A 115,343-nucleotide genomic window follows, 5' to 3' on the forward strand; every position below is an offset into this window, starting at 1 on the left:
CATGAACCAATTAAGGGCTCAATTAAATTAGAGGGGGATGTCCAAGTCATACCTAAGATCAAAATAGTTAGGAGAGTACTTGGGATAGTTAAGCCGAGGCAAGGATTACCTAGATACCCACCGTCAAGACTTGGGCCGTATTCCACGGAGTTTAAGTCCGTAAGGAACTATGTTTCTGGCGATCCCTATAAATTCATTAATTGGAAGGCCACAGCAAGGAACCCAGGTCATAAACTCATGGTTAATGAGTACGAGAGAGAAGGACTCAGAACAACTATAATATTACTGGATGTGGGTTGGTGGATGAGGCATGGTACCGTGGAGGAAAACCCCCTTGAATATGGAATATCGCTAGTTCTTTCCTTAAGCAGGGTTTTACTTAGGTATGGTTACAATGTTGGCTTATGGACAATACCAATAGGACCAAGAGTAATACCAAGCTCTGGAATGGCCCAATACTATAGATTACTAAGGGAGTTAATGACAATAAGAGCATTACCCATTAAGGGTTATGCCATGGATTTAGCATTATATAGATTAATTCAGGAAACAGATCCTGCACTGATTATAGTAACTAACGTGAATAAGGAAAGCATTAGTAGGCTTAACGACATCATTAATCAATTACCAACAAGGGCCTTAGCAATTGACATAGTACCTGAAACAATATTAATGAGAAATCTAATAAAAGGAACGCCTTGTGCCCAATGGGTTATTAGAAATAGGACGAAGATTTACCTAGCATTACCAAAGAATGTTAAGGTAATTACCTGGGACCCTGCTTGCGAAGGTATTGGCTCATTAATCGCTAAAATATCAACATACCTAGGCAGGTGGTTATAGGGTGAGGCAAGTCCTAATTACATTATCATTAATACTCCCTATAATACCCTTCATAGCGATAATACCTAGCAGTCCACTACTTAGTTTAATAATAATTGGCATAGTTTTCTCGACAGGGTTAATTGGTCTTCTCATAAATAATTTAACCATTGAATCCTGGTTCTCATTAATACTGGCATTAATAATCTCATTAATATCCCAGGGATATATACCATTCATATTTCACGTAGTACTTATTCCACTGCAGAACCCTGAATTATTTAATGGCTTAGTAATAATGATTGAGTACTCATTGGTATCATCACAATTATACAAGAGTTACATGAAATACATAAAGGAATTCGGTAGTAGGGGTTTTGATAAGAATGAGGTTAATTACGCTTTAAATAACCTGGTTAAGTGGATCATGAGCTTCTTAACTATAGCCCTAGCTATATCACTCACTATTTACTACATAATGGTAATAATAACAATACCACTGGTAGACCCATTCACGGCTTTGGTAATCTTTGCAATCACATACATAACAATATCTAGGTACTTATTAACGAAAATGAGAAGCTCATGATATTTCAAAAACAGCACTAAAGCACTCAAGGGTATTACCATCAACTACAGGACGCCAAACAATCCTATACCTACCCCTACCAACGGGCTTACCATCACTATCAAACTGAAACCAAACAATAACAAATGAGGAACTTGGACCAATAATGATCTGAGGAGGCTCAATGGAATAAACCACCCTACCATTTAAGTCAACAACATACCAAGAACCAATATTAACAGGCGTATTGCCCAGGTTAATGAGAGTAATGTAAATAGGCTCACCACTCGAAAAAGAACTCCTATCCAAATAAACACTACAGGACATAAACACCCAACAAATTACCCGTATAGAAATTTATAAAAATTAATTATTAATGAATATACGATCCATCAAGTAAGGAGGATTTAAAATATACAAGTCTACGTTTGAAAGTTAGAATATTTAGGGGCCAGGGAAGCTCGGAATACCTAACATACGTAACCACATAGCCGGGGCCCGAGAACCTGAGGACGGTACGGCCAACGTGGGTATAAATAAGTAGTGAAACGTAAACGCCAATAATGATTAGTACTATTATTAGTACCCGTTTATGGTTACCCAAGCCCATACCCACCACCCATATCTTATACAGCGGGCTTTTTTTACTTCGGGTGTTCATAAAAAGTGAGTCGAGTGAAGTTGAAAATCCTCCTGCATACCTGGGCAATTAATCATCAGCTTACTAATTTACATTGACATAGTGCATCACTCAATGATTAATACCTCAGCTCCAAACCGCAAATCAAGTCCGCAACAACACATAGAAAACCAAAACCCACAAAACACCACCTCAACAAATGTGGTGCCGGGGCCGGGATTTGAACCCGGGCCCCCTTGCGGGGACGGGATGGCCCGTTATTCTCGAGTCCCGCGCCTTGGACCTAGCTCGGCCACCCCGGCGTTTTTGTTTATTGCGTTTTCGATTTAAAGCTTTTGCTGTTATTTCTTGGCAAGTTTTGTCGTTTATTTTGACGTAACTTCTTGGTATTTTTATGTTCAGTTCATTTAGTTGTGTTATTGTTATTGCCTTTGGGAGTATTGTTGGGTTTGTTATGTCGAGTATTAGTATTCTTTTCTTTGATCTTAGGTACTTCGTAATTACGTAAATCATGTTGTTCCTTGGCATGTCCCTGCATCTATCGCTTAATATGCTCATTAACTCGCTTGGTCTTACTATAATTGAGTCGCCGGCTATGAAGTATCCCCTGACTAACCTGACAGGGCTTGAGTAGTAAACAAGGACTATACTACCCTTACTTATCGTTCCCATGAAAGTCCTTACCTCGCACTTCTTCTGGCCGGTTAGGACTTCATCTGCGAATTGTGGTTTTAAGGACATTAGGATGCAATTCATGATTTTAACCGAAGGCCTTGGCTAGCCTTGCTAGGTAGTCCCAGTACTCGTCGATTTCCTTCTCAATCTCCTTAATATCTTCCTCCGTTAAGTGCGCGAACCTGCCCTGTCTTTTCAAGTACTCAATTATTGGCTTCCTTCTTGATTTGTCGAGGTGCGCATTGCTTGGTGGGTTGAATCTTATTCTGCCGTGATCCCACTCATATAGTGGGAAGTAGCCTGTCTCTGTGGCTAGCCTGGCTATTTCCACGGTCATCTCCTCTGGGTAGCGCCAGCCTGGTGGGCATGGTGCTATTACGTGTATGAAGGCTGGGCCCTCATCAATGTAGTCAAATGCCGTCTTTACCTTATTAGCTAAGTCAATTGGGTAGGCTATGTTGGCTGTGGCAGCGTATGGTATGTGGTGCCCAATGACTATGCTCATTATGTCCTTCTTCCTCTGGACCTTACCCTTAAACTTACTACCCACTGGCGATGTTGTTGTCCAGGCGAAGTGCGGTGTTCCTCCACTTCTTTGTATTCCCGTGTTCATGTATGCCTCATTATCATAGAGTACATAGAGTATGCCATGACCGCGCTCAAGCATACCACTAAGGGCTTGTAAGCCAATATCATAAGTACCACCATCACCGGCAATAACCATAACCTTAGCCTTAGTATCCAGTATACCCTTCCTTCTAAGCGCCTTAAGAGCAGCTTCTACACCCGATGCAGCAGCCGCGGAGTTCTCAAACGCCACATGCAGATATGGTACACTCCACGCAGTGTATGGGTACGATGTTGTAGTCACCTCTATACAACCTGTTGCATTAACAACTATTACATCAGAACCCGCCGCCTTAAGCAACCACCTAACTGCAATTGACGGGCCACATCCAGCGCAGGTTAGTTGTCCAGGTCCAAAATACTCATCCTCAGGTAAATCCTTTATTGTTCTGAAATACACCTTCATCTCCATCACCCCCTCAACCCCAGGAATATTGTCTTCCTCGGATATTCACCAGTCCTCGCATACTCATCAAGCGTTTTATAAAGGTTATAGAAATCATCAGCCAGCATAGTCCTTTGAGAAATGCCATGCACCACGGAGATCACGGGTTTCTCAATACCCTTACTATAAAGTGCTGTAACTACATCATTAAATACAGGGCCTTCATACGTACTTCCTGGAGATAATGCCCTATCAACAACGGCCACCATCTTAGCATCTTTAATAGAACTCACCACTTCATCTACAGGGAACGGCCTGAAAAGCCTTATCCTTAAAACACCCGCCCTTAATCCTCTCTCCCTAGCCCTCCTGACAGCCTCCTTGGCATTACCACTCGATGCTCCTCCATAAGTTATTAATACGTAATCCGCATCATCAAGCATGTATCTCTCGACAATGTCATAGTTTGTTCCAAAGGTCTTATTAAACTCACCATGAATCTCCTTAATGACTCCCCTTGATTCCTTAAGTGCATTGACTACTTGGTACTTTATTTCGTAGTACCAATCAGGGCTTGCAATAACGCCTATAGTTATTGGTTTTCTAGGGTCAAGCTTTAGCCTATTTAGGTTTCTCGGTGTGAACTTCCTCACGTAATCCTCGTGGTAAAGCTCCACGGGCTCTGTCGTGTGGCTCATTAGAAATCCATCATAGGACACCATAACTGGCACTAGGACTCTATTATCCTCTGCTATTCTATAGGCCATTATTATTGAATCATAAACCTCCTGTGCGGTGGAGGCTATTAACATTATCCAGCCTGAATCTCTAGCATTCATTATATCCTGGTAATCACCATGGATACTTATTGGCGCTGATAATGCCCTACCTGGAACAGCCATGACTATTGGAAGCCTAAGGCCAGAAGCTATATGAAGAACCTCATGCATGAATTCAAGACCTTGAGCTGACGTCGCCGTGAATACCCTCGCACCAGCCGCTGCCGCACCTACCACCGCTGAAAGAGCACTATGCTCAGACTCCACTGGTATATATTCAGCGTCTATTTCGCCATTAGCCACCAACTCAGCCAACTTCTCTATTATCGTTGTTTGTGGCGTTATTGGATATGCTGCAATAACATCAACATCAACAGCCTTAACCGCGTAGGCAGCGGCGTAATTGGATGTTAATCCAACACGCTCCTTAACAATCTCCTCCCTAATACTCAAAGTCTTGGCGATCTCCATTACCCAACCACCTCAGAAACCATCTTTATTGCCTTTACTGGGCATTCGTGGGCGCATATTCCACAGCCCTTACAATGGTCATAATCAATCTCATAGGTCAAATCATACTTTTTACCCGACTTCGTAGTGTACGGCTTCTTTAACTCTAGTATTGCTGGTTCAGGACAGTACATCCAGCATATCCTACACCTAATACATGCGTCTTGGTCAATAACCGGCCTCTCAGTCCTCCAAGTACCGGTAAGATTCTTACGCGCATTACCCGGTTCAACAATAACGCCACCAATTGGTAAATCCTTCCATGTGAGTTGTTTCATCATAGTACGATCACCTCAGCCACCTTATAAGCTTCTTCCAGCGCCTCCACATTTGATTTACCAAGCTTCTTGCCGAACGTCTCTAGGACCAAGTTCTTAACGGTCTCTATATCTACCAGGTCAAGCACCTTAAGTAATGCACCAAGCATTGTGGTATTCACTATTGGTTTACCCAGATGCTTAGTGGATATTTCATATGCATTCACATAAACAACCTTACCACTGAACTTACCTATGGACTGCCTAGCATCATCAACACTCAATGCATTAATAATTATATAATTCTTCGTTATCTGCGGTATATTAAAAACATTCAATAACCTCGTATCAAACACCACTGAAATATCTGGTTTATCAATTGGTTCTCTAGCGAGAACAGGTTCTCGAGATAACCTAACATAAGCCCTAACGGGTGCGCCTCTACGCTCAGCACCGTATTCAGGAAACGAACTTGCAAATAAGCCACGCCTAATGGCGGCCTGGGCAATAATCTGCGCAGCAGTCACAGCACCCTGGCCTCCCCTGCCGAAAAACGTTATTTCAATGGTCGAACCACTCATATTCGGTCAAAATATCGATATAGATGCCTTTTATAAACCCTTTATTCTATATTCTCATAAATAAAGCAAATAATTAAGGATTTGCCCCCTGCATGCATCCACACCATTAGTACGGGGCTCAGCGGCCCGGTTTTGGCCGGGTCGTTGGGCCTCGTACTAATGACGTGAATGCAAGACAGGTATAGGCTCTATGTGGTTATTGCCTATTTTATTTAAATAGATTTTCGTAAAGTAATCCATGCGTATTACTTATTTCATGAGGAGACCTTTACGACTTGTTCTGAATGCTTTTAAAGGCTGTGTTGGGGCATGTCATTGGTATTAATGAAAAGAGAACATAATATTGTGTGCACTACGGTTAATGAGGATTTATCGTTTAACTTATTTTCTAGGGCTCGTTATTTAGTCCTGGTGAAAAATGGTGTTGTGGTTCATAAGGAGGTTAATCCAGCTCTGAATTCTACGAATAAAAGACCAACAGTTGCTAGGAGGTGTGTCGAGCTTGGCGCAACAATTGTACTAGCTCCTCATGGTTCACTATGTTATCCTTCATATTTAATACTTAGGAGATCTGGTGTTGACGTTTATGTGGTTAGACCTGGTGATAAAATTAACAGTGATCCTGATAATAATTATTATAAGGTTAGTATTTGGGAAGTTATATATTCAAGTTTTTTAGCTATTAAGGAGAGGATTGAGGAGGCGATTTTCCATGGGTAATAACATTGATTTTTACGTTGCATCTCAATACACGCTTTTCGGAACACCTAGGTGCGGCCGTGGTATACCAATACTTGGTATACCCATGGAGGATACCGTTAGCTTTAGGCCTGGGACACGATTTGCACCCAGCATCATTAGATCCTGGAGTCAGTACTTTGAATTTACACCTACGGAGGACCTGGGTATAGATCCACTTAATAAGATTTGTGATTTGGGTGATTTATCATTACTGCAGGGTATGATTGACAGGAATTTGGAGAGGATTAACCTAGTTGTTAGGGACGCTATTAGTACGTGGGGTAGGGTAATCAATATAGGTGGTGAACATACACTAAGTCTTGGTGTTGCTAAGGCGGTTAGAGAATCCCAGGGTTCATATGGCATTTACATACATGTTGATGCTCACTTGGATTCAAGAGAGGAATGGCCGATAGGGCAATCCTTATCGCATGCAACATTCGTGAGACACTTAATTAATCAGGTTAAGCCTCAATTGATTGTTTTCCTTGGGTTTAGATCATATGACAGGGAGGAGATGAATTTCGTGAGTAGACTTGAAAATTCCATACTATTGTCAACTAGGGATGTGAAGTCCATGAATAACCATGAACTTAGACTGCTCATGAGGGGTGCCATTGATAGTTATCCTGGTTCGATCCACCTGAGCATTGATGTTGATGTTCTTGATCCATCAGTAATGCCTGGCGTCAGTAATCCAGAGGGTTTTGGACTTAGTTATAGCGAGCTTTTGAGGATTACTAAGGCTATTCTTGATTACGGTGATTCCAGGGTTAAGGCCGTTGACATTGTTGAGTACTCACCACCAAATGATCCTGGTTTAATGTCGTTACCCACAACAATCAGATTAATCCTTGATGTACTTAATTACATACGTACTTAAATTCTCGTCCTCTAAAGGCGGTGATATGTAATTCTCGAAGATAAATATGCATTCTTTCCTCTTAATTCCTTTTAGTTCTTCGTTACTTCCTACATATACGTAGACGCAGTTCCTGTCCTTGATTTTTCTTCATTGTTATTGTTCCAATTACCGTCATTACTGAGATATCAATTCGTCAATAAACATTGCAAAGAAGGTGGAATTCAATGTGCCGTTGAGGAGTAGGATGATGAGTTTTCATGTAATGACCAATGACCTAAAACCATTAAACCCACACCAGGGCTAACGCATAAGACCTACACTATACAAACCCCCACTCCTTAAGGGATAGAGAAGGACTATTCTATGAAAATTATTTAAATATGCCTAATAATTATCGTGCTGAATGAATCTCGAAAGATTCATGGAACTAATGAGCGAGGGCGGATTTTTCTACCCAAGCTTTGAGATTTATAGGAGTAAGGCTGAGGTCGGTGGATTCTACGATTATGGACCACTTGGTGTAGAGTTAAAGAGGAATATAATTGAGAAGTGGCGTAAAATCTTTGTTTATCCGTATCAAGACTTTATTGTTGAAATAGAAACTCCAATAGTAATGCCAAAGATAGTCTTTGAGGCTAGCGGTCATGTTGAGCATTTTACCGACGCAATAGTCGAGTGTACTAAGTGTGGTCGTAAGTTCAGGGCTGATCACCTAATAGAGGAGGAGCTTGGTAAGAGGGGTATTTCAATAAAGACTGAGGGGTTAAGCCTCGAGGAGCTTGATAAGTTAATTCGGAATTATGATATTAAGTGCCCTGTATGTGGTGGTGAGTTAAGTAGCGTTAAGCCCTTTAACCTATTGTTCCAGACAACAATAGGGCCATATAGCGATAACATTGGCTACATAAGACCTGAGACGGCCCAGGGAATGTTCGTGTCATTTCCAAAGATATTTAATCTAATGGGTAGAAAACTACCACTTGGTATTGCTCAAATTGGTAAGGTCGGTAGAAATGAAATTTCACCTAGGCAGGGCTTAATTAGACTCAGGGAATTTACCCAGATGGAGATTGAGTTCTTCTTTGACCCTGAAAATGCTAAGTGCCCATACCTTGATGAACTGGATATTAAGTTGAGGATAATACCCGAGAAGGATGTTGTTACTGGTGTTAAGGAACCCAGGGAGTTTAGGCCTAGGGAGGCTGTTGAGGGTGGGATTGTGCCTAATGAGTGGATGGCGTTCTTCATGGGCCTAGCCACAATATACATGAATGAGCTTGGTATATCGCTTGATCATCAGTACTTCCTGGCTAAGTTACCTGAGGAGAGGGCTCATTACTCAGCGGCTAGTTTTGACCAGATGGTCTATAGTGAGAGGTTTGGTTGGGTTGAGGTTAGCGGTCATGCGTACAGGACTGATTATGACCTTGGTAGGCACGCGAGGTATAGTGGTTATGACTTAAGCGTTGACAGAAGACTGACCACGCCGAAGGAAGTTATTGAGGTTAGGGTCTACCCGAATCCGCAGAGGATTAGAGAAGTCTTTGGTAATGAAATGCCTAAGGTCATGCAGGCCATTGGTAAGGCTGACCCAAGGTGGTTAGCCAATGAGCTGGCTAATAAGGGTAGGGTGATCATTGATGGGTATACCATAACAAGCGATGTTGTGTTTATTAGGGAGGAAAGGAGAAAGGTTCATGTTGAGAGGTTTATTCCACATGATGTTGAACCATCCTTCGGTGTTGATAGGATAGTGTACGTAACTCTAGAACATGCCTATACAGAGGTTAATGGAAAACCATTACTAAGGCTACCGCCTGATATTGCTCCAATAAAGGTTGCGGTGTTACCAATAATTAAGAAACAGGAGTATGTAAGTATTGGCAGGAATATATTTAGGGAATTATCGATGGTTGGAGTTAAGGCTGTTTATGATGATGATGGAGCAATAGGCAGTAGGTATGCCAAGTATGACTCGGTAGGTGTACCGTTCGCAATAACAATAGACGATAAGACACCCATCGATAGTACAGTAACTATTAGGGATAGGGATACGAAGGCTCAAATCAGGGTTAGTATGAACGATATAATTAAGGTAATTACTGATGCCATTTTTAGGAGGATATCGATAATCGAGATCGCTAAGTCGATGGGTCTTCAATTAATCATTAGGGAATAGGTAGATAAGCTTAAATAAGCTAAGCTCCATTAGCACTTCAATGGCAAAGAGAGGCGGCGCACGTCAGGTAGGTGTTAGCTGGAGATTTCATAAGACGCCTGGAATATTCATGAATAGCCTAGTTCCTGTTGCGGATAATAGTGGCGCTAAGCTTGTTAGGGTGATTGGTATAATTGGGCATATAGCAAAGCCTATTCACAGGGAAATACCTGGAGCTTCCGTGGGTGATATGGTTGTTGTTAGTGTTGTGGAGGGCAAACCTGAGGTTAGGAAGCAAGTACTCAGAGCAATAGTGATTAGGCAAAGGAGACCATATAGGAGACCTGATGGCACCTGGATAGCCTTTGAGGACAATGCCGTAGTTATTACAGACGAGAATGGCGCACCCAAGGGTAGTGAGATACATGGACCCGTAGCTATGGAAGCAGCATTAAGGTGGCCGGGCATCTCGAACTTAGCAACGATAATAATATAAAATTATTAAACGCTAAAACATTAGGCCTTCTTCTGAAGAACAACCCTAAGTACATTAGCCTTTGCCTCCTCAGAAACAACCTCGTAATCATATTGAGCAACAAAACCTCTAATAAATGATAAGAGGGCCTTGTTACCAATATCGGTCGTGCCACTAGGCCCTATAGCCATTAACTCAATGGTATTTGGGCTCAGTTTCTTAACCTCAATATGCCTAACGGCTAATAACCTGCTAATTCTTGAAATTGCCTCGAGAAGTTCCTCAAGGTTTTCAAACTCCATCCTAACTAGAGCGCCGACTTGATGACCATATTTTTCATAAATGCTCCATAGATCATTCATAGCCTTGCTCGCACCTTCTCTAAGTTCACCCGATATCTTATCACTCTTGGAGAAGTCAATAAGAACGGACATTATATGACTACACACCTCCTCAATGAGCTTCATAGGCATTGGTATTACATCCATCGAGCTTAAGATTTTATATAATCTCCAAAAGTAAATGAGGTCTGATGGTTCAAAACCATCCCTAATAAGCTCAGTTGTTAATTTTAAGCCCTCGCCAGCAATATAGAATAATGTCCTTCCCCTAGTCTTAGCAACCCGTGATAATTCCGAGGCTATGTTTTTAGGAACCATTATCGTAGTCCTTGAATAGACCTCCTCTGTCTCTTTTTCCGGATTGTCCCTAGCCATAATTAGGACTATTTACATGAATACATTAGAATACTTATAAGCCTTATTGCACACAATTTACAATCATTAACGTGGAATACCTCACGTATTAATAATTACGTAATGTCGAGAACCTATGGAATCAAAGCGTTATTGCGCCTTCAAGCCTATACCTTTCCCTAGCTAATCTAAATAACTTCCTCCAGAGAAAGACACTTAATAATACCACGTTTATACCCAGTATTAGGCTCATGGCCTCAAGCCCAACAATATTCCCTATCGCTGTGTAATAATCCATTAAAGCCGTATATCCATGAACCATATAGACCTGGCCATTAAGCCCTTGTATATACTCGGCAACCTCAAGCCCACCCCATGTTGAACCTGCTGTACTTGCTAAGCCCGTTATTGTAGCAGGCATGGCGCCTGGAATCGCCAATCTCCTAAGCTTCTGCCAGGTACTTAATCTCAGGTTCTCGGCTACATCCCAAAGACTCCTGGGTATTGTCTTCATACCCACGTACATATTATAAATCACGTACCAAGCAGTACTTAGGTAGGCCACTACGAACACCAGTATTTCAAGCGAAATATGCGAACCGAGATTCACCGCTAAATACGTTATGAAGGGTATGGCAATCAATGGTAAGTAAGCCGATACAGGTATTGATGCTAAGTCCTCAAGTACTGGTAATAAAATCGACTCAACTCTTCTATGCGTTACCATTAGGTAATTAACAGGGATAGCCGTTAATATTGCTGCAACTGTGACCAAAATAACCCTAAACCAGTCAAGCCCTAGATAATAAAGGTAAAGTAAGCCATATTCGTATAGATTATTTATTATGGGAACCCAAGTCGTTTTCCAAGACTCATATATTGAGTAGGTTATTAAACCAATAACGAAAATAACAATGCCTATGCCTATATACCTCTCAGACTCGGTTATTATGTTTCTAGGTCTAGGCCTTGACAATAGTCTATGTCTGACAGCATAGCTCGAGGCTTTAACGAATATGGGCATTATGGCATCCTCAACAGCCACAACCCTCCTTAAATACCTCATATTTCTAGCTGCCAATGACCTAACGCGACTAGTAACTATGGGTCTCCTGACCCTAGTCCTTGTTACTTCCATGAATGGATCATAACTATACTTAACTGCCCAATCAACAAATGGCCTAAGTATTCCAAATAGTACTGAGGTCACCATGACTACCAATACCCCAAGTCCGGTAAATGCTGCGGTCCACTCACTCCTGCTTGTCCATGATGCTATTAGTGCCCCTATGCCGAAGACTGAGTATTGCGTTGTGCCTAAGGTAACAACCTCACTAACTACTATGTAGAACAACGCATCAGCAAAGCTTACTAAAACATTACCAGCAACCCTGGGCATTGTAACTGGTATGTATAAGTATCTAAACTTGCCCCAGAAGCCCAGGTTAAGCATCTCAGCCGCATCCTCAAGTGACTGGGGCGCCGTCTTAATGGCCTCATACTCACCAACCCATATATTCCAAACAACTGCCGTGAAAACCAAAAAGTCAACAGCCAACTCAGTTCCTATGTAACCACCTATTGACTTAACGAAGAATATTAAGACTATTGGGAAGAAGGTGATGACTGGTACGGCCTCAAGGGTTTGGGTAATTGATAGGAATATCCTCTCAAAAAGTCCATTCTTTGCCGCTGCATAGCCAAAGAACCAACCAAGCACTATGCTCAGTATTATAGTAAGGGCAACTCTACCAAATGTCGCAAGTGTTGCTAGAAACGCTACTAAAACTATGGACCAAATGCCCATAGCCATCACTTAAACCTTAAGACTTATTGACAATAATGAGTATAGCCTATCCAAGTAATCCTGAAACTCTATATCCCTCGTATTCCTAGGTCTCGACAACTTAATCTCGACCTCGGCCATTATGCTTGCAGGTCTTCCCCCAAGTATAATGACCTTATCACTTAACTCCACAACCTCATCAAGGTTGTGGCTAACCATTACTATAGCCTTCACTGTAGACTCTTCATTAAATACCATGTTATATATTTCTGCCCTCAAACCCTCGGCTGTTATTGCATCAAGATTTGCGAAGGGCTCATCCATTAACAAAACCACTGGTTGCGCAGCTAATGCCCTAGCAATTGCAACCCTCTGCTTCATACCGCCACTCAATTCCCTTGGATAGTAATCCTCAAAACCACCAAGACCCACAAGCTCAAGGTACTTCCTAGCTATTTCCCTCCTAACCTCCTTACTGAGATCCTTCCTGTGAAATAACGCCAATTCCACATTCTCAAGTGCTGTTAACCAGGGATAGAGTGCAAAGTCCTGAAATATCATGGCAAGCTTAGGTGTTGGACCCCTAATCTCCTCACCCATGAGAAGGACCTTACCACTATCAGGTCTCCTTAGACCAGCTATTATCTTAAGTAATGTTGTCTTTCCCGTACCTGTGGGTGCAACTATAGAAACAAACTCATGGGAATAAACCTTAAAGTTGATGTCTTTAAGGACAGGCACAGGACCCTTCTCAGTCTTGTAGCTATAGCTAACATCAATAACCTCAAGAATTGGTTCCTTCATCGTTGCAATTATCTCACCATGATGACGAATGAGAGTTCACTTAAAAACTTTATTCCGTAAAATAGGCACTACGACCGTCTAATATATACTACACCAAATTCTCAATATTTATACTTTCAATGTTAAAATCTCTATATGACTCCTGGAAATATACCTTAGGCATTTCACCCAGTTCAGACTTACCAAAAAGCCTAACCTCTATCAATCGTATCAAATGCGCCAGTCTGAACTTGCCGAAGATCAGAGTTTCATTGGCAATATCAATAATACGCCTTAAATCATCCATAGTCACTATTAATTTACCATTAATTATTATAGGGACCTCAAAACGATCCTCGCCTTGAACCTCAACAACAACACCATCATGTGTCACTGAATATATACCACTATGTTTAAAGCCTGCCTCCCTAGCCATCCTAAGTATCGTCAATGCCCCATGAATATCCCTAGCCACGAAATGGATTATTGGCGCCCTAACCAAGAGCCAAACATCGCCAGAATCAATATTACTAAGTACATTCATAACCTCGCCATACGTGACAGGCCTATGCCACTTAACAACGAACTTAAATAACCCAGAACCCTTTGAGTAGCTAAGTCGTGGAGCCTTAGCCAGGGCAATCCTACCGCTGCAACTACTTGTCGTGTAAAAGTCATTTAAGGACTTATTGAATGTGAGTAAAAAGTCGTATATGTCAAAGTCAACTCTATTCTGGGCTCCCTCCTCCATCAATCGCTTAAGAAATATGGACTTACGTGAATCAAAATTAGTCCTTACCATTTAGGCACTAACATAGAAATTTTAGAATTTAAATTACTTAATGAACTATTCACGGCTTAAATAGATGCATCGAGAGACTTAAATAGACGTATTAGTTAAAGGGTCAGTTGATGAGGTTAAGTATCGTCGGCTCAATACTAATATCGTTAATTATAGGGTTAGCCTTGGGATACTCAATACCAACAATAACGCACCCAACACACACTATAAGAACGAGCCAAACCTTAAGTGTAATAACAGCATCACTATATGCATCGCTATTTCGAGATGCAGGTGAGAAGCTGGGTATAAATACCGTAGTAACAGGGATGGGTTCCGTGCAGGCTGCCCGTCAGGTGATCCTAAACCCAAGCGGCTATTCAATATATGCAAGCATAGATCCATACATACTAACCTCCCTATTATACCCAAGCAACATAACTAGTTGGTACATAGCCATAGCAGGTGATCAAATGGTAATAGCATACTCACCCAACCTACCTAAGCCACTATTAGACGTGGTTAATAACCTAACCAATGCTGAGTGGTCAGCGTTAAGGTCCGGGAATTATGCGGAGGCCATGGTAATAACCAGGGAATTCCTAAACCTAATATTCTCAAATGAAACCTTTAACATGGCTCATAAATACGGAGCCTACGCCATAGGGATTTCCAACCCAAACACTGATCCTGAGGGGTATAGGGCGCTCATGGTTCTACAACTCACCGGAATATATTGGGGCCTAGGTAAGGATTACTACGTTAACCTGTTTAATCAGGCAAATTCCACGGGTAATGTATACGAGGTTCTCGCAGGCAGTGAGTTATTCGGCCCTGTTGAGTCGGGCAAGGTTTGGTTTGACATAGCTATTTACAAATCATCTGCCGTGAGCGCTAATATACCGTATTTTCCATTACCACCACAGGTCAATCTCGGTTCGCCACAATACTCAAGCTTTTATAGCAAAGCCAGTGTTACGATTGTGGTTGGAGGTTCTAATATTGTTGTTAAGGGAGCGCCCATTCAATTAGCCGTGACAATACCTAACCAGGCACCTGATAAGGAATTGGCAGCAGAAGTAATACTTTACCTAATATCACCAAGTGGTCATGAGCTCATGGAAAGCCTTGGCATACAACCGTTAACACCAGCATTATTTTATGGCAACTTAAGCAATGCACCGCCATTAATTAGGGCCTTTGTGAATTCTTCGTTATTGGCATATGGTGGCTAATGGTGATTATTATTGGATAGCACAAGGCACATGTTTATGCCTTTCATAATTCTAATATCACTTATGCTGCTATTACCTATTGTAGTCCTTCTCTATGAGGGTTATGGATACCTATTAAAGGCATTAATGAGCGGCCTATTCATCGAGGGTGTTGCAGTAACATTGCTCGGCGCATTTATAGCCGCAGCACTAGATCTGCTCCTGGGGGCGCCTGTTGCCTATGCCATATCCAGGAGGTTAATACCAAGGCCAATAGATAGCGTAGTCAGTGGGGTATTGCTAAGTCCATTAACAATACCGCACACAATAGTTGGTTTATCAATCCTAATACTGGTTTCGCCAATATCCCCAATACCTGTAATACGTAAGTTACCTCTCGTAGATACAATATGGGGCCTCGTAGCCGCATACTTCGTGGTCTCCGCACCAATAGCCGTCGGTGCCATGAAACAGGTATTTGATGAGTTGGACCCAACCTATGAATACGTCGGCTTAACCCTAGGACTTAGTCAATGGGGTGTCTTTGCCCGTGTCGTTGTTCCCATGACGTTCAGGGAGCTCGTATCATCATTCCTGATGGCTTGGGGTAGGGCCATAAGTGAGTTTGGTTCTATTGTCATATTGGCTTATTACATAGTCAACCCACCATTCTTTAACTATGTGTACCCAGTGCCAATATTGATTTGGTACTCCTACGAGGTTTATGGGCTGCCCATGGCATTAGGTTATGCGTCAGCTTCGTTAATGATATCAATACTGATTTTAGTATTAATTGAAATTATTAGCGAGAGAAAATTCACAGGTTTTAAGCCGTGATATCTAATTATACGGTTATTCACCTACAAACTTAGGCTTCCTCTTTTCCAGAAACGCCCTTACACCTTCCTGTGAGTCTTTCGTCGATATTGCCACACCGAATAATGCTGCCTCATTGTTTAGCGAGCTCCATATTGGTGATTCAAAGCCGTAGTTTACGGCATATTTGGCAAGCATGAGCGTCAATGGTGGTTTAGAAGCCAATTCCTTAATCCACCTCCTAACCTCAAACTCGAGCGCGTAGTTAGGCGTAACCTTATTAACTATGCCGTATTCAAGGGCTTTCCTAGCACTTACCTGTTTACCCGTTAGTATTAGTTCCTTACTTATTCCTGGGTTCGTTAAGCGCGTCAGTCTCTGTGTACCGCCGGCACCTGGTATTATGCCTAGGTTAATCTCAGGTTGCCCAACCAGTGCATCCTCGGAGGCTATCCTAATGTCGCAGGCCATAGCTATTTCTAAACCGCCACCAAGGGCATAACCGTTTATGGCCGCAATAACGGGTTTCGTGTAATACTCAATTTCTAGGGTCATTGAGTGATAATGCCTCATGGCCTTAAACATCTGTATTGGCGATGCATTTTGGAACTGATTGATGTCGGCACCGGCGCAGAAGGTTCGGCCGTTACCGGTGATTACCACTACCTTAACCCTTGAATCATCTTCAACGGCTCTTAGGGCATTTACTATTTCATCGGCCATCCTAGGTGTTAATACATTCAGCTTATCGGGTTTATTAAAAACGATCCAGGCGGCTGGCGGATCTATCCTTAGTAGTATCTCATCGTACTTTCTCACCTCAACCTCGGGATAGTTCCTAAACCCAGCACCACTCTTCCTACCTAATTTACCTGACTTAACGTATTCCGTAAGTAACGGGTCTGGCTCATACTCATCCCAATTACTAACGTTCTTGAGGTACTGAAGGGCACTAACCACATTATCAATACCTATTTCATCAGCAAGATCGCTTAAGCCCCATGGATAATTTAACCCAAGCCTCACACTCTTATCAATATCCTCAACACTAGCTACGCCCTCCCTAACCAACCAGGCTAACTCGTTAATTGCTGGCGCCATTAATTTAACGGGGTCCAAATCAAGCCCTTGATCAGGAAGTACTTTAGGCTTGACATACTGTCCAGGACCCGGATACTTATAGAAACCTTCACCGGACTTAACACCAAGTTTACCCTTATTTACTAAGTCCTCAAGTAATGGGCATGGATGAGCCCTAAAGCCCCTCTCAGTCATGGCCTTAACTATGAAGAGACTTGTGTCAAGACCTATGTAATCAAGTAATTCAAAGGGACCCATCGGTAGACCAAGTACATTCCTGGCCATTGCGTCTAAATCAATTATTTTAACCCCTTCCTGCGTTACCTCACGACACGCCTCAAGCATAACCCTAAAGAGGACCCTATTAACTATGAATCCAGGTACGTCCTTATTAACAACAACAGGCTCCTTATTTAAAAACCTGGTTAGTTGCACTGTGATATTTACAGTCTCATCACTTGTGTATTTACCTCTCGTGATTTCCACAAGCTTCATTAATGGTGGTGGGTTCATGAAATGAAGCCCTATGAATTTATCACGCCTAGAGGTTGTCTCTGAAAGTTCGGTTATCGGTATTGTACTTGTGTTTGATGCGAATATTGCGTGAGACGGCGCGTACTTATCGGCTTCTCTAAATATGTTCTTCTTCAGCTCGGCATTCTCAGGAACAGCCTCAACCAGGAAATCAATACCTTCGACGGCAGTTGCTATATTTGTAGTGGTCGTTATCCTCGATAATATCGTATCAACACTTTCCTTCAACTCACCTCTTTTACTTAATCTCTCTAGACTGTCTCTGATTCGATTTAATGCGTTCCTAAGTATCTCGTCAGATATGTCCATAAGCCTAACCTCATAACCAGCGATGGCGAATACCTCAGCGATTCCATTACCCATCGTGCCTGCACCAAGAACTGCAACCTTCCTAATGCTGAGGCTGGAGGACATACATTAATTTATGGAATTAATTCCTTTATGAGTATTACCATGGGGGATAACATTTTAACTGCGTTAGGGAATAATTTGAAATTGAAATTTATTGCTTCAATCTTAATTTGCCAGCGAATTTCTTGGTGACCTCTTCATTCAATTCTTTATCCCAATTCTCGTAATCCCAGTAATGAATAACCTCGTACTGCTCCTGCCTACTAATCATCTTATTGAGCAGGTCCTTCTGGGTACCCTTCTCCTTAAGTTCCATTAAGGCATCCTTAACAGCCTTCATGGCGACTCTAAAGGTCGTAACGGGGAATATAACAATCTTATAACCCATCTCCTCAAATTCCTTAGCGGTTATGTACGGCGTCTTACCAAACTCAGTCATGTTAGCTAATAATGGAGCCTTAACCTCCCTGGCGAACCTTACGAACTCCTCCTTACTCTCAAGGGCTTCAGGGAATATTATATCCGCCCCAGCCTCAACATAGGCCTGGGCCCTCCAAATAGCCTCATCAATACCGTAAACACCGCGTGCATCCGTCCTAGCGATAATTAGGAAGTTCTCATCCCTTCTTGTCTCAACAGCCGCCCTAATCTTCTTGATCATCTCATCAGCAGGCACCACATGTTTACCACTCAGGTGGCCGCACTTCTTGGGTAATTCCTGGTCCTCGATCTGTATTGCTGCCGCCCCGATACTCTCGAACTCCCTAACTGTCCTGACAACGTTTAGAGTTTCGCCGAATCCGGTATCGGTATCTACAATAACGGGTATGTCCACGGCATCCATAATGTACTTAGTAAACCTAACCAACTCATCAAGTGTGAACATACCAAGGTCGGGCAGGCCCAGGGAGCTGCTGAAGGCCGCGCCGGAGACGTAGAGAGCTTCGAAACCAAGTTGTTGGATCATTAGGGCAACGAAAGCATCGAAAGCCCCTGGGGCAATGATAATGCCAGGTTTTGATAATCTTTCCCTAAGCCAAGCCCTAACCTCCTTGGGATCCTTCTTGTTTCTCCTTAATAATACGGCGTCCATCATAGTGCTTAATTAATAATCCCTTAATAAGTAATTCCATGATCAGTTGAAACACAGCTTTATTACTTACCCAAATCCACTATAGTGATACTATAATGCGTAGTATCAGGTCAATATTTAACAGGAGAGGCGCACGTAGGCTGCCTCCAGACCGAGCCAGAGAGAGACTTGAAATGATAATTGACTTGTCATGCGCCATTATGTCAAGGAGGAGCGTGCAAATCGCTAATGATTATTTAATTATTAATGATTGGTCATTATTCACCCGTTACCTCATTAATTGTGTTAATGATAATTGTTCATTAATGAGTATTAGGGTTGATGGTGGGCAGGGAAGTTCATTATTGAACTTTTTGGCGAGGGTTAATAGTAGGCTTGAGTCTGAGGGTGCGGGTAGGATCATCATTGTTGGTGGTTTCGCCGCGGAGCTCTATAGTGGTGGCGTTTATAGGACTGGGGATGTCGACGTAATTATTGATTCTAGGGATTCGGAGAGAGCCATGGGCATACTTTATGAGGAGTTGAATCACATAAACGCGAGGAGGGAGGGTAGGGTGTGGGTTAGTGATTACTTTGGTGTATTAGCCCTGGACATAGTCGGCGTGACTTACGTGGGTAGGGTCAAAGTATTGAGAGTAGATAATGGGCATGTTTATATTGAGTCACCGGAGGACAATGCAGTAACTAGCCTAAACGCTTGTGTTTATTGGTCCTCAGATGCCGATTGCGAGAGAGCTGCGGCGGTTCTGGCCGTCCAGTGGGGCAGTATAGATTGGAATTACCTGGTTGATAGGGCTTGGCGTGAGGGCGTTCTTGATAAACTGAATGAAATAAGAAGAGCAATAGAGGAGAGATACAGAAGGTACCAGGAAAAGTAAGAAAGAGAGTAATGCTTTTACCGCAGGTAGTCAATAAGTCAATAATGGGTAGGCTCAGGGATAGGGTGATATTAGTTACGGGTGCTTCCAGGGGCATTGGCAGGGCTATAGCCAGGGCAATCGCTGAGGAGGGAGCCAGGGTGATAATAAACTACAGGTCTTCAGCCAAGGAGGCCGAGGAATTAATGCTTGAACTAAAGAGGAAGGGCTTCGATGCGGCCATAATTAGGGCTGATGTATCCAGGGAGGATGAGGTCAGAACAATGTTTGAATTAATTAAGAAAGATTACGGAGTACTACACGGGATAGTCAACAATGCTGGCCACGGTTCCGCAACTACCTGGAACAAGAGATTTCATGAAATAACCTGGAGCGATTTCGAAGAGGTCATTAATGTTGATCTGAAGGGCACATTCCTATGTAGTAAATTTGGCATTGAATTAATGGTGAATGGCGGGTCGATAGTCAATATTTCATCAATAACGGCAAGGACTGGTGATGTTACTGGCATACCCTACCTGGTCGCTAAGTCTGGAATAATAGCCCTCACAAAGTCCATGGCGCTATCGCTATCGCCAAGAATTAGGGTGAACGCAGTGGTCCTTGGAAGTATTGAGACCGGGTGGGTTAATTGGTTAGGCAGTGACGAGGCTCGGAGATTAATTAACTACATACCCATGGGTAGGTTAGGTAGTCCTGAAGATGTTGCTAGGGCCGTTATTTTCCTGCTTAGTGATGATTCATCATTCATAACGGGACATACGATTGTTATTGACGGCGGCGAGTGCACGGCATGCGATTAAGCACTCCTTTAATACGTGCTACTTGCATGTAATACTGAATGCGTAGGAATGCTGTCCTATTAATAGCGTCTAGAGCGATTAGGAGCTTGGCTTTTGGATACTTAACATTTATAGTACCACTGTACTTAAAGTCTATTGGATTCTCTGCCGTGATTATAGGGCTTTACTTCCTCGTAGCCACAATATCCTCAGCAATACTGGTACTAATTTCAGGTTTTCTCGGTGATATGATAGGTAGGAGGGATGCATTGATTATTATGTCGAGTTTATTTATAATATCTATGGTAATCTTCAGTATAACGAATAATAAGGTATTACTATTCTTAACATCAGTATTTGGAACAACAACGGGAAGCATGGGGGGTGGTGGGGCTGGCGGTGGTCCCGTTACCCCATTACAAACATCTTTACTTGCTGACAATACCGAGTTAAATGAGAGGACAAGGATATTCAGCCTCACAACGTCAATATCACTACTCTCTTCATTACTGGGTTCCCTAATATCATATGCAATACTAAGCCTTGGATTTAGTGACCTAGTGCTTTTCAGGATATCCCTCGTATTAAGTATTATATCATTAATGTTGCTTGTCTTAATCAGTAGGGATAAGCCCAGGATTAAGTCTCTCAGTATTAACGACATTCTTCCGAGAAGATCGTCAAAGCCGATAACAAGGATAGCAATAGCAGGATCGCTGGGTAGCCTAGGTCTTGGTATGGTTACACCATTACTACCATTATGGTTCAGATTATTCCTGAATGCAAGTGAGATTGAGATTAACGAGGTATATACCGCATCCTATGTTGTCTCGATAATCCTCACACTAATGGCTAGAAGAATTGAGGTCTTCATGGGTCGTGTTAGGGCGATATCCATACTTAGATCCATCTCCGTATTCCTATTTATTGTAATGGCATTAATGCCGGTCTTCATGATTGATGCCGTGCTTTATGTAATTAGAGTCACGCTATACACAATAACAATACCTCTACGTCAATCGCTTTCCATGGACTTAATGGATGAGAATGAGAGGGCCCGGGGTCTATCAATCACAGGACTTGCACGCAGAGTCCCATATGGTTTAGGCAGCACGATTGCCGGGTTACTAATGAATTATGCAGAGTTCTCGTTATCAATGGTCCTGGGAGGCGGCATAGCATTACTCGATCCAATACTTTACTATATATTCTTTAGGCATTATGATGATAGGTCTTCCCAGGTATAATCTTATACAGGATTAAGGGCGACTTAATACATATGTACTGAACCCTCTTTAAGTATCTTCATGAAGGCATAACTAGACAGAGCAACACCAATCACTATGTATATTACTGCCAAGACAGCCAATGGCCATAGGTAATTAAGGAGTTTGGGGATACTGTATCCATAGAGCATAGCACCCCTAAGTCCTGACAATGCCCAGGTTAGAGATAGCGAGTAGCTTATGTACTGGAGCCAGGTCGGTAATACTGAAATTGGGAATACGACTCCGCCGAGCAAATTCGAGGCCACTGAGGTGAATAGGGCTATTGGGTTTCCCTGCTTAACAATCAATACGACGGCACCGGCAATTAGGTTAAGTCCAATTATTGATGCTAGGTAAAGTATTAGGAAAACTATCGAGGACAATAAGTTAGCCCTATACGTAATGCCGAGGCCAAGGCCAATTAGCAGTACTAGAAGAGCACTAATTGAGTTTATTATTAGGCCCCAAACAGTATTGTACATCATGAGTGCCATGGGCCTCAATGGAGATGCTATTAGGTATTCTAGGGTTCCAATTAACTCTTCATTTCTGATACGACCAGCCAATGTGGTAACTGATGCGGAGAAGTAGCCCTGGAATGCCGTGCCGATAACCATGAAAGCCGTATAATTCTTAATAGCGCTTAATTTTCCAAAACCAAGGGTTATGCCGATGAAGAAATAGATAAATACGGGAATAACCCAATTAATCATTGTTAATGCAACCTGCGTCTTATACGAAATCCACATCTTCCAGCCCCTAATCACAACAAAACCATATAATCTATCAATCACACCCATTACGACCACCCACTCCTCCTCATGATCCTCTCCATCCTCCTTGCATTTCCCTCAGCAACAGCCACCTCAACATCAATATCCATAACCCTAACCCTACCATCACTCATTGCTAACCTACCCATCAATTCATTAAACTTATCAATCGTCGTGACAATTACATACTCATCACCACCAACACTCTCAACATTAAAGCCACTAAGTCCATCCACAGAACCCTTAACGAGAACTTTAACGACCTTAAGGGCTGGAGCCTCATTGAGGATCCTCCTATTTATGTAAATAACCATGTCGGCCAACTCAATCTCCTGAGGATCATGAGAAGCCAGGATAACTGTTTTCCTACCCCTAAGACCCTTAATGAAACTAAGTATGCTATGCTTAGCATCGATGTCGATGCCGCTCGTTGGCTCATCAAGCAACAGCACGTCTGGGTCATGCATTAATGTTCTGGCTATCTCGAGCCTCCTCATCATACCCGTACTATATGTTGCGACCCAATCATTAATCCTCTCACCCAGTCCCAATTCCTCAAGCAATTTCTTGGCTCTTGCCCTAGCCTCCCTAAGTGATAAGCCATATAATGTGCCGAAGAACACCAGGTTATCCATGGCTGTTATCCTCCAGTAAACACCACGGTCCATGGGAGTCATAAACCCAATCCTCCTCTTAGCCCTACCATCGGTTGACCCATAGCCATAAATAAGGATCCGCCCACTGTCAGGAACCAATATACCAGCAGCAAGCCTAAGAAGTGTAGTCTTACCTGCGCCATTAGGACCAACGAGAACCACTATCTTACCCTCAGGAACCTCGAGGTAAACATCCTCAACAGCCACAATACGCCCAAACCTCTTAGTAACATTATCAAAAAGAACTGCAGACACGAAGCCGTTATCGAAAATTCATTAATAACACTTTCTCCTTTTACAAATACATAATCACGACAAAAACCACAACTATGGCATAAACCACAGAAAAACACTTAAAACCAAAACCGCAAGATATAGATCGGCGGGGGTGCCCGAGCCAGGTCAAAGGGGACGGGTTGAGGTCCCGTTGGCGAAGGCCTGCGTGGGTTCAAATCCCACCCCCCGCACCAAGGGGCTGAATTGTTTATGGTTCGTGTCGTTTTCATTTCAATTGGTAAATATTTATGCGATGATGAATTAATATCGCGAGATTTAATATTGAATAAGTACTCGATTATGTAAAAATTAAATGGTTATTTTTTAGGCTCAATTAGAAATGCACTAAATATTAATGAAATAATGCCTAGTGTTACTATGAATATTATTGGTATGAACCAGGGATCGTAAATAAGGTAATATAGCTTTAGTGCCTTGCCTAGTGTAATTGAGTAGTAATATAAATCGCTCATTACTATAATTATGGCGAATGCCCCGACTTGTGATGCTAGCCATAATAAGCTAGCCGCTATACCTGCTGATTCACCACCTACTGTCTCGAGGGATAATTGAAGACCAACAGGCGCTAGCGATAACAATAGAAAACCAACTCCTATTGAAATAACCAAGTAAATAATATACATGGTTCTCAACGAAAATAGGGCAAATAACAAAACTAATAATGATAGATTAATTAGTATTATCCCCTTCCTCATATGATACTTATCGGAAATTAATGGTATCACCACCATTCCAATTATCCCGCTTATGAGCATTGACATTCCAGCAAGGTCTCCGTAGAGAGTTGCTATACCTCTAGAGTATAGTATTGATTCAATCCATTGAGCCAGGGCACTAAATACGCCAACTCCTATTAAGAATAGTATCATTAGTATTATGATGTTTCGCTGCCTAATAATAGTCCTTATTTGAGTACTGAAGCTCTGCTGCGAGACGATCTCACGAGTTCTTCCCTTAACTGGTGACTCGCGCGCCGTAGTGATAAAGAAAAGTAAGGATATAGTGACTATTAATGAGAATGTAATTATGTTTAGAATTAAGTCGTGAAATGAAGGTTCAGGGATCATTATGGGCGTTATTACTAATGCTAATACCATACCGATTATTTGCCCCATTGTGCCAATACCATTTGCTAATGTTTGTTCATTCTCAGGAAACCAATTATTAGCAAGTTTAGTTATGCCATTGTATATAAAGGGTTGACTTGTACCAGCTAAGCTTTGAAATAGAAGCAGTAGGTAGAAGTTAGTGCTGGCAAATAGCCTCAACCAGGAGAACAACGCGAGTAATGCACCGCCTATCGATACTGCAAGCTTAAACCCATATTTATCAACTATGAAGCCTGCAGGTATTGAAAGAGGAATGAATATTAATGGCCATATAGCAGCCATTAATCCTATCATTGTTAAGTTCGTATGAAATAAAGATACCATTTGTGGCACAGCAATACCCGCAAAGTTTAGCCATATAATCTGAGATGACATAGCAATAAGAGTATAACCAGAGAGTACGACCCATCTCCAGCGGTTTTCATATATCATATTCATATAAAAATAATAATATTTACTTAGTTCTTTTAAATGCTTATTATAAATAAAATATTTATATAACATGGATATCAATAATTTTAAGAATTCTATTTCATTAATTCCTTTACAAACTTAAATGAATACATCTCATAATATAGATTCAATATCGTGATATATTATTAATAAGAGACGGAGGATTATTGCATTCATTTAAAAAGAGGAAGTATTGTAATTACGCGTAATATTACAGGGGAAAAATATCTGTTCTCGAAATTATTGGTTTAAATAAAGTATTATATTTTATATATTTATGATATTTTTAAATAAATTAATAGATTTCAGAGTAATGGCATTATCTGATATATCTAATCTTATGGCTGGGTTAGGAAAATTATTCAAGCCCTATAAGGGGGCTTTTCCTGAATTTAGGTCGTTACCATCCAAAGGAGTTAGTAGGGATGAATTACTTTCTATTTTGAGAAAAATGGCATCTGAGGAAGATAAATCATGGAAAAACGGTAAAGTATCGGGTGCTGTCTATAATGGGAGTGATGATTTAGTGTCTTTATATGAGGAGGTCTTTTCAATATATCCACTTGCCAATCCATTGCATCCTGATGTTTGGCCAAGCTTAGTTAAATTGGAGAGTGAGGTTGTAGCCATGTGCGCTAATATGCTTCATGGAGACAACAATGTGAGAGGTTCAATAACTGTGGGCGGTACTGAAAGCATTTTATTAGCAATGAAGACCTATAGGGATTACTATAGGCATAAGAAGGGTATCATAGAGCCTGAAATAATTATTCCTAAATCTGCGCATGCAGCCTTCCTTAAGGCTGCCGAGTACTTTAACATAAGGGTGAAGATCGTAGATCTTGATGATAAATTTAGGGTTGATGTGGAGAAGGTTAAGAACACCATTACGAAAAACACAATAGCAATCATAGGCTCTGCGCCGAATTTTCCATATGGAACTATAGACCCCATTAAGGAGTTGGCTGAGGTAGCCATGGATCATGGGATCAGTATGCATGTTGATGCTGCATTGGGAGGATTCATATTACCATTCGCACGAAAATTGGGTTATGATATACCACAATTCGACTTTGACGTAGAGGGGGTGACCTCGATTAACTTAGATACTCATAAATATGGATACGCTCCTAAAGGTTCCTCGGTAATACTTTATAGAGACCCAGAGTTATTTAGTTATCAGGTATATGCCATTGGTGACTGGACTGGGGGTATTTACTTCACACCAACAACACTGGGTAGTAAGCCTGGCTTTACCATAGCCGCCACATGGGCTGTAATGCTCCATCTCGGTGAGGAGGGTTATATGAAAATAACAAAGGAGATACTTGAGACCGGTAAATACATAATTAATGAGATTAAGAAAATAAGTGAATTGAAGATACTTGGTGACCCACTGTGGATAATTGCCATATCCTCAGATTCCATAAATCCCTACGTCATAATGGATTACATGGCGCAGAGAGGATGGCACTTAATAGGTTTAATAAATCCACCAGGATTCCATATAGCACTCACGTATAGGCACACTTTACCAGGTGTTAAAGAGAGCTTCATAAATGATTTACGTGAATCAATAAAGGACGCCATAGAGAAGGGCCAACCTACAACTGGCATGGCGCCCATCTATGGAGCAACAGCGTTTCTGCCTAAGGACCAGCTAGACCTTATTTTAAAGTACGTAATTGATTGGCTGTATAATCCGTGGGAATAACTATGGCTTCATTAAGTGAATACTATATTGGTATTGACCTCGGTACATCTTCATGCAAAGTTGCTTTATTTAGTAGGGATGGAACATTAATAGCATCATCCACTAGGTATTATCCATTAATTCTTGGTAAAGATGGAAAGGTAGAGCAAGATCCATTAGCATGGTGGGGCGCTGTTAAGGACTCCCTAAGAGATGTTGTTACTAATACGAAAATTGATGTTAATAAAATAATGGCTATTGGCGTTACTGGACAGTGGTCAGATACAATACCAATTGATAAGGATGGAAATCCATTGTACAAAGCCATCATATGGATGGATACAAGGGGTAAGGACGAAATAAAGAAACTGATTGGGGGCTTTCCATCAATATCTGGATACCGTATAGATAAACTATGGATGTGGATACGCATAACTGGTGGAGCACCGACAAGGTCAGGTAAGGATTCCATAGCTCATATTCTCTACATAAAGAATAACATGCCTGACATATTCAATAAGACGCATAAGTTTCTTGACGCAATTCATTTCATAGTAATGAAATTAACAGGTAAGATTGCAGCTTCTTGGGACACATCAGTCTTATTGTGGGTTACTGATAATAGGAACCCAAATAATGTGGTTTATTATGAACCGTTATTAAGACTTGTTGGTATACCCAGAGATAAATTGCCTGATCTAGTTTCACCAACTACTATTGTTGGTTCAATAGACCCTAAGGTGACTGAGGAAATAGGATTACCGAGTCACATTAGGGTGATTGCTGGTTGTGGTGATCTACCATGCTCACCAATAGGCGTTGGTGCTGTTGATTATTACGAAACGCACCTATACATTGGAACATCATCGTGGATAACAACGCACGTACCATTTAAGAAAACAGATATATTCCATAATATTGCATCGCTACCCTCGGCACTCCCTGGTAAGTACTATGTACCGGTTGAACAGGAAAATGCGGGGAGCTGCCTTGATTACACCATGAAAACACTCTCCATTAAGGATTACGACGAGATCGATAGGCTTTGCTTAGAATCGGTGCAGGGGTCAAATGGATTGCTATTCTTACCCTGGCTACTTGGGGAAAGGGCTCCTGTTGAAGATCCATACCTTAGAGGTGGATTTTTCAATCTAGGTATATATAATTCAAGGGGCGATATTGTGAGGGCTGTGATGGAAGGCGTAGCATTAAATATTAAGTGGGCATTTCAGTCTTATTTAAGGTTCATAAATCATAATGTTGATTACGTAATAATGGGTGGCGGAGGTGCCCAATCAAAAATATGGCCGCAAATAATAGCTGATATATTGAATATTAAGGTGATCACTGTAAAGAATCCAAGGTATATAACAGCAAAAGGAGCAGCTATGTTAGCGGCCTATGGCTTAGGCACAGTTAATCTTAATGATATAAAGAGCACAAGAAAAATTGACCAGGTATATGAGCCAAGTAAAGATCTAAGAAAGTTATATGACGAAAAATACTTAATATTCATGAAATATTATAAAAATAATAAGGAATTAATGAAATCAATCAATAAATTATAATTCAAGGGTTATAATTCAACAATATCATCCCTTGAACCGCAATGTAACCAAGCCTTTTGTAGACCCTAATTGCTGGTGTGTTATATTCATCAACGTGAAGCATCGCCACGGCACTACTATTAATTGCATCCTTAGTTATTACAGAGACTACCGCCTTTGCGAATCCTCTATTCCTGTAATTAGGGATTGTGAATACATCACCCACGACCCAAACCTCCGGTAGCTTCAAGTACGTACCTGCAATTGCCACCAATTCACTGTTCATGAATAATCCATAATAATGCCAATGAGGCGATGATAACCTAATTAACGCCTCAGCCTCACTTATCCGCGTTCCCTGTATACTCTTTACCCTAAGGAATTCATTAATGTCATTAATCGATAATCTGCGAATAACAACAGCATCATCGTTAATAATAAATTCCCTAAAGGAATTACTCCAACAAATCATTGTTAAGTCTCTGGATAGTGATATCGTGCCTTTGCTGGATAGCTTATTGATTAAATGATTCACGTACTTAGGTTCGGTTTCCGCATGAATCACTAGGCGGTTGTTTAGTGGAATCTCATCAAGAGCGTTAAGGGATGCATTACCGATTATGTGAATTGCCGTGTATGGTAATCCCCTGAATATCAATAGGTAACCAACTATGTCATTATTAACCACGTTTAGGTAAGCCTCCGTGAACTCTGGGTAGTAAACAATGTCGTAGTACAGGTAGACATACCTGACAGGGTCCATTAAATAAGCCCTCCTGATCAGGCTAAGGATGTTCCTATTCAACTCCTTAAATACATCAATAATCATTACACCAGGCAGGGAATAATCATTACCTGGATTTATTAATCAATCTCCCAACAATTGGGCAATAAGGATCAGGCGAATCCACAGAGCTAAATGCCGCAAACGCTCTGGCAGGGCAACCAGCATTGCATAGGTCAACCATTGGGCAGGTACTGCATGGTTTTATACCCACATAGTTCCTATTCCTAAACGATCTAAAACCATTCCTCCAGATAACCTTAAGATCATCCCTAAGCGCGTTGCCCTCATAGAACTCCTTATTCATGGTCAATTCACACCCATAGATACTACCGTCCGAGTCTATTACGGATCTGCTTCTGCCCGCGGGGCATGTTGAGTAATTAATAATCCTAAGGGCATTAAGTTTCTCCTTGGACCTCTTATACGCATTGTATAGATCACTGAGGCTAAACCTAAAGCCATTCAGGACAAGCTTAACCCTGGTCTTAGTGCGCATTAGGTCATTAATTACCATCCTTGCCAACTCATTACTAATCGATAGGCCGTTTTCACGAGCCCTACCAAACTCCTGAACACGTATGAAGGCGAGCACTGGGGCACCCAATTTTTCCGTTAACCTAACCATATCCACAACGTAATAAGCATTGTCAGGTATTACCGTATACGACAGCGACACAGCAATACCAACCTCCCTAAACACATTAACAGCCCTAACAGCCTTATCGAAACTGCCAATGCCCCTAATAACATCATTGACTGCTGGATTTGGGCCATCGAGACTCACCTGAACCTGGTCAAGCCCAGCCCTCTTAAGTTGAAGTGCACTCTCTCTATTAACTAACGTACCATTAGTACTCATCGATATGTAAAGACCAAGGTCCTTCGCATGACTTATTATTTTCAATAAACCCCTTCTGATTAATAGCATTGGTTCACCACCCAATAGGTAGACATACTTAGCCCCAAGATCCCTTAATTTATCAAGTATGAGTAACCAATCATCGATACTTAATTCATTACTTAATGGCTTACCCGCTAATAAGTAGCAGTGTCTACATTCTAGGTTGCATGCGTGGGTTAGGTAAATAGTTACGTCATTAATGAAGTCCATGCTTAGGTATGGAAGTTCGTTATTGTCCTCAACACTACCTCGCAGAGCCAGTATGTGGCTAAGTGGGGATGCTGGGCATTCATCCAGGAAGATCTCCATTTCATTAATCACTTAATCGCCTAATTCCTAACTCTATGTACTCCAATTTAAATTGCAGACTTTAGAGGGAAAGAAAATCAGGTGATCCGCTGTTCCTCATCGATCAGCGATTCCTGATTTTCATCAATCAACATCTTGATTATAATTGAAGTAATAAAGCTATTACTACTCCTTCCCCTTGGTATTGTCTTGCTGCTTCTCCTCAACCTTACCCTCTGCTTTCTTTTTCTTCCACATTGATGGATACGTGCCTTTTTTCATAATTACTCTGGTAGTCTTAATTGCAATACCGCGCTGGGCATTCATTATTTCATCGCTTGTCATTTCCGCATAGCCTAGAGCCACTAGTTCATTCTTTAAAGTCATGATTGCCGTTAATGATTTCCTCTTTATATTATTCGTTAACTTAACAATGCCAGGAACAGCCAATGCGGCTCCATGACAAACCGCATCGACTGCGGAGTCCCTGATCCAGACCTTGGGTAAATGCCTAACCATGTACTCAACAGGTTTTACATAAGTTCTCAGGAGATCCTCAATGCCATAATCCCTATAGAGCGTGTATGCATCCTTAAGATCCTGCAGTGTAATTGTCTCCTTCTCAGTGAAGCAACCAACCCTAATTCTTCTGAGCTCCCTCATGTTTGCGCCAACTCCAAGAACCTCACCAATATCATAAGCAAGCTTCCTTGCGTATGTCCCTGATTCCACATTCATCCTTATTAATGCGTACTTACCATCCCTCTCGAGAAGCTCAAGCTCATAAACATGCTTAACCCTCAACTGTCTCTTAACCGCACTCCTCAATGGCGGCCTTTGATAAATGGCGCCGGTGAACTCCCTAAGTACAGCCCTCAACTTCTCATCATCAACATCCCCATGCATCTTCATAACCATTACGTACTCCTTATCCAACGTATTAATTGCAGGCATAGCCTTCGTAGACTCTCCAAGCGCTATAGGTAATACTCCAGAAACCCCTGGATCAAGTGTACCAGAATGACCTGCCCTATCAAGATTAAGCATCTTTTTAATCCAAGCAGCAACCTCATGGCTTGTTGGTCCCCTCGGCTTATCAATAACCACAAAACCATACTTGAGGTAAAGATCCATGGGCCTCTTCTCTGGCGGTACGCCCCACTCTGGGTTTGTTTGCTCATTAGCTATCCTAATGAGAACCTCCGTTTCATTACAATAGCTCGGTAATGACACGCCCAATCATATTACGAATGTTATGAAATTATAAAAGCCTATCTCCGAATTACGATAAATTAACTTTTATTTTACCCCACATTATTATTCACGAGTGCCCAACATAAAAACATTAATTATAGTGATCTTAGTGTTGATACTCGCGATAGTACTTGTGTATTTGGTACATTCGTTATATATGATTAAGAATGGGACTGCTGTAGATAATGTCTACGTTAACACAGTTAAATATAATGAATTACTAAATAATTATACAAACTTACTGGTTAAGTATACTGTATTACTTCAGGAATTAAATGAGTGCATGGCCAATGAGAGCTCGGTACAATACCAGGGTTCATTAAGCCATAGGATCACCATTGCAAGTAACCTGGTCCTAAATACCACATTATCAATAATGAACTGCAATAGCTATTCACTTCAATCAGCAAAGGAACTCTACTTTGAAACAAAGGGACCCGGCTATCTAGAAATAACGTATAGGTTATCAAATCCCCAGGTGATTTCAGGTTCTGTCTCATACTACGTATACATAATGGCCCAGGCAATGCCATCAATTCCAATAACTGCTGTATACACTTATGAGAGCTCGACGTATGCCTATGAGGCTGGTCAATATGGACAATTAATTATTCCAGTCCTGCCAAACTCAACATACACCCTCAACATCGGATTCACGTGCTACACCACCGAGTATTATCCGCCAACGAACGCAGGCACGATAGTTAATGGCGAGATCCCGGAGAGTGCCGTTGTTAATGTGACCTACGTATGGTGAAGGCATTAAGTTATGTAGCCCTATTCAAATGCAGAGGTGGTTATGTAATTACGAGGGGTAGGAAATTTGCAATAGGTAATGGACTTTATGCGTACGTGGGTTCATGTGGTAATGCATGCGCAGCACGCATAGTTAGGCACCTTGGTAAGGTCGTTAATAGGTTTTGGCATGTTGATTACCTGCACGACATATGCAATGAGGTTGCTGTCATGGTGCTACCCTTTAAGGAGGAAGATGTCGCCAAGGCATTGCTTAGTAGGTTCCCTGGGATCCCAGGTTTTGGAAATAGTGATAAGAAAGAGGACAAGACGCACCTGTTCATGCTGGGTTCAGAAAGCGAGGGCGTTATCAATGTCTTAAATGTATTAAGTAGGATGATTCACGAGAACTAGATGATGAGGAGTAGCTTAGTGAGCTCGGTGATGAATTGACCCACCTCATTGAGTCGCATTAATAACCATACCTAGGCCATAGGTAAAGCTCGTGTAGTTAATTATCATACTCACTGGGAAGAAGTACGTAATACCCGTGTCTGGATTATGGATTTTCATGTTAATGAGCGTTGTATAGAAAATTGAATTTGCTTGAGTTATACGTAATAATCACATTAGCGTTCTCGTAGGACGGAACCTGCAGTATTGCGAGCGGAGTTATCGTTTATGTAATTCTTATCGTATTAAATGTGGTGGTATTCCTATTTACGAGATTTAACTCATTATTAGTTATAAGGGCGATTAATTTAAGGCGTTTTATTCAGCGAAGAATTTAACCTTGGCTATCCATGAACTTAAAGTGAACATTATTGAAATAATTATTTATGTCATTATGAATCCTATATTGTTGATGAAAGTTAAGGCGTAAGAGTTTATGAACGCGCGGAGGGCTTGGGCTTATAAACCCCGTACAGTTGCGTTTACTAATGATGTTGCTGGTGCGTCTGAGACTTCATGATGATGGCTCGTGATCCTGATTATCCTTGTTCTCGTCATTCTCAATTGCCGTATTCGTTAATAAGTCCTCAAGACTTTTTATCTTCAATTTCTCCCTTATTAATGTACTAATACTGCTTCTCAATTCATCAAGGTCTGCCTTACTTACGTATGAGAGAGAGTTGGCTACTTCCTCAGCATACATACTGAAGATCGCGTACTTCATGAGTAGCTCCTGTTCCTTCTCCTTCCTCGTTATGTAAAGCCTAAGCTTCCTAGCCACTTCCCTAATGGCATTCCTTACCTCGGACTCTATCTCAGGGACTTCCGCAATTGCCTCCTTACCTGCGCTTGCGTATGGTATCTTCGTCGAGCATATATGAACAACAATAGCGAGAGATGCTGGGAACTTAACCTTATACTGCGTCCAATCTATCTCATCAACTATCTTCCTAACAACGTCATTACCCTCGTCATATATTAACGGGACCTTATTAGCGAACCTATAAATGATTGGTGCGTCGCTCTGTTCAATGGCACCTCCCCATGCAAGGGCAGCCTCGACAATGAATGGATTACCCATGTATGAACTCGGCTTCCTAGTCACGGTAAACACAACCTCAGGCCTAAGCACAAACTTAATACCCTCAGCAAGTATGTCCTCACCTATTGGTGATAACCAATCAGCCCTCGGTCTCCTCCACCCATTAAACTCCCTCATCTTAGTTACGAAATTAATTAATTCATCATTAATGAGCTTACTCACGGGCATGTCTGGTTGCAATCCCACGAAATCTATAAACGTCTTTGCAATGGTCTCACCAACACCATCAAAATTCTCAGTAAGAAACTCAAGCAGCGGCATGTCTGGATTTTTCTGTATTAATTGCTTTATCAATTCCACATCAACACTCTTGGGATGAGGGAGACCCTCCTTAGGTGGGTCGGGCATTTTAGTCGTTACCCTCGGTATTTTTATGGCATCGTCCTCATCAGGCCCCCTAAGAACAAACTCCGCATACGGCGCTACCATGGCGGTTCTCCTCAGATACTCCTCAACCCTCCGCTTTGCCTTAGACCAATCGCCCTCAAGCACTACCCTTATTGCTGTGCCATGCCACCCATACTTATTCTCCATGGTTCTCTGAGACATGATTACAGGCTCATTCTTTGTAATGTCTATCATCAGTTGATACTCATAAATAACATTACTCCTCAAAGGTGCGCTTCTAACTAGGATTGGCGTATTAGTAGTTGATTGGGCATATAGGACCACCATCTTGGCTCCAAGCCCAAATATACCCCTATGCTGCTTAATTCTATACTTACTACTGTAGAATACCCTGCCGAAGACGTTCGGTATTTCATCCCCAGGTATACCAATGCCATTATCCTCAACGTAAATACTAATCCAACTCCTAGATTGATTTGCATAATCAATGTATATCTTTATGCTCGGCAGTATCTTAAATGTCTCAGTGGCATCGAGACTATTCTCAACGAGCTCCCTAATAGTCTGATAAATAGCCCTAGTCGGATTGCTAAATCCCGCTATCTCTCGATTACGCCTAAAGAACTCAGCCGGCGATAAAGCCTCAAACTTAACAATATCGTTAGTACCCATGATCTAGAGCCTAGGAAACGAGAACCAATTTAAACTTTTTGCATTCTATAATATGCGAAGATTATTAATAATCAACAAGGCCCACGATACATAAACCCCCACTATCTCATTAAGCTACATAAAAACGACGCCTAAAATAAAATCTTAAGTAATAAAATACCTAATTACGTGGATAATGCTTACAGCGCCACAGGTCCTAAGCACCGTTATTTAGGCAATCATAGTCACAGTAATTGAGATACCAAAGGCGATGCCCATGACAATGATAATGGGTATAATAATATTCTTTGTGCTAAATGTAATTTACGGAAAAGTAAGCCTTGAGTCAAAAGGAAATGGACCACTAATGCCTTGGATAGATTACGTGAGTATAACATGAAATCTATGCATCCTTTACCGAGATTTTATTATAAATATCACTGCACGTGTTTATATGACTATTGCCTTGAGAATTTGCTTAATATCCTTTAAATTCTCGAGGTTCCTCACGAGGTTTATCACAGTACTCATTTGACTCAGTGTTAATAAACCATCAGTTAACCTCCTGAACTTATCCTCAACCTCCTCATCGGTCATTGGGTTCTTTGGATGACCTCTAGGATGATCAACCTGCGCAGTTAATTCTTTACCGTTTCTGAACTTCACGGTTATCCTATTGGGTATTGCCGATGGGTATAGCTTATCAAGCTCTGGATCCACATTAACCTTCATCTTCCTTATTAATGAAAGAACTCTAGGGTCGCGTATATTCTCGGGCTTGTAGTGATATAGCTCAACGGTACCGTAAAGTAGCGCCACCGCCGTTACCCACATTAGGCTGTGGTCCGCGGTCTCCTTCGTCTTCGGATCCCACTTTTCAGGGTCCTTAACTATTATGTCGTAAGCGGCCTTAAAGGTGTCTATGGTTATTGACTCAACATCATCAGGCCCAACGGTCTTGCCATACTCCTGCCTAATCATTCTGGCCGCATCAACCGCTGACTGTGCATGGTATTCCACGGGGTACGGCTTTATGTACGTGTCGAGGATCCTCTTTGGACTCGGCATTGAGCTTAATTCGAGAATAATCTTATCATTGAAGTCCCCCGCCAACAATTGCTTTACAAAACCCATCTCACCCTTTAACGGCGCGTCAGGTCCTGTAAAACCCTCCTTAGCCAATAACACGGCAAACACGGCGTTCCTTGAGGAGTTAGCTGTTGCCGCTGCCTTCCAATGACTCAACTCACCAACCCTCGACTGTCTCATGGCCGCATGTGGTACAGTAGCAATTGATAGAGCGTTTAATGCCTCATTCTCATTAAGGCCCATGAGTTTCGCAAGACCTGCCGTCACTGCTATGCCTATGTAGTTAACGTGGTCCCAACCATGAAGCCTGAGACTACCCGCATCACAAAGCCTAATGCCTATCTCATACGATGTGGCTATAGCCGTTATCAAATCCTTACCACTCAATCCCCTATGCTCCGCGGCCGCAAATAACGCAGGAATCATATCACTTGGATGAAGCGGCTCCTTACTCAGGTAAGTATCGTTATAATCAAGGTATCTAACCATCAGGGCGTTAGTAAATACCGCCCACTCAATTGATGAAGTATCTAATGTGCCCCATAGCGTGGCCTCGACATTTGATCGATGATTCTTAGCAACACCTCTGGCTATCTTAATGGGCTCGGCCATAAATGCCGCCAGAGCAACTCCAAGGCCATCGAGAATCCTACGCTTAACCTCATTAATAACTTGTTGATCCAGATCCTCAAACTTAACATTGAGGGAGTAACGTATTATGGCCTCACCCAGGGAATCCCTAGCCATATTACTTAATGCAGTATTGCCTTGGTTTTAATGCATTAACCTTAATGAATAACCACAAAACTACTTATTAATCATAATGTTAAGGCATTAATACGTGAAGAAAAGAGCCATTTTATTATTATCCGGTGGTATTGACTCGGCTGTAGCGCTATACCTACTCAAATCGCGGAATTATGATGTAGTTGCCATATCAATAAATTACCCAGGAAGAGGAGAACGCGAAAGAGAGTCAGCGAGGATACTCGCTAAGTTAACAAATACTAGGTTAATAGAGGTTGATATACCGTTCATGAAAGAAATCGTGGAGCTATGGAACAATAAAGAGGAGAGACCTGAACACCTAAGGGATGCACATCCAAGTACAATACCTGCCAGGAATGCGATAATATACGCAGTCGCCGCATATTACGCTGAGATACTGGGAATAAACATCATAGTGGCTGGCCATAATGCCGATGACACGAAGTACTTCCCAGACACATCAAGGATGTTCAGGAAAATAATATCAAGGGCATTGACAATAGGGACCCACATAGGTAAAACCAAGGGACTAAGGGTTATTGCACCATTATCAAAACTAAATAAGACGGAGGTCGTTAAGTTAGGCCTCAAGCTAGGTGTGCCCTTTGAATACACGTGGTCCTGCCACAACAATTATGATAAGCCATGTGGCCAATGCAGTGGGTGTCTAGCAAGGAAGAGAGCATTTGATGAGTTGGGCGTTAAGGACCCACTCGAGGAAGCGATAAATAGCGGAAGGGATTGGTGGTTATTGAAGAAGAAATCATTACTCAAGCCCTAGACTTAATATACGTCTTCAATACCTCGATGAATTTATCGATCTCATCGGTGGTATTATAACCATGTGGAGAAATCCTAATGGTTCCAGGTCTTGGAGAAACAACAATATTATTCCTGCTAAGGAACTCCGCTAGATCGTAGGGGTTCGAATACTCGAAGGTTAGTATTGATGAGTGACTGCCAAGCGGTGTCGTTACCTTAAGCCCTAAATCCCCTAGTGAATCCGCTAAGCGTCCAATTAATTTGTTGGTATGTTCCTCAAATCTATGCGGTACTTCGTACTTGAGTAGTAGTTTCATTGACGCTAGTGTTCCTTCGAAGGCTATTATTGGCCAAGTACCCCATTCAAGCCTTGCAGCGTCTCTGGCTGGTATGTACGTGTTTATGTCTATTGGTCTCTTAAACAATTTCTCATTCCTCAACCTCCTACTTACCTGGTTATCATCAATCCCCATCCACCCTGAGAATGATGGTTTAAGCCTACTTAGTAATTCATCATTTACATAGACGAAGCCAGCGCCATGAGGTCCAAGTAACCATTTGTATGAACCCGTAATTAGAGCATCAACACCATCCCTAGCAACATCAATCGGTAAAACACCGACTGCGTGAAACGCATCACTTATAAACACAGCACCCCTTGCATGGGCAATCTCAGATATTTCCCTAATCCTCTCCTTATACCCCGTTATCCATGATACATAATCAACGAAGACTACCGCAGTATTATCATCAATGAGCCTCTCATAATCCTCCAAAGGTACATAACCATTAACGGACTTTGCAATCCTAACCTCCCTGATTAATCCTCGGGATTTAAGTGCGTGGAATGAGAAGACACCTGTTGGAAAGTTGAGTGGACTAATAACTACGTTACTACCTGGCTTAAATTCCATGGCTGATAATAATGCATTGAGTCCGTAGGTTGCACTGGGTACGGCAGCAATATTCTGCCATGATGACGCATTGATTAATTGCGCAAATACCCTCTTGGCCTCAACAATGTGATCAAGTGCTAATTCCCATGGTTCACCCTCCTCCTGCCACAGATTAAGGAAGTTATTGACCGCTTCAGCAGCATCCTTCGTTAATGGACCAGCCCCCGCATTATCAAGGTATACCTTTCTTCTGGTTATTTCTATTCGATTCCTAAGTTCCTCAAGCCAACCCATTAATTAGGTAAATAATAAGTGGAATTAATTTTTATCGCATCTACTCAATAACTCCATTATTACCTCGATAATGGCCTTCATGACGGAGACCCTGGTCGGTTCATCAACCTTAACACAGGTACCAAACTCTATGCACAACTCATCCAGGTACTGAAGCACGGTACTAAACTCCTCACTTGGGTTAACCAACCAATCAATTAGGTGGTAAATGGCCTTAACAGTCTCCTCCCTATCCATCAATAATAACACTCACTAAATAATTAATAAGGCAATAAATTCAGGCGCCACGAACCTCAGAACGACGATAGACCAAGTACTGAGCTGACGGACAGGCCTTAGAACAAAGCAGGCAGTTTATGCACCTGTTCTCATCAACTATGAATGAGGGACCTGAACCAATCCTCCTTAAGGCCTTTGTTGGGCACCAGTTGATGCATAGGTTGCACTCACCACATATTGATGCCCTAGCCGCAAAGCCTGCAATGTGAACTCTCAATTCCTTATTGACTGAGGAAATCACCACTTTGTTATTACCCTGCTCAACCTTGGCCTCGGCCTCTCCGAACTTGCCCCTCACAATGTATGAACCATTAACGCTCTCCACAGTGCCGAGCATCTTTAAGAACTCCATGAAGGTGTCCAGATTGATGGGTTTGTTAACATCAACTATCAGTGACTCACCATCACCACTAAACCTGACTGGGTACTTAACCCTGAAACTCACCCTAACCCGGCTACGGATATCGCCTGGCCAGCTCCTCCTCCAGCGCCAGAGGCCGTAATCAATGAATTCGCTTGGTAATTCCTGACTGGTCGAGAATTCCCTGAGTACCTTGATAAGCCTCGTGTAAATACCGGGGTATTTCTCACGCACAATCTCAAACTCTCCCAACTCATTCGCCGGGCATATAACACAGCCGAGCCTATCAAAGCCATACTCATAGGCCTTATTATAAGGCAGGTTCCTCAGCAATATGTAACCCCAGACCTCGAGCGCTGTCCAGTCTTGTATTGGAGCAACAACAATATCCCTAGTAACCCACTTACTAACCGAGATCCTGGGTAACCTAGCCCTTTGGAACGACTCAAGGGCCCTCTGGCCAACAACACTTATGAAACCCATTGGAAACCTGCGAAGCATTTCATCGGTTATTGGCCCAAGCTTTATCACCTTACAGCACCAGCGGTAGTCTCTGGCTGGTGGTCCGAATTCCCTAATCGCCTTCCAATACATATCCTCTGCCGAGGCTATGATTAACTCGGCATTGTAGAGCTTCGTAACCTCCCTAACATTGTCAAAGGACTCTAGTGGTTCGAGACCCGTGTCATTAAATAATACGTAGAATTTAACGCCTGTCTTTGACACAAGGTCGAGGGTTACCAGCGAGTCCTTACCGCCTGAGTACGAAACCACAACTGGCTTCTTATACTCGCTGAAGACCTTCCTTAGGAATTCCATGGCTTTCTCGGCCTTATGCTCTATGTAATCCCTATTTAACTCGATGAAATCCTTCAGCGTGCTGGGCTTGGGGCTTGGCAGTGGTCCCTTTGCTAACCAGCTCTTGATTATCCTGAGCCTGCTACCCCTCATTGACTTAGCAATGCCGTGGTATCTACCGTCCTCCGTGGACACCGCAACGTGCACATACCTCTCGCTGGGTAGGTTACCCCTGGTGATTAACTCCTTATGAACATCGTACCTCCCGGGAAGCTTGTTTAATCTAATTATGGCCCAGTAACCAAGGCCCCTATTAATCATCTCAGTAACGCCCTCGTACAACGGCCTGAACCTCCACATTCTCCTCCCTATATCATAAAACCTATGACCGATCACCCTACCTCTCGTGATGACTTCATCAGCTTGGTCTGCATAGCCAGGTATTTTATTGAGGAGGATGACCTCATTATCGGGTATTAATAATTTAGCCAACTCTTCATTTCCAAACTCATTAATCACAGCCCTCCTAGTAATCTCGACATCGGCAGGAAAGGCAGGCCTAACATCGCCAGGCTTGGTAATACTGACGATACTCATTGATGAGCATCGCCTAGCCCCTAAGTCCTTACTAAGTACTGGCACGTTTAAGTCATCACACCAATAAATCACTGAGGGCATCTTACAGCGGGTTTAAGGATAAGGAAGATAAATTTAATTCTTTTGACGAAGCCGGAAGCACTCACTTCATGTTCCTCATTAACTTCTGTCGTGATCCCTCATCAAGCAGTTGTAACACTCTGCCCACAATTGCCTGGTCTCTGTTTTGCAGGTTCTTATCTAGGCTTGAGACTACCCTGCTCCTTAATGCCAGCCCCGCCTTAACAACCTCGTCTGGGTACGAGGCCAGGATCTTCATAGTTGTCTTGCACCAATTAATGTACTCATCATCAGCGGCCCTTTTGGCGAGGGTCTCAATGACTCCTCGAAGTGCCTGGAATGCCTGGTCCTCCTTTAGCGTGAATAGCATTTGTAGTATTGACCTTATTTGTTGCTCACGCTGGTTCTCGGGTAATCGGGCTATCTGTATTGGGTCTACCTGCGAACTCATTGACTACTGTTAATGTATTGCCAAAATAAATGAATCCCGGCACACCAGTAAAAATAACAAAACCCAAATTAATCCCGGTTTTACGGAGGCAGTAGAAGACGCAGTGGGTTACCGACATCCCTTAGGAAGTCGCGGAGTTCACGCCTAACATTCTCATCGCGCAGGATCTCGATTATTAAGGCCTTGAGCGATGACCTGAATTCCCTATCATTTATGACAGACAACATTGATGAAATGACTATCTTCCTGAGGTTTGGGTCATTAACCAGGTCCGCCAGTACCACCTGTATTAATGGTTTGATAGACGTTAGTATCCCGGTCACGAGCATCTCCTGGTTAATAACCTGCCCTGCCTGCACAGATTGCTTGTCATTACTCATTAACATACTCATTAAATCAATGGGTTAAAAACCTATGTATTATCCCAAGCGGGAGTGCGGGGTGGCGTCAATGCTGTGCTTAATTAAATAATCACTAATAGGCTATAGAGGTACATGGTGATTAAGAAGAGCACTATGAGCGCTGAGGGTATGACGTAGGTATAAAGCGGTCTCCAGGTAATTCTCCTCCTTATCAATGCAAGACCGATGCCACTGGCTATATGTAGTATGAAGAAGAGCGATAATGGTGCGATTAATAGTATGTGCAATTGAAGGGCTAACCCCCTAGTCAAGGCGCCGAACGTTAGGGAATACACTATAGACGAAGTCGCGGGCCCAGCACCAAATCCCGTAATTGCCTCGGCAATGGACAACGCAAGTAATATCCATGCAGTCCTCCTCTGAAAACTCGGTGAGTAGATTGAGTTAGCAATGTCGATGCCGAGGGCTGGGTAAACCGCCATCACAATACCAGGCACTGCGATGAACCATGACTTGAGATACATCGCTAAAGCCATCGTTAGGATGCCGGGGTATATCAGAGTGATCTTGTTGATGCGTAAATCACTAATACGCAGGGACTGCATTGTTAATCACCGTTCTTCCTAGCAACGTCTGGGTAACCCCTCGACTCCCAATAGCCCAGGTAATTCTCGTTAGTCACCGTAATCTTAACCAACCACTTAACGTATTTATAGCCCCACCACCTAGGCACGACTAACCTAACGGGGTAACCGTGAGTCGCCAGTAATGGTTGTCCATCAGCCATAAACGCGATTAACGTGTCATTCTCCATCGCCTTCCACAACGGTAAATCACTTGTGTACCCATCAGCACCATAGAGTATTACCTTAGTCGCACCCGATTGAACACCCGCGGCATTTAACACGTACTTCAGGGGTACTCCGATCCACTTAACCATCGCCTTTAGGAAGTATGGGTCTGAGACACATTGTAGTGTGTCTATGATCGTCGTGGTCGGCATACTCGTCAGTTCAGAGTATGTTAGGTTTAATGGATTATTCACGAGCCCATCAACCACCAGCATGTAATTGCCGATATTTACCTGGGGTGTAGGCCCTATTTGCACGATATACCAATCGTCCAGTGGTGTTAAACTTACGTTAGTAACATTACTAGTGCTACCCGTGTTATTTGTGGCATTGCTTACCGCAACCGCATCGACGTTTACCTGCTGCGTCTTGTTTGTGGGGAAGGTCTTAATGGCCGATATATGCGATGCGGTTGGTACGGTTATGTTGACCGTGGACCCATTAGTGATTAATTGATTTGCCCTGGACTCATTAATTACGGAAGAAATTGCGGAATTATTGGCGGTAGTGCTTTCAATGCCCTGACCATTATTGGTTATTGCATTGGGTATCATACTTGCGAGCATTGCGGCAGCACCGGCGGTTAGTAACATGGTTAGGAACCTCCTCCTACTACTAATGCCCATATTCCTTGACCTCCCGCCCTCAGTGTTACTTGGCATCGGTGAGTATGTAATCGGACCGTTAAATAATGCTTATTCATAATCCCTTACAAACTTATTACTAATCTCCGTACCCTAATTTATTCATAATTTTGTAACAACTCCAATGGCTATTACTAATTTATGAATTATAGCCCTAGTTATTTAAGGTTGAGACGCCATGGTTACTCGACCATCATGGTTGAGGTTGGGGAAAGAGCCCCGGACTTTGAGCTCTTAGACACGGAGTTGAAACCAAGGAGGTTGTCCGAATTCCTCGGTAAGAGGTTCGTAGTCATACTAACCTTCCCAGCGGCCTTCTCGCCAGTATGTACAAAGGAGTTGTGCACCTTCAGGGATAGGATGGCATTGCTAAATAAGGCCAATGCCGAGGTCATAGCAATAAGTGTGGACACGCCATTTACACTCAAGGCGTTTAAAGAGGCAAATAGGCTGAACTTCACAATGTTGAGCGACTTTAATAAGGAGGTAATTACGAAGTACGGGGTCGTCCACGAGAGCCTACTCGGACTTAAGGGCGTGGCTAAGAGAGCGGTCTTCATACTCGATCCAAAGGGCTTAATAGTCTATAAGTGGGTCAGTGACAACCCAGGCATTGAGCCACCTTATGAGGAGGTAATACGTATAGTTGATGAACTAAGCAGGAAGTACTCCCCGTAATGTAAGGCACGCGTAGATTAATAACCTGCTCAAAAATAAGAAGTCATTACTGCGTCAGTCCGGCTAAAAGCTTAAATTTCTTAGTTCTCGACTTTCTCCTTGGGCCGGTAGTCTAGCCTGGAAGGATGCCCGCCTCGCACGCGGGAGATCCCGGTCGCGGATTAACCGCGGGGAAAGTTCAAATCCCGGCCGGTCCACCAAAAACAATATGCAATTCCTTGAGTTACAAAGCTTATTTAGGCGCAGTGTTAAGTGCGTTTGATGTTCTCATTATCAGACACCTACAGGGCTAGGCAGGTAATTAGTAAGTACCTTTTAAGAACGCCACTTATTTATTCACGTCAATTGTCCAGATTACTTGGCTTTGATGTTTATCTAAAGCTTGAGAATCTCCAACTAACGAGGGCATTTAAGGTCAGGGGTGGTATGTATTTTGCCATGGTTAAGAAGGATGAGGCCCAGAGGAAGGGGTTAATTGCGGCATCTACGGGTAACCATGCGCAATCCGTTGCCTACGCTGGTAAGTTAATTGGCGCTAGGGTTGTGATTGTAATGCCTGAGGGTGTTTCCAGGATTAAGGTGGAGGCGTTGAGGGATTTGGGCGCTGAAATTATATTCTATGGTAAGGTATTTGATGAGGCCCTGGACTATGCAATGAACCTGGCAAACAAGGAGGGCTTATTATTCGTGCATAGCACTAACGAACCACTGCTCTATCCAGGAGTTGGTACTATGCATTTAGAGGTTATTGAGGACTTGCCCGATGTTGATGTGGTGATCAATCCAATAGGTGGTGGTTCGGGAGCTTCCAGCGCGGTTATTGTTTATAAATCCGTTAATCAATCAATTAAGGTCATCGGTGTCCAAACCGAGGGTGCGCCAAGCGTTTACTTATCACTTAAGGAGGGTAGATTAATCTCTACGGGATATGCAAGGACCATCGCCGAGGGCCTGGCTACGGCTAGAGCTTATGAGCTGCCCTTCAGTATATTGAGGGGTAGGATTGATGATATTGTTCTCGTTAGTGATGATGAGATACTTAGAGCCATTAAGGAATTAGCCATTAATACCGGGCAGGTTGCTGAGCCTGCAGGCGCCGCTGCCCTAGCCGCGGCCATAAAGTTAAGAAGCCAGTTGATGGGTAAGAAGGTCGTTGTAATGGTTACTGGCGGCAATATTGACCCAGAACTGTTTATGAAGGCCCTTGAGAATTACTAGGTGTATGAGGAGGATCATTGTCCTGGGCTTTGTCTCACCACTGCATAAGGATAGACTACCCGCTATTGAGGGTATTGATAGGGTCATATCAAGTACTGATGAATTAAGGGGATTGAGCATTAATGATGCATTCGTCGTTGCCTTAATACTGTCAGGTGGTGTTAGTCGCCTCGTTAGGGAGTTCGCCGAGGATTATGGCCTACGCAGGTTACTGCTTGTTTCTCACCCAGGTCTTAATAGCCTCGCCTCAGCCCTTGACACAAGAGCTCTACTTAGTGAGGTTGGGATTGACTCAGGGGTACTTCACCTCGAAGACTTGGGCCATATTGACCATGCGCTTAGGATTGCCAGGGCCATAGCCTCCATACTCGGTATTAGGGTTGCTCTGCTTGGTGTTGGGGTTAAGGATAGTGTGGCCAGGACCTTTGAGGATAGGTTTGAGGCTAGGGTTGATGCCATACCCATGGAGAGTCTTGAGGAGATAATTAATAATGCCGATGAGAGAGTAGCCACCGAGTTCATGAATTACATCAGGGGTAGGGTTAAGTTTGAGGTTAGTGATGATAGGCTTAGGGATGTTGGTAGGATCTACGCTGCCATGCGTGGTCTTTATGGTAAGTACGATGCCCTCACAATTAATTGCTTCCCATACCTAATTAAGCACAAGGTCACACCATGTTTGGCATTGGCTAGGCTTAATGAGGAGGGGTTGATAGTGGCGTGCGAGGCTGACCTAAGGGCTTTGTTCTCCATGGTTATTGCCAGGGAGTTAACAGGCTATAGCGGTTGGATCGCAAATACGAATCACATTGAAGGCAGTAAGGTCACAATGGCTCATTGTACCATAGCCCTTAGCATGATCAGCGATGCTAGAGTAGTTACGCATTTTGAGTCAGGGTTTAGCTATGGCTTAACAGGTAAGTTACTATTCAATGAGGTGACTGGGGTTTCGGTCTCAAGTGATTTTAGGAGGATGAGTATATTCAATGCAAAGGTCGTTGAGTCAGGGTTATTGAGTAATAGTATGTGTAGAACGCAGGCGATACTTGACCTTGGGGTTAACTCCTCGGTAGTCCTTAGGTTAGCGCCATACAATCATCACGTCATAATACCAGACAATGTAATCAAGGAATTAGAGACAATAGCTGGCGTCCTTGGTATGGAAGTCGTTAAGTACACACAGTAAACTAGCACTCACCCTTCATGCCCTTTGGCGGTGTGACCCCTCTCTGGCCTAGGTACCTGCCCAGGTACTTCGCCTCGCCAATTGCCTTTACGAGGACTACGTGTAGGAACCTCATACCTGGCCTAAGGACCATGTAGTTACCGCTGTTGTTTATGACTTCTATTGTTACGTTGCCCTCGAAGCCTGTGTCAATTATTGTTGGCGGCACACTTAGGCCGTATCTGGCCAGAGTTGAGCGCAGGTTGCAGAAGCCTACTATGTCCTTTGAGAATTTCACGTATTCCATTGTGGTTAATAGCGCGAAGCTTCTTGGTGGTATTACGATTCTACCATCCTTAGCCTCAACAATGCTGAATAAGTGCCTTGCGCTCTCTAGCTCACATGGGTCTATTACCTGCCCGTCGAAGGCATATATTGCGTACTCAGTGCCGACCCTTAGGTCAAGTCCATTCTCCCTAACAACGTCCTCACTGAAGGGCTCGATTGATAGAACTCCGCCCTTAACAAGCTTTAGTATTTCATCCCTCGCTAGTACGGCCATCAATTACTAACGAACTTCGCAATTTATTTTTATTACCATGAAACACCACAGGTATTCCTCACGTATTATTTCATCATTGACCAGGTAAATACACTTGTTGCCATGGATACTTATTCTTATCCTTAGTGTTCCTTATATCGTCTAGTTTTTTCATCATTTCCTTAAACTCTTCATGACTAATCTTCTTGAACAATGGTCTCACATTACTAACTCTAATCCCTGATTTGGGTGGCTCATAGGCATCCTTCCAGTTTAATTTGCTGAAGCCAGCCATAGTCCATAGACTCTCCATGGACTTCGGCATAATGGGCCATAAGTCAATGGATAATATCTTAACTATATGTAGGGCATTGAGTATAACGGCACCAGCCTCATCCTTATTGCCCTTTATTAATTCCCAGGGCTGTCTTTCATTTAAATACCTGTTACCAACCCTGGCTATTTCTATGGCCTCCAATAAGGCGTCCCTGAGTTCAATCTTCTCATAATACCCCTCAGAATTCTTAAAATGATCCAAAGCTTCATCCCTATATTTAATGTCTATATCTCTTAATGATCCACTAGGTATTTCTCCATTAAACCTAGTGCTAATGAATGTTAAGACTCTATGTATGAAGTTGCCGATTATATCATTTAATATTGAGTTTATAACATCAAGGGTCTGATGCCAGGCAAAGCTTGTATCCTTACTCTCGGGTCTTTGGTATATTAATACGAACCTCCAGTAATCAACAGGCATTAGGGCAAGCGCCTCGTCTATCCAAATACCAATCCTCTGACTCTTGGAGAATTTCTTACCCTCAAATAATAGGTACTCGGTTGATGCCGTGGTGTAGGGCATTACATATGGGTCACCGGATGCTATGAGCATTGCGGGTAGTAGTATTACGTGAAATGGTATGTTGTCCTTACCCACAAAGAACACAACCCGCGTGTTTGGGTCGAACCAGTACCTCTTCCATTCATCCTCATTGCCCCTGTTCCTGAAATACTCGATCGTCGCCGATATGTAGCCGAGCACCGCCTCAAACCACACGTATATCGTCTTATTATCGGCACCAGGGAATGGAGCCTCAATACCCCACTTATTATCCCTTGTTATGGCTCTTGGTTTTAATCCCTCCTTCAACATACCAAGACTCATTTGCTTAGCGTTCTCTGGTAATGCAGTATTCTCCTCAACATACTTCTTAACTCTATCCTCAAGTCTCGTTAAGTCTAGATACCAATGTGCCGTCCTAACCCAAATAGGTTTAGAACCACATATGGCGCATCTCGGGTTTATTAGAAGCTTCGGTTCAAGTAATCTACCGCAATTCTCGCACTGATCACCACGTGCCTTATCATAACCACAGTAAGGGCATGTACCTATTATGAACCTGTCGGGAAGGTAGATCTTATCCTTCGGGCAGTAGGGTACTTCATCCTCCTTAGTAAATATGTAATTATTATTATAAAGCTTCATAAAGAACTCCCTAACAAATTCCTTATGCACCGGTGACTCGGTCCTTGTATAATTATCGAAACCAATCTCCCAGAACTCGAATAATTTCTTTATTATTTCATGCATTCTATCCGTTAGTTCTCTAGGCCTTATGCCCAATTGCAGCGCCTCAACCTCTATTGGTGTACCATGCTCATCAGAGCCCGATACAAAAACGACGTCATCACCCTTAAGCCTTAGGTACCTTACAAAAACATCTGCTGATAATACAGAACCAATTAAATTACCTAAATGAGGCACTGCGTATATATACGGCCATGCAGACCCTATAACCCACCTTCTCCTAGCATTTCCAGGTTGGTCACTCTCATCACCAAAGGGCACAACGAAGTTCAGAAATTTAAGTTTTAAGGATTTACTAAGAGAAATTACTCAACCTTAATCTCAAATCCTTTTCGGCCCGTGCTCTTCTTTTTCAACTCCACGGTTAATACACCATTCCTATACGTGGCCTTTGACTGGCTTGGGTCAACCTCAGTCGGTAAGTCAACCTCCTTATAATACTTTCTATCACTATCCCTGGCACTAATGATCAATTTTCTACCATCTTCACTAATCTTAATACTAATCTTATCCTTATCAACACCCGGCATGTCCATTATAACCTTAACAGAGTCCTCCTCCTCAATGACGTCGGTCAATGGTTCGATGTCCTCCTCAATAATTGGTCTCTCGCCCTTGGGTCTCACATTACCAAACTCCTTAATCCTTGGTTTACCATCAGGACCTATTGATATTTCAAAACCGTAATAGTAATACTTAGGTCTTGCCCTACTGCTACGTTTCTCTTCTTCCTCTGGCGTAACTCCTCTCATCATTCTATCCATTTCCTCCTCCATTTCTCGCTCAAGCTCCTCAAAATACTTTTGAATTCTCTTAAACCAATTATCAATATCTTCAAACCATGACATAACCATTGATTAATTTTAATGGGCCTTATAAACCTTTACTGTTCCTCTAATTCGATTTCGGGCTTCTCCTCAGCGCCAGCCTTCATTCTCTTCATTACCCTTGTTATTTCACCAGCCACCTTATTACGAACAGATTTACTCGGTATATCTGCCAACTCAGCAACCACCTTCTTATTGCTTTCAAAATCATCACTAAACCTGCCTGGGTAAACCTCAAGCAATCTCCTAGCAAGGCTCTTTATGTATCTTGGCCTTACTCGTCCCATTGACTAATCGTAATACTACCCCCTTTAAAGTCTGACCTTATGATAAAATACGCAGAGCTAATGCTTTTAATAACTGCTTAGATAGTGCTATTGCCGTGAGCAATGTAAAAATTAATATTATGGAACCGGTGTTAAGGCCTGCGTATTTTTTAACGGGATTCGCTGGCCTTGGTATGGTTGGTTACTTAGTTGTACAGCACCTTTCTAATGCATTGAATTGCCGTAGGATCGGGTTCATAAAGATGCCCAGGGAACCACCGTTAAGCGCCTACATCATTAGTGCAAACATGCTCTCTACACCCGGAGAGATTTATTATTGCCCGGAAACCGAGTTCACGATATCTATTATTCATTGGGATGGTGATTTCATGACGAAGTATGCCCATGACGTCGTTGGGGCTATTGCCCGTTGGGTTTACGTTAATGGATTTAAGGAGGCCATACTCTTTGGAGGACTTGACAATAGATTAAGGGGTGAAGACCTGGATCAATTGAGAATTGCCGTAACCACTGAGTATAGAAATAAGCATTCTTTGGGTAGGGTTAAGCTTATGGAATTGAACTACGCAATAGTTGGACCCTTGGCATTACTAATGAATGAATTCGAAAGGTTAAGTATACCTGCCATTTCTATATTACCATATGCTGAGCCGTTCCGTGCCGACCCCAATGCGGCTATAGTTGCTATTCAGTTTCTAAAGGAATTAACAGGCATTGAGGTTGACGTTAGCAAACTAAGGGAGCTGGCTGAAATGATCGATAAGGAGCTTAAGGAATTGCAGGAAAGCATCAAAAGAAGGGAGGGAGCACCATATATTATATAAAGCAATAATTATTGCTGATTTTCGCGATATCTTTATTCTATATCATCATAAGTTCCCTTGGATCTCGAAGTATTAAAATACGAGAATATCAGGGAGAAGATAACGATAATGTTCTGTGAAAAACTATTGATTACCACATTAAATATTTCCTATTTCTCTAATGACCCAGGGTATTAATGCATATAGTTCCTGCCTTGACTTAGCCTCGAGTATTGTTACTTCCTTGAAACCTATGTTCATTAATTCATTAATTATCTTCTCATAATTCTCTTTCATAATTACCATTATATCAGTAAAGCCCCTCCCACGTAATTTAACTAAGTATTTACGTAATAAATGATACGAGAATGATCGTAAATAACCTGGGATTGGTTCAGGATACTCATGCTGCGATAATGGGTATATCTCGCTTATTTCATATGGTATTGGCCCTAGGACCGGGTTATTTATCACCACATGAACCCTACTAAGTAGGTTGTTGGTTGATAATTGGTCTATTAGCCAGTAAACTATTGAATCCCTTATGTATGGTCTATCAAGGAGCTCACCTGGTAATACTAAGACTATGCATCCCTGGGGTGGCTCATAATTATTGAGAAGTCTCTCAACGTGCCTAACAATTTCAGGCCTGTACAGGGATTCCACGGATGTTATGTGCAGTGCCCTCACACGCCCTGACTCATCCGGGATTACCTTTAGCAAAGCCCTTAATCCCTTCCTTAAGGCCAGTAATGCTGACTTAACCCTGGCATCACCGCCGGCTTTTTCCTCGAGATACTCCCAAAGGGTTCCCTCCTTAATCCTAGCCTTAATCTCCTGAATCTCCTCCCAAAGCACGTATAGGTTGTGAATTGCTAACAACCTCTCACGCTCAGCCTTATTCATACTCATCAACTCCTTAACACTGTACTTCCTACACACGGGGCAGTTGCAGGGTATTCTATCAACCTTAATCTCATTAAGTCTCACAGTCCTGTCCCTAAGGATTATCCTATCATCACGAGCATAGAGAACATAACTGGCAGAATCGAAGAAGTCAACGCCCATGGCTACGGCAAAGGGTAGTATTAATGGATGTCCAGCCCCAAAAAGATGAACGGGCTTACCTGGTGGTAACCTAGCCTTTACTGTGGCTATCATCCTCATTATCATTGAGAAATCATACTCCTCAAGCAACGTTGTTGGACTTCCTATGGCATAGATATCAAAACCTAATTCACCAATTTTCTCTGCCGAATAACTAAGTATACCTAGTTTATCACCCCCCTGTACTGGGCCGACAATTAACATCTTATGATCAGGATCCCACATTCTGGCCTTTACAAGCGCTGCCCTAGCCCTCCTTAGGGTCTCCTCAACCTCGAGTAATACAATATTCCTAGGCCTACCCCATTGAGTTGGTATGTCGAGTATTACGCCTATGTCGGTACCTATTTCAATCTCGTATTTAAGAATCTCTTCAGGCGATACGTCAACCTTACCATACATCAATAATTGATAGGCACCTGAATCAGTCATAATTGGTTTATCCCAATTGAGTAATTTATGTATACTAACTTCCTTAACTAAGTCACCATAGTGCCTCTTAAGTAGGTAAGCATTGGTTATTACCTGGTTAAAACCAATATTGCTTATTTCATTTAATGTCACTACCTGTTTTATGGGATTTATAACAGGAAATAATGCAGGAGTCTCAATAATACCTGACCTAGTCCTTAATTTACCAATCCTTCCAGCTAAATCCTTGTCTAATATCTCAAAGGACATCCTTGACAATTACTACAAAACAATGAGTACTTTAAATATACCTTATCTTTCCGTGGTTTTTACATAATTATATAGAATAAATTTCGCCCTTGTGCTTAGGACTTTCGCTTTGACATAAATTCATCAAACAACTCCTTAACACGCTTCGCCAGAGGTCCAGAACCCTCAACACCTGCGGTGGTCACCTTCACATTGCCTACCTGAACTATGTTGGCCTCTTCAACATACTTAACCATGCCAGGGAAGTACTTATCAATGTACTTAGCGAATTCCCTGAGATCCACGAATTCCTGAACAAGCACTATATCGACAATAGCATGACTCATTACTAAGACTCGGGAGAACCTCTCGTTCTTGTTGTTAACGGCATCCACGAGCATTATGTTTAATGAACTGTCTATACCCACGAGCATTCCTTGATACGTAGTGCCCGTGCTTGTGGTTATCCTGACCTCCTTATTAACCATGTTAAGCAATTCTGCATTAAACCTCCTGGCTGCGTCAGCAAGTAATGACATAATCAATCGGGATTACATAAGATAAGCTTTTTTAGTATTTTTCCTTACCGTACACCAATGCAATTAAGTGGTGATTTCAAGGTTGTCAATGTTAAGGAAACGGATTATAAGGGCGTAGTTAGGCTTGAAATGGAGGGTAGCTCGGGTATATCCCTGGCTCTTGAGTACCCGAAGAATGCTGTTGGTGTTGATATTAAACAGGGAGATAATGTTAGGATTAATATAAGTAATGAAAAGGATCCGAACTATACGTTGAATTGGGACGTCTACATGAATGGTATTGTTTACTATGTTGGTGAAAATATAGTAAAAATATCGATAGGAGGCTTAATAATGGACATTAATAATTTTAAAAACAATGTTAAGGTTGGCGAGAAGGTCTATATTGGTTTAAGGGTGATAAAGTAAATTAAAACTTTCAGTAAACTCACACACTCCACTGGAGTCTAGTAACCCTGAGCTATATACCATATAAACACTGGACTTATTAATAACGAAAAAGAAGCCTTATATACCATGAAATGTCCTTATTGTGGAAGTTCAAGAATAATTGAGAGAGATGGAGAATACATATGCATAGACTGTGGTACTGTTCTTGGTTCTGTATACGTTTACGATACGTATATGCAATCATCACCATTACTAGATGGCGAGGAAATAGACTTAACACCAATATGGAAATCAGTAGAGAAAAACGTTAGAAAGAGAGATGAAACAAGGTTAGGTGTCTATAGAAGATTGAAGGTAATAAATGACATTTTCAGGACAAGGCGTGAGAGTTACTCGATTTATAGAGCTTATGATTGTATATTATTCATAGCGAGGGCTTTTGGTATTAGCAATGAATACGTCGAGGAGGCTAAGCACGTATTTAGAAAGATATTGAATAAAGAGGGCTCGTCATCGACAACCTATTACCAAGCAGCAGTCGCTGCTGTTTTATACGTAGTACTTTCACATAATTTACCAATAAGTACTAAACAGGTTATAAACCTATGTAGATTAAGAGGGCATAAGCTCACCTTTGAATCAATAAGGGATTCCCTGATCAACATTAAGGTTAGGTATAATTTAAGAGATAGGGTCTTATCGCATATTAAATCAGGACTAACTAGATTATTTAATGACTCATGGGTTACCATATACCCTGAAGCCGAGAAGTACCTCGACTCATTAAGAAAGTCCGTAATACAATCAAGAAGTCCCCCAATCCTCGCAGCAGCCATTATATACTGCGTAAGCAAGAGACTTGGTTATAAGTTAAGGGTGGAGGACATAGCTAAGGCCGTTCAAGTAAGTCCGTATACTCTGAGAGATTATGCACGTAAACTATGCCGTAATTAAACCAAGATGAGTATGAAATCCCCTTTTATACCTCGATGAGATAATTTGTCGGTTCAATATGCCCCCATTAAGTTCCCATAACAATAAAGAATCTCCATTAACTAAGTTAATAATTGCTCATCAAATCCTGAACTGCATTAAATGTTCATCACTCAATAGTTGCACCTTCATAAAGGATCTTTCAAATATGGCCATAGAAAATAAAATCGATCCAGACGCTATTGAAACACTAAGTACCTGTGAATCAGTGGATATAAAGCAGCTTCTCGATATTGTACGTAAATCAAATCATCGTGACTTCATTAACAGGCTTCTTAATTTATTGATTAAAAATCGTGATAGGTCTTCCATAAGAATAGAATCATTTAAAGAAGGCTCCATAATAGTCATGGATGGTCTCTCATTGGTAATCGATAATAATCAATCAATGAATGGTATATTCACAATATCATCGTCTGAATTTATAATTAAGGACGGTAATTGCCTATTTGAGCTTCATAAAATTAATAATGAATATTTGAGCTATTTAATTGATTTAACAAGAAGGATTGTTCCTGGTAATGATTATTCATTATCCTCATTATTATCATCCAGAGAAAAATTCCTGTCAATGTTTATTAATGATGAGTTACTTAGGGCAGCATTATTACTTGCTAGCTTTGGTTTAGGCGATTTAGCACCCATAATTCTAAATCGGGATATTGAGGATATTTTCATAACTCAGGATTCCATGTACATTAATCATAGTAAGTATGGTACTTGTAGGGTTATAAATATTGATACGCAGGCTATTGTAAGGCAATTTCTTAAGATGGCCAATATCAGTGGTGTTAAGGTTTCCGTAGATAATCCCAGTGGGAAATTTTCAATTACACTTGGGAATAAAAAGCTCAGGATATCCGTAGATAGATGGCCTCTGGTCGAGGGTATATCCGTACATGTAAGACTTCATAAGAAACCATTTACAATTAATGAATTAATTAATGAAGGTTCAATAAACATTATAGAAGCTGGAAAATTAACTATAGCGCTACGCAATGGCTATAGTGTTTTAATAATGGGTCCTCCATCAAGCGGTAAAACTACGCTATTAAATGCACTGGATATGGTGCTACCCCTGAACGTAAGGAGAATATACATTGATGAGACCGACGAATCCCTGGAATTACCAACACCCAGCGTTAAGGTTAAGTCAATAATCGGTAAGACCGAGGAAGTCCTAAAATCATTGCATAGAGGGTATGGTATATTAATAATTGGCGAGTTAAGGGAGAGGGAGCACTTTGAGGCATTGATTCATGGAATTAATGCAGGACTCCAGGTATTAGCCACAACACATGCAGATAGTATTGAATCTTTAACAAATAGGCTAAGAGTATTTTCGTTAATCGATCTCATAGATTTGAACAAGTTCGTGCTAATAATCATGGAGAAGATAGGTACAATGCGTAGAGTTAAAGCCGTTACTTTCCCTCCATCCTTTGATCCTGATAAGCAAGAAATTAATGCCATTATTAATGGGATTATGAAACTTAATCATGATATTGATAATTACGTTAATTATTCCATTCAATTAAACAATACCCTAAACAACATCGGTGATTATAATGAGTCTCAATGAATACTTACTAGGTAATGTTAAGGCTAAGGCACAGGAAACAATTGACTCGTTAGAAAAGTCACTAACTATAATGGTTGGAATAGTATCAGTAGGCCCAATTGCATTATTCGTATTCTCAACTCTCGTAAATCCCTACCTGTCATTAATCATACCAATCTTCGTAACAACCACAGTAATTATTGTCAGAAGAATTTTCCTTCGATTTAAGAATAGACTTAATAGTGAATTATTAAATACAATGAATGCTCGAGAGGGTTTTATAGATGAGATCCTGAATAGTAATGGGTCATTAATCATGAACGTTCTTGGGATTGATGATTCCCGTAAATGGTTTTACCTATTAAGAGCCTTATATGACGAGCATAATGATATACTTGATTCATTATTATCCGAGGAATTACAGGGCGACTTATCAAAGAATGAAATTAGCCTTGCTAGGTACATACTTGCCATCAGGTACTCAAGTGATAGATTAACAATTAGCGCATTAAGTAGGGGTATAAGGACAATAATGTTCGGTTACTACATACTTTTATTTGCCGTACCTGCAGTGGCGAAATCCCTTCAATTCCTCGGTATTCACTGGAACGCATTGTTTGTCGTTTCGATACAAATAATAATATCAATAACACTACTTATTTTCGCAAGAATAATTAATAAGGAATTTAATGTTGGTGTTGATACACGAGTACTTTTTACGGTGATTATTTTAAGCATTTTAATGAGCCTGGGCTTTTTAATATTATTCAAATGAGGGGCTTGATGAGCCCTCGCCAACTCCTTCCTCCTTCTGCTCCTTCTTTCCTCCCTCCATCTTGCTTGCAGCAATTATTTCATCAATTCTTAGGACCATTGTTGTAGCTTCAACTGCAGCCTTAAGCGCCTGCAACTTAACAGTTAATGGTTCTATAACATCGAGAGCCCACATGTCTACAACCTTTCCTGAAAATGCATTAATACCGAACTTCCATCCATCCTCCTTACTCTCATGTATGTGCCTAAGCTCAGTCAAAACATCAACTGCATCAAGGCCGGCATTCTCGGCAAGTGTCTTTGGTATTACCTCAACGGCATTTGCAAAGGCCTCCACTGCGTACTGCTCCCTACCGCCAACCTTGGCCGCGAACTGCCTAACAACCTTAGCAACCTCCATCTCAGGCGCTCCACCGCCGGGTAATACGTATGGCTCCTCAATAACATCAGAAACCACACTAAGCGCATCTGTGAGGTTCCTCTCAGCCTCATCAACAAGCCTCTCAAATCCACCCCTAATCAGTATACTAACGGCCTTCGGATTCTTGCACTGCTCAACGAACACCATCTTCTCATCTCCAACTCTTCTCTCCTCGATGAGACCTGCAAAGCCTAGGTCTGCCTCGGTCATATCCTCAATATTAGTCACTAATCTACCGCCAGTTGCCCTAACGAGCTTCTCGATATCGCTTCTCTTAACCCTCCTAACTGCTAGAATACCTGCCTTAGCAAGGTAGTACTGGGCCATGTCGTCAATACCCTTCGTTGTGAAGACAGCATTTACTCCAAGGGCCTTAAACTTGTCAACATAGGACTTCAGAATGTTCTCCTCCTCCTCGAGGAACGCCCTTATTTGATTAGGGTCATTGATCCTAATCTCAGCATCGATCTCAGGCTTCTCAACCTCAAGTGGTGCATCTAGTAGGGCGATCTTGGCATTAACAATCCTCTTGGGCATGGCTGCATGAACAACCTCCTTATCAACCACTATACCATACACTAACTGTGTATCTTCAAGAGCGCCTCCATACTTCTTAACAATTTGGACATTATCTAAGTCCGCAATCCACTTTCCATTTCTCTCCTCAGCAACCTGTAGCATAGCCTTAACGGCTAACTCTGCGAAGTAGTCCTTGACGGTCTCGCTTATCTTTCCATGCATTGATGTAGCCGCTACCTTCTTAAGCATTGATATATCATCTCTCTTCACAGGTACTGCAATCTTCCTTAGGTGCTCCGTAGCTACATCAAGTGCCTTCTTAAATCCTGAAACCACAACAGTCGGGTGTATGTTCTTATCCAGCAATTTCTCTGCTTCCTCAAGTAATGCCCCCGCCAGTATTACTGCTGTTGTCGTTCCATCACCAACCTCATCATCCTGGGTCTTAGCAATCTCAACTAGCAACTTACCAATTGGGTGCTGAACATCCATTTCATTAAGTATTGTTGCTCCATCATTCGTAATTGTTATGTCACCAAGACTATCAATGAGCATTTTATCCATACCCTTAGGGCCAAGTGTTGACTTCATTACCTCGGCTACGGCCTTGGCGACCATTATATTTATCCTCATTGCCTCCTTGCCAAAGGCTCTCTGCGTGCCCTCCTTTAATACGAGAACTGGTACTCCACCGATCTGTGCCAGATATGCCTGTGTACCGCTACTCATCGGCGAGTCCGTAAAGCACTTCTATAAAAACCTTTCTTTTTTACGGATGATAAACAATATACGTATCACCACACTAATAAATTATTTAAGTCGAGAACATTCAATTTAAGGATATCGCCAGCATTAACGACAGGTTTTATGAACCTATCTAAATCATCAATACCAATTCTTGGACATGCAGTATTTATTACAGCATCCACAGGTAGGTTATTAATGTAATCAGGTGAAACCTCATTCAAATCAATAATAACATAACCCTTACCTAACTTTTTCAGCCTGTTAATTAATGGTTCAATTAAATCCAATCTATACTGGCCCGGCTTTCTCGATATTACAATACCCACAAACTTTGCATTATTAAATTCGTGAATTGCCTTAACCTTCATGGTTAAGTATTTACGATATATGTAATCAACATCTTCAATAATTCCTCTGAAAATATCGATTGAGTAGACGGTTGTTTGAGGTTTTAATAACTTGAACGTTAATGGATAAAAGTAACCTGAGCCTATGAATAGGATTGTGTTTGGTATTGGAAATTGAACAAAACAGCCAGTTATAGGGCCCGGGGCAATCCGTGCATTAAGTGTCTTCGCAATACTATATGCATATAATTTATATGGTAGTGCATAGGTTATGAGGGCATTAGGATTCGACTTAATAATATTATTTACTGGTTCCCTAAGTTTATCCAATAAATCAGGCTTAGGTTCATAGTAAATCGCTGAGAATAATACAGTGGGTCCATTCTTAATTCTAATAATTACCGCATCATTAAGTTCCTGTCTTTCTAACCTATAGTTATTATTTATAATACGAAAAATATTAGGAGGTAGAGCATGTCCTAAGTGAATTATGTACTGATAATCATTTGAAACCGAGAAATCACAGGTACCCCAAACATTTTGACCGCTTAAATATGCCCTGAAACCTTTGTTACTTAAATATCGTACTACCTCTAATCCAACATTTTTAAATCCAAGAGGTGTTTCAATAAGAATCTTAGCATTTCTATTCTCATTTATCACTTCCTCTATACTTTTAAGTGGCAATAAGTATGTGTCTAATATCTCCGTCAATTCGCCATTATAACTCATTAACTTCATTTTCCCTAGATAATATATAAATAAATTCTGTGCGTTCTAAATGGTCCGTTAATGATCATGGAATTTATGGGTTGCCAACCAGGTACCTCGAAATCGTGAGAAACCACGCGAGCGCCATGCTTAAGTTCTTTGTTCAGTTTTGATTTCAGTTTCTCATTAATATCACTACCGAGGTATAGTGTCACGACATCAGCTATCGAATAATCAAAATCGAAAAGATCACCCCACACAATGTACGCCCTACCCCTCAATCCTAGTTTCTCAAAGGATTCAATGCATGATCTAACGAGCGCTGGATTAATTTCAATACCAATGCCAATAGCATTAAATATAGTAACAGCTAATGTGATGATACCGCACTCACCAGCACCCGGATCTACAACAATCTCTCCAGGCTTTACATTAGCTAGCTTAAGCATTTCAAAGGCAATATCACGTGGTGTAGGTACGTAGGGCACCGACATGCTTCGTATCCTTTCTTTACCTAAAGAAAGATTTTAAAATGCATGCCTTATGTGGGTTTCGGAGTCCGAAGCCATGTCCATAATGTCCCGATTGGAATATGAAAAAATAAGTAAGGTGGTTGGTAAGCACGTATATGGTAATTTATACGATGTTGATCCAAGTCTTTTAAGTGATGAAAATTTTTTACGATCATTAATAATAAAAGCTGCTGAGATAGCCAATGTACATTTGGTCGAAGTTAGGTCCTGGAGATTTGTAAATGGTGATAAGGAAGGAATAAGTGTCTTGGCGCTAATCGTTGAGAGCCACCTAGCAATACACACATGGCCTATTTATAGGTTCGCAACTGTCGATATATATACATGCGGGGATCAGAGCATGCCAGATAAGGCGTTTAATTATATAGTAGGTGTCCTCAAGCCTAGGAGATACGTTGTTAATTATGCTGATCGGTCAAGTGAATAATTTAGATAATTATTTTAAATAGGTGTAATTCTTTAATTATGCATTATTATGATGTCGGTGCAGGTATACATCTAAGAATTCTAATTGCTGTTTTAACATCATCAGCTGTTACCGTCTTTCTACCAGCATGTCTCGCCAATTCTATACTCTTTGTAGCTATATCAAACGCAATATATTCAAGGATATCTCTCAATGCTTGTATTGCATCTTCACCTACTCTTTCAGCACCTGCCTTATGGAAAATTCTATCTATTGGTGCCAGTGGTAATTCAGGCATTAATGTTGCTCTTTAGGAATTAATATTTAAGGATTTTTCCTCTTTCTACACACAAGAAATTACGTGTGTATTAAAGACCAATATCCTCTAATTTATATGTTAATGTTGAGAATTTTGTCTTGTATAAGTAAAAGATTTTACCGCAATTATTACAACGGCATACAATTATGAAGTTTTCGCTTCCTCTTCTACTCAGGAATTGCACCATTGCCCAATTATTCATGCCGCAGTATGGGCATGTAATTACCATTTATCTATCACCAAGAAAATCCATTATATTATGCTTATTATTAACATTATCTGCATCTTTCTTTTTCCTTTTGTCATCATTTTCTTTCTCATTCACCTCCCTAATTGCCTCATCAATTGAAATAACGACATTATTTATTTCATCACCATACTTTGTAGTTAATACCTTCCTAACGAGGCCCGCTATATTTTCATTAATATTATCAACCTTCCTAGTCCATTGCCCTAGATTATTTAAGGCATCAAGAGGTGTTCCAAATGCTCTCAATAAGGCCTCCGCCCTTTTTGGGCCTATACCGGGTAATGATGATAAAAATTGAATTTGGGCATCCCTTATCGTCTCACCCCTTTTAATTGGTATTGACTTAATGCCCTTGTTACCTATTCTTTCTACAAGTGATTTCATGACATAAGCCGTACCCTCCTCATCAGGTGTATATAGCACTCTAATACCCATATCGATTAATGTACCTAGTGCGCCGAGTACGGAGTGCTTATGAACATTCCTCCTATTTAAGGCTCTCCATAAATCACCCTCAACAATTACATACGCCCTATTAAATGCGTGCAATAACTCCTTACTTTGTTCGAATAATCTACCATCAACTATTGATGAGATAAAGTCCATGGCTTTTTTACGTTCAATACCTACATTATTAGGTAACACATAATCACCAATATCTAATTTACGAGGAATGATATTGCAACTAAGTCTCTTAATCCACTTAATAACTTCTTCTGCTGTCTCGTATTCCCGTGAATCAACTATTATAGTGCAATCCACAGGATTCCCCAATTTTAAGAACTAGGAACTGCTTAATTTACCTAATCCATACTTAAGTTTCCTCTCCATGGGACTCCTCAGAAATAACCATATATATTCCCAATAATGTCACTGAAATACCAACAATAGTTAATGCCTGGGGGACCTGGTGAAATATTAGTAATGCGAGTAATGATGCTCCGATGGGTTCGCCTAATGTCGATGTTGTTACGGTTATGGCCCTCGAATACCTAAGGGAGTAATTTAGTAATGTATGGCCAAGTAGCATAGGACCAAGCACGATCATTGATATATAAAACCAGGTATACGGTGGGTACGGCCAAAACCTTGTACGTAATACTAATCCAACAAACAATGTTGTGAGGGCTGAAATACTGTAAACAGGTACTGTGTATGTTGCTAATGATGCCTTGGTCCTAATGAACCTGCCTATTAGGAAGTACACGGCGCCGGACATGGCTCCGACCAACGCGAGTAAATCACCAACTAATGCCTTTAGGCTTATGTAGAATTCGGGTACCGTGATTAATACAATACCTAGGAAGGCAGTTAATGTGCCAATTATTGACCTTATCCCAACCCTCTCCCCTATTAACTTACCCATTATTAACGTGAATATTGGGTATGTGGAGACCAGCGTTGTGCTTGCCGCCACCGTTGTCAAATATAGGCTCTGAATCCACGTCATGAAGTGCGTGGCCAATGCAATGCCACTAATTACCATTAGAATAAAGTCATTTTTTGATGGTATGTAGGCATTGCTTCTTTTCTCGGTGATTAACAATGGTGATAGTACTGCTGCGGCTATGGCAGTTCTCCAGAAGGCTACGGCTATTGGTTGAGCACCAGATAGTAATATTAGTATTGATGCCCAGGATATTGCTACCACTGCAATTGTGAGTATTACATAGTACTTAAGTACCATAAATTACTTCTAGGTTAATATGGTTCAAAAATTCAAATAAAAATAGTACTATCCCTGAATATGAGCATGAAATTTATAAATCAGTCATGAGTATTACCAAAAAACGTGGTTAGAGTACCGATAAGGCTTGTTAGTTGGGACGAAATAGCCGAGTGGGCTAGGGTATTATCAATGAAGATAAAGGACTCAGGATGGCTACCTGACATTGTAGTTGCAATAGCAAGGGGTGGTTATGCACCGGCAAGACTTATTTGCGATTACCTAGGAATTTCTGACCTAATCAGTGTTCAGGTTGTTCATTGGCCATCTACGGCTCAAGCAGCTGAGAAGGCGTATATTAAGTATCCATTGTCTGTTGACTTAAGTGGTAAGAAGGTTCTCGTAATTGATGATATCGTTGATACTGGGGACTCAATACAATTGGCTAAGGAGCACATAGAACGGAATAGCAGGAATGTGGATGTGAGGACGGCAGCTCTACAATGGATATCGACGGTTGCTAAGTTTAAACCTGATTATTGGGCAATTGAGGTTAAGGATTGGGTTTGGTTTGTTTATCCATGGAATATCACTGAGGATATGACAAACTTCATAAAGAGAATACTAATTGAAGAGTCAAAGAATGGTAAGAGAGAGTGGACCTTGAATGAGATAATTAACAGGATGATTGATTGGTACGGTGATGAAATACTTAAGGTTAAGATTACCTACATAGACTTAGCTCTCAGGAGTCTCGAGAAGCAGAATATAATTACCAGGACTTATAAGGATGGTATTGAGCATATACTACTTAGAGCGTAAAATAGTGAGAGAGTAATCATTTTTAAAGTCTACGAATAATGAGTCATTAATGCTAACACAGGAAGAGAGGATAAGAGCTTCCATAATAGGTAGGTTAGGAAGATTTAGAATATACCTTTATTTAATTCTACTGCTACTTTATTTAGCGGCTTATTTTCTCGGTTATGCCGTAAAACCCAGTCAACAATTTGCGGCGCAGGTTAATCAGGAAATTAACCAGGAACAGTCAGAAATGGAGAAATTATCATCAGTATCTCAGGTGGCTGTTTTCTCCTATAAATTAACTGGCATAATGGTGTCATTAGGTCCATCATTAATACCGTTATTTGGTATATGGAATACGGCAGAGCAGTGGGTATATACGGGAATCGCCACAAATGCTGTTTCTAGTAACGTGGCTATGTCAATAATGGCCGAAACAATACTATTATCACTAATAATAGCAATACCCTCAACCGACGGCTTACTCCTAACACTATTGTTAATTAATTATGGAAGAAACAGGGAATTTAGGGAATTAGCGGTTCTCTCCCTGCGCTGGTATATAATGTCAGTTATACTAGGCGTAGTATTCCTTATATTATTCGCGGCAATGCCGTAATCAAACCAATTCTTTAGGTTCAACACGCCTGAATTCGAGGCCGTATTGCCTTAGGTAATGGTAAGCTGCGGATGAGATAGAAGGTGCGACGAGAATGCCCCTAACATTCTTGCCCTCCTTCTGACTCAGGTGCTCGACATAGCGCTTAAGCTGGTTAACGGCCTCTGGACCGGCCTGGCTTCTCTTGCATTCAATAACCACCAGGTTACCCTTGGAGTCTTTACCCAGTAGGTCTATGTCGCCAACGATTGTGTGATATTCCCTGGCAATTATTTGTAGGCTATCCTCAATAATACTCGGATTACTAATAATGGCATTAACAACATCCTCCTCCCTACCAAACACTCTATAATTCAGCGTAACGCCAAGTCTCACGGCACTAACAAATCTGATTACAGGAATGTCCACAACAACTATTTCCCTAGGACTCTGCCTAACGCTTCTCAGAGTTAATATCCCTAGATTAATTGATGCATATAATGTGGACGGTGGTGGGTTCCATAACCGTGGTCTCTCTTTATTGGATTCATGAACCATAAAAGTTCCATCTGGTTTAGAAATGATGAGCCTGGGCATTAAATCCTCAAGCTGAGATTTAGCCCTGCCCTCGTATGATGCTGTCATATCTCCATAAATAAGTATTACATGCGTGCTCTTCCTGAGGTTTATGAGTCGAAGAGCCTCAGCTGGTGTTGGATCCACTAAGTATTCAAGGTCAGGCGTTGTCTCTCTACCGATGAAATTAGTGATACTCATTACGGCATTATATCCTCATTTAAACATAAGAATTTTCCCTTTACTCGTTACTTCGTATATTCAACATCATCCTCACTTATTAACTCCAACTCAAAGTTTAATCTGTAAAGGATCCTAGCAAGGTCAAGTGTACTGAGCCTTAATGGATTAATAACCATATTAAGCACATTATTTTCAATCCACAAATCAAGAGGTCTAATGATCTTTAAAACCTCATTTAGATTACCTGCCTTAATCAGCCTAAACCTATAGTATCTGGCATATGCTGTACAGCCGTTATCCACTGCCTTATTTATTAAGTCAGTATCATCGTCTGTGGTTATGAGCATGCCGTTATCACTATTATTAACTATGCTCGTACGGTTCTCCTTAATAACGTTATTGAGACAATCCTTCCACTTAATCAGATAAACAAAGTTCATGAATGCATCATCTTTTTCCTAATAAATTCCTTAATTCTATGAATATCATTTTCCTCAATCTCTACGAGACTCAATGCATTAGACAATATATTGTTAAGTTCCTCTTCACTTATTGAATTAATCTCATTAAGTTCTGTCATTATATAATTAATTACGGCCCTAGCGGCTAAGCCTTTTAGGTTATTGCGCATACTTTTCAATTCCTCTAACAATTCAACACCGTTCATTGAAACCGAAGATTTAATGAAAATAAGCGTTTTTAATACTTTTTATAACGAGGAAGCATTACTATCTCTTATCAATGGGTATATAAGGTACATCATGAGGTCCTGTATAGCACGCCCTGGGTCTGAATAGCCTGTGTTGATCTAGATACTCTATTGCATGTGCAGACCATCCAACTACCCTTGACATCGCAAATATTGGTGTGTAGTATTCGTAGGGTATTCCGAGTAGGTACATGGCTATGCCGCTCCAGAAGTCAATGTTTGGATATAATTTCTTAGGGGCTAGCTTTTCAAGGACAACCTTCTCCACCTCCTCAGCAATCCTATACCAAGTCATGTCACCCTTAGCCTCACTTAATTGTTTCACGAGCTCCTTGTATATCCTAGCCCTTGGATCGTACGCCTTGTACACCCTATGCCCCACGCCCATTAATCTCTTACCCTCAGCAAGTAATTTCTCCACATATGGTCTAGCGCTCTCGGGCTTCCCAATCTCCAGGTACTGCTTCATGGCGGCTTCATTAGCACCACCGTGAAGTGGTCCCTTCAATGTAGCTATGCCCGCCGCGATTGCAGAATACAGATCTGTCCATGTTGATATCGCCACAAGTGTTGCAAATGTTGAAGCAGGTACCTCATGATCAATATGAAGAACCAAGTATAAATCTATTGCCTTAGTTGATGTTTCATCAGGTTCCTTCCCAAACATCATATAGAGGAAGTTAGCGGCATGACTTAGATCCTTCCTAGGCTTAACTAGGTCCAGACCCCTGCTTGCTCTGTAATGCGCCGCCATCATTATTGGTAGTGCCGACGTTAACTTGATAGCCCTCCTGAGATTAGCCTCCTTACTATAATCACTCGGGTTCTCATCAAATGCACCCAAAGCTGCCACACCAGCCTCAAGGGCAAGCATTGGATGCGCCTTAACCTTACCCAGTGTAGTTACTACGGAATAGACCTCACTGGGTAAGTCCCTGTACGAGGCTAGTAATGCCTTAAAGTCCTCAAGTTCCTTCCTGTTAGGTAATTTACCATACAGTATTAAGTATGCTACCTCCTCAAACGTTGAGTACTTAGCCAATTCATCAATTCTGTAGCCCCTATACCAGAGAATGCCATTCTTGCCATCAATATCACTTATTGTAGTGGTCTTTACCAGTACGTCTTCAAGACCATGAATTATGGGCCCGCAGGGACTTTGAATAACCTTACCACTTGTCTCAATTTTTACTTCTTTAACCTCTTCGCTCATACGCCTCTAATTAATGCACACTTATTTAAATACTATCCTAATATATAGTTTAACTATATTTATGATATTAGTCAACTAACGAATTCTTAATAAATAAATGTAAAAGTAATATTACGATCCTATGCAATTAAAAGCTTAATACCACTAGTTAAATGTGCTTATGGGCTCAATGATTAGGGGTCTCTTCATTGGTAGATTTCAACCACCCCATTGGGGACACGTTTGGGCCATAAGGGATATACTTAATGAAATTAATGAGTTAATAATAGTGATTGGTTCAGCACAATTCAATTACATAATTAAGGATCCGTTTACAATTGGCGAGAGGATTTGGATGTTAAGGGAGGCTTTAAGGGAGGGCGGTGTTGATTTATCGAGAATAATCATTGTGCCAATACCCAACATTGAGAATAACGCGGCATGGTTCGGTTACTTAAGGTCATACGTACCACCATTCCAGGTAGCCTATACGGGAAATCCATTCGTGGCCATGCTACTTAGGGAGGCAAGAATTGAGGTAAGGCAACAACCACTCTACGACAGACAGAAATACAACTCCACAAGAATCAGAGAATTAATGCTGAAAGACGACTCAAGGTGGGAGGAATTAGTACCAAAGTCCGTAGTTGAGATAGTAAGGAGGATAAACGGAATAGAAAGATTAAAGACAATAGCCACAGGCGAAGCAGAACCACATAAGTGGTAAATGACCACTCTAATCATTATAACGGGTAGGTATAAAACATACAACAGGAAAACATTGGTTTGTAACACGGCCACGGGCCAAAACAAAACTTGGCGCCGCCGCCGGGATTTGAACCCGGGACCTACGGGTTAACAGCCCGCCGCTCTACCGGGCTGAGCTACGGCGGCTGGTAAGGAGTGAGGCTTATGGCTTTTTAAGTTTTTGTTCCTGGATTTTAATATTAACTATCTTTCTTGACTTTACCAAGTGATATTTTTATTGGACCATTGCTTGCTTGAAGTTTTGCAGTGCTATATCTATTTTGTTTAGATCTTCCTTTGTTGGTATTCCGTTTACGCTTATTGCATCTATTATAGTGAAGCCCACCTTCTCAAGCCTTGCCTTTACGTGTTTAAGTACGACGTCACCCCAGCCGTAGTCCGTTATTAGCAGTATTGGTTTTCCTCCTTTTAATTTCTTTATTAATAGGTTAATTACGTAGTCCATTAGTGGGAATGGTTCAGTATCATATGTGGATACTCCAAGAATTATACCAAGTGCATTATTGGCGTCTCCAATTAAATCACCAATACTTGCTCTCTCCTTATCTGTAAACCTATAAACACTAACATTGAATCCCCACTCATTAAGTACGTGAGTTATGTGGTTCATTATACTATCGACAAAACCATACATTGAGGAGTATGTAATCACTATTTTCTTATTAACCGGCGTTTTAAGTGCAAACTCCCTATAAAGATCTATGTATCTTTTCACAATATTACCCTTAATCACAGCACCATGTGCAGGTGTAATTATGTCAATATTGCCTCCTGTCATTGTTAATACCTTATCAAGGTTCTTGGTTACATTATCCCTGTAAAACCCGATAATGTTTGCAAAGTACTTTCTCATTGATGATATGTAATCATCATTTAAGTCATCAATAAATATTGACTTAGGTATTGTGTACGCACCAAAGACATCACAAGTCAATAAAGTCCTTATTTGAGGTATGTATGTGAACATGGTCTCGGGCCAGTGGAGCCACGGCACGTGAATAAACGTTAACTGATAATTCTTCGTGCTTAAGGTTTCGCCATCTTTAACGGCCTTAAATTTGGGATTAATCCCATAAAGGTTTCTTATTAATTTATTAGCCATGAGATGTCCAATGAAGGTAATGTCCGAGTTCTTGTCATACAGGGCCTTTATTGAACCACTATGGTCCGATTCCATGTGATGAATAATCACATAGTCTAAGTCACGGATATCGATTACTGAATTTAAGGCGTTGAGGAAGTCATTCTCTAGACCCCTCTTCCACGTGTCAAAAAGTATTACTGTGTCATTGTCAATTAGTAAATATGCATTATACGTAACTCCTTCAGGTATTTCCCACAAAGCCTCGAAGTAATTTGTTTCATTGTCATTATACCTAAGTATCATTAAATCTCCACTTACCTTATCTATAATCACCTTACGATCTTGTTCTCTCATCATCATACTCCTTCTTATTATTAAATATTTAATAATAAGGTTGTCTTGTTTATATAAAATAGTAGGCTTACTTCAATTAATATTTTATTTTCATAAAATATTTTATGAAAATAAAATAAAAGGTAAAGATACTAAAATATTGATTTTATTTTTCAATATTGATTTTCCTTAGATCCAGCCCCTAACCTTCATTGCATTGTAGATCCTGTCCACAGCCTCCACATATGCTGCTTCTCTTATTGTGACCTGGCTTGTACCTAGTTTGTTCCACCTGTTCATCACTCTATTGAATGCATCTAACAATATTCTCTCTAGTTTGTTCCTTGTCTCCTCCTCATCCCAGAAGTACCACTGCAGGTCCTCAACCCATTCTAGGTATGACATCACAACACCGCCAGCGTTAGCTGCTAGGTCAGGCAATATCCAAACACCCCTTGAGTGTAGTATCTTCTCGGCATCTGCTGTAGTCGGGCCGTTTGCGCCCTCAACTATTAGCTTTGCCTTTATGTTGTTAGCATTACCCTTATGTATAACGTTTTCTAATGCCGCAGGTACTAATACATCGACTGGTAGCTCAAGAATTTCTTCATTAGTTACCTTCTTAGTTCCAGATGTGTCGTAGTTCATCACCGTACCTGTTTTATCCTTAACCGCCTTAACCTCGGCTAATTTAAGGCCATTCGGATTGTAAACACCACCCCTGCTATCTGTTACCGCAACGATCTTAGCACCCATCTTCTCCAGCCAATATGCTCCCCAGTAACCTACGTTGCCAAATCCCTGGACAGCCACGGTCTTACCCTCAATACCACCCCATAATTTCTTGGCTGCCTCCCTGGCCCAAACAGCCACACCAAAACCAGTGGAGTACTCCCTAACTGGATTGCCCCATAAAACGACTGGCTTAGCCGTGAATACACCAGGTACGTTGTGTCCAGCTATTTTGCTGTATTCATCAACCATCCAAGCCATTACTTGAGGATCTGTACCAACATCAGGTGCTGGAATATCAACTTCGGGACCTATGAAGGGTGCTAATGCCCTTGCATAGCCCCTGCTTAACTCCTCAAGTTCCCTCTTACTCAATTTCTTATAATCAACCGCAATAGCGCCCTTGCCTCCACCATATGGTAAGCCGTTTAGTGCGTTCTTAAAGGTCATTACTGTTGCCAGTGCTATGTCCTCCTCGAGTGTAACCTCGGGATGGAACCTTATTCCACCCTTGTAGGGTCCTAGGGCATTGTTGTGCTGCACTCTATAACCCGTGAATACTTGCATTTTTCCATTGTCCATCTTAACGGGTATGCTAACGGTTATTATTCTTTGAGGCCTGCTCAGGATTTCATAGGTCTCCTGTGGATATCCACCTAGCTCTATAGCTCTCTTTAGTGTTTGTAACACACTTTCTAGGAATGTAGTTCCCTTTAGCGACATCGAGACTATGTAAGTGATGGGTTATTAAATCTTTCTCTATTAGCTTATGTAATACGAGCATCGCGTATGTATTAAGACTTAGGTTAGCATTATAAAATTGTTAAATAAATGTCTATTTCCGAGAGCACATGAGCCAAAAGGCGCTCAATAGGCTCATGGTTAAGTTGACCAAGGAGAATCTATGGATTTACATAGTTAAACTATTAATGGAGAGGCCAATGTATGGCTATGAGATAGCTAAGGAAATTAAGGAACGCTTTAGCATTAGCATAACAAACGTTGGTGTTTATGTTGTGCTTTATAAAATGGAGAGAGATGGTTTAGTGGAGACATTCATGAGCGATGGGTCTAAGATGTATAGGCTAAGGCCAGAGACCATCGAGCTTTGGTTAAAGGCCAGGGATTTCATATCCTCAATCCTTAAAGAGGTTTTTAATTGCGGTGTTGATTGTGGTTCTGGGAAAACTTAAGGATAAGGTGGAAAGGATAGGCAAGGATATTCTTGAAAAAGGTCTTGCGAAGATTATGCCTCGAAATCCCAATATATTAACCATATTATCCCTAATTATTGCATTACCAACACCCTACTTAATGGGGCTGCATCATTATTGGGCATACATATTAACATTTGTATTATTAATCCTAGCAAGCGCACTTGATATGCTCGATGGCTTAATTGCCAGGTATTGGGGAAGAACCTCCAAACTCGGTGCATTCTTGGATTCAACATTAGACAGGTATGTTGATTTTATAGCACTTATTGATATTTGGATAGCCAGTGATAGGGGCTTATTGAGTATTATTTCATTATTACTTGCAATACTGGGTTCATTAATGACCAGCTATGCTAGGGCTAGGGCGGAGGCACTTGGCGTTAAAATGATGGGTATTGGGCTCCTTGAAAGGGAGGAAAGATTAATTATTATTCTCCTCATTCTTCTCATATTTATAATTACGGGCATAAACGCGGTGATGGTGTATGGCCTAGCTCTCCTCGCTTTATTAACAAATATCACTGCTATAGAAAGGATAGTTATCGTAATTAGGTCCTTAAGTAACTCTACTGGGCGTTGATTCTTTTGGTTATCATTTTAATAGCAGGGAAAAGTTAAGCTTTATTAATAATCCCAGGTATAGTAATTGTTGAGTATGTCTGAGGAGGGCGAGAATATAGCTATTTATATAGAGAATGAGAGTATAGCCAATAAGGAGATTGTTAAGTCCAACCTAACGGATGCAGTAAAGAATTACGTGAAGAAACTATTAGATAAGTGGAACCCCGATGAATCAGACTTCATAGTTCTTAAGGTTCCTCAAACAATAAGTCTAAATCTACCGCTGAGTAAGGAGCTTTATAAGAAGGTCGAGAAGTTCGGTGTTAAGAGGGTTGGTAATAAGGCCGAGGTTGAGATACCAACCTACGAAATAATATATAGCAATAGATGGATGGGTGAGGATATGGAGGCCGACAGATTTGTCGTAATAATGCCCTACATAAATGATGACGTTATAAACCAAGTGGTGAATAACATATTATCATCACTTGCACCTGAGGGTGAGGAGGAAGGTGAAGAATTTCTTGAGGAGTAGTTTCATAAAATATCACGAGTAATTATCTATTATTGACGAACCCATCACACCCTCAAACTCAATCCCGAACGCATCAAGAACCTGCTCCAGCGAGGTCCTTAGGTACTCAATATACTTATTGGGATCAATTTCATCAATCCTAGCCAACTGGATCGGCTTAACTCCATCCTTACCTGTGGTCTTTACGTAGATTATTATATCGCCAGGCCCAATCTTATAACCCAGGTTCTTTAATTGCAACGCAGCCTTTACATGCTGTGGCGTATTCTTTGTATATGATTCAAGAGGCTTAGTAAGTGCGGTCCTTATCGCCAATTTATTAAGTGGTATCTCCTTCCTTTGCAGTTTTCTATAGTAGTCCCTAACTCTACTTCTTACCTCCTCAACAACCTTACTAACATCCTCAAGACCCTGTATATCCGAGAGAAGACCTAGAACTTCATTAAAAGCCTCCTTAGCGAAGTCAGGGGTATTTCGTTTCTTACCAACTAATCCCTTTATATCTAACTCACTGCTTTGTAGTATACCAACGTAATTCTTTTTCCTACCACTCATAGCAACTAATCTATAGACTTTATCGAGCTCAATCTCAATACCAAACTCCTTATCCACCCATCCAATTAATTCCCTAAGTTTATTCTCATCAGGATTCCATATGAAGAGACTATCGGTATCTCCATAGATTGGTACTAACCCAAGCTCAAGCGCCTTTAATACGGTTTTAGATAGTATATACCTAGCGAGGGCCGTTGTTAATTCAGCAGCTGGTGGACAGTATAATTGGAATACCTCAGCTCCTAGTACGCCGTATGATGCATTTATGAAAACCTTCAAAGCGCTTTGTACAACATTATAATAGCTCCTTAATAGCTCGCTTGGTGCTGATTTCGCCAATTTCTTATATACATAAGCCCTTAAATCCCTTAATAGTCCAACGATAAGGGCGGTTAATCCTCTCCTATCATTACATACCCAGTGAGGTAATTCTGGAATTGGCTTATTATTTTGTTCCTTTTCATTTAGGCACTTAACGGTTTCGTATGATATGTTCCACCGCTTTATCACTGAGGGATACATACTTGCGAAATCTAGTACGTAAACGTTTGGGAATATGCCTGGGATTGGTTCAAGAACTATGGCACCTGCATACTTCTTACCCTTGATTATTGCCTTAGTGGCAATGTCCCCTTTAGCCTTGACTATGTCCTCCTTCTCCGGTATTAACCAACCTCTCCTTCTGTGCTCGTAATAAAGCATGTTCCTTATCCAGGCAGATATTTGGCTCCTAACTAGGTCATCTGGTGGTGTTTTGGATATTCTTGACATTAATATTATTAATCTTAATACAAGGTTATCATCGTATGTCGTTAGATAAAGTCCCAGAAAAGCATCCCTAAAGTTATAATTTATTAATTCAACGTAGCTCATTTGCGATACGGTTTTCTCTCTACTTATTTTCGACATACCTATTATTGCATGGGCTATGGTGTCAAGTGTTCTATCCATACCCCTATATTTACCGCCAAATGCGTATACTTCAATTGCCCTAATGTTGAAGAACTTATATAAGTCAATATGTATTCCAAGGGCTGTGGAAGCCTCATTTCTCCTCAGTATTATTGGTATCTCCTCCTTCTTGAAACCAAGCTTTAAGGCTCTATGGTATATGTAGGGTAGGTCAAAGTTATCACCGTTGAATGTAATTAATATTGGGTATTGCAGGATTATTGAGAATAATTCCTTCAGCATATCATACTCACTATCGAAGAACTCCGCCTCAACATCATCATACATGAGATCCTCAAGCTCTTCAGGTCTTAACTCTATATCTGGTCTCCTAAGTACAAGTATCTTTTTCAATCCATCGCTTCCAGCGAGACCTATGGCTATAATCTCGTAATTAGCCTCCCTCGGGTTAGGTACTCTATTCTCTTGCGGTGTGAATACTTCGATATCAAGGGATAATCTCTTAATATTCGGTACAGGTGCTTGAAATAGCGGTATCCACCTCCTTGCTTCCTCGAGGAACTCCCTATCATTTACGTATAATTTATTTATGAATCCCTCAATCTCAGTAGGTATCTCAATAGGTACTGGTACTAACTTTCCATCCTCAATTCTATAAAACATTCCAGGTATAATCTCATTATCATATATGTAACATAGGTGATATCTAATTCTTGATTCCCAAGTCCTTGGTAATAATTCCCTTATTGAGTCAGCCCTACCTCCAATACTCAGTGGGTCCTTAGCATTTATCTTCGTAAGCACCACCTTCCTATCATCTAACGGATCATATTTCTCAACAGCTTCAATATTGCTAAACCCTGGATGAAGAATTACCTTTGTAAACTTTGAAGTTAATTCCTCAGGTTTTACATTAGTTAGTAAGTAAGGTTTATGGCCGGTATTGTCATACCAAAAGTAGATCCTATCATTGACAGGATCGTATAATTTAATGAGGGCTTTTCCCATCTTTCCATCATATGTTACAGTAAGTACTATTGATGGTGGCGTATTTTGTGGCGTCTCGGCCTTTATGGTGATCTCTTCCTCTTCTTCCTCCTCACGTTCTTCAAATTCTTCTTCCTCAATCTCTTCCACTTCCTCATCCTCCTTACTCCTCATTGCCTTAACAAACTCTAGATATAATAACTAACTTATTAAACCGCCGCCTCCCTTGCCTCAAATACTATGAATCACAACTACACTTTCCCGTGTGAGTGAATTATTTAAGTAAAACGTGTTAGACAATTAATGATGAGTAAATACCTGGGCGATATTGTTTGGCCAACAATATTATTAATTGCAATAGTTATTCCAGTATTTATTACGTACGAACCATACATATTAACAAACACCCATTATGCCATATCTTCATCAATTACGCAAACATTAAGTAACGCCATGAAAAATCCAATAAGTCTCCTATCAACATACCTACTTGGGGATCTTGCTCCATATCTGTACATAGTGATTGCGGTCTTATTTATTGTTTATCGACAGAGAACTTATAAATTACGTAATGAACTTGGTCTATCCTGGGTACCATTATTCGGCAAACTTACAATACCAGTGGTGATAATTCTAGCAGTAATATGGTTTTTAATAAGTGGTTTACTGCCTCTCACGGTATTGTTACCTCAAATACCATCAGTAAACATGCCTCTCCTTATTTACACATTATATCCAATTGCAGTTAGTGAGGAATTCGTATTTAGAGGGTTCATACTTAGTAGATTATTGCCAAGGCATGATTCCGTAAGCATTATTACTTCATTACCCGCCATAATAATAAGTGCCATTTACTTCACAGCGGCGCATGTGCCAGTTTACCTTGCCGTTTATGGACTTAATAATCTATTATCGGTTCTTTACACGCTTAGTTATATATTTATTTACGGGGTAATAGCAGGCCTTGTATTTATCTCTACGAGAAATGTTATACCTGACATCGTAATTCATTGGATTAACGATTACTTATCTATAATAACCGTGATTTACCTAATGCATTAATTAAGGCGCTACATAAAATACTTGAAATATTGATTGCTGAGTCCTTATAATCCTCAAGATCTATTAACTCCTCAGGTTTTGATGATATGGCCAATGAATTAACCACCACAAACGGTATGCTTAACCTATTGGCGTATCTCTCGAATTTCCTTAATTCTCTATTTTCATGGGTGCCATCATATGCATTATTAAGAATTGTCAGGATTGGTTTTTTACCATTCCTAATTAACAGGTTAATGTATGATCTTAACCTGAATAATGCACCCTCAATACCATCAAGGTTCGCGGAAACTATCAACACAGTATCAGTGTTTGTTTGCCTTATGAAGTCTAATGTGGATGAAAAGCCACGCTTATATCTTCTAGATGAGCCTGTCAAGAGTCCCATAACACCCTCAATAATCAATATATCTAATCCAATACTCCTGACTGTACTCAGTGTCTCCTTCCAGTTGATCCAACCAAGTGATTTACTTCCCCACCTTAATTTTATGCTCATCCATGGCTTAAATGGTCTATTAAGGATATAGAGACTTGGGTGTAAGTCCCTAATATCACCTGCCAATTTGGCAATACCTACGTAATAACCAGCCCTGCTTAAGCAGAAGGCCAATGCACTTGTTATTAATGTCTTACCTTCGCCAGTCATTGTGGACACGACGGTGATTATTCTAGTGCTCATTCCAGGATTACCACCTTCTCTACTCATCCATTCATTCTCGCGGTAACTTCTGTAGTAATTAGAAATTTCATTTTCATTATAAACCCCAATTTCACTAAGTATATTCCTCGTTATTGGAGATCTAGGTCCTAGTAATCCATGAACCATGGTACCAAATACGTTGTACTTGCGTGATATGATTAATGTAGGTACGTTAATCTCGGCATTCCTATAATTATACCTTGGCACCTGCGATACTCCAACGACCTGCACATTATCCGATAGAATCCTCATTCTACCATATGTATGTGCTTGCCAGCCCTTTAATTCAGTATTTACAATATTCCTGGTTACCCATGATTCATTAACGATACTAACCCTCACAGGTCCTGTAACAATTAATGGTTCAAAAATAGCGTCTAGGATGCCAAGTCCCTTAGAGTACCCAGGTAGCCCTCTAACATTGAGATTTACGGCTCTTGACAATAATTGAGTACCTGAACAAACACCTATGGTAAGCCCACCCCTTTCAGCATATTCCCAAATTTCCTTTTCAATCCAATTATAACGTTGCAATACCTGGGACTCCACCAAGGTTCCAGGTGGTAATATTAACATATCAAGATCCTTAATGATGCTTGGTTCATTAATACGTAGGTTAAATGGCAATTCTTCATAATAAGGCATTGCGCCTCTAATACTTAATACCCCTATCTTAATCATTGTTAATCACTATGATATTACCACAGCGTCAATACCATTACTTACCAAAGTTGATACAGTATCAGCATTATCATCAAAATGAACCAATATTTCATACCTTCTCAATAAGCTCTTAATTGTCCATGACTTATAAATAGGGTCGGGGTCAGTATTATTATCAGGTCTCATAAATAATTCCTCAAATTCATTCACACCAAATCTCCTTAATTGATTTATTGTGCATTCCCTCATTGATTCTCTCCTACCTGTAACGATTATTATGCCGAAGTCCCTATTCCTTAACTGTTTAAGAATATCTATAATCCTTGGTTTAGGTTTATCCATGAACAGCTTTTTGCAATCAAGAAAGCAATCCCAATCAACTTCGTTATTAGGCCTAAGGCAAAGCCTTAACCTGCTCTCCGAATTAACCAGGACTCCATCGATATCAAAGGATACGTACTTAATGAGTATCACCCCTTACTCATCAAATGCAAGGTCTAGGCACTTAATGCCATTGCAGCTTATATAATTAATGCCAATCATCTTAGGTAAGTAATACATTTGCTTAACTGACTCCGTGGCTACGGTATTAACCCCAACGCTTTTGAGGAAAGGTGACACAACAGGACATGTGGTTAATACCAAGTGTATGTTGGAATTCTCAAGTAGATTAAGTTCGTCTTGACTTAGTGAGTTTATTACGAAGGGCGTTGTGGCTATGTAAACGGGCTTTTTAGCCCTTTTGGATCTCTTGCTTCTTACGTAATTAATGACTGACATTACCTCGTCAATACCATAATGGGGACACCCGAGAAATATGGCATCAAAATTTTGTTTTTCTACTCCGGAATCCTTAATTATATCGTTAATGTCTAGATTAATTTCCTCAGGCTTATCCATCATTGCTAAGTACTCTTTATGATTTGGTGTTACTCCATCGATTACCATGAATGCATGGGGTGAGTACGTTGCATAGCTAGCCAGTAATTGCTTAATTACAGCATTGCCACCAAACTTAGCCACCAGATATGGCTTTCCATCACCGACCTCCTCAGCAATTTTCCTACCTAGGAGCCCCGCGATTAATGGATTATTAATTGCCTGCCCTCCCTTAACCCTAACTACATGCGTTGGTGCTCTACCACTCAGTGTGTATAGCCCATACCTTGGAACCCTACCAACTAATGCCGACAAAACAACGAAAGGTCCCGGTAATTTTTCGGTCCAAGCATCGTGAACGGCATTTATATAGGCAATTGCATTTGATTCAGCCCATGCATGGTAAGTCCTTGGTCTAATCCGTAGGTACTCGTACGGGGTACATGTAAGCCATAGACTAGCGCCCATACTTTTTAATGCATTTATTATTCTCCATTGCTTGTCAATGAACTCCTTATCTATTCCCCAATCATTAAGTACATCAATGCCCACAGGATTTACCGTTGTAAATACGTGAAATCTAGCACTGGATTTTGCCAAATCCTCTAGGTACTCGAGACCTGGATCACCTATTGTTAAGTAGGAGACACCTGCAATATGCGCTGTCTCTATTTCAATGAGCCTATCAGCCTTTAATACATCGCCGACCTTAACTACGACCTGCATTGCCCTTGCAATTGTATCTCCATAATCACCATGAAGCATGGCTTCCTCATACTTACTAAGGTACATTCAGCACCTTAGATCTAGGTGGAGGAAATAAATCTTAAATAGATTATTATTTTACACGAACTCGGTAATGCTCAATAACAGTAAAATCGATTTATTTAGGAACGTTTCTGCGTTATTTACTGACTATGATGGTACAATAGCGCCAATAGACGTGGCAAGGCAATTGAGTAAACCCCCTGTGGCTATTTATGAAAAACTGAATGAAATAAGTAAATACATACCAATAGCCGTAATAAGTACCAAGGATTGCGACTTCTTAATCCCAAGAACCGACTTTGCCAGAGCGTGGTCCTGCACAAATGGTCTTGAGATAAGAATTGGAGGGTCTCATCATATACATGAGGATTTACCTAAATGGCAAGATAAATTTGAATCTCTGATTAATGCCATAAATAGTATCAACGAGTTAAAAGGCATTTATTTAGAAGTGAAGCGTGTTGGTAATTTGATTGGTGGATTGGGAATTGATTGGAGAACCAAGGGTTCAATAAACATGAAGGTTCTTAATCAAATTATTAAGTCGGCGAGTGAATCAGGGTTTAAAGTCATTAAGTATAGGGGTCATCCATTCATAGATATATATCCAGGGATACAAATCGATAAGGGTTATGCTGTAATGAGGCTCAGGGAGCTTATGGGCATAAAGGGGCCGATAATGTATATGGGTGATTCAGAAAACGACATTCCCGCAATGAGAATCGTTGAGTATCCCATCGGTATTAGGCATAGGTATAATGAGGGTCTTGATCTACCAGTATTATTGTGGGTTCATGAGAATGAACTACCAATCTTTCTTGATTACTTATTAACGGCCCTAAAATCCAAGGTTCATTAATTTCCGGAGCCTAATTAATTTACTTAGCCGTCGTAATTTAACCTCATAGTTATTACTCACTTTTAAATCAATTCTAAGAGAATTCATAACCCTAGACTCTATAATACTTTCAACATTCATATGCTTCTTGAGTGCCGTAATTAGATATATTAAAAACCTTTCTCTATAGTAATCAATAAACCCACAAATATGGTTTAGGCATATAGAGTGCAAGACCCTCAAGACCAACCCTCTCGTTAGGCTTCATTAAATGCCTATACTCACTTGCTTTCGGATTTATTAGAAACCAATTATTTCGTGGTATAATTATTCTCGGTAATTTACCCTCAAATCCACATCGCTTACATCGTAGTAATCCTGATCTTCCCATAGACTCCATAGGGCCGCCACACCTAGGGCACCTCGGATTTCTCACCTCGACATACCTATCATGGAGTACTCTCATACCCTCGATATACAGATCAAGTTTCTCATTCGGCTTAACTCCACCCCACACCTCTACCATGCATCCCACACAATTCGCCAACTCCTTAGAAACACCGAGATGTCTATACGCTATTGCCTTATGAGCATCATCTAAGGTAAGGTGCACATGGCCTTTATCATCAAATACCGCATTCATTAAAATACCTATAAGATCAACATTCCTATAAGGGATGTATTCGCTTGCTCGTGACCTATGGTCGTTAGTTCCCTGGTTTGTCACGTAGATGATCCACCCAATGGCATTATACTTATTGGCTAGGTAATTACCCATGGCAAGCACATGATACGGTGAATCACCCCTAACACCAAATAATACTGGGTCAGGCCCATGAGGTTCAATGAGTACTTGATCTTCATTTATATTTAAGAAAGTGAATGGTCTTGTTGTATGGTCCCAGTGCTTCACGTCAATGGGATTAATCATGGGCCTATCCTCATCCTCAGGTCTATATGCTATGAATTCGTACGTGGCATCAATTGGTATGAAACCTAACGATGCCAATGCGCCAATAGTTCCTCTACCACCCATAAGTTTTGCATTTACTTTGCTAGCGACTTTACGTGCGAGGTCTAACGTAACAATATCCCTAACACTCTTCCTATAAAACCACGTTAATCTCTCATCAACCTTAAGCATATTTCTTATTACTAGGTATGCAATACCAGGGCTTGTCTTACCAACTCTCTTAACCATTTGGTTGATTAATGATTCCATGAGCTCAACATGATCCTTAGCATCATCCTCAGATTCAACGTAAATAATTACTGACAAAGATGCATTACCTCTTGTTTTAAATGGTACGTAGGGATTTAACCTGGTTAGGCGTGGTAATCCAATAACACTCCTAATAAGGTTCTCTCTAACTAGGTATTTTATAAATGAATACATAACATATGTCGTACATCCACCACCTTCCCAATCAGTGTCATCAATACCAATCATTAAGTAAGGCATTAGGCTTAGGCATAATTTTAGAGAAGAGGCAATTATCTCTTTCCCATAATTCCTTGTTAGGATTACTTTGATATTAAAGCGATGAAAGCCTTTTAAAGAAAATTGCATAATCCCAGTTAATTATGGCTGAGAGTGAAGAGCCGGAGAGGGAGGAGCGTGAAGAAGGTGAGGAAGAGGAGACTGAAGGGGTTGAGGCAGAGGGTACGGGTGAGGAGGTTAGTGAGGGCGAAGAGGGCGGTGCAGGTGGTGTTGTTGAGACTGAGGAATATTATAGAATAATGTTCCCGAAGGGTAAGGAGTTTAGATACATATTTACAGCCCTTGCTAATTTACTCCAGGAGTCGAATCTTATTATTGATTCTGAGGGTATTAAGATGAAGTCCATAGACCCGAGCAAGGTTTCCCTGGTGATTTTAAACATACCTGGTTCAGGCCTTGAGGAATACACAGTGACTAAGGAACTAAAGATAGGAATAAGCTTTGACTTGATTAAAAAGATATTAAAGAGAGTTAAGGCGAGAGAAAAGGTTGAGCTTGGTGTTGACACCAGTAGGAATAGGTTCTTCGTAACAATATACACGAAAAAAGGTAGGGAGGGTGGTTTTTACAGGAGGTTTGGTCTTCCAATAATTAATATAGCCGAGGAGGAGGTTCCTGAACCTAAGCTTGAGTACCCTGTTAGGATTAGGATGGATATGGATGTGTTTATTGATGTATTAAGTTCAGCTAATGAGTTTTCTGACTCCGTGAGATTTATAGCTAAGGAAGATGCCTTTTCCATAATGGCCGAGAGCGAGGGTGGTAAGGCAATTGAAACAACATATACGAGTAGTGATGAAGTATTTTATGAATATTCAGTGCAGGGTTCACATGATGCTATGTACTCCGTAGAATTACTCCTCGATTTTATTAAACCTATGAAGCAAATAAGTGAGACTGTGACAATAGAGTTTGATAATAATAAACCGTTGAAATTAACAATAGATTTTGCAATAGGTTCAGTACAATTCTATTTAGCGCCCAGGGTAGCTTAATCCCATTAAAATTTAAATGGTGTATTTAATCGATAAATAGTCATGCGGTGGTATTATTATAGGTATTAATTGGGAAATATTTGCATCAAGCGATGTACCTTTAATAGAACCCTCCCTAGGTTTAAAATCAAGGTTGAGATTAATAGCCTGATCACTCCAATTACCTATGAATAATACGCCATGTCCATCTACAGACTCAATTCTAGTGATTATATGCGTGGTCATTATTGACCGGGTTTCATAATCATTATCAAGCGTGACTTTACCGCCATTTATATTAACATTTAAATCACTAATAACATATGCACGATTTAGACTTGCCATAAGGATAATATAATGATCATCTAGGTAAATAAGGATCCAGTTTAGGTACGGTACTATGTTTGTATTCATGGTAATATGTAGCGGCCACCTTACTGGGTTTAATAATGATAAGAACGTTAGATACTTTAGTTCTTCATTTGATGAGTATAATAGTTCATTAAACACCCTGAGACCCATTGCGGGCATATTATATTTATTAAAGGCGATGGATAGTTTTGATTTTCTTTCGGGATCTAACTCATGGATCTTCATATAATATTTATATAATGCATTTACTGCTCTATTATATTCATACAACCTATTTGCTAGGCATATTAATTCATCCTTACAGCTTTTCCTTAATTCAGCCCTAATTCTCATCATTTCATTCCTTAAATTCATTATTAACTTAACGTTCCTTTCTTCACGTAATTTTCTATACGTACTTAAGTACTTAATCATTAGTTCATCATCACTGCAATACTCAGGTTCGATATTGAGCAGTTCATAGGCATTCCATAACCATGGCATGTACTCACACCTGAGCTTTATGTAAATACCCACGCCTAGGTTCAATGTATAATCCTGCTTAGAGGTATATATTACTAGGTGTGTCATGGATTTATTATTTTAATATTGATAATGGTGAGACATATTTATTATGCTCTATTATCGAACCTGGATAAATTACGGTGTTAGCCCCTATTCTAGCCTTAGGCCCTACTATAGCACCTAGTTTAGCGATCTGTTTTCCCTTAACAATAACTGGTGATAAATGCGATACCTCAACGCCACTTGGTAATACGTTTAGTGTCACAACACCTGGCTCCACGGTACTTTCATCACCAATTATCGAACTACCTATGAATGATCCCCTACCCACTGTAGCCCTATATCCAATTAATGATTCCGTTATTTCAGCATCAGCGCCAATTACGGATTCCTCCTCCAGTGATGTATTGTTCCTAATTATCGCATTATTGCCAACATAAGTATTTTTACCAATATATGCAGGTCCTCTTATTATTGCGCCATGGTCTATCCTAGCGCCCTCGTCTATTATCACAGAGCCCTCTACAACTGCTCTTGGTGAAATATCGGCATCCTTACTAATCCTGGTCTCCTTTAAGTCAATCATTAAGTATTTTATTGCGCTCAGTAAGTCCCAGGGATAACTAACATCAACAAACCATCCACTCCATAAAGCTGTATTGATATTGCCTTTGAACTGCTTTAGGGCTTCGTTAATATTTCCGTTAAATTCTTGTAGTGAAATTAGAAATTCCTTTTCAGTTATGAGTATCCCAGTCCATGCATAGCCTGATTTATGCTCTACGATCTTATTTATTGAGACAGTATCATTTATCTCAACCTCAAAGTAGCCTTGCAGGTCTGATAATGGGGTCATCAATATAGTTATTGGCTTCCCTGAATTCACATGACTGTTCAATGCAAGTTCATAGGCTTCTCGGGGTAGTATTACGTCACTAAACGATACTATTGTTGTGCCCTTGCCAACAATTTCATTTATCATTCTTAATGCACTATCAATATCATCACCCTTTTGTCCCACATTCTCTATTGAAATATTATTAAAATAGCGACCAAGTTCATTACTTATCTTTGCAGGATTTCTAGAAATAACATATATACTCTTTAAACCCAACCGAACTAGGTTATCTGTTGGATAATAAATAAGTGGCTTTCCTAGTAATTTAATGAGTGGTTTATCGAGGTAAGGCGTTAATGGTTCCATATTAGTGCCTCTACCACCACCAAGTATTACGCCAATAATTTCTCTTGAGTAGGCCATGGTCATCACTCCACAGTCACTGTCTTTGCCAAATTCCTTGGTTTGTCTGGGTCATAACCACGGGCAACAGCAGTATAATAAGCAAGGAGTTGCATTGGTACGATATATATTATTGGAGCTATCCTATAATCAACATTTGGCAATTCAAGCACTGCATTTAGTAACTCTTTAAATTTACCAATGTATTTCTCAGGTACGAATCCTATTGTGTATGCGTCCCTTGCCTTCATTTCCATTACATTACCGAGTAATGGATCTACATTATCATCATCAAGTATCGAAAAGACTACGGGATAACCTTCCTCAACCAATGCTATGGGTCCATGCTTGCTCTCACCAGCGGGATACGCCTCAGCATGGATGTAAGCTATTTCTTTCAGTTTCAAAGCACCCTCCATACTCAACGGAACACCAATTCCCCTACCTAAGTAATACGCGTTCTGTCTCCTACTCATATACTCACTTAATGCCTTAACCCTACCTTCAGTTCTAGTTATAATATTTTGGAGAAGCCCAGGTAACTTATTAAGTGAGTCCATGATACTCCTATACTCATTAGCGTCTAATTTGCCCATGATAATGCCAGCCCTTAAGGTAAGTATTGTCATTATAACCAATTGTGTGGTAAAGGTCTTTGTTGCCGCAACACCGATTTCGGGCCCTGCCCTTGTATAAAGTACGTAATTTGACTCTCTGGGTATTGCACTATCAATAACATTGGATATGGCAACAACCTTAGCGCCTCTCTCCTTCAATGCTCTCACAGCTACTAAGGTATCTATTGTCTCACCTGATTGGCTTATGGCTATTACAGTATCATTTTCATTAACGGCATTAACATACCTCTTGTACTCAGATGATATTACGGCATGCGTATCAAGGCCTAGTACTGTCGTAAGTAGGTAATCACCAACGAGGCCTGCGTGGTATGATGTACCAGCGCCAACTATTAGTATTTTCCTTGAATTTAGGAGGAGATTAACCACGTTATCAAACTCCTTTTCATTAATACCTGCCAATGTTGAGCCTATGGCAAAGGGTTGCTCATGGATTTCCTTAAGCATGAAGTGTGGGTAACCCTCCTTGCTTGCCATTTCCGGTGTCCAACTAATTAGCCTAATCCTCTCCTCAATATTAACAGGTACGCCATCCTTCTCAATATAGACTTTGTTGGGCTCAATATATCCATACTCACCGTCTTTAAGTACAATTACCGTGTTTGTGAACTCAAGAAATGCAGGTATGTCACTGGCGACAAAGTTAGTGCCATTACCAATACCAATAACTAGAGGTGAGGTATTTCTGGCAAAGTAAAGCCTGTTGGGTTCCTGTGATATGGTAACGACAAATGCATATGCGCCCTTAAGCCTTGATAATGCTGCCTTAAACGCATCAAATGGTCTATAACCAAGCTTTAGATACTCCTCTATCAAATGAGCGACTACTTCAGTATCGGTCTCGCTCTTAAAGACGTGGCCTTTCTTAATGAGTTCCTCCTTAAGTTCTAGGAAATTTGATATTATACCGTTATGAATAATAGCAACACTACCTGTACAGTCTGTATGTGGATGCGCGTTCTCATCGCTTGGCTTACCATGGGTTGCCCATCTAGTATGTCCAATAGCCGTCGTGCCATCAACCTCATCAAAATTTAGCCTAGTACTAACCTCGATGATCTTACCCTTACCCTTCCTAACCTCTATGTAATTGCCCTTAATAACAGCAATACCAACCGAGTCATAACCCCTATACTCAAGTCTTTCAAGGCACTTTCTAACGACTTTACCAATGGGCTCCCTAAGGTTATTTGGTAACGATGTTATGCCAATAATACCACACATAAACTAGGCACTTAATCTTAAATAGAATAGTCAGAATTAATAAATATTTAGTTAACTCAAGAAAGAAGACCCAACTCGATCTCAAGAATGGTTAGCAGTCTGCATAAAATCGAGGATGTATCCATGACGTACTTACCAATCCTAAAAACATCATCAGCAAGTCTATATGTGCGTTCTTCAAATGAACCCCTTGGAAACGCACCAATCATTATCAAAGGTCTCCTGAACTCCTTAATGTAGTTAATAAATGATTTCCATGAAATCTCCCTCCCTTTTACATCATCAAGTAGTATTTTACGGTCGATTAATTCCGTATTCAGTATATAGTCAATCCCATTCACAAATTTTAATAATGGTTTTCCATAGGGCGGTACCTTGCCCTCCCTGAATAATTGGCTCATTAGACCCGTGAAATTCTCATAATTACGTGGTGGACGTATCTCCGGATCAACGTCAATTACTAAATTATTTATTGTATGGACATATGTCTTAACTAGGTTATTACGTGCAAGTAGACTACCCTGTATCAGAAGGAGCGCTTGGTGAAGTATATCGGGTCTTCCTCGTTTCTCAGCATTAGGTAAATCGATCATTGCTCTATGATGTCTAGCCCTATCGAGAATCAGGTATCTAGCGTCTTTGTGTCTCCTCCTTGCGTCTTTAATTATTACTGGGTCATTTAGTAATTCCTTGGGTACCGTCTCAAGCGCTGTTTCGGTAAGTAGAATTACTATTTTCTCCACAAGTGCTTACTAGTGCTGCGCTTAATTTAAGAACTGGTCAACATTTATGGTTTGGAGGTTAAATATTGTGGTGCATTCCTCATACATGCACTTTATAATTCCATGGAATTTCCTAGATATGGCTAATATCCTGTAATTATCAGGTGTGGTATGTGCTATTAAGGTCTTAGCACCTCTTTTCTTTAGGTCATTTATGGCATATGCCACAAGTTTTGTACCGATGCCCTTGCCTTGATGGTTATCTTTAATTACAATAGCCATCTCATAACAACCATCACTTAAATAAACGGCTTCCAAAACTCCAACAAGTTCATTACCTATAAAAGCCCCATAAATGATATTACGCGGGTCAGAGAATACGGACTCAATGTACCTCTCGAAATCCTTAAAGAAACCCCTGAACCTGTAATAAATACTTTCGTTACTTAATGAATTGTATAAGTCAATTACTAACTTACTATCATTGCTCTTCAACTCCCTAAATTCAAGCTTAACTAATGGTTTTGCGATACTCATTATCGATCATGTTATACCACTATTAACCTTTTAAATTTCTTTCTCTTCAAGTGTAAAATACACCCAGTAGAAGTATCGTATACAAAGATATAATGATGATTTATTACGAACATCATTATATAAAATAGAATTGAATAGACAAGAATATTTCATGGTTGAATAGTATCGTGGAGCAACTTACTATCTATATTTATATAATTTAGATAATAATTCATTTGGTATAAAAATTATTTACCACCGCCACCCGCTCCTCCAGCTGCTGTCTTTCCTTTCGCCACACCTACCGTTAAGCCTAATCTACCTGTTGTCCTTGTCCTTTGGCCCCTAACCTTAAGCCCTAGATTATGCCTAATGCCCTTCCAGCTCCTTAGCTTCTTCATTAAATCAATATCCTTCTTAGCTGCCAGCACTAGATCAGCGCCTAGTAAGTGTACGTTTCGCCCAGTTTCTGGGTCCTTAGGTCTATTTACAAACCAACCAGGTGCAAATTGGTATAGGTTCCTCACGGCCCAATCAATCTTCCTAACAGTCTCATCATCAAGTTGTCCCAATCTAATTAATGGGTTTATTCCTAAATACCTGCATATTGCATATGCCGTTGGTATTCCAATACCTCTAATTTTGGTTAAGGCATAGGCTACTGGTTTAAATCCATCCAGGTCAGTGTCACCAATTCTAACTATCTGCTTAACTTCCTGCGACATTCAGGATTAATGCCAGTATGGGTATTTAAATTTTAATTTAAAGTATGACCTCGCCCTCCCTATATATTGGCTCCATTATCTCCCTATACGGCCCTATCTTCGTGTTTTTAGCAACAAATACGGAATCCTTTATATAAACGCCATCACCAATCACAGATCCATCCTCAATTCTAGCCCACTTACCAATATACGTATTGCTCCCAACAATGCTTCCCGAAACATAAACGCCATCGCATAATAATGATCCATCAAAAATTAATGAATTTACTATCTTAACCGTATTACCAATCTTCGAATTTTTATGAATTATAACATTCGGTCCAATCTCAGTATTATTACCAATAGTAACGTTTGGACCTAAATAAACAGGAGGTTGCATGGTAACTGTTGATGGTAAGTCAGCATTTATACAATTACTATTACCATCACTACACCTACTGGTTAAAACGCTGAAGTTAGCCTTCATGTAGTCTTCGGGTGTGCCTATATCGAACCAAAGACCATTATGGATATATCCATAAACCTCACCCATCCTCAATAACCTGGGTATAATATCAACAGCAAGCTTGATTTGATTCTCCGGATTTTTCGGTATTAATTTAACGACTTCCTTCGTAAAAACATAAAATCCAGCATTTATTAAATTTGAACCAACATATTGCTTGGGCTTCTCTATGAAATTTATTATCCTACCAGTCTCATCTAGTTGAGCGACGCCGTATCTAGATACATCATCTACTCTGGTAAGGGTTATTGTAGCTACACCATTCATCTTTTCATGGAAGTTAATAAGCGATTCTGCATTTACATCGCTAAGTATATCTCCATAAACCACCAGGAAGGTGTCCGATAATTCATATTTTTCATTAATTAATGAGATCGGTCCAGCATCACCCAGGGGCTTATTCTCCGTTACGAATATTAGTTTATCCTTAAAATTGCTCCATGCTCCCTCCATGTGCTCCCTAATTAAATCGCCCATGTACCTTATTGATATAAAAATCCTATTTAGTGGTAGTTTTGTTATGGATTCCATAATCCAATCTATTATTTCCTTATCGAGTATTGGTAGGAGTGGTTTAGGGCGTGAATAACTAAGGGGTCTTAGCCTGGTTGCTAATCCGCCAGCTAATATTATCACATCGTAACTCTTCATATACAGTATTTCACTTTCTGGATATTTTAATTTTATTATGTCATAAACTAGTGCTTAATCTCATTCAAGGTTTTCCAATGCTAATGTAATCACGTTATCCCCCGACCCAAGCGTTGGGGATTAATAAATTAATAGTGCAGCCTTATCACATTAGTGTGAGTAATGTACTTGATGCTTGCCATTGGGATCATGAATGCATAACAAACTCTGTGGCATCAGTACTCATACAGTTATTAAAGGGTTTTGCGCCTAAGAACTTAGTTAGCAATAGTGCATTTCGAGACTTGGCATCCTGCAATAATGAATGTAAATTAACCGTGAATAATTACTCATTCATTAGGGATTTAGATGAAGCAAGTATTAAGGATAGTGTTGCTAAGGTTCTTAAGTTCATAGATCTAAATGATGTCCCTGCCCTAGTACAATTACTAATGAATATGGATTTGGGACCTGGCATTATTGCGGTTGATGAAAATATAGGTATAAACATAAAAGGTGAGTTGGGCGCTAGGATAAATGAGGTACTTGGGATAGCACTTTATTCAGTGGCTGTTTATGATAATGCCATTACTAGGTTTAGTGCCGCTGCAGCGATTTATGAGGGTATTGGTAATGTTGGTAAGGCACGTTTTATGGAGGCTATGTCGAAGATAGCGAGGGCTGAGGACCTTAGGATTAAGGCTTCAAAGCTTCACGAAGAGGGTAAGCATGACGCTGAGAAAAGTATGATCGAGGATGCATCTAAATTATACGTATCATCCGTGGTTAATTTCAGGGAGGCCGTCGGCATAGATGAGGCTAAGGCTAATGAAGTCTTGAGTATGATGGACTCCTCAGAGGTTTTGGCTAACTATTACTTCACGCATGGTGATATAACCAGGGCAATGCAGTACTACGATACCTGCAGAAGCGCTTTAAGTAATATTAAGGGTTTAAGCGAGGAGTATTTGAATGCAGTTAAGTTAAAGGGTGATTTGTGTGCAGCTTTTTACTTACTATGTAGGGCCATTGAGGAGGGTGATTGGAAGACGTATGAGGAGGCCGGCGATAAATTCCTTGAGTTAATAAACGAGGGCTTAGTTGATGAATTAACCACAGAAGGCGCAGTGATGTCTTACAGGGGCGCCATAGATGGTGTTAGTGAGATCGATGATGCCGTTAGAATCTACTCAAAATATGTTAAGTCTGTGAGTAGGTATTTCGATAATGTAATTAAGGATAAATATGGCGACTTTAACTCGTTTATTGAGGAATTCCGTAAAGGCGATTATGAAAGCCTTGCTCATCTGCTCAGTACTGACGTTAATACTCTTAAGTTATATGTTGTTGGTAAGATACTTATGGATATCGTTAAGGAGGAAGGATTAAGTGAAGATACAGCCCTTGAGGTACTTGCCTATTTAGCCGGGCTTGGTTTAAATCCCATTGACATGAGCGTGAATGAGATGATTGATGAACTACAGGGCCTTATTGCAGATAAGGATTTCCTTAATAGGGTTAGGGATCTGTTATTTAGAATTAAGGATAGGCTCAATAGTATCGTTAGTCAGTAAAAATAATGAGGGTGAATTTATAACTATTCCATACTTAACCTAGTTGTGAATATTGAGGATGTAATTTCAGAGGCTGTGAAGATAGTCACGCCAGACCTTGAGGAAAAAACCAAGGTAATTAACATGGCTAATGAAGTAGTTAAGTTAATTACAGATGGGTTACTAAAACGTAATTATAGGGATTTTGCTGTAACGATACAGGGCTCGGTAGCTAAGGATACCTGGTTACCTGGTGATAGGGATATTGATATTTTCATCGTATTGCCTAAGGATTATCTTAACAAAATTAGGGATGGTAGCATAATTAATGATTTAATGAATATAGCGATTGAAAATAATATTAATTGGAGTATTAAGTATGCTCAGCATCCTTACATTCAATTACTAATTAATGACTTCGAAATAGACGTAGTGCCATGTATTCGTATCAATCCTGGTGAACGGCCATTAACTGCAGCCGATAGAACCCCATTGCACACTGATTTTGTGAATAAAAAACTTGGTCAGAGAAATACTGATGTTAGGTTGTTAAAGGCTTTCTTTAAATCGGTGGGTGTTTATGGCGCTGAGATTAGGGTACAGGGTTTTAGCGGTTATGTGAGTGAACTTCTAGTGATACACTATGGTTCATTTCTTGATACAATAAGGGCTATCAGTAATTGGTCAGTAAGGCACGTATTTATAGACATGACAAGTACTTACAATGAGAAGGATGCGGTAAAGAAATTCAAGTCACCTGTTATAATAATAGACCCCGTAGATCCTAATCGTAATGCAGCGGCATCAATAAGCAGGGATACTTTAGCTATGGCCATAGCTGCATCGCGAGAATTCCTTAGGAATCCACGAGTAGAGTTCTTTATGAGAACACGTAAGGTAGTGAAACCCACATTCGTGCTTCCAACGGTCGTAATAAAAATACCATATCCAACAAATACATCACCAGACATTGTGTGGGGTGAAATTAAGAAATTAATGGCTTCATTAACTAAGAATCTCAAGAAGCTCGATTTTAAGGTTATCCGATCAATGGCATGGAGTGACGATAAATCAATAATCCTCTTAATGATATCCTTCAACGAATTAGAACTTCCTCAATATGAACTACATGAAGGACCTCCCGTGAATTCAGATGCTGCCGAGAGGTTCATTAAGAAGTATATTAATGAACAAAATATTATTGGCCCATTCATAAGGGGTTCACGATGGTTTGTGGTTAGGAGTAGGAGATTTTTTGATGCCGTTAATGCAATAAGGTATTTAGTATCTACCGTATCGTTAAGGCATCTAAGAAGTTCCCTAAATAATGCTGAATATATGAAGTTAAAGACACCTAGTGATTTAGAGATTTTCAGTTTGAATGAGAGAGCTATTGTTGAAGAATTTCTTTGGTCAAGACCCTGGTGGTTGATTTAGGTTGTTCTCTCAATTTTTCATAAGCGATATTTTTTTAAAGTACTTCGATACTAATCAATGGGTATGTCAACTACACCTGATCTCGAATTAATGACCTTCAAGGGGGTTAAGGAGCTGCTTAGTTATGTAAATAATCAAATAAATGATCTTGAGAAGAGAATTAAGGATATTGAGGATATGATGGGCGACCTTAAGGTTAAGGCCGATAAGTACATGGCGCTACTGCAGATGATAGAGGAGATAGTTGGTAAGGGCCAACAATTACCACTGTCCACAGCAGTTGAACTTACGGGACTAAAGATAATCTTTGACCCAAGGCCAATTGATGAGTATGAGACCCTTAACGAGAGTAGGAAGGCAATGGCGGATAGATTAACTGCATTAACCAGGGTTAAGGATATACTCGAGGTTATAGTGAATAAGCTCGGTGATAAGGCTGAAGTGCCAATACTAGTTGAATTAAAGACTGGGATTCCTATTAAGATAATTTTCAGGAGTTGGTGAGTTTAATTGAAATTACAAGTAGCGCTCGACCTTACAGAGCCTAGTTTGGCTGTTGATTTGGCACGTAAACTATGCACTGCAAGGGTTGTGGACATAGTTGAGGCGGGCACTCCATTAATAAAGTCAGCAGGGATATTCATAGTTAGCGCACTAAGGATTGCCTGCCCTAATGCAGAGATAATGGCTGATTTAAAAACAATGGATGTTGGTGCGCTTGAAGCAAGACTGGCAATTAATTCCGGTGCTAATATAGTTAGTGTTTTGGGTGCCGCAGCCAATGAAACAATAGGTGAGTTTATAAACGAGGCTAGGAGACTTAATGGCAAGTCGTTAGTTGACATGATAAGTGTTAAGGACCCCATTACTAGGGTTAAGGAGTTGCTTAGTATTGGGTTGAGACCTGACTATGTTGGTCTTCATCTAGGCATTGATGTTCAGAGGAGTAGGGGTTTAACCATTGAGGATTTAATAAATGAGGCCATAAATATTAAGAATAATTTTGACCTAGCTGTGGCCATAGCAGGTGGTATTGATGAAAAAATAGCACCTAAAATAAGGGGTACTAATATCGATATTGTGGTTGTTGGAAGGGCAATAACACAGGCAGCAGACCCAGTAATGGCTGCTAGGGTCATAAGGAATTCTCTCGGTATTAACTAAGGTTTTCTAAAAACATATATCAATCGTGTTAAGCCACCATGGACGTACTGCAAACCACTAATTACTAACTCAAAGCCTAAGTTTAAGAACCAATCAAGGGAATCAACATAGGTAGGATGCGAGAAGGCTATGTAACCACCTCTTCTCAATATTCTGAAGGATTCTTCGGCGAATTTTCTATAAAATGAGTCCAAATCTATATTACTTATTGATAGTCTATTGTATGGAGGGTCTGTGGCTATTGAATGAATTGAATTATCCTTAATAGGGCTCAGGAGAGAGTCTGAGTTTATCGAATCGGTATACACACCACTACTTACCATACTTAAGTATCTCGGATTTGTATCAATCCCAATTACGTGAGCGCCAACTAGCATAGCCTCCTGCGCGATTATTCCAGAGCCTACGAATGGGTCAAGGAAAACTTCATTCTCATTAGTTCTTGCTAAGTTAACGAGTAGTCTGGCGATACGTAAGTCAATACTAACGATATTATCCTTTCTGCCTCGCTTTAGGGTCCTATACCTCGATCTGTCAAGTTCTGCAAAGAGTGTTTCGTTAGTATCATCAATGACCCATGCACGCCTAATCAATGCCGCTCTACAGAATCTTCTTTTTAGGGATTCAAGGCTACCCCTATAATTTATTATTAAATCCTTGGTATCATCAATAAGATCCAGGGACCCATCGGATAATTCACACAGTGATTCTAATTCACCGTAAGCCAGAGCCTTTAGGTCCCGGCTTACCTCTACTCTTAACCTTACCATACTTATTTCTTAATATACTTAATACTATCAATGTTATTAATCCTACCACAGTATAGATTGTTAAATTGAAAAGTAGTACGTACGTACCCACCTTACCAAGCATATAACCAGCTAAATCACCAGCTACAAATAATAGGAACATCGTTAAAAGCGCATCAGCAGCTACCCTACCAAATGGCTTTACTTTATACTTAATGTAAACCTCGATTACATTAACTGTAAGTATTGCACCAATTACAAGCCCCATTAAATCAAATATATTCAATTCACCCCAAATTGGTATGGCTTGATGTAGTATATAATAGGTAGATAGCAAGTATACTATTGCAAAGAAGACTGAAAGTGCTGATATGAAAAACGTTGTTTCATACATTCTGATAAATCGGAGTAAGCTATTATGAAGATTAAAACCGTAGAGCATAAATACCGCGCCGAGTAATATTGTTATACTAGCTATTATCATGGTTCTAATGATAATGGGTATGTACGGCCATATACTATAGAACGTACCATAAATCAGTAATAAGGCTCCGGGTACGCCGAGTGCATATCTTCTATACTTAGGTTCACTGAATAATTTACCAATGTAGTACTTGGCAAGCACAGCGAATTCCTCAAAACCCCTGGTTTGTTTAACAACAATTCTTCTAACAGAGACAACGGGTCTTCTCGATTGAATAAGTGGAACAACAACCTCGTCAGATGGTCCATCAGATACCACGATAAAGCCATCAGCATCAAAAACTTGAAGCACCTTATCAACTTCATTAAGTATCTTCATGTCGGCAGTGACATCCTCTGAACTCGTTCCCGTAACCACCGCAATCTCTACATTCTCTGCGCCAAATGTTGATATTAATGTATCATATAATTGTACCGCGCCAAACATGGCGTTAGCATCGGAATCATCTGGATACCTAAGTATGTATTCTGTGGCTACCTTAAGTACATTACCCCTGCCTATAATCGGTGTTGGAACGCCAAGTCTCTCGCCTACATCATTGTCCCTATCAACATACAGTACAATTAATCTTCTTACGAGCTTAGACATGGCCTACTTCTCATTATCTTCATCTAACTCCAGCCCTAATAAATCATTCAGTGATACTCTTTCACCTTTCATTAATTTCTGAAGCCCCTCCTCAGCCTTTTTCTTCATCTCCTCCTTCATCTTGGCCTCCTCCTGCTTCTTAACAACTAGGTTCTTGGATTTACGTGCTGCCGCTAAAAGCAGTTGGTACTTATTTAATTCATCATTCAATTCCTTTAACCTAGCCCTTAACTCCTTTATTTCAGCGGACCTACTCAGTATCTTAACCTTTAATTCATCACGCCTAGCCTTAAGTGAATCCCTCTTACTCTTTAATTGAATGATTTCATTAACAATGGACTCCCTTTTTTTCTTAAGTTCCTCCAATTGCATCTTAATATTAGCAAGAGCATTACTGTAGAGATCCCTCATCTGCTGCACTATTTCCATCCTTTCTTTACGTATTTTCTCAATTTCCTGAGAACTATTACTTATATATTCCTTAATCCTTGAGAGCACCTCAGCCGCGTTTAACTCCTTCTCTAATTGCTGTATCGTCCTAAAGAACTCCCACTCCCTCTCAGGGTCTGTGGGTGATATTTCATGCTCAAACTCAAGCTTATCTATTAATTCCTTCAACTTATCCTTATCAACAGGCTTACCACCAATCAAATCATTAATCATCTTTAGCAATTCCCTATACTTCCTTACCTTATCCATCAACTCCTTAATTCTCTGAAGAAGCTCCACTCTCCTATTCTTAAGTTGCTTTAGTGTGTTTACGGCATCATCTCTGCTCTTTCTTAACTTATTTATTTCCTCCTTAATACTTCCTAACTCTGTCCTCTTATTATTGAGTTGATTTATTACTGCGCTTAATTCCTCCCTAGTTTTATTCAATTCATTACGAAGACTCTCCCTCTCTTTCTCCTTCTCGTCGATTTCATTTCTAACCTTAAGAACTTCACCACTCAATTCCTTAATCTTATTCTCTAGCTCCTCCTCATTTAAAATTGGCATTCAGGTAAGCCATATTAAGGAGGGTATTAATAATGCTTATCCCGGTCCTGAAGCCTCAATAAGGGAAGAAAATATAAATCACCTATGTAAAACGAAGTAGAGTATGACTGAAGTACTTAAGTACGACTTAGTGATTATTGGGTCAGGCCTAGCGGGTTTAAGGTCAGCATTTGAAGCTGCCAGAGTCTCGCAGGGCAAGATAAGAATTGCCGTTTTATCCAAGGTGCATGCAATGAGAAGTCACTCCGTCAGTGCTGAAGGTGGTGCAAGCGCAGTCCTCTACCCAAAGGAGACAGGTGATAGTTTTGATTTGCATGCATACGATACTGTTAAGGGCAGTGACTTTCTGGCTGATCAAGATGCTGTTGAATTATTAGTACGTGAAGCACCCAAGGAAATAATATTCATGGATCATCTGGGCGTTCCCTGGTCAAGGGATGAAAAAGGCAGGATATTACAGAGACCATTTGGCGGAATGTCAATTCCCAGAACCACCTTCGCCCAAGATAAAAGCGGCTTCTTTCTAATGAGTACGCTATATGACAACGTACTTAGATTTGATAATATTGAAATGCTTCATGAATACTTCGTCACATCATTAATAATGAATAACGGAGTATTTAGGGGAGTTACTGCCATAGACCTAAGGACAGGAGAATTCAAGGCAATACTTGCTAAGGCAGGTATAATCGCGACTGGAGGTAACGGTAGAGTTTATAAATTCACAACAATGGCCTGGTCATCTACCGGTGATGGCTTTTCCCTAGCTTATAGGGCAGGTATACCACTTAAGGACATGGAGTTTCCGCAATTCCATCCAACGGCTTTAGTGCCTAACGGCATATTAATAACGGAGGGCGCCAGAGGCGAGGGCGGTTACTTGGTTAATAAGGAGGGCGAGAGGTTCATGAAGAATTATGCGCCAAGTAAGATGGAACTCGCGCCTAGGGACATAGTTAGCAGGGCAATAGTTACTGAGTGCCTACAGGGCAGGGGCTTTGTGGATGAGGAGTCTGGACTTTGTTATGTATTGCTTGATTTAAGGCATCTTGGTGAAGAGAGAATAAATAAGAGATTACCAATGATTAGGGAGATAGTAATTAAGACGCTGGGTATTGACCCAGTTGATGAGCCGATACCTGTTAGACCAGCAATGCATTATATGATGGGCGGCATACATGTTGATCTATATGGACAGGTAATGCTCGATGAGGAAAAGACGAGAGTACCTAACTTATGGGCTGTTGGTGAAGCCGCTAACGTAAGTGTTCATGGAGCCAATAGGTTAGGTAGTAATTCATTAAGTGATTGCCTTGTGTGGGGTAGGATTGATGGTGCTGCTGCCGCTAGGTACGCAATGTCAGCTCCAGACTCAATGCTTGAATATACTGGCGACATAGCAGCAAGAGTGGCTAATGAGGAAAGTAGGATATTCGATAAACTACTGCACAAGGAAGTTGGTGCTGAAAACCCATACTCTATTAGGGAGGATATGAATAGGACCATGGACACGTATGTGTACGTATTTAGAGACAAGAGTGGACTAGAGGAGGCATACTCAACTATAAAGAGGTTGAGGGAAAGGTTCCAGAATGTTAGGATTGAGGATAAGGGCAGATATTACAACACTAATCTTAGAGACGTGCTAGAGCTTGACTTCCTGCTCGAGCAAGCTGAGCTAATAACCATTGGGGCAATAACAAGGACCGAATCAAGAGGTGCTCACTATAGGCTTGATTATCCAAAGAGAGATGATGCTAATTGGCTGAAGCATACAATATACTTCTACACACCTGATGGGCCGAGAATAAGCTATGCGCCGGTTCGTATAACGAGATGGAAACCTGAGGAAAGAAAGTACTAAAATTAAAGTAGGTAAAAGTAATTAAAGGGGTATTAACAGGAGTTCTTTCGTGAAATACAGACTAATGGATGTATTGGCATGCCCATACGACAAGACATTCCCATTAACGCTAATAGTGCTTAGGGAGAAGGAGTATCCTGAACGAAAATATGAATGGAATAGGAGGCCATTCTGTGAGGAGTACTGTGCACTTAAGAATGTCTTCATAAAGAATTACCCAAACCCGCAGGAACTACCCTGCGACGAGTGCATTAAGAAGGAGGTTGTTGAGGGCATACTTTACTGCACTAAGTGCGGTCGTTGGTACCCAATTAAGGATGAGATACCAATATTATTACCTGATGAACTCAGGAATAAGGAGGAGGATAAGGCCTTCCTAGATAAAGTTAGGGATCAATTAATTAAGGTCAATCCTGAACTCGGAAATAAAATATTGAGGGAAGGAAAACCAACTAACCTATCAACATAATGAATAGATAGCAATCGTGTACCAACGTCTTTAAATAACAGAGCCTATAAATGACATGGTTATTCCTAGTACTATGTAAAGGATGAGCCAAAGAATGGCATTCCCCCTAAAGTACCTACTCATTAACGTACCGAAGACACCGAGCATAATTACTGGGATTACTGGGATCCAAAGCACCTTAATTAGGTACATTGTTAAGTCAGTGATTAAGGCGCCAATTAACGATACTGTGCCAAAGATTAGGCCCTTAATCAATGCATCATAAATAGCCTTCCTATGCAGGCTAGTCCTCAGCAACGATCCTCTTCTCATTAGCAAAGACCTCTCAATACGATTTAACGAACTCCTCTCTTCAATGTACTCAGCCATGAATGCGGTTACTAGGTTGATTACCGTGACTATAACCACCAACTTGACCGTGCTCCGCGTAGTCTCACCTAACACGAGTGTCGTCAAAACACTATCCAAAAAACCAAGTACCAAGTACCTGCCATCAATACTTACCATACTCACCTCTCCTTAAGCAACTGAGGATTAAGCTCAAGCAAGTAATCCCCAACCACTACCTGGTCAATACTCCTAATAGCGCCACCCAAGTCCTCAATAACCCTCTTCACCTCATCATAATTTATATTATCACCCTCAACGACAATTACCAGGCCTAGAACCTCAACATCAGTGTCGGTAACGGTGACATTAACAGCCTTAACACCACTAACCCTTCCTAACCTATTTGCGAGCTCCACTGTGGAGACACTACTTGGTATATCAACATCAAGCACAACCCTACGTAACCCACTCAATTCAGATCAGAAATAATAAACCACACCCCTACTTAAGTATTTAACCCGCATCGGAAAATAAGTTTTAAATGAAGCCTGATAATATAGTATATTATGTCTTGGAAACCCAGTGAAGATGTAGAACGAGATAAGGAGCGAACCGTAGAATATGAGAAACTATACAGTGGCTTCACATTCCAAGGGCCATTAACTGTCGAGTTAAGGACAGGCATAATCATAGCAGCAAGATTCGCCGATAAATTAAGGCGTGCTGCATTCGCAGCTTTTTCAAAGATGGTTCCTGAAGATGTGATACTCAGGGATATTGCCGAGTTGAATAAGGCCGTATACGATGAGATGATTAAGAGAAACATCGATAAGTTAGCTCTCGTGAGGATTAGCATCGTAGTATCATACGATCAAAAGGCAAACAGGCTTAACTTCTCTAATTTAAAGATTGAGAGACTGTATACGGAGGACGAGGTTAATAAGGCCATTGAGGAAAGATGCGGTGAGTTAGAGAGGAAGATTGAGAGAATAAGGAGTATAATAGGCTCGATATAAGGCATCTAAAGTTGCATCTATGGTTAAAAACCACGTGCCTCTTTACCAATAAGCATTAGCAATACTGGGAATTCCTCAATGCAATCAATACCGAGGAATCTGCATAATTCATTGTCGTAGAAGGCGCCCACGGCCCTAACGCCAAGTTCCAAACCTATTGCCGCTAGGTATATATTTTCCATCGTGGCGCCAGCGTCAAGCAGGACATACCTCAAAGCCCTCTTCCAATATTTCCAACGTGTTCGTGAATAGAATGCCGTGAGTATGACGACTACTGACGCCCTACCAACGTGGTCCTGCCCAAGGGCTAGGTCAACCATTAATGAATTATATTTACCTAGTTTAAGGGTCTCTAGTGCGTGATTGAATGGGTCATAGCGATAGAGTCCCTCCTTTAACCCCACCACGTTGTGAACCACTGGATAGGCCTCAATGGGTTGTAAAGCTCCCGCTGATGGATATGCACGTAGTGGGTATTTACCTAATCCATAGGCCTGGGTCCAACCAGTAATGCCTAGACCCAGGTAAAGTATGGTTGCTAAGTCATCGATGCTTATTGGCTCATCAATAAAATCCTCCGCACTTCTTCTTACGGTGATTACATTACTCACAGCCATGGTAATGGGCTTAGGATTTGGCAATTTAATCACGTAATTACCCCTGGTCCTTCTCAATGAAGGCATCGTACCAACTCTCCTGGACCAATACTCATTCCTGTAATGTCTCATTAGGAAGTCGCATGCTATGCCGATATCTTTACTTATGAGCTTCTTAAACATGGACAATGCCTCACTGGGTATGATATCCCTTAATGCCTCATCCTCACACATGATATCTCAATAAAAATATAACAAATGATATTTATTATTTTGACTTTAGTTTAGCACTGAGCAATTACCGCAACTACTCAGAGGGTAGGGTTTAGGTCTGGTCGTTGCTTTTCGCTAACTGTTAGTGCTTCTTGATGCAGTCTTCATCCCTCACGAGTTTTCCTTCCCTCTGTCATGGCTTCATCCTTCATTGGGAGGGCGTTCGGGGATGACCCAGGCGCCCCCACATGCGCCTTGAGCCATACGTTCATTGCACCAACCACATCCCTATCAGCGATAAAGCCACAGGCTGGGCAGTGAGCCAACCTATTCACGTATTCTAGCTTCGAGTCGCACCTCGGGCATTTGCTTGATGTGTTCCTTGGATTGACGAATATGACTGGCACGTTATACTCAATTGCTTTACTCACTATAGCTTGCTGGTGTCTCCTGTAGGCGAATAGGCTCAACTTCCAAGTAATTAATGATGGCTTGCCGTTAATCGAACTCCTCAATCCATTAAGGTCCTCAAGGACTATTGCATGCCCATGCCTTCCGGCATACTGAACAATGGATACTTCCTCATTAGTCCCTCAGCCCTAGCCCTCTTAGACAGGACATCAATGAATCTCGTCCTTAACCTTTCAACCTCAAAACCATTGAATAGCGTCAACTGCCTTAGATTAACATCAACAGCTGTGAATCCCCTGGGCACGTATGGAGCATAGAGGGTCTCAAAGACTATGCCCACGAATAACTTACCACCTAAGTACTTCAGGTGAACCTCCTTCCACTTAAACCCAAGGAATCTCCTAACGTATTCCTCCCTTTGCCTAAGCCTCAAAACATACTACCTATCCCTAACAATAATCCTGATTGTGCCATTGCCTAGATTAACCCTTGTGTCCTGGTAATCGAGCCTGATTGACAATGCCTTGACAATTGGTTTAGAACCATTATTAGCCCTTGCCGATTTCACAATGGCTAAGGCTTGGTCGTAAATATTCCTGGCAACATGAGCTCTAAAGCCGTAGCCCCTAAGCATTGGGTAGAAGAGTTGATGAAGCTGGGACTTCCTAGGCAGGGAATCCAAGTCCCACAAGGCATCAATCAGTCTCTGAAGGGCATGCCTGCATAGTGCCAAGTTCCAAAGTAAGTCATTTAATGTTTCCTTCAACCGCCTCAGCCCTAAGAGCCCTGTAGTGCGTCCCCTCCCAGATCCGCCCACCCAGGCGGATAGACCCAGTCATCGGTATCACTGGTTATTTTAGAACTCAGTTTTATAAAACTTTGTACTCATTTTTTGCTGAATTAGAGTATGGTAGCAATCTATGTGTTTGAGGGTAAGGTTGTAAAGACAATGAACAGGTACCTCATATACCCACCGAGGGAATACCAGGAAAAACTAGCAAAACTACACGGAAAACCACTAAAAATCATCGTGATAGAGGAGGGGGAATAATCACGTAATTAAAAATAACGAAATACCCACAAGTATTTAAAATTTAGAAGAGGCTGCGAATAACCAGCCACTATCAACCATTCCCGATATTGATAGGAAGAGCAGGTCCCAAAACGTCAAGGCTTTTCATAACTTAACAATACTTTTACCTGCCGTAGAATTTTGTTCGTTTTCCGTATTTCCGATGAAGGGAGGTCACGAGATCGAAAGATTTAGAAAATTTTTAAGCCTTACTCCAGTGAATTATTTACGTTAGAATTTTTCGATGATTGTTCCTGAACCACCTTAATATTTAATGTCTTGTAGAATATCTTTTCATTAAGCCAGTTAATGTTGGATGACACGTAATCAACCTTCTTCCTCATCTCGTAATCCCTGGGCTCTAGACTAAGTAAATCCAGGTAAAGCTCCTCCATTACCCTCTTAGCCTTTAACGCGAAGTCTAGGTTATTCTTAATCATCTCCTCAGTCGCCTTTCTACTGAGCTCGCCCGTGAAATCAGCAATGCCGTTTATGTAGGGCTCAGCGTCGATGCCTAACTCACTCGGGCTTGGTATCCTATTTTCGGTCATGAAGAACCACATTGTCATCGCCTCAACGTACTCCTGGAGACTAATTACTGCGTTATTATAATACATTGGATACTTGGCAATTAATTCTCTGAGTTTATTAACGAGATCCTGCATCTCCCTTATGTATTTACGCGCTGTCTCAATATCATCCCTAATCAATGAGTATATTACGGACTTAGAAAGCCTATTCACCTTAACCCCAGTCTCAATAACCTCATCCTTAACCTCCTCAAGCTCTCTCAACCTCGCCCTTAATCCATCGGTGTCAATCATACGGTTTGGTATCAGCCCAAGCCTTAAAAAGCAATTGCCACTAATAACTCACGTGGTATTTCCCGTATTTGGTGGTGACTTACTGAGTGATTTACTAGGTCTCATTCTTAAGTCCTCAGACCTATACCTCAGGACCTTAAGAGCAATCAATATTGGTAATGGTAAGGTAAGAGTCATGAGACATGAAATCGATAACTTCTATGTCATAGCCATCGGTAAGGGCTCAGTGGGGATGGCTAGGGCAGTTGAGGATGCGGCCTACGATAAAATCATTGATGGGATTGCCGTGGTGCCCAAGGGGACGCCAGGTAATCTACGGAAGATAAGGATCCTTGAGTCAACACACCCATTGCCAACAGAGGCAAGTGTTAATGCTGGTTTGAAGATACTTGATTTACTAAGTAATGTTAGGAGTGATGATTATGTACTATTCCTAATAAGCGGTGGTGGTTCAGCCCTGGTCGAAGTACCCATGAAAGGTCTGAGCCTTGAGGACATTAAGGAAGTAAATAACCTACTACTGAGGAGTGGGGCTACTATTCATGAGATAAACACCGTGAGAAAGCACCTATCGATGACGAAGGGAGGGAGACTAGCCAAGGAGGTAATTAAGAGGGGCGGTAGGGTAATAACGTTAATAGCAAGCGATGTACCTGGCGATGACCCGGCAACGGTTGCCAGCGGACCAACAGTCCCTGACCCAACCACGTATAAAGATGCCATAACCATACTGAGGAATAGGGGTCTTTGGGATAAGGTACCCAGTACCGTTAGGGAGGTTCTTGAGCAGGGTTTGAAGGGCATAATTGAGGAGTCGCCTAAGGAGTTGGTTAATACATGGAATTATGTGATTGCGAGCAATATGGACGTGCTCACGGACTTGGCAAATTATGCCAAGTCGCTTGGTATGGAGTCCTTAATACTCACGTCTAGGATGGATGGGGAGGCCAGGGAGGTTGGTAGGTACTTGGCGAGTGTAGCACTGGAGGCCAGGTTTAGGGGTGTCCCGATTCGGCGTGGTTTGATCCTATCTGGTGGTGAGCCTACGGTTACGGTGGTGGGTAATGGTAGGGGTGGTAGGACGACGGAGATATGCATGGGTTTCGCATTATCGGTGAGGGGCGTTGATGGAGTCTCCATGATTTCCATGGCGACCGATGGAATCGACGGAAACATGGATGCAGCGGGCTGTGTCGCTGATGGTCACCTAATCGAGGAAGCCATTAAGTTAGGTATTGACCCAGTGAATGAGTTACGTAATAACAATACCGCGGTCATATTCGAAAGGGCAAACACCATAATACGTACTGGGTGGACGGGCAGTAACCTAAACATCGTCACAGCAATCTACGTCTCAGGCTATTAAAGTAGTGGAAATGGTTCAATCTCCTCAAGCTTCTCCGGGTCAACACGTAGCCTACCCATGACTGCCTCCTCAAAGTAATCTGTGGTGACAAGGGCGTTGGCTATACCCTCCTTAAGATTAAATTCCTTAATCACGCCAAAGCCTACCAGGAAACCCCTACGCACCAAGCCAATGAATACATTATTAAAGAGCCTAGACGGGACCTTGACCACACTACCATGCCTGGTGACCTTAGCCACGTTATCAATCACGTAATGACCGCAATTATTGACTATGCACTCAATCACTGAGTTACCAATGATTTTGTTTAACTCGATATTGACATTAACCAACTCACCACTTAAGTACCTACGTAATGCTTGATTCCTCAGAAACCTCCTCTCATCTGAGTCTCTGGGTCTTACGTACTTTGATCTAGAAACATTAATTACCTTAACACCTGACCTTAAGCGTAGGTTAATGCCTATGGATACTACGTAATCCGCACCAACCGCATCAACGACATTCCTTATCAACTCAATACCGCCATCCACAACCCAACCAGGCATGTCAACCAACACGAGACCCGGCGTCCTACTAAAGGCCTCCCTAACCATAGTGCTAACCCCGCCGATAAACCGACCAATGCATTGTGATGGACTGTTACAACCAATGAAGAACCCGCTCATCATGTGTAAGTCCTCTAATGTTGGCGTTGGTAATCCAACGCAGGAAAGCCCAATAACACCGGGAGGCCCTATCGATGACTGACCAACATCGGCATCTATGACGCATGTACTTAAGCCCCGGATAACGTGCTTATTCAGTAGATACGTGGTTAGTGTGGTCTTGCCAGAATCGATATCGCCAACTATTAAGGCAATACCCTCGAGATTAAGCTCATCCCAATCGCTTGGTATTGTACTACCATCAACATACCTAACGGAACCCCCACTAACGGATAATGTGCATGAACCCCTGGCGAATATGGGCAAAACCCTAAACCTTTCAACACTTAATGAACCATTCACGGGGTAGCCCAACACCTCGCATTGCCCGCTCGCCACGGTTATAGTTGCAGGTCCTTCCACGATTAAGGTACCATTACTGAAGTTTAGGGTGAATGAACCCACGAAAAATAATTTTCATAAGATATGTTTAAGTGCTTTATTGCAAGGTTGGCGGGAAAAGGTAAAAATAGCGGTATTTGGCATTTACGGCCACAATGAATGAATTGACGATACGAAAGGCATCATCCAGTGATGCAGAGCAAGTAATAGGGTTCACTAGGAATACGTTTCAGTGGGGTGATTACATACCTAGTGTTATTAATGAGTGGATTAATGAGGGCACGGCCTACGTTGCAATTATTAAGGACAGAATAGTAGGCGTAGTAAACATGGTATTGATTAGGGAAACAAGCACGGCATGGCTTGAGGGAATTCGAATCCACCCCAGCTATAGAAGGATGGGCATTGGTAAGGCATTAACGGAGTACGTACTCAATGAAGCCGTGAAAAACGGTATTAGGTACGCGATGCTAATGATCGCTGATTGGAACGAGCCGAGTCGACGCCTAGCGAGGTCCCTGGGATTCCACGAAGTGTTAACCCTATTCACAGGCGTGGCAAGGCCAAGCCAAGTAAGTATAGTCCGTGGAGAGGCAATTCGGGAAGTAATCAGGGAGGCATTAAAAAGGACTAATGGCTACTTCTGCACAACAAGAAGACACTGGCTATGTACGAGGGCCATTGAGGACTTTGTAATGACCATGATAGACGAGGTGTACGTCGGAAGAGGCATAGGCCTTGGTGAATTCTCCATAGGGCCACCAACAACGCCTATCAAAACCGAGGTACTTGCCACGGAGGAGGGAGACTTCGAGAATTACTACGGCAAGTTCATTGTTTACGAGAAGGAACTAGGTCAAGCACAGGCAAAAGCTTAAATTTCTTAGTTCTCGACTTTCTCCTTGGGCCGGTAGTCTAGCCTGGAAGGATGCCCGCCTTGCACGCGGGAGATCCCGGGTTCAAATCCCGGCCGGTCCACCATGGATCGTTAGTCCTCACAAAATATCCTCCTGATTTCCTTACTTATACTCTTTTACTAAAGATATCCCGGCTATCTCAGTTAGTGACGTTGCCGAGTTATGTAAATTTAAAAATTCACAACTCTCATTAATTCTTAGTGGGTGGTGTTTCTCTAAGTGATGTATATGGACGTTGCGTCACGGTTTATGAATATAGTATACTGGTTAAGTTATGTACCTCGACTACGGTGTTACTAATTGTTCTATCCTTCTTTTTAATAGCCTACAACTTCTTCATCAGCATAATAGTCATTGCGATCATTCTCTCATTCTCAGAATTATACCATAGGGAATTGAGGGTTGATAGGGTCGTCATGGTTAGACACGGCAGATATTACATGGTTAATTTCGTGTGCGGTAACGAGATAATCAGGGCCAGGGCAAACCTAACCACAGCGTCTAGGATAGCCTCGATCATTAAGGTGCCCATCGACTTTTACCAGTAACACTTACATATGCGCTTTAATAACTCTAGATAATGGTTAGCGGCTTTGTTTTGTTTAATGGTTTGGTTTATCCATCATTCAAGCCCCTGGTTAAGGCTGAGGCTATGGTTGTAGTTGGTGATAGGGTTGTTTATGTCGGTGATGAAACAAGAGCATTGAGGATTGCGGATGCCCTTGGGCTCGAGAAGGTGGACTTAAAGGGCCGTGTTGCGATGCCAGGATTTATCGACGCCCATGCGCACTTGGACTCGATAGGCATTAACCTGGCGACACTGGATTTAAGGGGTATTGATAGTATTGAGGAGTTGAAGAGTAGGCTTAGGGAGTATGTGAAGAGTGTTAAGACCAGGTGGGTAATGGGTAGGGGTTGGGATCAGGAATTGTTTAGGGAGAGGCGTTGGCCGAGTAGGTTCGACATTGATGAGGTGGTCAGCGATAGACCCGTCATGCTGGTTAGGGTCTGTGGTCATGCTGCCGTGCTTAACACGAGGGCTATGGAGTTAACTGGGCTCTTAAATGCAGTGGATAGGGATGTGATTAGGGATGAGAGGGGTGATGCGACTGGAATTATTGTCGAGCGCGCCCTAGATAGGGTTGAGGAGGTGATTCGGGATTCATACACCGTTAATGACTATAGAGATTTCATGATCAATGCAATGAAGTACGCAGCGTCGCTTGGCGTTACAACAATGGGCTTCGTGTCTGTGGACCTTAGGAGTTTACAATCATTAATAATGATTGAGAGGGAACTCGGTAAATTACCAATTAGAGTTAGGGCGTACCTGAACCCATTTGATCATGGAATTGACGTTATCGAGTTACTGAGACAGCTCGGTATTAAGGCCGGCTTTGGATCCCAGTACCTGAAGATCAATGGCATTAAGGTCATCGCCGATGGATCTCTCGGCGCGAGAACCGCCTGGCTGTCTAAGCCGTATAGTGATGACCCAGGTAACTCTGGTAAGCCTAATTATGGTTTTGATGAGTTGATGGGTATTGCTAGGAGGAGTGATGAGGCTGGTCTTCAGCTTGCGATTCATGGTATTGGAGATAGGATGATCGAGACTATTCTCGAAGTCTATGGTAAGGTGAGCAATGCCCCATACCTTAGGCATAGGATTGAACACGCCTCAGTCCTCAGGGAGGACTTAATAAGGAGGATTAGGGAGCTCGGCATCGTATTAGCCGTTCAGCCCCATTTCATTATTAGCGATTGGTGGGTCGTGAATAGGGTTGGTGCTGATAGGGCTAGGTACGTGTACCCATTCAAGACGCTGATCGATAATGGTATCATGCTCGGCTTCAGCACAGACGCGCCAGTCGAGCCGCTAAATCCATGGGAGACCGTGTATGCGGCGGTTACCAGGGGCTGCTATGAGGGTATAGAGCTCTGTAAGTATACGGGTAATGAGAGGGTAAGCGTGGTAGATGTCCTCCACTACTACACGTATGGTTCTGCATACCTACTCCGTGAGGAGAATGAGTTCGGAAAGCTCGAGCCAGGTTACCTAGCTGACTTCATAATAATCGATAAAGACCCACTAAGCGTAGGCGATAAGGAACTAAGAAACATAAAGGTACTAGAAACATACACAGGAGGACAAAAAGTATATATCCGTGAATCTCATTAAAACGCAGCCTTTTCTTGCACTATTCCCTGTATTGTTCTTCCCTCCCTGAATCTATTTAGTCTGAATATGTCCTTAAACGTTTTTATTTTTCCATACTTTATTAGTTCCGTGACCATGATGGCGAAGGCCGGTGTCAGCTTAAATCCGTGGCCACTTAAACCAACAACAATAACCAAGTCCTTAATAGGTTCATCAATAATTGGCATCCAATCAGGTGTAACATCGTAGAGGCCCCTCCAACCGCCCAGGTACTTGGCATTTACGAACCACGGCAACCTCCTGGCTGCATTCTCCATGACACCAACGGCATAGTCAAACTCAGGCTCAGCTAGTGGGTTGAAGTTATCTGGATCCGGCCAAACATCCTCGGGTGGGTACAATAGTCCCATTAATCCGTTAGTCGAACCCTCAGGCCTTATATAGAAGTTATTCACGTAATCAAATACGTTGGGTAGTGACCTACCCATGTCAACCCTAACCACCCTCTCAATAATATTTTTAATTGGCAGGTTTAGTTGAGGTAGTAACTTTGGTGTCCATACATTTGTCGCGATAACGTAGTGATCAGCCCTTACAATATCGTCACTATTAACGAGTCTCACGCCAATTACCTTATCATCATTAAATTGAACACGTGCCTCATCAATAACTAACTCAACACCCAACTCCCTAGCCCTATTCATGATTGTGTTTGTGTATAGGCCCGTATCCACATAACCCGCATCCTCCTCATAAATACCGACCTCATCCTGTGCAGTATCTATATCGAACATTTCACGGATCTCATCATTACCCAGTAATCGAACCTTGGCACCAACATTACGTAGCATTTCAAAGGTCTTCCTCATGTCGGCCTCATCGTTACCAAGGACCAGGAGGCCTGTCTTCGTGAACACATTAACGCTGAATTCCTTCTCGAAGTTCATGAAGAATTCATGACTGTAATGCGACATACTAGCCACATCCTCATTCGCATAGTAACTCCTAACGAGGCCTAGAGAATATGCTGTCATTCCTTGAGCGACACCATGCTTATCAATGACCAAGACCCTAAGGCCCTCCTTGGCGAGGTAGTAAGCCGTTGTTATTCCCGTGGAACCAGCACCAACTACTATTACATCGAATACCCTGCTCATGGTCAATCCTCACTTATCACTGGGAATTAGTTTATAACTAGTACGTGATTGACCACTAATTAACATGGTAATTGCATGCACGAGGGACTGCTACGACACATGCATATTTGACGAGAACTATAGGCCACTTAACATATTCCCGATTAATGGCTTCACATGCGCCAGGGGTAGGGCTGACCTAATTAGGAATGAGAGAAATAGGGTTACTTCGGCCTACATAGATGGTAAGGAGGTCAGTATTGATGAGGTCATTAAATACGTGGCAAGACTACTCGGGGAGGCCATAAAGAAGGATCCGGCCAGGATACTACGTACAGACTATGACGGAAACCAGGGATTACTCACGTGGTATTTCCCAGATAGGCTGTTTAATGTCATTGGCGCATCACAGACTGATAGGTCCATATGCTCTGCGGAGGGTCACGCAGCCATCAGGTCGCATTACGGCACCAGCATGGGTGCCCTGCCTGAGGATTTCGTTAAGTATAAGGCTGCCGTGTTCTGGGCATTTCCTGCTAGTGTGTCGGCGCCTCATATATGGGCTTTATTCATTAAGAAGTTCAAGGTGGCGATTGATGTTAGATTCAGTGACACAGCTAGGAAGTCGGATAAGGCAATAATAGTTAAGCCTGGTACCGACGTGTTTTTGGCACTCGGCATAATCAAGGTGCTTATTGAGGAGGGTCTTGTCGAGGGTAAGGTTAGGCATTTTGAGAAGTTGGCTAGCTACGTCGGGAAGTTCTCGCTTGATTATCTATCAAGGATTAGCGGCGTGTCCATCGATGACATTAAATGGCTCGCTGAGTTTTACCATGGTTATAAGCCATTAACGCTGATCGGTTTTGCTCTTGGGCGTTCCCTAAATGGCGGTGATGCCATTGGTATGATTTCACTAATCCCAGCCTTAGTCGGTCTAGAGAGGGGTTATTATTACTCGAACTCTCTGGGTTGGGGAATAGACTTTGACTACCTTAGAGGTCTTCACATGGCCAAGTCATCTAGGGTTATACCCATGGCTGATTTTGGGGATTACATTGAGCGTGGTGAGGTCGATATCATGTATGCCTGGAATGAGAACCCTGTGGTTACCCTACCAGGTGGTGACAAGCTGATTGAGGCTGTTCGTGAGGGCAGGGTCACATTAATTGTTCATGACCCATACTGGTCCGAAACGGCTAAGCTAGCTAATGTCGTTATTCCGGCGCCGACGTTCCTTGAGAAGTATGACGTAATTTATAGTTATTGGCATGATTACCTGGTTTACAATGAACCAATTAAGTCTCCTAAGGGTATAACGGAGGTTGACTTAATGCGTAGATTAGCTAAGGAGCTTGAGATTTCTCATCCACTACTTCTTGAGGATCCCTGGGAGGCCGTGGATAGAGCCATAAGGCCTGCTGGTATTACATTGGAGGAGTTGAGGGAGAGGAAGGTCATTAAGATTAAGCCAAAGTATTTACCCACTAATGAGCCAGATGCGTTTCCACTGCCTAATCTCGTAGAGCCCAGTGAATTGAGTAGTTATGAGATTAGACTAGTTTTTACTTCGCACCCACTTTATACGAATACGCAGTTCCGCGAGATTTACGGCAATCTAGAACCTGTGGTTTATACTCATGATTATGAGGGTATTGTTGTTTTGGAGAATGAGTTTGGTAGTGTTAGGGCTAGGGCTGTTAGGGATGATAATGTGCCTCCTGGTGTGGCATTGATTTATAAGAGTAGTCTTATTGACCTTGATGGTAAGCCAATAAATAGTATTACAGGGCGCGTTAAGGGTAAGTATGCAGGTACACCATTGCTCAATGGTATTAAGGTTAGGGTTAATGTCGTGAGTAAGTAATGTATAATTTTACCAATTTATTATTGGTTAATCAAGTTATTTTTACATTATTTATGGTAATTAATAAGTCATTAATACCTAATTTACCGTGCATAATTATTATTTTTAGGGACATGTTTTTAAACAATTCCCATTAACGAAATGAAATGGTCGTAGAGTTAGCTAAAGGATCTACTAGGAATTTGAGGAGATTTCTAAGGAAGTTGAACTTGGCCATAGGTAAGTGTTTTGATGATATTGAATTCACGTCATTATTAAGGAGCGTTAATAGTAGGTATGGCGATGATTATTGGCTGCTGGGTTGGAAGGAGCATAAGGCAAGTGATTATTTATCACTTTTTGTATTAACACTTATTGATAAGTATAATGAGGAGTACGTGGTTAGGATCTATGTTAATGTCAGCACAATAAGCATAGTACTCCCCACTAACCAGCTTAATCTCACCGATGAGACTACGGGTATAACAATGCTAATCAATGGAAATACTGCTAACCTATCAGGCAGGGTATTCTGTATCACTAATATTGAGATTAAGAGGTTAACCTAACCCTCCTGTCTTTTAACATGTATCTTGTTCCTAAGTTCCTCGATCTGCTCCCTAGTTACTCTAACATACCTAGACAATAATTCAATAGGTACGTAGGCGAACCTATCACTTAATCTCCATGTCGACCATACCCTACCACCAATATTAATTTTAGCACCACAGAACTTACACCTGCCATCATCCGTTAAATTAACCTCCAATATGTCGAAACCCCTCCTCCTAATCACAACCCTGCCACAACTTGGACAATAGGTGTTTTCGAGTTTATGCCCAGGAACATTACCAATATAGACGTATTTAAGTCCCTCCTTCTTAGCCACCTGAGCATGCTTCTCCAGTGTCTCTATGGGTGTTGGTGGTAGGTAATCAACGTTATAATCAGGGTGAAACCTTAGGAAGTGTATGGGCGTCTCGGGCCCTAAATTATCCACTATCCACCTGACAAGCTTATGGGCATACTCCAGGTTATCACCTATCTCAGGAACTACGAGATCCGTAATCTCAACGAATATTCCCTTTCTCTTCATCTCAAGGATTGTCTGGAATATGGGCTCTGGATCGGGAACTAATGAGAACTTCCTCAGGAACTTAGGCTCAGCGTTACCCTTAAAATCCACAGTAGCCGCATCGAGGAATTTAGATATGTAATCAATGGCTTCATCAGTCATGTAACCATTCGTAACGAACGTATTAAATAATCCCTTCTTCTTTGCGAGGATTCCGACGTCATGCGCGAATTCTGCGAAGATTGATGGTTCATTATACGTATATGTAATGCCTTGGGTTCCGTAGGTCTCCGCTAACTCGATTATCTTCTCTGGAGTTACCTCAAATCCCTCAAGAATCCTTCTCTGGCTTATGTCAAAGTTTTGGCAGTATTGGCATGCCCAGCTACAGCCATACGTGGAGAAGGAGAGCACCATTGAACCTGGGTTAAAGTGATAAAGGGGTTTCTTCTCTATTGGGTCCACGGCTATTGCCGAGATCTTCCCATAAACCATCAGGTAAAGTTTACCACCTAAATTCCACCTAACACCACAAAACCCATATTGCCCATCAGAAAGCTTACACCTCCTTGCGCATGCCGTACACTCAACCCTGCCATCAGGTAATGCCTTATATAATGTTGCTTCCTTCATTATTCTCATAGGTAATCATTAATTAATGATTAAAAACCTTATGAGGTAGATAAAACCGTTTTGTTCGGCACGTAATTACGAAGGGGGTATGTTTTTTAAGAGGCTTAATGTATGGCTTCAGGAATATGCCGAAGAAGAGGAAGAATAGGGGACGCCATAAGGGCGATAAGGGTAAGGAACCAATGGTTTACTGCGATAATTGTGGTAAGCTAGTGCCTAGGTCTAAGGCGGTTAGGGTTACTGTACCGTACTCGCCCGTGCCGGCTGACCTCGCAAGAGAGCTTGAGAAGCAGGGGGCGATTGTGCCTAGGTATTACGTAACTAAGACATATTGCATAAACTGTGCCATTTACCTAGGCATACTAAAGGTTAGGTCTGAGGATGAGAGGAAGAGGAAGATGGCGATGGCTAAGGCACCAATACGTAGAGAGACAGTAACGGCACCACCAGCTACTAAGCCAGCTCAAACGCAGTCTTCAACACCACCGGCTTCGCAGGGCAGTCAAGAAACGCCGACTAAATCCTAAAAATTAGTATAGAAGTAACTCTTATAAGTTGTTTCGAATTCTGAGTTAATACATAATGGGGTCTAATGAGGAGACTAAGAGAATGGAACTACTTGGTACGGAAACCGTAAGGAGCAATTTAGGCAGACTCGAATTGACATTTATTGAAAGTCCTAGGGATTTCATGAAGGACTTTAAGGTGGTATTTGATTTATCAATAATTAAGGAAATAACCCTTGGCAGAAGTCCTGAGAACATGGTCATAATACCCGATCCTACAGTTTCAAGAAAACACGCTGTAATAACAATGGTTGGTAATGAATTATTAATTAAGGATTTAAATAGTACAAATGGTACTTACGTTCTCGATAGTGGTTCCTTTAGGAGAATAAATGAGTATAGGTTTAGTAATGATATAGTTGTTAGGCTTGGTTACTATACCGTAATTAAACTATCTGTTATTGCTGAGGAGAAATCACAATAGTTAGGTGGCATTATTTAGAAACTTGCTAAGAATTGCCAAGATCTCCTCAGTACTTGTCGGTCTCAGTGATGGATTTAATTCAAGACCTCTCATTATTAATGACGCCAATTCTGGCGGTATGTCAGGCCTATAACTATTTATTAAGGGTACAGCGGCTTGTCCACTACTTAATCTATGAATGTGTGGATTCATGCCCGTTAGCATTTCGTAGAATATACATGAAAGTGAGTAAATATCAGTTCTAATATCGGCGATTCCTCTACTAACCTCGGGCGCTGCGTATGCTATTGAGAATTGTGATACGTAGGATTTACCGCCAACCATTATCTTAGCCGCGCCTAAATCGCCTATTTTCACGATCCTTCTATTTCTATCCTTAAACAGTATATTCTCCGGTTTAAGGTCTAGGTGTATTATGTTCGCTTTATGAAGTTCTGATAATGCCAGGGTTATTAAGTACGCAAGCCTTACGAACTCATTAAGTTCCAAAGGCCCTTTCTCCCTCATTAGATCTCTTAGTGATCCTCCCTCCATGTACTCCATAACTACGTATGGTGGTTCATTCAAATAATCCTCAAGTGATTTATAGGGTATTTTCTCATCCGGCGGTATGTGAACCTCAAATACCCTAACAATATAAGGGCTCTCAATGAGTAAATACTCACTCATCTCCTTCTTAAACGATGAAAGTACTTTAGGATCGCTGGCCAGGGGATTGCCTCTCGAGTCCTTGTCCTTAAGTACCTTTATAGCATAGATCCTGCCCCATTCATCTCTACCCCTAAGTACGTAACTAAAACCACCCGTTGCTACTATGTCATCGATTAAATACTTACCACCTAACCATGCGCCTAACCATGATATTGGTGGTTTCAATTCCTTGACAAATCTTAACCTAGTCGGTCTTAAGTACATTATTATAAATATGAGTATTAAGGCTGCAACGCCTAACCAATAAGGCTTAATTACTGGGTAAACGCCATAAATCAATGTTAATAATATCAATGCCGCGGAAATATAGCCAGTGAATCTCCTCATCATTGGAACCGCAGATACTATTGATGGTACTAACACCATGTACGTATAGGTTTGATTTAGAATAAAGAGTATTACAGCCGCTGGTATTATTAGTAATATACCTAGGTACGTTATTACCCTATCAATAATATCCTCAGAAAAATCTATCCTATACATTAGGATTGAGTTTCTTATTGTGATTATGAAAGATATCATGAAAATAAGCAGGGAATTAACCAATAGATAAAATGCAGGTGGTGCAGGATTCACATATCCCCTATAAAATAGATATAAAACATACAGTAGCGTTAAGGCTGCCGTAGCTCTAGAATCAGCAATCCTTAGTGATAGTACCATCGCAATAACTCCAATAAATACTGCTAACTCATCATAGAAATAGGTATTTGTTATTATGAACATTATTGATAATGCAAGGATAACCTCCGAAGTTAATGGAATTAGGAACCAATTATTCCGTAGTGGATACTTCCTAAACAATTCATAAAATAATATAAATAATGCGATAGTGATCAATATACGTATAGCATTAACGCCCACTAAAATTAATAAGCTTATGAATAGTACTATTCCTGGCAATGCCTTAATTATTTTATTAACATCGGTAATCAACACGTTAGTTACCCTTTAAAGCCCTAATTTAAAACGTTATTTTAGACAATAATGAAGAGAATTCACGTGTTAGTTAAAGGTATTGTTCAGGGAGTCG

Annotated in this window: 122 protein-coding genes, 5 tRNA genes and 1 pseudogene (2 of these 128 running past the window's edge); 55 read left to right on the forward strand and 73 right to left on the reverse strand. The window is 41.2% G+C overall.

The window, feature by feature from the left end; translation table 11 throughout:
* Both ACP5L5_RS00630 and ACP5L5_RS00635 read left to right on the forward strand, forming a co-directional pair.
* On the forward strand, positions 1-843 hold the 3' portion of the coding sequence (locus ACP5L5_RS00630) for a DUF58 domain-containing protein (protein ID WP_428760895.1). 450 nt of this gene lie to the left of the window's left edge; the window shows 843 of its 1,293 coding nt (coding positions 451-1,293); its start codon lies off the left edge, out of view; the stop codon is at positions 841-843.
* Position 844: 1 nt separating this feature from the next.
* Positions 845-1,411, forward strand: coding sequence for a hypothetical protein (locus tag ACP5L5_RS00635; RefSeq protein WP_428760897.1), 567 nt, complete (start codon positions 845-847; stop codon positions 1,409-1,411).
* Here ACP5L5_RS00635 and ACP5L5_RS00640 read toward each other — a convergent pair.
* The 6 genes from ACP5L5_RS00640 to ACP5L5_RS00665 all read right to left on the reverse strand — a co-directional run bounded on the left by ACP5L5_RS00640 (position 1,406) and on the right by ACP5L5_RS00665 (position 5,844).
* On the reverse strand, positions 1,406-1,717 hold the full coding sequence (locus ACP5L5_RS00640; RefSeq protein WP_428760899.1) for a hypothetical protein: 312 nt from the start codon (positions 1,715-1,717) through the stop codon (positions 1,406-1,408). The two genes, ACP5L5_RS00635 and ACP5L5_RS00640, sit on opposite strands and share 6 nt — an antisense overlap.
* 515 nt (positions 1,718-2,232) lie before the next feature.
* Positions 2,233-2,332 (reverse strand) — tRNA-Ser (locus ACP5L5_RS00645).
* Between the two features lie 458 nt (positions 2,333-2,790).
* On the reverse strand, positions 2,791-3,738 hold the full coding sequence (porB, locus tag ACP5L5_RS00650; RefSeq protein WP_428761162.1) for a pyruvate synthase subunit PorB: 948 nt from the start codon (positions 3,736-3,738) through the stop codon (positions 2,791-2,793).
* A 5-nt stretch (positions 3,739-3,743) separates the two neighbouring features.
* The gene (locus ACP5L5_RS00655; RefSeq protein ID WP_428760900.1) at positions 3,744-4,967 is read right to left on the reverse strand and encodes a ferredoxin oxidoreductase; all 1,224 of its coding nucleotides are present in this window, start codon (positions 4,965-4,967) and stop codon (positions 3,744-3,746) included.
* Positions 4,967-5,284 (reverse strand): 4Fe-4S binding protein, encoded by a 318-nt coding sequence (locus tag ACP5L5_RS00660; RefSeq protein ID WP_148224789.1) that lies wholly within the window; start codon positions 5,282-5,284, stop codon positions 4,967-4,969. Before ACP5L5_RS00660 ends, ACP5L5_RS00655 begins: the two co-directional genes overlap by 1 nt.
* Positions 5,284-5,844, reverse strand: coding sequence for a 2-oxoacid:acceptor oxidoreductase family protein (locus ACP5L5_RS00665; RefSeq protein ID WP_428760901.1), 561 nt, complete (start codon positions 5,842-5,844; stop codon positions 5,284-5,286). Before ACP5L5_RS00665 ends, ACP5L5_RS00660 begins: the two co-directional genes overlap by 1 nt.
* 309 nt (positions 5,845-6,153) lie before the next feature.
* Here ACP5L5_RS00665 and ACP5L5_RS00670 point away from each other — a divergent pair, with 309 nt between their 5' ends.
* From ACP5L5_RS00670 to ACP5L5_RS00685, 4 genes are all read left to right on the forward strand, one after another.
* A complete protein-coding gene (locus tag ACP5L5_RS00670; protein WP_428760903.1) occupies positions 6,154-6,564 on the forward strand; it encodes a hypothetical protein in 411 nt (136 codons plus the stop codon).
* Positions 6,557-7,468: an arginase family protein gene (locus tag ACP5L5_RS00675; RefSeq protein ID WP_428760905.1), complete on the forward strand. Its 912-nt coding sequence runs from the start codon at positions 6,557-6,559 to the stop codon at positions 7,466-7,468. The genes ACP5L5_RS00670 and ACP5L5_RS00675 overlap by 8 nt, the downstream gene beginning before the upstream one ends.
* Positions 7,469-7,853: 385 nt before the next feature.
* Positions 7,854-9,629, forward strand: coding sequence for a glycine--tRNA ligase (gene glyS, locus ACP5L5_RS00680; protein ID WP_428760906.1), 1,776 nt, complete (start codon positions 7,854-7,856; stop codon positions 9,627-9,629).
* 40 nt (positions 9,630-9,669) lie between these two features.
* Positions 9,670-10,104 (forward strand): 50S ribosomal protein L14, encoded by a 435-nt coding sequence (locus ACP5L5_RS00685; RefSeq protein ID WP_013603719.1) that lies wholly within the window; start codon positions 9,670-9,672, stop codon positions 10,102-10,104.
* A 20-nt stretch (positions 10,105-10,124) separates the two neighbouring features.
* Here ACP5L5_RS00685 and ACP5L5_RS00690 read toward each other — a convergent pair whose 3' ends face one another.
* The 4 genes from ACP5L5_RS00690 to ACP5L5_RS00705 form a co-directional block, all read right to left on the reverse strand.
* Positions 10,125-10,799: a hypothetical protein gene (locus ACP5L5_RS00690; protein ID WP_428760908.1), complete on the reverse strand. Its 675-nt coding sequence runs from the start codon at positions 10,797-10,799 to the stop codon at positions 10,125-10,127.
* 121 nt (positions 10,800-10,920) lie between these two features.
* Positions 10,921-12,591 (reverse strand): ABC transporter permease subunit, encoded by a 1,671-nt coding sequence (locus ACP5L5_RS00695; protein WP_428760910.1) that lies wholly within the window; start codon positions 12,589-12,591, stop codon positions 10,921-10,923.
* A 3-nt stretch (positions 12,592-12,594) separates the two neighbouring features.
* On the reverse strand, positions 12,595-13,368 hold the full coding sequence (locus ACP5L5_RS00700; RefSeq protein WP_013603716.1) for an ABC transporter ATP-binding protein: 774 nt from the start codon (positions 13,366-13,368) through the stop codon (positions 12,595-12,597).
* Between the two features lie 88 nt (positions 13,369-13,456).
* Complete coding sequence (locus tag ACP5L5_RS00705) at positions 13,457-14,149, reverse strand: tRNA(Phe) 7-((3-amino-3-carboxypropyl)-4-demethylwyosine(37)-N(4))-methyltransferase (RefSeq protein WP_428760912.1); 693 nt, start codon at positions 14,147-14,149, stop codon at positions 13,457-13,459.
* A gap of 110 nt (positions 14,150-14,259) precedes the next feature.
* On the opposite strand from ACP5L5_RS00705, the gene ACP5L5_RS00710 reads away from it, so the two are divergent.
* Entirely contained in the window at positions 14,260-15,363 is a 1,104-nt protein-coding gene (locus ACP5L5_RS00710; protein WP_428760914.1) for a substrate-binding domain-containing protein, read from the forward strand.
* Positions 15,364-15,375: 12 nt separating this feature from the next.
* Complete coding sequence (locus ACP5L5_RS00715) at positions 15,376-16,179, forward strand: ABC transporter permease subunit (protein WP_428760916.1); 804 nt, start codon at positions 15,376-15,378, stop codon at positions 16,177-16,179.
* Positions 16,180-16,194: 15 nt separating this feature from the next.
* Here the strand turns inward: ACP5L5_RS00715 and ACP5L5_RS00720 are convergent, their stop codons facing one another.
* Together ACP5L5_RS00720 and prpB are read right to left on the reverse strand one after the other, a co-directional pair.
* Positions 16,195-18,186 (reverse strand): 3-hydroxyacyl-CoA dehydrogenase/enoyl-CoA hydratase family protein, encoded by a 1,992-nt coding sequence (locus ACP5L5_RS00720; RefSeq protein WP_428760917.1) that lies wholly within the window; start codon positions 18,184-18,186, stop codon positions 16,195-16,197.
* An 88-nt stretch (positions 18,187-18,274) separates the two neighbouring features.
* Positions 18,275-19,216: a methylisocitrate lyase gene (gene prpB / locus ACP5L5_RS00725; RefSeq protein WP_428760919.1), complete on the reverse strand. Its 942-nt coding sequence runs from the start codon at positions 19,214-19,216 to the stop codon at positions 18,275-18,277.
* 95 nt (positions 19,217-19,311) lie between these two features.
* Between prpB and ACP5L5_RS00730 the strand changes: the two genes are divergently transcribed.
* The 3 genes from ACP5L5_RS00730 to ACP5L5_RS00740 are packed head-to-tail and all read left to right on the forward strand — an operon-like array spanning position 19,312 to position 22,123.
* Positions 19,312-20,094 carry a hypothetical protein gene (locus tag ACP5L5_RS00730; protein ID WP_428760921.1) on the forward strand — a complete coding sequence of 261 codons (783 nt, stop codon included), beginning with the start codon at positions 19,312-19,314 and terminating at the stop codon, positions 20,092-20,094.
* Positions 20,095-20,138: 44 nt separating this feature from the next.
* Positions 20,139-20,897, forward strand: a complete 759-nt coding sequence (locus tag ACP5L5_RS00735; RefSeq protein ID WP_428760922.1) for an SDR family NAD(P)-dependent oxidoreductase — start codon at positions 20,139-20,141, stop codon at positions 20,895-20,897.
* 38 nt (positions 20,898-20,935) lie between these two features.
* Positions 20,936-22,123, forward strand: a complete 1,188-nt coding sequence (locus tag ACP5L5_RS00740) for an MFS transporter (RefSeq protein ID WP_013603708.1) — start codon at positions 20,936-20,938, stop codon at positions 22,121-22,123.
* 23 nt (positions 22,124-22,146) lie between these two features.
* Here ACP5L5_RS00740 and ACP5L5_RS00745 read toward each other — a convergent pair whose 3' ends face one another.
* Both ACP5L5_RS00745 and ACP5L5_RS00750 read right to left on the reverse strand, forming a co-directional pair.
* Positions 22,147-22,944: an ABC transporter permease gene (locus tag ACP5L5_RS00745; protein WP_428760924.1), complete on the reverse strand. Its 798-nt coding sequence runs from the start codon at positions 22,942-22,944 to the stop codon at positions 22,147-22,149.
* Positions 22,944-23,828 carry an ABC transporter ATP-binding protein gene (locus ACP5L5_RS00750; RefSeq protein ID WP_428760926.1) on the reverse strand — a complete coding sequence of 295 codons (885 nt, stop codon included), beginning with the start codon at positions 23,826-23,828 and terminating at the stop codon, positions 22,944-22,946. The genes ACP5L5_RS00745 and ACP5L5_RS00750 overlap by 1 nt, the downstream gene beginning before the upstream one ends.
* 127 nt (positions 23,829-23,955) lie before the next feature.
* Here ACP5L5_RS00750 and ACP5L5_RS00755 point away from each other — a divergent pair.
* Positions 23,956-24,043: transfer RNA gene (locus tag ACP5L5_RS00755), tRNA-Leu, on the forward strand.
* Between the two features lie 123 nt (positions 24,044-24,166).
* Here ACP5L5_RS00755 and ACP5L5_RS00760 read toward each other — a convergent pair.
* A complete protein-coding gene (locus ACP5L5_RS00760) occupies positions 24,167-25,417 on the reverse strand; it encodes an MFS transporter (protein ID WP_428760928.1) in 1,251 nt (416 codons plus the stop codon).
* Positions 25,418-25,745: 328 nt separating this feature from the next.
* Between ACP5L5_RS00760 and ACP5L5_RS00765 the strand changes: the two genes are divergently transcribed.
* Both ACP5L5_RS00765 and ACP5L5_RS00770 read left to right on the forward strand, forming a co-directional pair.
* Positions 25,746-27,146 (forward strand): aminotransferase class V-fold PLP-dependent enzyme, encoded by a 1,401-nt coding sequence (locus tag ACP5L5_RS00765; RefSeq protein ID WP_428760930.1) that lies wholly within the window; start codon positions 25,746-25,748, stop codon positions 27,144-27,146.
* Positions 27,137-28,693, forward strand: coding sequence for an FGGY-family carbohydrate kinase (locus ACP5L5_RS00770; RefSeq protein WP_273304740.1), 1,557 nt, complete (start codon positions 27,137-27,139; stop codon positions 28,691-28,693). Before ACP5L5_RS00765 ends, ACP5L5_RS00770 begins: the two co-directional genes overlap by 10 nt.
* A gap of 1 nt (position 28,694) precedes the next feature.
* Here the strand turns inward: ACP5L5_RS00770 and ACP5L5_RS00775 are convergent, their stop codons facing one another.
* From ACP5L5_RS00775 to ACP5L5_RS00785, 3 genes are all read right to left on the reverse strand, one after another.
* Positions 28,695-29,501 carry a GNAT family N-acetyltransferase gene (locus tag ACP5L5_RS00775; protein WP_013603701.1) on the reverse strand — a complete coding sequence of 269 codons (807 nt, stop codon included), beginning with the start codon at positions 29,499-29,501 and terminating at the stop codon, positions 28,695-28,697.
* Between the two features lie 22 nt (positions 29,502-29,523).
* Positions 29,524-30,681, reverse strand: a complete 1,158-nt coding sequence (locus tag ACP5L5_RS00780; RefSeq protein WP_428760932.1) for a radical SAM/SPASM domain-containing protein — start codon at positions 30,679-30,681, stop codon at positions 29,524-29,526.
* A gap of 153 nt (positions 30,682-30,834) precedes the next feature.
* Complete coding sequence (locus ACP5L5_RS00785) at positions 30,835-31,881, reverse strand: RNA-guided pseudouridylation complex pseudouridine synthase subunit Cbf5 (RefSeq protein ID WP_428760934.1); 1,047 nt, start codon at positions 31,879-31,881, stop codon at positions 30,835-30,837.
* A 94-nt stretch (positions 31,882-31,975) separates the two neighbouring features.
* On the opposite strand from ACP5L5_RS00785, the gene ACP5L5_RS00790 reads away from it, so the two are divergent.
* Both ACP5L5_RS00790 and ACP5L5_RS00795 read left to right on the forward strand, forming a co-directional pair.
* Entirely contained in the window at positions 31,976-32,659 is a 684-nt protein-coding gene (locus tag ACP5L5_RS00790; protein WP_428760936.1) for a hypothetical protein, read from the forward strand.
* Complete coding sequence (locus ACP5L5_RS00795) at positions 32,653-33,051, forward strand: GIY-YIG nuclease family protein (protein WP_428760937.1); 399 nt, start codon at positions 32,653-32,655, stop codon at positions 33,049-33,051. The genes ACP5L5_RS00790 and ACP5L5_RS00795 overlap by 7 nt, the downstream gene beginning before the upstream one ends.
* Before the next feature lie 553 nt (positions 33,052-33,604).
* Here ACP5L5_RS00795 and ACP5L5_RS00800 read toward each other — a convergent pair.
* Positions 33,605-35,212, reverse strand: coding sequence for a DNA topoisomerase VI subunit B (locus tag ACP5L5_RS00800; protein ID WP_428760939.1), 1,608 nt, complete (start codon positions 35,210-35,212; stop codon positions 33,605-33,607).
* 250 nt (positions 35,213-35,462) lie between these two features.
* Here ACP5L5_RS00800 and ACP5L5_RS00805 point away from each other — a divergent pair, with 250 nt between their 5' ends.
* The gene (locus ACP5L5_RS00805; RefSeq protein WP_428760941.1) at positions 35,463-35,591 is read left to right on the forward strand and encodes a hypothetical protein; all 129 of its coding nucleotides are present in this window, start codon (positions 35,463-35,465) and stop codon (positions 35,589-35,591) included.
* Positions 35,592-35,641: 50 nt separating this feature from the next.
* Here ACP5L5_RS00805 and ACP5L5_RS00810 read toward each other — a convergent pair whose 3' ends face one another.
* On the reverse strand, positions 35,642-37,027 hold the full coding sequence (locus ACP5L5_RS00810) for an MmgE/PrpD family protein (RefSeq protein ID WP_428760943.1): 1,386 nt from the start codon (positions 37,025-37,027) through the stop codon (positions 35,642-35,644).
* Between the two features lie 94 nt (positions 37,028-37,121).
* Here ACP5L5_RS00810 and ACP5L5_RS00815 point away from each other — a divergent pair, with 94 nt between their 5' ends.
* Positions 37,122-37,829 (forward strand): 7-cyano-7-deazaguanine synthase, encoded by a 708-nt coding sequence (locus ACP5L5_RS00815; protein ID WP_013603693.1) that lies wholly within the window; start codon positions 37,122-37,124, stop codon positions 37,827-37,829.
* Here ACP5L5_RS00815 and ACP5L5_RS00820 read toward each other — a convergent pair.
* From ACP5L5_RS00820 to ACP5L5_RS00850, 7 genes are all read right to left on the reverse strand, one after another.
* Positions 37,819-39,000, reverse strand: coding sequence for an aminotransferase class V-fold PLP-dependent enzyme (locus ACP5L5_RS00820; RefSeq protein WP_428760945.1), 1,182 nt, complete (start codon positions 38,998-39,000; stop codon positions 37,819-37,821). The two genes, ACP5L5_RS00815 and ACP5L5_RS00820, sit on opposite strands and share 11 nt — an antisense overlap.
* Before the next feature lie 24 nt (positions 39,001-39,024).
* Positions 39,025-39,237, reverse strand: coding sequence for a hypothetical protein (locus ACP5L5_RS00825; protein ID WP_048056803.1), 213 nt, complete (start codon positions 39,235-39,237; stop codon positions 39,025-39,027).
* Between the two features lie 40 nt (positions 39,238-39,277).
* Positions 39,278-41,116: a phosphoadenosine phosphosulfate reductase family protein gene (locus ACP5L5_RS00830; RefSeq protein WP_428760947.1), complete on the reverse strand. Its 1,839-nt coding sequence runs from the start codon at positions 41,114-41,116 to the stop codon at positions 39,278-39,280.
* Positions 41,117-41,177: 61 nt separating this feature from the next.
* A complete protein-coding gene (locus tag ACP5L5_RS00835) occupies positions 41,178-41,546 on the reverse strand; it encodes a hypothetical protein (RefSeq protein ID WP_013603689.1) in 369 nt (122 codons plus the stop codon).
* An 80-nt stretch (positions 41,547-41,626) separates the two neighbouring features.
* Positions 41,627-41,926 carry a hypothetical protein gene (locus ACP5L5_RS00840; RefSeq protein ID WP_148224623.1) on the reverse strand — a complete coding sequence of 100 codons (300 nt, stop codon included), beginning with the start codon at positions 41,924-41,926 and terminating at the stop codon, positions 41,627-41,629.
* A gap of 83 nt (positions 41,927-42,009) precedes the next feature.
* On the reverse strand, positions 42,010-42,513 hold the full coding sequence (locus ACP5L5_RS00845; protein WP_428760950.1) for a hypothetical protein: 504 nt from the start codon (positions 42,511-42,513) through the stop codon (positions 42,010-42,012).
* A gap of 2 nt (positions 42,514-42,515) precedes the next feature.
* On the reverse strand, positions 42,516-43,421 hold the full coding sequence (locus ACP5L5_RS00850) for a molybdopterin-dependent oxidoreductase (protein ID WP_428760952.1): 906 nt from the start codon (positions 43,419-43,421) through the stop codon (positions 42,516-42,518).
* Positions 43,422-43,598: 177 nt separating this feature from the next.
* Between ACP5L5_RS00850 and ACP5L5_RS00855 the strand changes: the two genes are divergently transcribed.
* The 4 genes from ACP5L5_RS00855 to ACP5L5_RS00870 all read left to right on the forward strand — a co-directional run bounded on the left by ACP5L5_RS00855 (position 43,599) and on the right by ACP5L5_RS00870 (position 46,485).
* Positions 43,599-44,081, forward strand: coding sequence for a peroxiredoxin (locus tag ACP5L5_RS00855; RefSeq protein ID WP_428760954.1), 483 nt, complete (start codon positions 43,599-43,601; stop codon positions 44,079-44,081).
* A 101-nt stretch (positions 44,082-44,182) separates the two neighbouring features.
* A tRNA-Ala gene (locus ACP5L5_RS00860) sits at positions 44,183-44,281 on the forward strand.
* Positions 44,282-44,342: 61 nt separating this feature from the next.
* Positions 44,343-45,299: a threonine ammonia-lyase gene (locus ACP5L5_RS00865; protein ID WP_428760956.1), complete on the forward strand. Its 957-nt coding sequence runs from the start codon at positions 44,343-44,345 to the stop codon at positions 45,297-45,299.
* A 4-nt stretch (positions 45,300-45,303) separates the two neighbouring features.
* The gene (locus tag ACP5L5_RS00870; RefSeq protein ID WP_428760957.1) at positions 45,304-46,485 is read left to right on the forward strand and encodes a fucose isomerase; all 1,182 of its coding nucleotides are present in this window, start codon (positions 45,304-45,306) and stop codon (positions 46,483-46,485) included.
* 1 nt (position 46,486) lies between these two features.
* Here ACP5L5_RS00870 and dcd read toward each other — a convergent pair whose 3' ends face one another.
* From dcd to ACP5L5_RS00890, 4 genes are all read right to left on the reverse strand, one after another.
* Positions 46,487-47,026, reverse strand: a complete 540-nt coding sequence (gene dcd, locus ACP5L5_RS00875) for a dCTP deaminase (protein ID WP_013603683.1) — start codon at positions 47,024-47,026, stop codon at positions 46,487-46,489.
* A gap of 73 nt (positions 47,027-47,099) precedes the next feature.
* Positions 47,100-48,854 (reverse strand): methionine--tRNA ligase, encoded by a 1,755-nt coding sequence (gene metG, locus ACP5L5_RS00880; RefSeq protein ID WP_428760959.1) that lies wholly within the window; start codon positions 48,852-48,854, stop codon positions 47,100-47,102.
* 44 nt (positions 48,855-48,898) lie between these two features.
* Entirely contained in the window at positions 48,899-49,441 is a 543-nt protein-coding gene (gene hsp20, locus ACP5L5_RS00885; protein WP_013603681.1) for an archaeal heat shock protein Hsp20, read from the reverse strand.
* 35 nt (positions 49,442-49,476) lie between these two features.
* Positions 49,477-49,707, reverse strand: a complete 231-nt coding sequence (locus ACP5L5_RS00890) for a 30S ribosomal protein S17e (RefSeq protein WP_013603680.1) — start codon at positions 49,705-49,707, stop codon at positions 49,477-49,479.
* A gap of 95 nt (positions 49,708-49,802) precedes the next feature.
* Here ACP5L5_RS00890 and ACP5L5_RS00895 point away from each other — a divergent pair, with 95 nt between their 5' ends.
* The gene (locus tag ACP5L5_RS00895) at positions 49,803-50,531 is read left to right on the forward strand and encodes a proteasome assembly chaperone family protein (RefSeq protein WP_428760960.1); all 729 of its coding nucleotides are present in this window, start codon (positions 49,803-49,805) and stop codon (positions 50,529-50,531) included.
* 138 nt (positions 50,532-50,669) lie between these two features.
* Here the strand turns inward: ACP5L5_RS00895 and tgtA are convergent, their stop codons facing one another.
* The gene (gene tgtA, locus ACP5L5_RS00900; RefSeq protein ID WP_428761164.1) at positions 50,670-52,298 is read right to left on the reverse strand and encodes a tRNA guanosine(15) transglycosylase TgtA; all 1,629 of its coding nucleotides are present in this window, start codon (positions 52,296-52,298) and stop codon (positions 50,670-50,672) included.
* A gap of 95 nt (positions 52,299-52,393) precedes the next feature.
* Positions 52,394-52,816 carry an Lsm family RNA-binding protein gene (locus ACP5L5_RS00905; protein ID WP_013603677.1) on the reverse strand — a complete coding sequence of 141 codons (423 nt, stop codon included), beginning with the start codon at positions 52,814-52,816 and terminating at the stop codon, positions 52,394-52,396.
* A gap of 57 nt (positions 52,817-52,873) precedes the next feature.
* Between ACP5L5_RS00905 and ACP5L5_RS00910 the strand changes: the two genes are divergently transcribed.
* From ACP5L5_RS00910 to ACP5L5_RS00925, 4 genes are all read left to right on the forward strand, one after another.
* Positions 52,874-53,224 carry a hypothetical protein gene (locus ACP5L5_RS00910; RefSeq protein ID WP_428760962.1) on the forward strand — a complete coding sequence of 117 codons (351 nt, stop codon included), beginning with the start codon at positions 52,874-52,876 and terminating at the stop codon, positions 53,222-53,224.
* A 108-nt stretch (positions 53,225-53,332) separates the two neighbouring features.
* Entirely contained in the window at positions 53,333-54,160 is an 828-nt protein-coding gene (locus ACP5L5_RS00915) for a TFIIB-type zinc ribbon-containing protein (RefSeq protein ID WP_013603675.1), read from the forward strand.
* Positions 54,161-54,347: 187 nt separating this feature from the next.
* Positions 54,348-55,781 (forward strand): ATPase, T2SS/T4P/T4SS family, encoded by a 1,434-nt coding sequence (locus ACP5L5_RS00920; protein ID WP_428760964.1) that lies wholly within the window; start codon positions 54,348-54,350, stop codon positions 55,779-55,781.
* The gene (locus ACP5L5_RS00925) at positions 55,768-56,535 is read left to right on the forward strand and encodes a hypothetical protein (RefSeq protein ID WP_428760966.1); all 768 of its coding nucleotides are present in this window, start codon (positions 55,768-55,770) and stop codon (positions 56,533-56,535) included. The genes ACP5L5_RS00920 and ACP5L5_RS00925 overlap by 14 nt, the downstream gene beginning before the upstream one ends.
* Here ACP5L5_RS00925 and thsB read toward each other — a convergent pair.
* The 3 genes from thsB to ACP5L5_RS00940 all read right to left on the reverse strand — a co-directional run bounded on the left by thsB (position 56,524) and on the right by ACP5L5_RS00940 (position 59,773).
* A complete protein-coding gene (thsB, locus tag ACP5L5_RS00930) occupies positions 56,524-58,203 on the reverse strand; it encodes a thermosome subunit beta (protein ID WP_428760967.1) in 1,680 nt (559 codons plus the stop codon). The two genes, ACP5L5_RS00925 and thsB, sit on opposite strands and share 12 nt — an antisense overlap.
* Positions 58,204-58,268: 65 nt before the next feature.
* Entirely contained in the window at positions 58,269-59,300 is a 1,032-nt protein-coding gene (locus tag ACP5L5_RS00935; RefSeq protein ID WP_013603671.1) for a diphthamide synthesis protein, read from the reverse strand.
* Positions 59,301-59,314: 14 nt separating this feature from the next.
* The gene (locus ACP5L5_RS00940) at positions 59,315-59,773 is read right to left on the reverse strand and encodes an SAM-dependent methyltransferase (protein ID WP_428760970.1); all 459 of its coding nucleotides are present in this window, start codon (positions 59,771-59,773) and stop codon (positions 59,315-59,317) included.
* Positions 59,774-59,846: 73 nt separating this feature from the next.
* On the opposite strand from ACP5L5_RS00940, the gene speD reads away from it, so the two are divergent.
* Complete coding sequence (gene speD / locus ACP5L5_RS00945; RefSeq protein ID WP_428761165.1) at positions 59,847-60,239, forward strand: adenosylmethionine decarboxylase; 393 nt, start codon at positions 59,847-59,849, stop codon at positions 60,237-60,239.
* 46 nt (positions 60,240-60,285) lie between these two features.
* Here the strand turns inward: speD and ACP5L5_RS00950 are convergent, their stop codons facing one another.
* From ACP5L5_RS00950 to ACP5L5_RS00965, 4 genes are all read right to left on the reverse strand, one after another.
* A complete protein-coding gene (locus tag ACP5L5_RS00950; RefSeq protein ID WP_013603668.1) occupies positions 60,286-60,516 on the reverse strand; it encodes a histone family protein in 231 nt (76 codons plus the stop codon).
* Positions 60,517-60,586: 70 nt separating this feature from the next.
* Entirely contained in the window at positions 60,587-60,766 is a 180-nt protein-coding gene (locus ACP5L5_RS00955) for a hypothetical protein (protein WP_013603667.1), read from the reverse strand.
* Positions 60,767-61,549: an ERCC4 domain-containing protein gene (locus ACP5L5_RS00960; protein WP_428760973.1), complete on the reverse strand. Its 783-nt coding sequence runs from the start codon at positions 61,547-61,549 to the stop codon at positions 60,767-60,769.
* 52 nt (positions 61,550-61,601) lie between these two features.
* On the reverse strand, positions 61,602-62,474 hold the full coding sequence (locus ACP5L5_RS00965) for a DMT family transporter (RefSeq protein ID WP_428760975.1): 873 nt from the start codon (positions 62,472-62,474) through the stop codon (positions 61,602-61,604).
* Positions 62,475-62,579: 105 nt separating this feature from the next.
* Between ACP5L5_RS00965 and ACP5L5_RS00970 the strand changes: the two genes are divergently transcribed.
* Together ACP5L5_RS00970 and ACP5L5_RS00975 are read left to right on the forward strand one after the other, a co-directional pair.
* Positions 62,580-63,275, forward strand: coding sequence for a phosphoribosyltransferase (locus ACP5L5_RS00970; protein WP_013603664.1), 696 nt, complete (start codon positions 62,580-62,582; stop codon positions 63,273-63,275).
* A 49-nt stretch (positions 63,276-63,324) separates the two neighbouring features.
* Complete coding sequence (locus ACP5L5_RS00975; RefSeq protein WP_428760976.1) at positions 63,325-63,876, forward strand: hypothetical protein; 552 nt, start codon at positions 63,325-63,327, stop codon at positions 63,874-63,876.
* Here ACP5L5_RS00975 and nucS read toward each other — a convergent pair whose 3' ends face one another.
* The 4 genes from nucS to ACP5L5_RS00995 all read right to left on the reverse strand — a co-directional run bounded on the left by nucS (position 63,877) and on the right by ACP5L5_RS00995 (position 66,536).
* On the reverse strand, positions 63,877-64,632 hold the full coding sequence (gene nucS, locus ACP5L5_RS00980) for an endonuclease NucS (protein WP_428760978.1): 756 nt from the start codon (positions 64,630-64,632) through the stop codon (positions 63,877-63,879).
* Positions 64,633-64,679: 47 nt separating this feature from the next.
* Entirely contained in the window at positions 64,680-65,054 is a 375-nt protein-coding gene (locus ACP5L5_RS00985; protein WP_428760980.1) for a hypothetical protein, read from the reverse strand.
* Positions 65,051-65,281 carry a hypothetical protein gene (locus ACP5L5_RS00990; protein ID WP_013603660.1) on the reverse strand — a complete coding sequence of 77 codons (231 nt, stop codon included), beginning with the start codon at positions 65,279-65,281 and terminating at the stop codon, positions 65,051-65,053. The genes ACP5L5_RS00985 and ACP5L5_RS00990 overlap by 4 nt, the downstream gene beginning before the upstream one ends.
* A 61-nt stretch (positions 65,282-65,342) precedes the next feature.
* On the reverse strand, positions 65,343-66,536 hold the full coding sequence (locus ACP5L5_RS00995) for a citrate/2-methylcitrate synthase (protein ID WP_428760981.1): 1,194 nt from the start codon (positions 66,534-66,536) through the stop codon (positions 65,343-65,345).
* 169 nt (positions 66,537-66,705) lie between these two features.
* On the opposite strand from ACP5L5_RS00995, the gene ACP5L5_RS01000 reads away from it, so the two are divergent.
* The gene (locus ACP5L5_RS01000) at positions 66,706-67,242 is read left to right on the forward strand and encodes a nicotinamide-nucleotide adenylyltransferase (protein ID WP_428760982.1); all 537 of its coding nucleotides are present in this window, start codon (positions 66,706-66,708) and stop codon (positions 67,240-67,242) included.
* A gap of 90 nt (positions 67,243-67,332) precedes the next feature.
* On the opposite strand, the gene ACP5L5_RS01005 is transcribed toward ACP5L5_RS01000, so the two are convergent.
* The 3 genes from ACP5L5_RS01005 to ACP5L5_RS01015 form a co-directional block, all read right to left on the reverse strand.
* A tRNA-Asn gene (locus tag ACP5L5_RS01005) sits at positions 67,333-67,409 on the reverse strand.
* A gap of 88 nt (positions 67,410-67,497) precedes the next feature.
* Entirely contained in the window at positions 67,498-68,724 is a 1,227-nt protein-coding gene (locus ACP5L5_RS01010) for an FprA family A-type flavoprotein (RefSeq protein WP_428760983.1), read from the reverse strand.
* Positions 68,725-68,889: 165 nt separating this feature from the next.
* Positions 68,890-70,155: a Glu/Leu/Phe/Val family dehydrogenase gene (locus ACP5L5_RS01015; protein WP_048056801.1), complete on the reverse strand. Its 1,266-nt coding sequence runs from the start codon at positions 70,153-70,155 to the stop codon at positions 68,890-68,892.
* Positions 70,156-70,283: 128 nt separating this feature from the next.
* On the opposite strand from ACP5L5_RS01015, the gene ACP5L5_RS01020 reads away from it, so the two are divergent.
* The 3 genes from ACP5L5_RS01020 (at position 70,284) to ACP5L5_RS01030 (ending at position 71,745) form a co-directional block, all read left to right on the forward strand.
* Positions 70,284-70,625 carry a PadR family transcriptional regulator gene (locus ACP5L5_RS01020; protein WP_428760985.1) on the forward strand — a complete coding sequence of 114 codons (342 nt, stop codon included), beginning with the start codon at positions 70,284-70,286 and terminating at the stop codon, positions 70,623-70,625.
* Positions 70,606-71,229, forward strand: a complete 624-nt coding sequence (locus tag ACP5L5_RS01025) for a CDP-alcohol phosphatidyltransferase family protein (RefSeq protein WP_428760987.1) — start codon at positions 70,606-70,608, stop codon at positions 71,227-71,229. Before ACP5L5_RS01020 ends, ACP5L5_RS01025 begins: the two co-directional genes overlap by 20 nt.
* Before the next feature lie 75 nt (positions 71,230-71,304).
* On the forward strand, positions 71,305-71,745 hold the full coding sequence (locus ACP5L5_RS01030) for a DUF2286 domain-containing protein (protein ID WP_013603653.1): 441 nt from the start codon (positions 71,305-71,307) through the stop codon (positions 71,743-71,745).
* Between the two features lie 12 nt (positions 71,746-71,757).
* Here ACP5L5_RS01030 and ACP5L5_RS01035 read toward each other — a convergent pair whose 3' ends face one another.
* Entirely contained in the window at positions 71,758-74,373 is a 2,616-nt protein-coding gene (locus ACP5L5_RS01035) for a DNA-directed DNA polymerase I (protein WP_428760989.1), read from the reverse strand.
* Positions 74,374-74,502: 129 nt separating this feature from the next.
* Here ACP5L5_RS01035 and ACP5L5_RS01040 point away from each other — a divergent pair, with 129 nt between their 5' ends.
* Positions 74,503-75,261 (forward strand): lysostaphin resistance A-like protein, encoded by a 759-nt coding sequence (locus tag ACP5L5_RS01040; RefSeq protein WP_428760990.1) that lies wholly within the window; start codon positions 74,503-74,505, stop codon positions 75,259-75,261.
* Here ACP5L5_RS01040 and ACP5L5_RS01045 read toward each other — a convergent pair.
* From ACP5L5_RS01045 to ACP5L5_RS01055, 3 genes are read right to left on the reverse strand one after another with little or no spacing between them, the layout of a single operon-like run.
* A complete protein-coding gene (locus tag ACP5L5_RS01045; protein WP_428760992.1) occupies positions 75,230-76,645 on the reverse strand; it encodes a hypothetical protein in 1,416 nt (471 codons plus the stop codon). The two genes, ACP5L5_RS01040 and ACP5L5_RS01045, sit on opposite strands and share 32 nt — an antisense overlap.
* A gap of 9 nt (positions 76,646-76,654) precedes the next feature.
* A complete protein-coding gene (locus tag ACP5L5_RS01050; protein WP_428760994.1) occupies positions 76,655-77,101 on the reverse strand; it encodes an HAD family acid phosphatase in 447 nt (148 codons plus the stop codon).
* Between the two features lie 3 nt (positions 77,102-77,104).
* Positions 77,105-78,298, reverse strand: a complete 1,194-nt coding sequence (locus ACP5L5_RS01055) for an aconitase X catalytic domain-containing protein (RefSeq protein ID WP_428760996.1) — start codon at positions 78,296-78,298, stop codon at positions 77,105-77,107.
* Between the two features lie 67 nt (positions 78,299-78,365).
* On the opposite strand from ACP5L5_RS01055, the gene ACP5L5_RS01060 reads away from it, so the two are divergent.
* Positions 78,366-79,133 carry an HAD-IIB family hydrolase gene (locus tag ACP5L5_RS01060; protein WP_273303625.1) on the forward strand — a complete coding sequence of 256 codons (768 nt, stop codon included), beginning with the start codon at positions 78,366-78,368 and terminating at the stop codon, positions 79,131-79,133.
* Between the two features lie 172 nt (positions 79,134-79,305).
* Here ACP5L5_RS01060 and ACP5L5_RS01065 read toward each other — a convergent pair whose 3' ends face one another.
* A complete protein-coding gene (locus ACP5L5_RS01065) occupies positions 79,306-80,574 on the reverse strand; it encodes a TiaS agmantine-binding domain-containing protein (RefSeq protein ID WP_428760998.1) in 1,269 nt (422 codons plus the stop codon).
* A gap of 122 nt (positions 80,575-80,696) precedes the next feature.
* Between ACP5L5_RS01065 and ACP5L5_RS01070 the strand changes: the two genes are divergently transcribed.
* Positions 80,697-81,608, forward strand: coding sequence for a DNA polymerase sliding clamp (locus ACP5L5_RS01070; protein ID WP_273303622.1), 912 nt, complete (start codon positions 80,697-80,699; stop codon positions 81,606-81,608).
* A 12-nt stretch (positions 81,609-81,620) separates the two neighbouring features.
* Here the strand turns inward: ACP5L5_RS01070 and ACP5L5_RS01075 are convergent, their stop codons facing one another.
* The 7 genes from ACP5L5_RS01075 to ACP5L5_RS01105 all read right to left on the reverse strand — a co-directional run bounded on the left by ACP5L5_RS01075 (position 81,621) and on the right by ACP5L5_RS01105 (position 88,684).
* Positions 81,621-82,529 carry a hypothetical protein gene (locus ACP5L5_RS01075; protein WP_428761001.1) on the reverse strand — a complete coding sequence of 303 codons (909 nt, stop codon included), beginning with the start codon at positions 82,527-82,529 and terminating at the stop codon, positions 81,621-81,623.
* Between the two features lie 7 nt (positions 82,530-82,536).
* Entirely contained in the window at positions 82,537-83,730 is a 1,194-nt protein-coding gene (locus ACP5L5_RS01080; protein WP_428761003.1) for a sugar phosphate nucleotidyltransferase, read from the reverse strand.
* Complete coding sequence (gene glmS / locus ACP5L5_RS01085; RefSeq protein WP_428761005.1) at positions 83,730-85,565, reverse strand: glutamine--fructose-6-phosphate transaminase (isomerizing); 1,836 nt, start codon at positions 85,563-85,565, stop codon at positions 83,730-83,732. Before glmS ends, ACP5L5_RS01080 begins: the two co-directional genes overlap by 1 nt.
* Before the next feature lie 56 nt (positions 85,566-85,621).
* Positions 85,622-86,308 (reverse strand): ribosome biogenesis protein, encoded by a 687-nt coding sequence (locus ACP5L5_RS01090; RefSeq protein WP_428761006.1) that lies wholly within the window; start codon positions 86,306-86,308, stop codon positions 85,622-85,624.
* Between the two features lie 21 nt (positions 86,309-86,329).
* Entirely contained in the window at positions 86,330-86,824 is a 495-nt protein-coding gene (locus ACP5L5_RS01095) for an N-acetyltransferase family protein (protein ID WP_428761008.1), read from the reverse strand.
* A 227-nt stretch (positions 86,825-87,051) separates the two neighbouring features.
* A complete protein-coding gene (locus tag ACP5L5_RS01100) occupies positions 87,052-87,528 on the reverse strand; it encodes a 30S ribosomal protein S13 (protein WP_428761010.1) in 477 nt (158 codons plus the stop codon).
* A gap of 37 nt (positions 87,529-87,565) precedes the next feature.
* Positions 87,566-88,684 (reverse strand): sugar phosphate nucleotidyltransferase, encoded by a 1,119-nt coding sequence (locus ACP5L5_RS01105; protein WP_428761012.1) that lies wholly within the window; start codon positions 88,682-88,684, stop codon positions 87,566-87,568.
* Positions 88,685-88,839: 155 nt separating this feature from the next.
* On the opposite strand from ACP5L5_RS01105, the gene ACP5L5_RS01110 reads away from it, so the two are divergent.
* The 4 genes from ACP5L5_RS01110 (at position 88,840) to ACP5L5_RS01125 (ending at position 92,817) form a co-directional block, all read left to right on the forward strand.
* Entirely contained in the window at positions 88,840-90,237 is a 1,398-nt protein-coding gene (locus ACP5L5_RS01110) for a hypothetical protein (RefSeq protein ID WP_428761014.1), read from the forward strand.
* Positions 90,238-90,282: 45 nt separating this feature from the next.
* Positions 90,283-91,653, forward strand: a complete 1,371-nt coding sequence (gene cca, locus ACP5L5_RS01115; protein ID WP_013603637.1) for a CCA tRNA nucleotidyltransferase — start codon at positions 90,283-90,285, stop codon at positions 91,651-91,653.
* 63 nt (positions 91,654-91,716) lie between these two features.
* The gene (locus ACP5L5_RS01120) at positions 91,717-92,157 is read left to right on the forward strand and encodes a hypothetical protein (protein ID WP_428761016.1); all 441 of its coding nucleotides are present in this window, start codon (positions 91,717-91,719) and stop codon (positions 92,155-92,157) included.
* A 6-nt stretch (positions 92,158-92,163) separates the two neighbouring features.
* Positions 92,164-92,817: an orotidine 5'-phosphate decarboxylase / HUMPS family protein gene (locus tag ACP5L5_RS01125; protein ID WP_428761017.1), complete on the forward strand. Its 654-nt coding sequence runs from the start codon at positions 92,164-92,166 to the stop codon at positions 92,815-92,817.
* Here the strand turns inward: ACP5L5_RS01125 and ACP5L5_RS01130 are convergent.
* The 3 genes from ACP5L5_RS01130 to ACP5L5_RS01140 are packed head-to-tail and all read right to left on the reverse strand — an operon-like array spanning position 92,814 to position 95,637.
* Positions 92,814-93,587, reverse strand: coding sequence for a TRM11 family SAM-dependent methyltransferase (locus tag ACP5L5_RS01130; RefSeq protein ID WP_428761018.1), 774 nt, complete (start codon positions 93,585-93,587; stop codon positions 92,814-92,816). The two genes, ACP5L5_RS01125 and ACP5L5_RS01130, sit on opposite strands and share 4 nt — an antisense overlap.
* Positions 93,532-94,638 (reverse strand): DUF373 family protein, encoded by a 1,107-nt coding sequence (locus ACP5L5_RS01135; RefSeq protein ID WP_428761020.1) that lies wholly within the window; start codon positions 94,636-94,638, stop codon positions 93,532-93,534. The genes ACP5L5_RS01130 and ACP5L5_RS01135 overlap by 56 nt, the downstream gene beginning before the upstream one ends.
* Before the next feature lie 3 nt (positions 94,639-94,641).
* Positions 94,642-95,637, reverse strand: coding sequence for a coiled-coil protein (locus ACP5L5_RS01140; RefSeq protein ID WP_428761021.1), 996 nt, complete (start codon positions 95,635-95,637; stop codon positions 94,642-94,644).
* A 103-nt stretch (positions 95,638-95,740) separates the two neighbouring features.
* Here ACP5L5_RS01140 and ACP5L5_RS01145 point away from each other — a divergent pair, with 103 nt between their 5' ends.
* Both ACP5L5_RS01145 and ACP5L5_RS01150 read left to right on the forward strand, forming a co-directional pair.
* A complete protein-coding gene (locus ACP5L5_RS01145) occupies positions 95,741-97,501 on the forward strand; it encodes a succinate dehydrogenase/fumarate reductase flavoprotein subunit (protein ID WP_428761023.1) in 1,761 nt (586 codons plus the stop codon).
* 49 nt (positions 97,502-97,550) lie between these two features.
* Positions 97,551-97,970, forward strand: coding sequence for a Trm112 family protein (locus ACP5L5_RS01150; RefSeq protein ID WP_048056798.1), 420 nt, complete (start codon positions 97,551-97,553; stop codon positions 97,968-97,970).
* A gap of 30 nt (positions 97,971-98,000) precedes the next feature.
* Here the strand turns inward: ACP5L5_RS01150 and ACP5L5_RS01155 are convergent, their stop codons facing one another.
* Positions 98,001-98,477 carry a hypothetical protein gene (locus ACP5L5_RS01155; protein ID WP_013603629.1) on the reverse strand — a complete coding sequence of 159 codons (477 nt, stop codon included), beginning with the start codon at positions 98,475-98,477 and terminating at the stop codon, positions 98,001-98,003.
* 2 nt (positions 98,478-98,479) lie between these two features.
* A complete protein-coding gene (locus ACP5L5_RS01160; protein ID WP_428761025.1) occupies positions 98,480-98,773 on the reverse strand; it encodes a DUF211 domain-containing protein in 294 nt (97 codons plus the stop codon).
* A gap of 93 nt (positions 98,774-98,866) precedes the next feature.
* Here ACP5L5_RS01160 and ACP5L5_RS01165 point away from each other — a divergent pair, with 93 nt between their 5' ends.
* Positions 98,867-99,316 (forward strand): DUF2258 domain-containing protein, encoded by a 450-nt coding sequence (locus ACP5L5_RS01165; RefSeq protein ID WP_013603627.1) that lies wholly within the window; start codon positions 98,867-98,869, stop codon positions 99,314-99,316.
* A 23-nt stretch (positions 99,317-99,339) separates the two neighbouring features.
* Here the strand turns inward: ACP5L5_RS01165 and ACP5L5_RS01170 are convergent, their stop codons facing one another.
* The 4 genes from ACP5L5_RS01170 to ACP5L5_RS01185 all read right to left on the reverse strand — a co-directional run bounded on the left by ACP5L5_RS01170 (position 99,340) and on the right by ACP5L5_RS01185 (position 101,302).
* Positions 99,340-100,146 (reverse strand): SagB/ThcOx family dehydrogenase, encoded by an 807-nt coding sequence (locus ACP5L5_RS01170; protein WP_428761027.1) that lies wholly within the window; start codon positions 100,144-100,146, stop codon positions 99,340-99,342.
* A gap of 143 nt (positions 100,147-100,289) precedes the next feature.
* Positions 100,290-100,640 (reverse strand): transposase, encoded by a 351-nt coding sequence (locus ACP5L5_RS01175; RefSeq protein ID WP_428761029.1) that lies wholly within the window; start codon positions 100,638-100,640, stop codon positions 100,290-100,292.
* 20 nt (positions 100,641-100,660) lie between these two features.
* Complete coding sequence (locus ACP5L5_RS01180) at positions 100,661-100,969, reverse strand: hypothetical protein (protein WP_428761031.1); 309 nt, start codon at positions 100,967-100,969, stop codon at positions 100,661-100,663.
* A 6-nt stretch (positions 100,970-100,975) separates the two neighbouring features.
* Positions 100,976-101,302, reverse strand: coding sequence for a hypothetical protein (locus ACP5L5_RS01185; RefSeq protein ID WP_428761032.1), 327 nt, complete (start codon positions 101,300-101,302; stop codon positions 100,976-100,978).
* Between the two features lie 141 nt (positions 101,303-101,443).
* Here ACP5L5_RS01185 and ACP5L5_RS01190 point away from each other — a divergent pair, with 141 nt between their 5' ends.
* Positions 101,444-101,587, forward strand: a complete 144-nt coding sequence (locus ACP5L5_RS01190; RefSeq protein WP_428761034.1) for a hypothetical protein — start codon at positions 101,444-101,446, stop codon at positions 101,585-101,587.
* Positions 101,588-101,817: 230 nt separating this feature from the next.
* Here ACP5L5_RS01190 and ACP5L5_RS01195 read toward each other — a convergent pair whose 3' ends face one another.
* Positions 101,818-102,432 (reverse strand): haloacid dehalogenase, encoded by a 615-nt coding sequence (locus ACP5L5_RS01195; protein ID WP_013603625.1) that lies wholly within the window; start codon positions 102,430-102,432, stop codon positions 101,818-101,820.
* Between the two features lie 52 nt (positions 102,433-102,484).
* On the opposite strand from ACP5L5_RS01195, the gene ACP5L5_RS01200 reads away from it, so the two are divergent.
* Complete coding sequence (locus ACP5L5_RS01200; RefSeq protein ID WP_428761036.1) at positions 102,485-103,798, forward strand: glycerate kinase type-2 family protein; 1,314 nt, start codon at positions 102,485-102,487, stop codon at positions 103,796-103,798.
* Here ACP5L5_RS01200 and ACP5L5_RS01205 read toward each other — a convergent pair.
* Positions 103,795-104,910: a Clp1/GlmU family protein gene (locus ACP5L5_RS01205; protein ID WP_428761038.1), complete on the reverse strand. Its 1,116-nt coding sequence runs from the start codon at positions 104,908-104,910 to the stop codon at positions 103,795-103,797. The genes ACP5L5_RS01200 and ACP5L5_RS01205 overlap by 4 nt on opposite strands.
* A 92-nt stretch (positions 104,911-105,002) precedes the next feature.
* On the opposite strand from ACP5L5_RS01205, the gene ACP5L5_RS01210 reads away from it, so the two are divergent.
* The 4 genes from ACP5L5_RS01210 to ACP5L5_RS01225 all read left to right on the forward strand — a co-directional run bounded on the left by ACP5L5_RS01210 (position 105,003) and on the right by ACP5L5_RS01225 (position 107,943).
* Positions 105,003-105,725: an N-acetyltransferase family protein gene (locus tag ACP5L5_RS01210; protein WP_428761040.1), complete on the forward strand. Its 723-nt coding sequence runs from the start codon at positions 105,003-105,005 to the stop codon at positions 105,723-105,725.
* 26 nt (positions 105,726-105,751) lie between these two features.
* A tRNA-Ala gene (locus ACP5L5_RS01215) sits at positions 105,752-105,828 on the forward strand.
* 136 nt (positions 105,829-105,964) lie between these two features.
* Positions 105,965-106,312: a hypothetical protein gene (locus ACP5L5_RS01220; protein ID WP_428761042.1), complete on the forward strand. Its 348-nt coding sequence runs from the start codon at positions 105,965-105,967 to the stop codon at positions 106,310-106,312.
* Positions 106,313-106,344: 32 nt separating this feature from the next.
* A complete protein-coding gene (locus ACP5L5_RS01225) occupies positions 106,345-107,943 on the forward strand; it encodes an amidohydrolase (protein ID WP_428761044.1) in 1,599 nt (532 codons plus the stop codon).
* On the opposite strand, the gene ACP5L5_RS01230 is transcribed toward ACP5L5_RS01225, so the two are convergent.
* Positions 107,940-109,079: an NAD(P)/FAD-dependent oxidoreductase gene (locus tag ACP5L5_RS01230; RefSeq protein ID WP_428761046.1), complete on the reverse strand. Its 1,140-nt coding sequence runs from the start codon at positions 109,077-109,079 to the stop codon at positions 107,940-107,942. The two genes, ACP5L5_RS01225 and ACP5L5_RS01230, sit on opposite strands and share 4 nt — an antisense overlap.
* A gap of 64 nt (positions 109,080-109,143) precedes the next feature.
* Here ACP5L5_RS01230 and ACP5L5_RS01235 point away from each other — a divergent pair, with 64 nt between their 5' ends.
* A complete protein-coding gene (locus tag ACP5L5_RS01235; RefSeq protein ID WP_428761047.1) occupies positions 109,144-110,922 on the forward strand; it encodes a molybdopterin-dependent oxidoreductase in 1,779 nt (592 codons plus the stop codon).
* A 146-nt stretch (positions 110,923-111,068) separates the two neighbouring features.
* Complete coding sequence (locus ACP5L5_RS01240) at positions 111,069-111,470, forward strand: hypothetical protein (RefSeq protein WP_013603617.1); 402 nt, start codon at positions 111,069-111,071, stop codon at positions 111,468-111,470.
* Here ACP5L5_RS01240 and amrS read toward each other — a convergent pair.
* Positions 111,467-112,609 carry an AmmeMemoRadiSam system radical SAM enzyme gene (gene amrS / locus ACP5L5_RS01245; protein ID WP_428761049.1) on the reverse strand — a complete coding sequence of 381 codons (1,143 nt, stop codon included), beginning with the start codon at positions 112,607-112,609 and terminating at the stop codon, positions 111,467-111,469. The two genes, ACP5L5_RS01240 and amrS, sit on opposite strands and share 4 nt — an antisense overlap.
* Positions 112,610-112,734: 125 nt before the next feature.
* On the opposite strand from amrS, the pseudogene ACP5L5_RS01250 reads away from it, so the two are divergent.
* A pseudogene (locus ACP5L5_RS01250) lies at positions 112,735-113,016 on the forward strand (30S ribosomal protein S26e); the annotation flags it as partial.
* A gap of 175 nt (positions 113,017-113,191) precedes the next feature.
* Positions 113,192-113,599, forward strand: coding sequence for an FHA domain-containing protein (locus ACP5L5_RS01255; RefSeq protein WP_428761051.1), 408 nt, complete (start codon positions 113,192-113,194; stop codon positions 113,597-113,599).
* On the opposite strand, the gene ACP5L5_RS01260 is transcribed toward ACP5L5_RS01255, so the two are convergent.
* Positions 113,600-115,249, reverse strand: coding sequence for a serine/threonine protein kinase (locus ACP5L5_RS01260; RefSeq protein ID WP_428761052.1), 1,650 nt, complete (start codon positions 115,247-115,249; stop codon positions 113,600-113,602). It lies immediately after the preceding gene.
* Between the two features lie 48 nt (positions 115,250-115,297).
* Between ACP5L5_RS01260 and ACP5L5_RS01265 the strand changes: the two genes are divergently transcribed.
* Positions 115,298-115,343, forward strand: the 5' end (the start) of a protein-coding gene (locus ACP5L5_RS01265) for an acylphosphatase (RefSeq protein WP_013603612.1). It continues 230 nt past the right edge of the window; 46 of the gene's 276 nt are visible here — the first part of the coding sequence; its start codon is at positions 115,298-115,300; its stop codon lies beyond the right edge, outside the window.

Source organism: Vulcanisaeta sp. (assembly GCF_049966235.1).
Classification (GTDB): domain Archaea; phylum Thermoproteota; class Thermoprotei; order Thermoproteales; family Thermocladiaceae; genus Vulcanisaeta; species Vulcanisaeta moutnovskia.

Bases quoted from the DNA above. Each gene is read 5' to 3' on its own strand.
- ACP5L5_RS00640 (WP_428760899.1), bottom strand. From the start codon at position 1,717: ATGTCCTGTAGTGTTTATTTGGATAGGAGTTCTTTTTCGAGTGGTGAG.
- porB (WP_428761162.1), bottom strand. From the start codon at position 3,738: ATGAAGGTGTATTTCAGAACAATAAAGGATTTACCTGAGGATGAGTAT.
- ACP5L5_RS00655 (WP_428760900.1), bottom strand. From the start codon at position 4,967: ATGGAGATCGCCAAGACTTTGAGTATTAGGGAGGAGATTGTTAAGGAG.
- ACP5L5_RS00660 (WP_148224789.1), bottom strand. From the start codon at position 5,284: ATGAAACAACTCACATGGAAGGATTTACCAATTGGTGGCGTTATTGTT.
- ACP5L5_RS00665 (WP_428760901.1), bottom strand. From the start codon at position 5,844: ATGAGTGGTTCGACCATTGAAATAACGTTTTTCGGCAGGGGAGGCCAG.
- ACP5L5_RS00670 (WP_428760903.1), top strand. From the start codon at position 6,154: ATGTCATTGGTATTAATGAAAAGAGAACATAATATTGTGTGCACTACG.
- ACP5L5_RS00675 (WP_428760905.1), top strand. From the start codon at position 6,557: ATGGGTAATAACATTGATTTTTACGTTGCATCTCAATACACGCTTTTC.
- glyS (WP_428760906.1), top strand. From the start codon at position 7,854: ATGAATCTCGAAAGATTCATGGAACTAATGAGCGAGGGCGGATTTTTC.
- ACP5L5_RS00685 (WP_013603719.1), top strand. From the start codon at position 9,670: ATGGCAAAGAGAGGCGGCGCACGTCAGGTAGGTGTTAGCTGGAGATTT.
- ACP5L5_RS00690 (WP_428760908.1), bottom strand. From the start codon at position 10,799: ATGGCTAGGGACAATCCGGAAAAAGAGACAGAGGAGGTCTATTCAAGG.
- ACP5L5_RS00695 (WP_428760910.1), bottom strand. From the start codon at position 12,591: ATGGCTATGGGCATTTGGTCCATAGTTTTAGTAGCGTTTCTAGCAACA.
- ACP5L5_RS00700 (WP_013603716.1), bottom strand. From the start codon at position 13,368: ATGAAGGAACCAATTCTTGAGGTTATTGATGTTAGCTATAGCTACAAG.
- ACP5L5_RS00705 (WP_428760912.1), bottom strand. From the start codon at position 14,149: ATGGTAAGGACTAATTTTGATTCACGTAAGTCCATATTTCTTAAGCGA.
- ACP5L5_RS00710 (WP_428760914.1), top strand. From the start codon at position 14,260: ATGAGGTTAAGTATCGTCGGCTCAATACTAATATCGTTAATTATAGGG.
- ACP5L5_RS00720 (WP_428760917.1), bottom strand. From the start codon at position 18,186: ATGTCCTCCAGCCTCAGCATTAGGAAGGTTGCAGTTCTTGGTGCAGGC.
- prpB (WP_428760919.1), bottom strand. From the start codon at position 19,216: ATGGACGCCGTATTATTAAGGAGAAACAAGAAGGATCCCAAGGAGGTT.
- ACP5L5_RS00730 (WP_428760921.1), top strand. From the start codon at position 19,312: ATGCGTAGTATCAGGTCAATATTTAACAGGAGAGGCGCACGTAGGCTG.
- ACP5L5_RS00735 (WP_428760922.1), top strand. From the start codon at position 20,139: ATGGGTAGGCTCAGGGATAGGGTGATATTAGTTACGGGTGCTTCCAGG.
- ACP5L5_RS00740 (WP_013603708.1), top strand. From the start codon at position 20,936: ATGCGTAGGAATGCTGTCCTATTAATAGCGTCTAGAGCGATTAGGAGC.
- ACP5L5_RS00745 (WP_428760924.1), bottom strand. From the start codon at position 22,944: ATGGGTGTGATTGATAGATTATATGGTTTTGTTGTGATTAGGGGCTGG.
- ACP5L5_RS00760 (WP_428760928.1), bottom strand. From the start codon at position 25,417: ATGAATATGATATATGAAAACCGCTGGAGATGGGTCGTACTCTCTGGT.
- ACP5L5_RS00765 (WP_428760930.1), top strand. From the start codon at position 25,746: ATGGCATTATCTGATATATCTAATCTTATGGCTGGGTTAGGAAAATTA.
- ACP5L5_RS00775 (WP_013603701.1), bottom strand. From the start codon at position 29,501: ATGATTATTGATGTATTTAAGGAGTTGAATAGGAACATCCTTAGCCTG.
- ACP5L5_RS00795 (WP_428760937.1), top strand. From the start codon at position 32,653: ATGGTGAAGGCATTAAGTTATGTAGCCCTATTCAAATGCAGAGGTGGT.
- ACP5L5_RS00800 (WP_428760939.1), bottom strand. From the start codon at position 35,212: ATGGGTACTAACGATATTGTTAAGTTTGAGGCTTTATCGCCGGCTGAG.
- ACP5L5_RS00805 (WP_428760941.1), top strand. From the start codon at position 35,463: ATGCCCATGACAATGATAATGGGTATAATAATATTCTTTGTGCTAAAT.
- ACP5L5_RS00810 (WP_428760943.1), bottom strand. From the start codon at position 37,027: ATGGCTAGGGATTCCCTGGGTGAGGCCATAATACGTTACTCCCTCAAT.
- ACP5L5_RS00820 (WP_428760945.1), bottom strand. From the start codon at position 39,000: ATGGGTTGGCTTGAGGAACTTAGGAATCGAATAGAAATAACCAGAAGA.
- ACP5L5_RS00825 (WP_048056803.1), bottom strand. From the start codon at position 39,237: ATGGATAGGGAGGAGACTGTTAAGGCCATTTACCACCTAATTGATTGG.
- ACP5L5_RS00830 (WP_428760947.1), bottom strand. From the start codon at position 41,116: ATGCCCTCAGTGATTTATTGGTGTGATGACTTAAACGTGCCAGTACTT.
- ACP5L5_RS00835 (WP_013603689.1), bottom strand. From the start codon at position 41,546: ATGAGTTCGCAGGTAGACCCAATACAGATAGCCCGATTACCCGAGAAC.
- ACP5L5_RS00840 (WP_148224623.1), bottom strand. From the start codon at position 41,926: ATGAGTAATGACAAGCAATCTGTGCAGGCAGGGCAGGTTATTAACCAG.
- ACP5L5_RS00845 (WP_428760950.1), bottom strand. From the start codon at position 42,513: ATGCAGTCCCTGCGTATTAGTGATTTACGCATCAACAAGATCACTCTG.
- ACP5L5_RS00850 (WP_428760952.1), bottom strand. From the start codon at position 43,421: ATGCCAAGTAACACTGAGGGCGGGAGGTCAAGGAATATGGGCATTAGT.
- ACP5L5_RS00855 (WP_428760954.1), top strand. From the start codon at position 43,599: ATGGTTGAGGTTGGGGAAAGAGCCCCGGACTTTGAGCTCTTAGACACG.
- ACP5L5_RS00865 (WP_428760956.1), top strand. From the start codon at position 44,343: ATGTTCTCATTATCAGACACCTACAGGGCTAGGCAGGTAATTAGTAAG.
- ACP5L5_RS00870 (WP_428760957.1), top strand. From the start codon at position 45,304: ATGAGGAGGATCATTGTCCTGGGCTTTGTCTCACCACTGCATAAGGAT.
- dcd (WP_013603683.1), bottom strand. From the start codon at position 47,026: ATGGCCGTACTAGCGAGGGATGAAATACTAAAGCTTGTTAAGGGCGGA.
- hsp20 (WP_013603681.1), bottom strand. From the start codon at position 49,441: ATGTCATGGTTTGAAGATATTGATAATTGGTTTAAGAGAATTCAAAAG.
- ACP5L5_RS00890 (WP_013603680.1), bottom strand. From the start codon at position 49,707: ATGGGACGAGTAAGGCCAAGATACATAAAGAGCCTTGCTAGGAGATTG.
- tgtA (WP_428761164.1), bottom strand. From the start codon at position 52,298: ATGTCCTTTGAGATATTAGACAAGGATTTAGCTGGAAGGATTGGTAAA.
- ACP5L5_RS00905 (WP_013603677.1), bottom strand. From the start codon at position 52,816: ATGTCATTACTTGCTGACGCAGCCAGGAGGTTTAATGCAGAATTGCTT.
- ACP5L5_RS00910 (WP_428760962.1), top strand. From the start codon at position 52,874: ATGCAATTAAGTGGTGATTTCAAGGTTGTCAATGTTAAGGAAACGGAT.
- ACP5L5_RS00915 (WP_013603675.1), top strand. From the start codon at position 53,333: ATGAAATGTCCTTATTGTGGAAGTTCAAGAATAATTGAGAGAGATGGA.
- ACP5L5_RS00920 (WP_428760964.1), top strand. From the start codon at position 54,348: ATGGCCATAGAAAATAAAATCGATCCAGACGCTATTGAAACACTAAGT.
- ACP5L5_RS00925 (WP_428760966.1), top strand. From the start codon at position 55,768: ATGAGTCTCAATGAATACTTACTAGGTAATGTTAAGGCTAAGGCACAG.
- thsB (WP_428760967.1), bottom strand. From the start codon at position 58,203: ATGAGTAGCGGTACACAGGCATATCTGGCACAGATCGGTGGAGTACCA.
- ACP5L5_RS00935 (WP_013603671.1), bottom strand. From the start codon at position 59,300: ATGAGTTATAATGGCGAATTGACGGAGATATTAGACACATACTTATTG.
- ACP5L5_RS00940 (WP_428760970.1), bottom strand. From the start codon at position 59,773: ATGTCGGTGCCCTACGTACCTACACCACGTGATATTGCCTTTGAAATG.
- speD (WP_428761165.1), top strand. From the start codon at position 59,847: ATGTCCATAATGTCCCGATTGGAATATGAAAAAATAAGTAAGGTGGTT.
- ACP5L5_RS00950 (WP_013603668.1), bottom strand. From the start codon at position 60,516: ATGCCTGAATTACCACTGGCACCAATAGATAGAATTTTCCATAAGGCA.
- ACP5L5_RS00955 (WP_013603667.1), bottom strand. From the start codon at position 60,766: ATGGTAATTACATGCCCATACTGCGGCATGAATAATTGGGCAATGGTG.
- ACP5L5_RS00965 (WP_428760975.1), bottom strand. From the start codon at position 62,474: ATGGTACTTAAGTACTATGTAATACTCACAATTGCAGTGGTAGCAATA.
- ACP5L5_RS00975 (WP_428760976.1), top strand. From the start codon at position 63,325: ATGCTAACACAGGAAGAGAGGATAAGAGCTTCCATAATAGGTAGGTTA.
- nucS (WP_428760978.1), bottom strand. From the start codon at position 64,632: ATGAGTATCACTAATTTCATCGGTAGAGAGACAACGCCTGACCTTGAA.
- ACP5L5_RS00985 (WP_428760980.1), bottom strand. From the start codon at position 65,054: ATGAACTTTGTTTATCTGATTAAGTGGAAGGATTGTCTCAATAACGTT.
- ACP5L5_RS00990 (WP_013603660.1), bottom strand. From the start codon at position 65,281: ATGAACGGTGTTGAATTGTTAGAGGAATTGAAAAGTATGCGCAATAAC.
- ACP5L5_RS00995 (WP_428760981.1), bottom strand. From the start codon at position 66,536: ATGAGCGAAGAGGTTAAAGAAGTAAAAATTGAGACAAGTGGTAAGGTT.
- ACP5L5_RS01000 (WP_428760982.1), top strand. From the start codon at position 66,706: ATGATTAGGGGTCTCTTCATTGGTAGATTTCAACCACCCCATTGGGGA.
- ACP5L5_RS01010 (WP_428760983.1), bottom strand. From the start codon at position 68,724: ATGATGAGAGAACAAGATCGTAAGGTGATTATAGATAAGGTAAGTGGA.
- ACP5L5_RS01015 (WP_048056801.1), bottom strand. From the start codon at position 70,155: ATGTCGCTAAAGGGAACTACATTCCTAGAAAGTGTGTTACAAACACTA.
- ACP5L5_RS01020 (WP_428760985.1), top strand. From the start codon at position 70,284: ATGAGCCAAAAGGCGCTCAATAGGCTCATGGTTAAGTTGACCAAGGAG.
- ACP5L5_RS01030 (WP_013603653.1), top strand. From the start codon at position 71,305: ATGTCTGAGGAGGGCGAGAATATAGCTATTTATATAGAGAATGAGAGT.
- ACP5L5_RS01035 (WP_428760989.1), bottom strand. From the start codon at position 74,373: ATGAGGAGTAAGGAGGATGAGGAAGTGGAAGAGATTGAGGAAGAAGAA.
- ACP5L5_RS01040 (WP_428760990.1), top strand. From the start codon at position 74,503: ATGATGAGTAAATACCTGGGCGATATTGTTTGGCCAACAATATTATTA.
- ACP5L5_RS01045 (WP_428760992.1), bottom strand. From the start codon at position 76,645: ATGATTAAGATAGGGGTATTAAGTATTAGAGGCGCAATGCCTTATTAT.
- ACP5L5_RS01055 (WP_428760996.1), bottom strand. From the start codon at position 78,298: ATGTACCTTAGTAAGTATGAGGAAGCCATGCTTCATGGTGATTATGGA.
- ACP5L5_RS01060 (WP_273303625.1), top strand. From the start codon at position 78,366: ATGCTCAATAACAGTAAAATCGATTTATTTAGGAACGTTTCTGCGTTA.
- ACP5L5_RS01065 (WP_428760998.1), bottom strand. From the start codon at position 80,574: ATGCCTTACTTAATGATTGGTATTGATGACACTGATTGGGAAGGTGGT.
- ACP5L5_RS01070 (WP_273303622.1), top strand. From the start codon at position 80,697: ATGGCTGAGAGTGAAGAGCCGGAGAGGGAGGAGCGTGAAGAAGGTGAG.
- ACP5L5_RS01075 (WP_428761001.1), bottom strand. From the start codon at position 82,529: ATGACACACCTAGTAATATATACCTCTAAGCAGGATTATACATTGAAC.
- ACP5L5_RS01080 (WP_428761003.1), bottom strand. From the start codon at position 83,730: ATGACCATGGCCTACTCAAGAGAAATTATTGGCGTAATACTTGGTGGT.
- glmS (WP_428761005.1), bottom strand. From the start codon at position 85,565: ATGTGTGGTATTATTGGCATAACATCGTTACCAAATAACCTTAGGGAG.
- ACP5L5_RS01095 (WP_428761008.1), bottom strand. From the start codon at position 86,824: ATGAGTATCGCAAAACCATTAGTTAAGCTTGAATTTAGGGAGTTGAAG.
- ACP5L5_RS01100 (WP_428761010.1), bottom strand. From the start codon at position 87,528: ATGTCGCAGGAAGTTAAGCAGATAGTTAGAATTGGTGACACTGACCTG.
- ACP5L5_RS01105 (WP_428761012.1), bottom strand. From the start codon at position 88,684: ATGAAGAGTTACGATGTGATAATATTAGCTGGCGGATTAGCAACCAGG.
- ACP5L5_RS01120 (WP_428761016.1), top strand. From the start codon at position 91,717: ATGTCAACTACACCTGATCTCGAATTAATGACCTTCAAGGGGGTTAAG.
- ACP5L5_RS01130 (WP_428761018.1), bottom strand. From the start codon at position 93,587: ATGGTAAGGTTAAGAGTAGAGGTAAGCCGGGACCTAAAGGCTCTGGCT.
- ACP5L5_RS01135 (WP_428761020.1), bottom strand. From the start codon at position 94,638: ATGTCTAAGCTCGTAAGAAGATTAATTGTACTGTATGTTGATAGGGAC.
- ACP5L5_RS01140 (WP_428761021.1), bottom strand. From the start codon at position 95,637: ATGCCAATTTTAAATGAGGAGGAGCTAGAGAATAAGATTAAGGAATTG.
- ACP5L5_RS01145 (WP_428761023.1), top strand. From the start codon at position 95,741: ATGACTGAAGTACTTAAGTACGACTTAGTGATTATTGGGTCAGGCCTA.
- ACP5L5_RS01155 (WP_013603629.1), bottom strand. From the start codon at position 98,477: ATGGTAAGTATTGATGGCAGGTACTTGGTACTTGGTTTTTTGGATAGT.
- ACP5L5_RS01165 (WP_013603627.1), top strand. From the start codon at position 98,867: ATGTCTTGGAAACCCAGTGAAGATGTAGAACGAGATAAGGAGCGAACC.
- ACP5L5_RS01170 (WP_428761027.1), bottom strand. From the start codon at position 100,146: ATGTGTGAGGATGAGGCATTAAGGGATATCATACCCAGTGAGGCATTG.
- ACP5L5_RS01190 (WP_428761034.1), top strand. From the start codon at position 101,444: ATGGTAGCAATCTATGTGTTTGAGGGTAAGGTTGTAAAGACAATGAAC.
- ACP5L5_RS01195 (WP_013603625.1), bottom strand. From the start codon at position 102,432: ATGATTGACACCGATGGATTAAGGGCGAGGTTGAGAGAGCTTGAGGAG.
- ACP5L5_RS01210 (WP_428761040.1), top strand. From the start codon at position 105,003: ATGAATGAATTGACGATACGAAAGGCATCATCCAGTGATGCAGAGCAA.
- ACP5L5_RS01225 (WP_428761044.1), top strand. From the start codon at position 106,345: ATGGTTAGCGGCTTTGTTTTGTTTAATGGTTTGGTTTATCCATCATTC.
- ACP5L5_RS01230 (WP_428761046.1), bottom strand. From the start codon at position 109,079: ATGAGCAGGGTATTCGATGTAATAGTAGTTGGTGCTGGTTCCACGGGA.
- ACP5L5_RS01235 (WP_428761047.1), top strand. From the start codon at position 109,144: ATGGTAATTGCATGCACGAGGGACTGCTACGACACATGCATATTTGAC.
- ACP5L5_RS01240 (WP_013603617.1), top strand. From the start codon at position 111,069: ATGGTCGTAGAGTTAGCTAAAGGATCTACTAGGAATTTGAGGAGATTT.
- amrS (WP_428761049.1), bottom strand. From the start codon at position 112,609: ATGAAGGAAGCAACATTATATAAGGCATTACCTGATGGCAGGGTTGAG.
- ACP5L5_RS01255 (WP_428761051.1), top strand. From the start codon at position 113,192: ATGGGGTCTAATGAGGAGACTAAGAGAATGGAACTACTTGGTACGGAA.